The sequence below is a fragment of the Kribbella hippodromi genome (assembly GCF_039531045.1).
Classification (GTDB): Bacteria; Actinomycetota; Actinomycetes; order Propionibacteriales; family Kribbellaceae; genus Kribbella; species Kribbella hippodromi.
Genome location: NZ_BAAAPH010000014.1, coordinates 15,804 through 131,146 on the forward strand (window position 1 = coordinate 15,804; position 115,343 = coordinate 131,146).

100 protein-coding genes and 1 pseudogene (1 of these 101 only partly in view) are annotated in these 115,343 nt (G+C 67.7%); 40 read left to right on the forward strand and 61 right to left on the reverse strand.

Features of this window, described 5'->3' with window-relative positions; all coding sequences use genetic code 11:
- Window positions 1-389: 389 nt before the first annotated feature.
- The 18 genes from ABD260_RS21620 to ABD260_RS21705 form a co-directional block, all read right to left on the reverse strand.
- Entirely contained in the window at window positions 390-1,337 is a 948-nt protein-coding gene (locus tag ABD260_RS21620; protein ID WP_344235634.1) for a type IV toxin-antitoxin system AbiEi family antitoxin domain-containing protein, read from the reverse strand.
- Window positions 1,338-1,599: 262 nt separating this feature from the next.
- Entirely contained in the window at window positions 1,600-2,859 is a 1,260-nt protein-coding gene (locus ABD260_RS21625; RefSeq protein ID WP_344235636.1) for an MATE family efflux transporter, read from the reverse strand.
- Between the two features lie 9 nt (window positions 2,860-2,868).
- Window positions 2,869-3,615, reverse strand: a complete 747-nt coding sequence (locus ABD260_RS21630; protein WP_344235638.1) for a WecB/TagA/CpsF family glycosyltransferase — start codon at window positions 3,613-3,615, stop codon at window positions 2,869-2,871.
- Complete coding sequence (gene gmd / locus ABD260_RS21635; protein ID WP_344235640.1) at window positions 3,612-4,598, reverse strand: GDP-mannose 4,6-dehydratase; 987 nt, start codon at window positions 4,596-4,598, stop codon at window positions 3,612-3,614. The genes ABD260_RS21630 and gmd overlap by 4 nt, the downstream gene beginning before the upstream one ends.
- A complete protein-coding gene (locus ABD260_RS21640; protein ID WP_344235642.1) occupies window positions 4,595-5,524 on the reverse strand; it encodes a GDP-L-fucose synthase family protein in 930 nt (309 codons plus the stop codon). Before ABD260_RS21640 ends, gmd begins: the two co-directional genes overlap by 4 nt.
- Window positions 5,524-7,023, reverse strand: a complete 1,500-nt coding sequence (locus tag ABD260_RS21645; protein ID WP_344235644.1) for a sugar transferase — start codon at window positions 7,021-7,023, stop codon at window positions 5,524-5,526. Before ABD260_RS21645 ends, ABD260_RS21640 begins: the two co-directional genes overlap by 1 nt.
- A gap of 175 nt (window positions 7,024-7,198) precedes the next feature.
- Window positions 7,199-8,362, reverse strand: coding sequence for a glycosyltransferase family 4 protein (locus ABD260_RS21650; RefSeq protein ID WP_344235646.1), 1,164 nt, complete (start codon window positions 8,360-8,362; stop codon window positions 7,199-7,201).
- A complete protein-coding gene (locus tag ABD260_RS21655) occupies window positions 8,359-9,660 on the reverse strand; it encodes an MATE family efflux transporter (protein WP_344235648.1) in 1,302 nt (433 codons plus the stop codon). Before ABD260_RS21655 ends, ABD260_RS21650 begins: the two co-directional genes overlap by 4 nt.
- Entirely contained in the window at window positions 9,657-10,877 is a 1,221-nt protein-coding gene (locus ABD260_RS21660) for a polysaccharide pyruvyl transferase family protein (RefSeq protein WP_344235650.1), read from the reverse strand. Before ABD260_RS21660 ends, ABD260_RS21655 begins: the two co-directional genes overlap by 4 nt.
- The gene (locus tag ABD260_RS21665) at window positions 10,874-11,839 is read right to left on the reverse strand and encodes a glycosyltransferase family 2 protein (RefSeq protein WP_344235651.1); all 966 of its coding nucleotides are present in this window, start codon (window positions 11,837-11,839) and stop codon (window positions 10,874-10,876) included. The genes ABD260_RS21660 and ABD260_RS21665 overlap by 4 nt, the downstream gene beginning before the upstream one ends.
- Window positions 11,836-12,489: a phosphatase PAP2 family protein gene (locus tag ABD260_RS21670; protein WP_344235653.1), complete on the reverse strand. Its 654-nt coding sequence runs from the start codon at window positions 12,487-12,489 to the stop codon at window positions 11,836-11,838. Before ABD260_RS21670 ends, ABD260_RS21665 begins: the two co-directional genes overlap by 4 nt.
- A gap of 9 nt (window positions 12,490-12,498) precedes the next feature.
- On the reverse strand, window positions 12,499-13,815 hold the full coding sequence (locus ABD260_RS21675; protein ID WP_344235655.1) for a glutamate-1-semialdehyde 2,1-aminomutase: 1,317 nt from the start codon (window positions 13,813-13,815) through the stop codon (window positions 12,499-12,501).
- Window positions 13,812-14,360: a dTDP-4-dehydrorhamnose 3,5-epimerase family protein gene (locus tag ABD260_RS21680; protein ID WP_344235657.1), complete on the reverse strand. Its 549-nt coding sequence runs from the start codon at window positions 14,358-14,360 to the stop codon at window positions 13,812-13,814. The genes ABD260_RS21675 and ABD260_RS21680 overlap by 4 nt, the downstream gene beginning before the upstream one ends.
- Window positions 14,360-15,481 carry a class I SAM-dependent methyltransferase gene (locus ABD260_RS21685; RefSeq protein WP_344235659.1) on the reverse strand — a complete coding sequence of 374 codons (1,122 nt, stop codon included), beginning with the start codon at window positions 15,479-15,481 and terminating at the stop codon, window positions 14,360-14,362. Before ABD260_RS21685 ends, ABD260_RS21680 begins: the two co-directional genes overlap by 1 nt.
- A gap of 13 nt (window positions 15,482-15,494) precedes the next feature.
- Entirely contained in the window at window positions 15,495-16,145 is a 651-nt protein-coding gene (locus ABD260_RS21690) for a PIG-L deacetylase family protein (protein WP_344235661.1), read from the reverse strand.
- Window positions 16,145-17,062 carry a sugar phosphate nucleotidyltransferase gene (locus ABD260_RS21695; protein WP_344235663.1) on the reverse strand — a complete coding sequence of 306 codons (918 nt, stop codon included), beginning with the start codon at window positions 17,060-17,062 and terminating at the stop codon, window positions 16,145-16,147. Before ABD260_RS21695 ends, ABD260_RS21690 begins: the two co-directional genes overlap by 1 nt.
- Window positions 17,063-17,126: 64 nt before the next feature.
- Complete coding sequence (locus tag ABD260_RS21700; RefSeq protein WP_344235665.1) at window positions 17,127-18,419, reverse strand: class I SAM-dependent methyltransferase; 1,293 nt, start codon at window positions 18,417-18,419, stop codon at window positions 17,127-17,129.
- On the reverse strand, window positions 18,419-19,480 hold the full coding sequence (locus ABD260_RS21705) for an NAD-dependent epimerase/dehydratase family protein (protein ID WP_344235667.1): 1,062 nt from the start codon (window positions 19,478-19,480) through the stop codon (window positions 18,419-18,421). Before ABD260_RS21705 ends, ABD260_RS21700 begins: the two co-directional genes overlap by 1 nt.
- A gap of 336 nt (window positions 19,481-19,816) precedes the next feature.
- Here ABD260_RS21705 and ABD260_RS21710 point away from each other — a divergent pair, with 336 nt between their 5' ends.
- The 11 genes from ABD260_RS21710 to ABD260_RS21760 all read left to right on the forward strand — a co-directional run bounded on the left by ABD260_RS21710 (window position 19,817) and on the right by ABD260_RS21760 (window position 35,729).
- On the forward strand, window positions 19,817-21,157 hold the full coding sequence (locus ABD260_RS21710) for a UDP-glucose dehydrogenase family protein (protein ID WP_344235669.1): 1,341 nt from the start codon (window positions 19,817-19,819) through the stop codon (window positions 21,155-21,157).
- The gene (locus ABD260_RS21715; RefSeq protein WP_344235671.1) at window positions 21,154-22,383 is read left to right on the forward strand and encodes a glycosyltransferase family 4 protein; all 1,230 of its coding nucleotides are present in this window, start codon (window positions 21,154-21,156) and stop codon (window positions 22,381-22,383) included. Before ABD260_RS21710 ends, ABD260_RS21715 begins: the two co-directional genes overlap by 4 nt.
- A 1-nt stretch (window position 22,384) precedes the next feature.
- Entirely contained in the window at window positions 22,385-24,304 is a 1,920-nt protein-coding gene (gene asnB, locus ABD260_RS21720; RefSeq protein WP_344235673.1) for an asparagine synthase (glutamine-hydrolyzing), read from the forward strand.
- Between the two features lie 17 nt (window positions 24,305-24,321).
- On the forward strand, window positions 24,322-26,469 hold the full coding sequence (locus ABD260_RS21725) for a bi-domain-containing oxidoreductase (RefSeq protein WP_344235675.1): 2,148 nt from the start codon (window positions 24,322-24,324) through the stop codon (window positions 26,467-26,469).
- On the forward strand, window positions 26,466-28,406 hold the full coding sequence (locus ABD260_RS21730) for a heparinase II/III family protein (RefSeq protein WP_344235677.1): 1,941 nt from the start codon (window positions 26,466-26,468) through the stop codon (window positions 28,404-28,406). Before ABD260_RS21725 ends, ABD260_RS21730 begins: the two co-directional genes overlap by 4 nt.
- A 76-nt stretch (window positions 28,407-28,482) precedes the next feature.
- The gene (locus tag ABD260_RS21735; RefSeq protein ID WP_344235679.1) at window positions 28,483-29,700 is read left to right on the forward strand and encodes a Wzz/FepE/Etk N-terminal domain-containing protein; all 1,218 of its coding nucleotides are present in this window, start codon (window positions 28,483-28,485) and stop codon (window positions 29,698-29,700) included.
- Window positions 29,697-31,358, forward strand: coding sequence for a YveK family protein (locus tag ABD260_RS21740; protein WP_344235681.1), 1,662 nt, complete (start codon window positions 29,697-29,699; stop codon window positions 31,356-31,358). Before ABD260_RS21735 ends, ABD260_RS21740 begins: the two co-directional genes overlap by 4 nt.
- The gene (locus tag ABD260_RS21745) at window positions 31,355-32,584 is read left to right on the forward strand and encodes a hypothetical protein (protein WP_344235683.1); all 1,230 of its coding nucleotides are present in this window, start codon (window positions 31,355-31,357) and stop codon (window positions 32,582-32,584) included. Before ABD260_RS21740 ends, ABD260_RS21745 begins: the two co-directional genes overlap by 4 nt.
- Window positions 32,584-33,777: a glycosyltransferase gene (locus tag ABD260_RS21750; RefSeq protein WP_344235685.1), complete on the forward strand. Its 1,194-nt coding sequence runs from the start codon at window positions 32,584-32,586 to the stop codon at window positions 33,775-33,777. The genes ABD260_RS21745 and ABD260_RS21750 overlap by 1 nt, the downstream gene beginning before the upstream one ends.
- Window positions 33,777-35,354 carry a right-handed parallel beta-helix repeat-containing protein gene (locus ABD260_RS21755; RefSeq protein ID WP_344235687.1) on the forward strand — a complete coding sequence of 526 codons (1,578 nt, stop codon included), beginning with the start codon at window positions 33,777-33,779 and terminating at the stop codon, window positions 35,352-35,354. The genes ABD260_RS21750 and ABD260_RS21755 overlap by 1 nt, the downstream gene beginning before the upstream one ends.
- A 6-nt stretch (window positions 35,355-35,360) precedes the next feature.
- On the forward strand, window positions 35,361-35,729 hold the full coding sequence (locus tag ABD260_RS21760; protein ID WP_344235689.1) for a hypothetical protein: 369 nt from the start codon (window positions 35,361-35,363) through the stop codon (window positions 35,727-35,729).
- Window positions 35,730-35,756: 27 nt separating this feature from the next.
- Here ABD260_RS21760 and ABD260_RS21765 read toward each other — a convergent pair whose 3' ends face one another.
- The 4 genes from ABD260_RS21765 to ABD260_RS21780 all read right to left on the reverse strand — a co-directional run bounded on the left by ABD260_RS21765 (window position 35,757) and on the right by ABD260_RS21780 (window position 39,319).
- Window positions 35,757-36,335 carry an RNA polymerase sigma factor gene (locus ABD260_RS21765; protein WP_344235691.1) on the reverse strand — a complete coding sequence of 193 codons (579 nt, stop codon included), beginning with the start codon at window positions 36,333-36,335 and terminating at the stop codon, window positions 35,757-35,759.
- Window positions 36,336-36,395: 60 nt separating this feature from the next.
- Window positions 36,396-37,922, reverse strand: coding sequence for a sugar transferase (locus ABD260_RS21770; RefSeq protein ID WP_344235693.1), 1,527 nt, complete (start codon window positions 37,920-37,922; stop codon window positions 36,396-36,398).
- Window positions 37,923-38,210: 288 nt separating this feature from the next.
- The gene (pspAA, locus tag ABD260_RS21775) at window positions 38,211-38,486 is read right to left on the reverse strand and encodes a PspA-associated protein PspAA (protein WP_184834082.1); all 276 of its coding nucleotides are present in this window, start codon (window positions 38,484-38,486) and stop codon (window positions 38,211-38,213) included.
- Window positions 38,483-39,319: a PspA/IM30 family protein gene (locus ABD260_RS21780; RefSeq protein ID WP_344235696.1), complete on the reverse strand. Its 837-nt coding sequence runs from the start codon at window positions 39,317-39,319 to the stop codon at window positions 38,483-38,485. Before ABD260_RS21780 ends, pspAA begins: the two co-directional genes overlap by 4 nt.
- A 167-nt stretch (window positions 39,320-39,486) precedes the next feature.
- Between ABD260_RS21780 and ABD260_RS21785 the strand changes: the two genes are divergently transcribed.
- The 10 genes from ABD260_RS21785 (at window position 39,487) to ABD260_RS21830 (ending at window position 47,752) form a co-directional block, all read left to right on the forward strand.
- Window positions 39,487-40,074 (forward strand): DUF3043 domain-containing protein, encoded by a 588-nt coding sequence (locus tag ABD260_RS21785; RefSeq protein ID WP_344235698.1) that lies wholly within the window; start codon window positions 39,487-39,489, stop codon window positions 40,072-40,074.
- A 22-nt stretch (window positions 40,075-40,096) separates the two neighbouring features.
- Window positions 40,097-41,107 carry an aldo/keto reductase family protein gene (locus tag ABD260_RS21790; protein ID WP_344235700.1) on the forward strand — a complete coding sequence of 337 codons (1,011 nt, stop codon included), beginning with the start codon at window positions 40,097-40,099 and terminating at the stop codon, window positions 41,105-41,107.
- Window positions 41,104-41,313 carry a hypothetical protein gene (locus ABD260_RS21795; RefSeq protein WP_184834090.1) on the forward strand — a complete coding sequence of 70 codons (210 nt, stop codon included), beginning with the start codon at window positions 41,104-41,106 and terminating at the stop codon, window positions 41,311-41,313. The genes ABD260_RS21790 and ABD260_RS21795 overlap by 4 nt, the downstream gene beginning before the upstream one ends.
- 234 nt (window positions 41,314-41,547) lie before the next feature.
- Entirely contained in the window at window positions 41,548-42,267 is a 720-nt protein-coding gene (locus ABD260_RS21800; protein WP_344235702.1) for an SCO2322 family protein, read from the forward strand.
- Window positions 42,268-43,383, forward strand: coding sequence for an energy-coupling factor transporter transmembrane component T (locus ABD260_RS21805; protein ID WP_344235704.1), 1,116 nt, complete (start codon window positions 42,268-42,270; stop codon window positions 43,381-43,383).
- Window positions 43,380-44,990, forward strand: a complete 1,611-nt coding sequence (locus ABD260_RS21810; protein ID WP_344235706.1) for an ABC transporter ATP-binding protein — start codon at window positions 43,380-43,382, stop codon at window positions 44,988-44,990. The genes ABD260_RS21805 and ABD260_RS21810 overlap by 4 nt, the downstream gene beginning before the upstream one ends.
- The gene (locus ABD260_RS21815) at window positions 44,987-45,796 is read left to right on the forward strand and encodes an ECF transporter S component (RefSeq protein ID WP_344235708.1); all 810 of its coding nucleotides are present in this window, start codon (window positions 44,987-44,989) and stop codon (window positions 45,794-45,796) included. Before ABD260_RS21810 ends, ABD260_RS21815 begins: the two co-directional genes overlap by 4 nt.
- Window positions 45,789-46,316, forward strand: coding sequence for a bifunctional adenosylcobinamide kinase/adenosylcobinamide-phosphate guanylyltransferase (locus tag ABD260_RS21820; protein WP_344235710.1), 528 nt, complete (start codon window positions 45,789-45,791; stop codon window positions 46,314-46,316). The genes ABD260_RS21815 and ABD260_RS21820 overlap by 8 nt, the downstream gene beginning before the upstream one ends.
- Window positions 46,313-47,092, forward strand: coding sequence for an adenosylcobinamide-GDP ribazoletransferase (gene cobS / locus ABD260_RS21825; RefSeq protein WP_344235712.1), 780 nt, complete (start codon window positions 46,313-46,315; stop codon window positions 47,090-47,092). The genes ABD260_RS21820 and cobS overlap by 4 nt, the downstream gene beginning before the upstream one ends.
- Window positions 47,093-47,176: 84 nt before the next feature.
- On the forward strand, window positions 47,177-47,752 hold the full coding sequence (locus tag ABD260_RS21830; RefSeq protein ID WP_344235714.1) for a hypothetical protein: 576 nt from the start codon (window positions 47,177-47,179) through the stop codon (window positions 47,750-47,752).
- Window positions 47,753-47,825: 73 nt separating this feature from the next.
- On the opposite strand, the gene ABD260_RS21835 is transcribed toward ABD260_RS21830, so the two are convergent.
- The 7 genes from ABD260_RS21835 to gcvT all read right to left on the reverse strand — a co-directional run bounded on the left by ABD260_RS21835 (window position 47,826) and on the right by gcvT (window position 58,468).
- A complete protein-coding gene (locus tag ABD260_RS21835) occupies window positions 47,826-48,896 on the reverse strand; it encodes an ABC transporter ATP-binding protein (protein ID WP_344235716.1) in 1,071 nt (356 codons plus the stop codon).
- A 20-nt stretch (window positions 48,897-48,916) separates the two neighbouring features.
- A complete protein-coding gene (locus ABD260_RS21840) occupies window positions 48,917-50,080 on the reverse strand; it encodes an ABC transporter ATP-binding protein (protein ID WP_425553368.1) in 1,164 nt (387 codons plus the stop codon).
- The gene (locus ABD260_RS21845) at window positions 50,077-51,069 is read right to left on the reverse strand and encodes an ABC transporter permease (protein WP_344235718.1); all 993 of its coding nucleotides are present in this window, start codon (window positions 51,067-51,069) and stop codon (window positions 50,077-50,079) included. The genes ABD260_RS21840 and ABD260_RS21845 overlap by 4 nt, the downstream gene beginning before the upstream one ends.
- 96 nt (window positions 51,070-51,165) lie before the next feature.
- A complete protein-coding gene (locus tag ABD260_RS21850) occupies window positions 51,166-52,926 on the reverse strand; it encodes an ABC transporter substrate-binding protein (protein ID WP_344235720.1) in 1,761 nt (586 codons plus the stop codon).
- Between the two features lie 41 nt (window positions 52,927-52,967).
- Window positions 52,968-53,975 (reverse strand): ABC transporter permease, encoded by a 1,008-nt coding sequence (locus ABD260_RS21855; RefSeq protein WP_344235722.1) that lies wholly within the window; start codon window positions 53,973-53,975, stop codon window positions 52,968-52,970.
- 376 nt (window positions 53,976-54,351) lie between these two features.
- Window positions 54,352-57,228, reverse strand: coding sequence for an AfsR/SARP family transcriptional regulator (locus ABD260_RS21860; RefSeq protein ID WP_344235724.1), 2,877 nt, complete (start codon window positions 57,226-57,228; stop codon window positions 54,352-54,354).
- Window positions 57,229-57,361: 133 nt separating this feature from the next.
- Window positions 57,362-58,468, reverse strand: coding sequence for a glycine cleavage system aminomethyltransferase GcvT (gcvT, locus tag ABD260_RS21865; protein ID WP_344235726.1), 1,107 nt, complete (start codon window positions 58,466-58,468; stop codon window positions 57,362-57,364).
- A gap of 97 nt (window positions 58,469-58,565) precedes the next feature.
- On the opposite strand from gcvT, the gene ABD260_RS21870 reads away from it, so the two are divergent.
- Complete coding sequence (locus tag ABD260_RS21870) at window positions 58,566-60,068, forward strand: leucyl aminopeptidase (protein WP_344235728.1); 1,503 nt, start codon at window positions 58,566-58,568, stop codon at window positions 60,066-60,068.
- Here the strand turns inward: ABD260_RS21870 and ABD260_RS21875 are convergent.
- Both ABD260_RS21875 and ABD260_RS21880 read right to left on the reverse strand, forming a co-directional pair.
- The gene (locus ABD260_RS21875; RefSeq protein ID WP_344235730.1) at window positions 60,057-60,389 is read right to left on the reverse strand and encodes a cupin domain-containing protein; all 333 of its coding nucleotides are present in this window, start codon (window positions 60,387-60,389) and stop codon (window positions 60,057-60,059) included. The two genes, ABD260_RS21870 and ABD260_RS21875, sit on opposite strands and share 12 nt — an antisense overlap.
- 2 nt (window positions 60,390-60,391) lie before the next feature.
- Complete coding sequence (locus tag ABD260_RS21880) at window positions 60,392-61,063, reverse strand: DUF2848 domain-containing protein (protein WP_344235732.1); 672 nt, start codon at window positions 61,061-61,063, stop codon at window positions 60,392-60,394.
- An 81-nt stretch (window positions 61,064-61,144) separates the two neighbouring features.
- On the opposite strand from ABD260_RS21880, the gene ABD260_RS21885 reads away from it, so the two are divergent.
- On the forward strand, window positions 61,145-62,443 hold the full coding sequence (locus ABD260_RS21885; protein ID WP_344235734.1) for an MFS transporter: 1,299 nt from the start codon (window positions 61,145-61,147) through the stop codon (window positions 62,441-62,443).
- Window positions 62,444-62,521: 78 nt separating this feature from the next.
- On the opposite strand, the gene ABD260_RS21890 is transcribed toward ABD260_RS21885, so the two are convergent.
- Window positions 62,522-63,160: a GntR family transcriptional regulator gene (locus ABD260_RS21890; RefSeq protein ID WP_344235736.1), complete on the reverse strand. Its 639-nt coding sequence runs from the start codon at window positions 63,158-63,160 to the stop codon at window positions 62,522-62,524.
- 29 nt (window positions 63,161-63,189) lie between these two features.
- Here ABD260_RS21890 and ABD260_RS21895 point away from each other — a divergent pair, with 29 nt between their 5' ends.
- On the forward strand, window positions 63,190-63,960 hold the full coding sequence (locus tag ABD260_RS21895; RefSeq protein ID WP_344235738.1) for a carbon-nitrogen hydrolase family protein: 771 nt from the start codon (window positions 63,190-63,192) through the stop codon (window positions 63,958-63,960).
- Here ABD260_RS21895 and ABD260_RS21900 read toward each other — a convergent pair.
- Window positions 63,957-64,274: a hypothetical protein gene (locus ABD260_RS21900; protein ID WP_184834133.1), complete on the reverse strand. Its 318-nt coding sequence runs from the start codon at window positions 64,272-64,274 to the stop codon at window positions 63,957-63,959. The two genes, ABD260_RS21895 and ABD260_RS21900, sit on opposite strands and share 4 nt — an antisense overlap.
- A gap of 184 nt (window positions 64,275-64,458) precedes the next feature.
- On the opposite strand from ABD260_RS21900, the gene lpdA reads away from it, so the two are divergent.
- The 3 genes from lpdA (at window position 64,459) to ABD260_RS21915 (ending at window position 68,947) form a co-directional block, all read left to right on the forward strand.
- Window positions 64,459-65,850 carry a dihydrolipoyl dehydrogenase gene (gene lpdA / locus ABD260_RS21905; protein ID WP_344235740.1) on the forward strand — a complete coding sequence of 464 codons (1,392 nt, stop codon included), beginning with the start codon at window positions 64,459-64,461 and terminating at the stop codon, window positions 65,848-65,850.
- A gap of 130 nt (window positions 65,851-65,980) precedes the next feature.
- The gene (gene sucB / locus ABD260_RS21910) at window positions 65,981-67,930 is read left to right on the forward strand and encodes a 2-oxoglutarate dehydrogenase, E2 component, dihydrolipoamide succinyltransferase (protein WP_344235742.1); all 1,950 of its coding nucleotides are present in this window, start codon (window positions 65,981-65,983) and stop codon (window positions 67,928-67,930) included.
- A gap of 129 nt (window positions 67,931-68,059) precedes the next feature.
- Window positions 68,060-68,947, forward strand: coding sequence for a TIGR01777 family oxidoreductase (locus tag ABD260_RS21915; RefSeq protein ID WP_344235744.1), 888 nt, complete (start codon window positions 68,060-68,062; stop codon window positions 68,945-68,947).
- A 51-nt stretch (window positions 68,948-68,998) separates the two neighbouring features.
- Here the strand turns inward: ABD260_RS21915 and ABD260_RS21920 are convergent, their stop codons facing one another.
- Together ABD260_RS21920 and ABD260_RS37610 are read right to left on the reverse strand one after the other, a co-directional pair.
- Window positions 68,999-69,394, reverse strand: a complete 396-nt coding sequence (locus tag ABD260_RS21920) for a hypothetical protein (protein WP_344235746.1) — start codon at window positions 69,392-69,394, stop codon at window positions 68,999-69,001.
- Between the two features lie 1,632 nt (window positions 69,395-71,026).
- Window positions 71,027-71,476: pseudogene (locus ABD260_RS37610) on the reverse strand (protein kinase domain-containing protein); the annotation flags it as partial.
- Window positions 71,477-71,607: 131 nt separating this feature from the next.
- Between ABD260_RS37610 and lipB the strand changes: the two are divergent.
- Complete coding sequence (gene lipB / locus ABD260_RS21925) at window positions 71,608-72,324, forward strand: lipoyl(octanoyl) transferase LipB (RefSeq protein WP_344235748.1); 717 nt, start codon at window positions 71,608-71,610, stop codon at window positions 72,322-72,324.
- Here the strand turns inward: lipB and ABD260_RS21930 are convergent.
- Window positions 72,306-73,694: a sulfatase family protein gene (locus ABD260_RS21930; RefSeq protein ID WP_344235750.1), complete on the reverse strand. Its 1,389-nt coding sequence runs from the start codon at window positions 73,692-73,694 to the stop codon at window positions 72,306-72,308. The two genes, lipB and ABD260_RS21930, sit on opposite strands and share 19 nt — an antisense overlap.
- 98 nt (window positions 73,695-73,792) lie before the next feature.
- Between ABD260_RS21930 and ABD260_RS21935 the strand changes: the two genes are divergently transcribed.
- Entirely contained in the window at window positions 73,793-74,878 is a 1,086-nt protein-coding gene (locus ABD260_RS21935; RefSeq protein WP_344235753.1) for a hypothetical protein, read from the forward strand.
- Window positions 74,879-74,958: 80 nt separating this feature from the next.
- Here ABD260_RS21935 and ABD260_RS21940 read toward each other — a convergent pair whose 3' ends face one another.
- From ABD260_RS21940 to ABD260_RS21960, 5 genes are all read right to left on the reverse strand, one after another.
- A complete protein-coding gene (locus ABD260_RS21940; RefSeq protein ID WP_344235755.1) occupies window positions 74,959-75,927 on the reverse strand; it encodes a LysR family transcriptional regulator in 969 nt (322 codons plus the stop codon).
- A gap of 109 nt (window positions 75,928-76,036) precedes the next feature.
- A complete protein-coding gene (locus ABD260_RS21945) occupies window positions 76,037-77,209 on the reverse strand; it encodes an ABC transporter permease (RefSeq protein ID WP_344235757.1) in 1,173 nt (390 codons plus the stop codon).
- Window positions 77,206-78,087 carry an ABC transporter ATP-binding protein gene (locus ABD260_RS21950; RefSeq protein ID WP_344235759.1) on the reverse strand — a complete coding sequence of 294 codons (882 nt, stop codon included), beginning with the start codon at window positions 78,085-78,087 and terminating at the stop codon, window positions 77,206-77,208. Before ABD260_RS21950 ends, ABD260_RS21945 begins: the two co-directional genes overlap by 4 nt.
- A gap of 133 nt (window positions 78,088-78,220) precedes the next feature.
- Window positions 78,221-78,880, reverse strand: coding sequence for a response regulator (locus ABD260_RS21955; RefSeq protein ID WP_344235958.1), 660 nt, complete (start codon window positions 78,878-78,880; stop codon window positions 78,221-78,223).
- Window positions 78,881-78,891: 11 nt separating this feature from the next.
- Window positions 78,892-80,190: a sensor histidine kinase gene (locus ABD260_RS21960; RefSeq protein WP_344235761.1), complete on the reverse strand. Its 1,299-nt coding sequence runs from the start codon at window positions 80,188-80,190 to the stop codon at window positions 78,892-78,894.
- A gap of 56 nt (window positions 80,191-80,246) precedes the next feature.
- Here ABD260_RS21960 and lipA point away from each other — a divergent pair, with 56 nt between their 5' ends.
- The 3 genes from lipA to ABD260_RS21975 all read left to right on the forward strand — a co-directional run bounded on the left by lipA (window position 80,247) and on the right by ABD260_RS21975 (window position 83,311).
- A complete protein-coding gene (lipA, locus tag ABD260_RS21965; protein WP_344235763.1) occupies window positions 80,247-81,182 on the forward strand; it encodes a lipoyl synthase in 936 nt (311 codons plus the stop codon).
- A 25-nt stretch (window positions 81,183-81,207) separates the two neighbouring features.
- Window positions 81,208-81,903, forward strand: a complete 696-nt coding sequence (locus tag ABD260_RS21970; RefSeq protein ID WP_344235765.1) for a DUF4191 domain-containing protein — start codon at window positions 81,208-81,210, stop codon at window positions 81,901-81,903.
- Window positions 81,904-82,015: 112 nt separating this feature from the next.
- Window positions 82,016-83,311: a class I SAM-dependent methyltransferase gene (locus ABD260_RS21975; protein WP_344235767.1), complete on the forward strand. Its 1,296-nt coding sequence runs from the start codon at window positions 82,016-82,018 to the stop codon at window positions 83,309-83,311.
- Here the strand turns inward: ABD260_RS21975 and ABD260_RS21980 are convergent.
- Window positions 83,308-83,769, reverse strand: coding sequence for an RDD family protein (locus tag ABD260_RS21980; protein ID WP_344235769.1), 462 nt, complete (start codon window positions 83,767-83,769; stop codon window positions 83,308-83,310). The two genes, ABD260_RS21975 and ABD260_RS21980, sit on opposite strands and share 4 nt — an antisense overlap.
- A 188-nt stretch (window positions 83,770-83,957) precedes the next feature.
- Here ABD260_RS21980 and glnA point away from each other — a divergent pair, with 188 nt between their 5' ends.
- On the forward strand, window positions 83,958-85,382 hold the full coding sequence (gene glnA / locus ABD260_RS21985; RefSeq protein ID WP_184834166.1) for a type I glutamate--ammonia ligase: 1,425 nt from the start codon (window positions 83,958-83,960) through the stop codon (window positions 85,380-85,382).
- A 59-nt stretch (window positions 85,383-85,441) separates the two neighbouring features.
- Here glnA and ABD260_RS21990 read toward each other — a convergent pair whose 3' ends face one another.
- A complete protein-coding gene (locus tag ABD260_RS21990) occupies window positions 85,442-86,275 on the reverse strand; it encodes a helix-turn-helix transcriptional regulator (RefSeq protein WP_344235772.1) in 834 nt (277 codons plus the stop codon).
- Between the two features lie 122 nt (window positions 86,276-86,397).
- Between ABD260_RS21990 and ABD260_RS21995 the strand changes: the two genes are divergently transcribed.
- Entirely contained in the window at window positions 86,398-87,621 is a 1,224-nt protein-coding gene (locus ABD260_RS21995) for an aldo/keto reductase (RefSeq protein WP_344235774.1), read from the forward strand.
- Between the two features lie 282 nt (window positions 87,622-87,903).
- Here ABD260_RS21995 and ABD260_RS22000 read toward each other — a convergent pair whose 3' ends face one another.
- Window positions 87,904-89,802 carry a glycoside hydrolase family 76 protein gene (locus tag ABD260_RS22000; RefSeq protein ID WP_344235776.1) on the reverse strand — a complete coding sequence of 633 codons (1,899 nt, stop codon included), beginning with the start codon at window positions 89,800-89,802 and terminating at the stop codon, window positions 87,904-87,906.
- Between the two features lie 582 nt (window positions 89,803-90,384).
- Between ABD260_RS22000 and ABD260_RS22005 the strand changes: the two genes are divergently transcribed.
- Entirely contained in the window at window positions 90,385-91,563 is a 1,179-nt protein-coding gene (locus ABD260_RS22005; RefSeq protein ID WP_344235778.1) for an alpha/beta fold hydrolase, read from the forward strand.
- Here the strand turns inward: ABD260_RS22005 and ABD260_RS22010 are convergent.
- Genes ABD260_RS22010 through ABD260_RS22020 form a run of 3 tightly spaced genes read right to left on the reverse strand, consistent with a single transcriptional unit; the run spans window position 91,549 to window position 94,494 of the window.
- Window positions 91,549-92,142 carry a dihydrofolate reductase family protein gene (locus ABD260_RS22010; RefSeq protein WP_344235780.1) on the reverse strand — a complete coding sequence of 198 codons (594 nt, stop codon included), beginning with the start codon at window positions 92,140-92,142 and terminating at the stop codon, window positions 91,549-91,551. The two genes, ABD260_RS22005 and ABD260_RS22010, sit on opposite strands and share 15 nt — an antisense overlap.
- Window positions 92,143-92,175: 33 nt before the next feature.
- Window positions 92,176-93,045, reverse strand: coding sequence for an AraC family transcriptional regulator (locus tag ABD260_RS22015; protein WP_344235782.1), 870 nt, complete (start codon window positions 93,043-93,045; stop codon window positions 92,176-92,178).
- A 45-nt stretch (window positions 93,046-93,090) separates the two neighbouring features.
- Window positions 93,091-94,494 (reverse strand): DUF2252 domain-containing protein, encoded by a 1,404-nt coding sequence (locus ABD260_RS22020; protein ID WP_344235784.1) that lies wholly within the window; start codon window positions 94,492-94,494, stop codon window positions 93,091-93,093.
- Between the two features lie 104 nt (window positions 94,495-94,598).
- On the opposite strand from ABD260_RS22020, the gene ABD260_RS22025 reads away from it, so the two are divergent.
- The 4 genes from ABD260_RS22025 to ABD260_RS22040 all read left to right on the forward strand — a co-directional run bounded on the left by ABD260_RS22025 (window position 94,599) and on the right by ABD260_RS22040 (window position 97,577).
- Complete coding sequence (locus ABD260_RS22025) at window positions 94,599-95,648, forward strand: LLM class flavin-dependent oxidoreductase (protein ID WP_344235786.1); 1,050 nt, start codon at window positions 94,599-94,601, stop codon at window positions 95,646-95,648.
- A 30-nt stretch (window positions 95,649-95,678) separates the two neighbouring features.
- Complete coding sequence (locus tag ABD260_RS22030) at window positions 95,679-96,053, forward strand: hypothetical protein (protein ID WP_344235788.1); 375 nt, start codon at window positions 95,679-95,681, stop codon at window positions 96,051-96,053.
- Between the two features lie 143 nt (window positions 96,054-96,196).
- The gene (locus tag ABD260_RS22035) at window positions 96,197-97,162 is read left to right on the forward strand and encodes a peptidoglycan recognition protein family protein (RefSeq protein WP_344235790.1); all 966 of its coding nucleotides are present in this window, start codon (window positions 96,197-96,199) and stop codon (window positions 97,160-97,162) included.
- A 109-nt stretch (window positions 97,163-97,271) separates the two neighbouring features.
- Window positions 97,272-97,577: a nucleoside triphosphate pyrophosphohydrolase family protein gene (locus tag ABD260_RS22040; RefSeq protein WP_344235792.1), complete on the forward strand. Its 306-nt coding sequence runs from the start codon at window positions 97,272-97,274 to the stop codon at window positions 97,575-97,577.
- Here the strand turns inward: ABD260_RS22040 and ABD260_RS22045 are convergent.
- The 5 genes from ABD260_RS22045 to ABD260_RS22065 all read right to left on the reverse strand — a co-directional run bounded on the left by ABD260_RS22045 (window position 97,565) and on the right by ABD260_RS22065 (window position 101,595).
- Window positions 97,565-98,137, reverse strand: coding sequence for an HAAS signaling domain-containing protein (locus ABD260_RS22045; RefSeq protein ID WP_344235794.1), 573 nt, complete (start codon window positions 98,135-98,137; stop codon window positions 97,565-97,567). The genes ABD260_RS22040 and ABD260_RS22045 overlap by 13 nt on opposite strands.
- 2 nt (window positions 98,138-98,139) lie before the next feature.
- Window positions 98,140-98,475, reverse strand: a complete 336-nt coding sequence (locus tag ABD260_RS22050; protein ID WP_344235796.1) for a PadR family transcriptional regulator — start codon at window positions 98,473-98,475, stop codon at window positions 98,140-98,142.
- Between the two features lie 153 nt (window positions 98,476-98,628).
- Window positions 98,629-100,227, reverse strand: coding sequence for a DUF6297 family protein (locus tag ABD260_RS22055; protein WP_344235798.1), 1,599 nt, complete (start codon window positions 100,225-100,227; stop codon window positions 98,629-98,631).
- A complete protein-coding gene (locus ABD260_RS22060) occupies window positions 100,224-100,868 on the reverse strand; it encodes an ABC transporter ATP-binding protein (protein ID WP_344235800.1) in 645 nt (214 codons plus the stop codon). The genes ABD260_RS22055 and ABD260_RS22060 overlap by 4 nt, the downstream gene beginning before the upstream one ends.
- Before the next feature lie 91 nt (window positions 100,869-100,959).
- Window positions 100,960-101,595, reverse strand: coding sequence for an O-methyltransferase (locus tag ABD260_RS22065; protein ID WP_344235802.1), 636 nt, complete (start codon window positions 101,593-101,595; stop codon window positions 100,960-100,962).
- A gap of 118 nt (window positions 101,596-101,713) precedes the next feature.
- Here ABD260_RS22065 and ABD260_RS22070 point away from each other — a divergent pair, with 118 nt between their 5' ends.
- Window positions 101,714-102,700 carry a carbohydrate kinase family protein gene (locus ABD260_RS22070; protein WP_344235804.1) on the forward strand — a complete coding sequence of 329 codons (987 nt, stop codon included), beginning with the start codon at window positions 101,714-101,716 and terminating at the stop codon, window positions 102,698-102,700.
- A 91-nt stretch (window positions 102,701-102,791) separates the two neighbouring features.
- Here the strand turns inward: ABD260_RS22070 and ABD260_RS22075 are convergent, their stop codons facing one another.
- From ABD260_RS22075 to ABD260_RS22115, 9 genes are all read right to left on the reverse strand, one after another.
- Complete coding sequence (locus tag ABD260_RS22075; RefSeq protein WP_344235806.1) at window positions 102,792-103,478, reverse strand: GntR family transcriptional regulator; 687 nt, start codon at window positions 103,476-103,478, stop codon at window positions 102,792-102,794.
- Between the two features lie 42 nt (window positions 103,479-103,520).
- Window positions 103,521-104,798, reverse strand: a complete 1,278-nt coding sequence (locus tag ABD260_RS22080) for an alpha/beta fold hydrolase (protein WP_344235808.1) — start codon at window positions 104,796-104,798, stop codon at window positions 103,521-103,523.
- Window positions 104,795-105,619, reverse strand: a complete 825-nt coding sequence (locus tag ABD260_RS22085; RefSeq protein WP_344235810.1) for an ATP-binding cassette domain-containing protein — start codon at window positions 105,617-105,619, stop codon at window positions 104,795-104,797. Before ABD260_RS22085 ends, ABD260_RS22080 begins: the two co-directional genes overlap by 4 nt.
- Window positions 105,616-106,419 (reverse strand): ABC transporter ATP-binding protein, encoded by an 804-nt coding sequence (locus ABD260_RS22090; RefSeq protein ID WP_344235812.1) that lies wholly within the window; start codon window positions 106,417-106,419, stop codon window positions 105,616-105,618. Before ABD260_RS22090 ends, ABD260_RS22085 begins: the two co-directional genes overlap by 4 nt.
- Window positions 106,416-107,399 (reverse strand): ABC transporter permease, encoded by a 984-nt coding sequence (locus tag ABD260_RS22095; RefSeq protein ID WP_344235814.1) that lies wholly within the window; start codon window positions 107,397-107,399, stop codon window positions 106,416-106,418. The genes ABD260_RS22090 and ABD260_RS22095 overlap by 4 nt, the downstream gene beginning before the upstream one ends.
- Entirely contained in the window at window positions 107,396-108,352 is a 957-nt protein-coding gene (locus ABD260_RS22100; RefSeq protein WP_344235816.1) for an ABC transporter permease, read from the reverse strand. Before ABD260_RS22100 ends, ABD260_RS22095 begins: the two co-directional genes overlap by 4 nt.
- Window positions 108,349-110,058 carry an ABC transporter substrate-binding protein gene (locus ABD260_RS22105; protein ID WP_344235818.1) on the reverse strand — a complete coding sequence of 570 codons (1,710 nt, stop codon included), beginning with the start codon at window positions 110,056-110,058 and terminating at the stop codon, window positions 108,349-108,351. Before ABD260_RS22105 ends, ABD260_RS22100 begins: the two co-directional genes overlap by 4 nt.
- Entirely contained in the window at window positions 110,055-112,187 is a 2,133-nt protein-coding gene (locus tag ABD260_RS22110) for a glycoside hydrolase family 127 protein (protein ID WP_344235820.1), read from the reverse strand. The genes ABD260_RS22105 and ABD260_RS22110 overlap by 4 nt, the downstream gene beginning before the upstream one ends.
- Window positions 112,188-113,059: 872 nt before the next feature.
- Window positions 113,060-115,343: the 3' portion of a polynucleotide kinase-phosphatase gene (locus ABD260_RS22115; RefSeq protein ID WP_344235822.1), read on the reverse strand. The gene runs 242 nt beyond the window's last position; the window shows 2,284 of its 2,526 coding nt (coding positions 243-2,526); its start codon lies off the right edge, out of view — the gene reads right to left on this strand; it ends in the stop codon at window positions 113,060-113,062.

Consider the following 115,343-nt stretch of genomic DNA (forward strand, 5'->3'; position numbering starts at 1 on the left):
CACGGCCAAACCCACCAACTCAGGGGCCGACCCCTCAGACGGCAGCCGGGCTTGGACGGTGGTTGGCGAGCGAGGGTGGCGCCCGAGCGCCTCGATCGCCCCTCGGGCGCCGCCCACCGCGCCGCCCCACGTCCCCACGCCGTCTCGGGGGTCGACCCCTCAGATGGTGGGTTGACCCCCGAGAATCTCACGGCCAAACCCACCAACTCAGGGGCCGACCCCTCAGACGGCAGCCGGGCTTGGGCGGTGGTTGGCGAGCGAGGGTGGCGCCCGAGGGGCGATTGAGGCGCGGGTGTCCGAGGGGTACGCCGCGCGGGCGCGGGTGTCCGGGGCGTACGCCGCGCGGGCGCGGGTGTCCGGGGCGTACGCCGCGCGGGTGTCGGGGGGAGTTACGCTGCGCGGGCGCGGGCGAAGGCGGCGCGGATGGTGGCGGCGGTGCGTGCCGGGTGGTCGAGGTCGGACCACATTGTTCGTACGACCTCGAATCCGAGTGCGCGAAGGCGGTCCTCCCGGATCTTCTCCTGGACCAGGACGTCCTCCGTCGCACCCGCGTATTTCAGCCGGCCGTCGAACTCCACGAGGGTGTTGAACCCGTCGAAATCGAAGTCGACCCGCGCGATGATCCCGTACCTGTCTCGATAGACCACTTGCAGCGACGGAGCCGGCAAGCCCTGGTCGTGCATCAGTACCCGTAGACGCGATTCGCCGACCGACTCCGACCGCCCGTCGGCGAATCCGAGCGCGGCGCGGGCGGTTGCGCTGCCGGGCCAGAACTCCGTCGACCGCAGCAGCCTGCGCAGCTCCCGATCGTCGATCAGCCCAAGGTGCAGCGCGGCATCGACGGCAACCACGGTCTCCTCGAAGCCCACCGTACAAGCGGTCTCGACCAGAGCCCGGGGTATGGACGTGGTGGTCAGACCGTCAAGCTCGGTCAGGTCGCCGGAGGTCAGTACGCCCCGATGGAACCGGATTCCCGCGACAGGTCCGCTGTGCCGGCGGATGTCCAGACGGCTGAGGTGGACCTCCGCAAGATCGATGGCCCACAACGGAAGCCCGTGCAGTACCAGCGCGGACTGGTGGCTGACGGCAACGCTTCCCGTGCGCATCGCATTCATCGCAGCGAACACCGCGAGCCGATGATTGGCCAGCTCCCGATCCCACGGCGCGAGTCCACTCAGGTCGGGCGCCGCCGCGTACTGGCCGTAGCGCACCCTCACCCAGCGGCCGGACCGCACCCGGTCGCGAATTCCTTGCGGCGTGTACCCGCAGGCAAGCGCCTGCCCGCGACTGAAGACGCCGCCCTGACTCTGAGCCACCACCACGAGCACTGGATTCACGCCGCAAGCATGCCCACGCATCCACCCACCCGCCACCTCCGCTCCACCGACCTGTGGACAACTCACCTGTGACGTCTCAGGGGTCGGCCCCTCAGCTGGTGGGTTCGGCCGGGAGATTCTCAGGGGTCAAGCCACCAGCTGCGGGGTCGGCCCCTGAGACGTCACGGGCCGGCGGCCGCGGGCGGCGGGGTGGTTAGGGCGGCGGCGGGCGGTGATGGTGGCGGCGGCGGTGGCGGTGGTGGCGGCGGTGGGGGCGGGGTGGTTAGGGGCGGCGGTGGGTGGATATTGCTTGGTGGGCTTCGTTCCACCAGAGGAGCAAGGTGGCGAAGGAGGCGCCGGCGAGACCCCATGCCGCGCCCTGGGGTCCCCAGAGGAACGCGCCGCCGACGCCGCAGGTGATCAGGACGGCCGAGGAGATCAGCCGGACGCGGAGGCCGCGGGTGGCGGCGGTGAGTGCGCGCAGGATGGCGAAGGCGCCGGCGTTCGAGGCGCCGAAGGCCTGGAGCAGGATGACCGGGATCAGCACGTGATGCGCCTGAGTCCACACGCCGGGGCCGAGTAGTTCACGGCCGACCAAGGACGGCAGCAGCAGGAAGACGGCGCCCCAGGCCAGCGCGCCGGCGCCGACCCCGAACGAGATCGCCAGGCCGACCAGCCACAGCCGCCGGTACGAGTGTTTCAGCGCGCGAGCGGCTTCGGGTACGGAGATCATCCGGATGCCCTGGTTCAGTACGTTGACCGGTCCGAGGAGGACCTGGGCGCCGCGGATGCCCGCGGTCGCGACCAGGCCGGCGGCCGCGGTGATGCCGAGCATGTACACCTGGATGGTGCCGGAGACCGCGAGCATCTCCCCCACGTACTTCGGGCTCAGGTCCCAGTTCCGCTTCACCCATTCACGAATCAGCTGCCGCCGTGGCGCCACCCCGGCCTGGAACCGGCCGGCGATCGCGGCGACAACCGCCCCGAGCCCCCAGCCGAACGTCAGCGTGAAGGCGGATGCCGCTCCGGCGAGGTACAAACCACCGAAGATCGCGAGCATCACCAACAACCAGATCAGGTCGTTGACGAACGCTTTCCGGCCCTCGCCGACAACGAAGAACGCCCAGCGCCACGCATCCTGGAGCAGCAAGCCGGGCATCGTGATGGCGAACGCGATCAGCACACCCCGGGACGGGATGGCCGGGAACGCCGCGATCGCAAGACCGAGCAGCATGGCGAGCAGGCCGGTCAGCAGAGCAGTTGCCGTACTGGCCCGGACGGCTCGTTCCCAGTCGGGCGTTCGGGCACCGGAGTGGCGTACGGCCAATGGTTCGGTCGCGACCGCCCGCGATACGTTCAGGGCGATCGTGTAACCGCCGAACGCGAGCGCGTACACGCCGAAGTCGGCCACCGTACTGGACCGCGCCACGACGACACCGACGGCGAGATTGCTGAGGCTCGACAGGCCCTGGTCGGCCAAACCCCAGCCCGCGCGACCGGCCGGTCCGGCCAGTCGACGCAACTTCGGCCGCCGGAGCTTCACCAATGCACTCTAGAGCGCGCGTGGCGGATGACGGAGGATGCCGACCAGGAAACGCGGGATGCCGAGGAGGTAGCGGCGCCAGAGGCGCTTGGGCTCCTTGTACAGCCGGTAGCTCCACTCCAGGCCGGAGCGCTGCATCCAGGCCGGTGCGCGGTCCAGGCGGCCGGTGTGGAAGTCGAAGGCGGCGCCGACGCCGATCAGGATCGTCGCGTTCAGGCGGTCGCGGTGGTCGGCCATCCAGCGCTCCTGCTTCGGCGCGCCCAGTCCGACCCAGACGATGTCCGGGCGGGCCTCGTTCATCCGGTCGACCGTCGCGGCATCCTCCGCGTCGGTCAGCTCGCGGTACGGCGGGCACTCCACGCCGACCACCTTCAACGCCGGATGCCGCTCCTGGAACCGCTCGCGCAGCTCCTCGGCCACGCCCTCCGCGCCACCGTAGAAGTACTGCGTCCAGCCGCGCTCCGCCGACTCCGCGAGCACCCGCTCGAGCAGGTCCGGGCCGGCGACGCGGGCCATCTGCCCGAAGCCGGCCTTCTTCCCGGCCCACACCAGCGGCATCCCGTCCGGCACGGTCAGCCCGGACGTGTTGTACACCTCGGTCAGCCGGGCGTCGGCGCGGGCGTGCAGCAGCGCGTTCATGTCGGAGACGCAGACCAGCTGCCGCTCCTCGGCGTCGATCCACTCCGCGAACGTGCTGACGGCCGCGTCGAGATTCGTCACGCTGACGTGGATACCGAGAACGTCGACGCGCGTCATGAGTCCTCCCCGGTCAACTGGGCGAGGTCCGCGTCGACCATGATGCGGACCAGTTCGGGGACGTGCACCTGAGCCTTCCAGCCTAGCTCCGTGGTGGCCTTCGACGCGTCGCCGATCAGCGAGTCGACCTCGGTCGGACGCTCGTACCGCTGGTCGTGATCGACGTACCGCTCCCAGTCCAGCCCGACGTGCTCGAACGCCAGCGCCACGAAATCACGCACCGAGTACGACGTACCCGTCGCGATCACGTAGTCGGCCGGAGTGTCGTGCTGCAGCATCCGCCACATGCCCTCGACGTACTCCGGCGCGTACCCCCAATCGCGGCACGCGGACAGATTGCCCAAGTACAACCGGTCCTGCACACCGCACTTGATCGCAGCCACAGCACGGCTGATCTTCCGCGTCACGAACGTCTCACCGCGCCGCGGCGACTCGTGATTGAACAAGATCCCGTTCACCGCGAACATGTCGTACGCCTCGCGGTAATTGCGCGTCATCCAATAGCTGTACAACTTCGCCGCACCGTACGGCGAGCGCGGGTAGAACGGCGTCTCCTCGTTCTGCGGCGGCGGTGTCGCACCGAACATCTCCGACGAGGACGCCTGATAGAACCGGCAGTCCAGACCGATCATCCGGATCGCCTCGAGCAGCCGCGTCGTACCCATCCCGGTCGTGTCACCGGTGTACTCCGGCTCATCGAACGACACGCGTACATGCGACTGCGCCGCGAGGTGGTACACCTCTGACGGCTGAATCGACGCGAGCAGAGTCACCAACCGCGAACCATCCGTCAGGTCGCCGTAGTGCAGGAACAACCGCTTGTCCGCCGCATGCGGGTCCTCGTACAGGTGGTCGATCCGCTTGGTGTTGAAGGTGCTGGCACGACGGATCAGTCCGTGGACCTCGTACCCCTTCGCCAGCAACAGCTCCGCCAGGTACGAACCGTCCTGACCCGTGATCCCGGTGACGAACGCCTTTTTCACGAGACATGCTCCTGATACCAGGCGTAGGTGGCGGCCACACCTTCTTCGAGACCGATCGACGGCTTCCAGCCCAGCGCGGTCAGCCGGCTCACGTCGAGCAGCTTGCGCGGGGTGCCGTCCGGTTTGGACAGATCGTTGCTCAGGGCACCGGTGTACCCGACGACGCGGGCGACCAGCTCGGCCAGCGCCCGGATCGTCACGTCGTCACCGACGCCGACGTTGACCGGCTCCGGCGCGTCGTAGTGCGCCAGCAGGTGCAGGCACGCGGCGGCCAGATCGTCGACGTGCAGGAACTCCCGCCGCGGTGTCCCGCTCCCCCACAGCACCACTTCCTCGGCCGCGTTGACTTTGGCCTCGTGGAAGCGGCGGATCAGCGCGGGCAGAACGTGTGACGACGTCGGGTCGAAGTTGTCATTCGGGCCGTACAGGTTGGTCGGCATCGCGGAGATCCAGCGCAGACCGTACTGCCGGCGGACCGCCTGGACCTGCATGATGCCGGCGATCTTGGCGATCGCGTACGCGTCGTTGGTCGGCTCCAGCTCACCGGCCAGCAGGCTCGACTCGCGGATCGGCTGCTCGGCGTACTTCGGGTAGATGCACGACGAGCCGAGGAACAGCAGCCGCGGCGTCCGCACTTCGAGCGCCGCGTCCATCAGGTTCACCTGAATGCGCAGGTTGTCGCTGAGGAACTCGGTCGGGTGGTCCCGGTTCGCGAGGATGCCGCCGACCCGCGCCGCCGCGTCGATCACCACGTCCGGCCGGTGCTCGGCCAGGAACGCGAACGTCGCGTCCCGGTCGCGCAGGTCCAGCTCCTTCGAGCTCGCCCCGATCAACTGGGTGACGCCTTCGGCCTGCAGCCGGCGCCAGATCGCCGATCCGACCAGACCGCGATGGCCGGCCACGTAGACCCGGGTTTCAGGATTCATCAGTACGCTCCCGCGCCGTAGATCACCGCGCGTACGGTCTTCCAGAGGATCAGCAGGTCGAGAGTCATCGACCAGTTGTCGACGTACCGCAGGTCGAGCCGGACCGACTCGTCCCAGGATAGGTCGCTGCGGCCGCTGACCTGCCACAGACCGGTCATGCCGGGCTTGACGAGCATCCGGCGCGAGTCGTCGGCCGCGTACAGCGCGACTTCCTCGGCCAGCGGCGGCCGCGGGCCGACCAGCGACATGTCGCCGCGAACCACGTTGAACAGCTGCGGCAGCTCGTCCAGCGAGAAGCGCCGGATCCACTTGCCGAGCGGCGTCATCCGCGGGTCGTCGCGCATCTTGAAGATGACACCGTTGCCATCGCTCAGCGAGTACAGGTCGCCGAGCCGCGCTTCGGCATCGGAGTACATGCTGCGGAACTTCAGCATGGTGAACTCGACGCCCGCGCGGCCGACTCGCTGCTGACGGAACAGGATCGGGCCGGGGCTGGTCAGCTTGACCGCGATCGCGAGGCCGATCAGCAGCGGCGACAGCAACAGCACGATGCCGAGCGCCACGACCCGGTCGAAGACGGCCTTCATCAGGTGCGGACCGCCGCTGACCGACGGGCGCTCCAGGTGCAGCAGCGACAGTCCGGCGACCGGGCGGATCGAGATCCGCGGGCCGGCCACCTCGATGATGCCGGGCGAGACGATCAGCTCGATGCCGCGCTGCTCCAGCGCCCAGGACAGCCGCCGCAGCGACTGGCCGGCCAGCTCCGGGTCGGTCGCGATCGCTACCACCTCGACCGCGTGCCGGTCGGCGGCGGCGAGGATGTCCGGCTCGTCCAGCTCCTCGGGTTGCAGCGGCCCGGACTCGGCCGCGACGTGCTGGTCGCCGCGCGGCCGGCAGGTCGCCACCACGCGGAACCCGTCGGTCGGGCGGCTCTCCAGGTGCTCACACAGAGTTGCGGCCGGGCCACTGCGCCCGACCACGAGAACCCTGTGCATGCAGCGACCCCGGACCCGGTGGCGGTGCAGGTCCTTGCGCAACCCGTAGCGCAGCAGCAGCGCCGAGAGGACCAGGACCGGAATCGCGAGCACCACGAAGCCGCGGGCGATCTCGGTCTTGGTGACATAGGACGTCATCGCCACCAGAGCGGTCAGGCCGACACCCGAGCGCAGCAACGAGCGGAACTCGTCCGGCCCGGCGCCGAAGTAGCGCGAGTCGTAGCCCTTTGAGAGCGCGACCACGCCGATCCAGGCCAACGGGAGCAGGCTGCTCACGACCAGGTAGCTGGAACCGACGTGGTAACCGAACCGGGTAAGCAGTGCGACGGACACGCCGAACATGGCGGCCAGCAGGTCGCCGCCGACGGCGGCCCAGCGGTACACGCCGACCCAGCGCGGCTCGGTCGACCGGGACGGCAGCGGAACAATGGCCGGGACCTCGTGCGGCACGACCCAGAGCGGCCGGTGCCCATCCACCCTGTCCGGCGCCTCAGCTCCGTTCACGACCGTCCCTCGGTTCACGCTGCGACCGATCGGGCCGTTGCGTGCCCTCGGCGTTCCCCAGCTTGCCGTCCCCAGAATTCACCCGCGCGTTGGCGTCGAGTCACCGAAGATTACTACGTGCCGAAGCCCGGAGCGACCGCCGGGCCGCGGACCTGTGGAGAACTTGCCCAGGTCCTTACAAGGCCGCGACCTGCCGAATTGCTGCGCCAGCAACGAAATCCCGCAACCGCCGTCCGGCGATCCCGGCCGCGAACCGGGCCTGAACCCCTGCAAACGCGGCAGTTGCCATCCGATCCCGGGCCGCCGGGTCGGACATCAGCCCGATCAGTACGCCGGCCGCGGCCGACGGGTCGTCCAGCGGCCAGAACAGGCCGTCCGTACCCGGGCGGACGATTTCGGGTACTCCCCCGACCGCGCCCGCGATCACCGGCAGGCCCTCCGCCATCGCCTCGACCAGCACGATGCCGAAGCTCTCTGTCGTCGAGGTGTGACAGTAGAGGCGATGTGACCGCATGAGTTGCCGCGGGTCGGATCGGTAACCCAGGAAGGACACCTGGTTCGCCAGGCCCAGTTCGGCTGCGCGTGTCTGCAGTGCGCGCCGGTCGGCGCCGTCACCGATCACGGACAGCGTGTAGCGATGTCCACGGGCAGCTGCTTCGGCAAGTACCTCCAGCAGGTACCGGTGGTTCTTTCGCGAGTCCAGCCGGCCGACGGTGATCAGATCCGTTTGCGCTGCTGGGCGGTCTATAGCCGGTGCGCTCGTTGTCACTGCATTGGGGACAACAGCGTGCGGTACGTGACGTAGTGGAGCGATCCGCTCTTCCAGTCCGGCTCTGGTGTACTCCGACACGTACACGATGCCGTCGAGTGCTCCTAGTACCCGCTCCTCGAACGACCGGATCGATGCGTACAACCGGCCGTTGCGTGGGAGCTCGCCCTCGTCGGCCCACTCATCCGCTTGCGAGACGTTGAAGTGAGCAACCATCACTACTGGTTGCGTCGTCCGTACTTGCAGTGCGACACCGGCAGAGATCGGGCACTGGGCGTAGATGACCGCATCCGGGCGGTCCGCTAGCTGTGCGGCCAGTGCGGAGCGCAAGTACCGCGCGTGCCAGTACTGATGCCACCACACCGCTGCGGGGCGGTTGAACGGCCGGATGCCCCTGCGGGCAGCGAAAACGGGCAGTACGAAGGGCGACCGCGCCATGAACGGACTGACCACGCTGACTGGCCGCCCTGTCGCCTGTAGGTACTCACTGAACGTACGGACATGTGCTTGCAGCCCAGAACCGCCCTCGGGACGCATGAGGGTGGCGACCACGATCTCCGGTTCACTCATGCGGTCGCGGCCTCAGCAACGACAGGGACGTGTACGCGTTGCGCTTTGGCCAGCCTGCTCCACCAGACCGCGATGCCCAGTACAGAAGCGATTGCACTGCCCCAGACGACTCCCTGTGCGTTCCAGAAGAAGCCACCGATCGCAGCGAGCCCGACGAACAACGTCGTGACAGTGATCTGGCACTGCATCGTCTGGTCCGCACGCCCGAGTGCCCGTAGGCCCGCGGACGGTCCGACGTGGAGGCAGCCAGCTGCTGCGCTGACGATCACACCTAGTACCAGCACATGTGCGTCCGGCCAGACACTGCCCAGCACCAGGTCGCCGATGCCGAGTGGGAACAGCACCAGGATCACCAGACCCCAACCGAGTGCTACTACGGACAGTCCACCGCTCAGGCCGGCACACAATCGCCACAGGGACCGGCTGCCACGGCTGAGTGCTCGCGCGGCTTCGGGAACTGCTACCTGTCCAATTCCCATCAGCAGTGCGGCAACAGGTCCGACCAGCATCTCCGCACCGCGGATAGCTCCGGCCGCAGCCAGTCCGCCGCTGGCAGCGACGATCAGCGTCCGCACCTGGCCCCCAGCACCCAGAACAACGTTCTCGACCAGGAACCGCGGTCCGAGATCGCTGTGCTTGCGCAGCCACCCCAGCGCGGCAGCGGGACGGGGCATGACGCCGGCCTGCCGGATGCCGTAGATCCCTGCCAGAGCTGCCGTACCGCCGAAGGCGAGCAGAGCCGCTGTAATGCCGAAGTCCAGGAAGCGACCGACGAACAGCGCGGTCAGCATCAGGACCGTCCACACGGTGTCGTTGACGAACGTCTTGACGCCTTCGCCGGCAGCGAAGAACGCGGACCGCCAGCTGTCCTGCAGGGTCAGCCCTGGCAGCACGATGCCAAGGCCAACGAACGCCGCACCTGCCTCGGAGCCTGGTGTCTGCAGCTTGAGCAGCAGTCCGATCAGTACGCAGACCAGTCCGCCCACTACGCCGACCAGAAGCGCCACGCCGCTGGACGCCGCAACCGCCTCATGCCTGCTGTCCTTGCCGCTCACGCTGTAGCGCACCATCAGCGCATCGGTCGACAAAGCGCGCGAACAGTTCAGTGCGACCGAGTACGCAAGGAAGGCGAGGCCTAGTGCCCCCAGACCGGTTGCTCCGAGCAGCCGTGCGACGAACACCCCGAGCAGGAAGTTGCCCAGGCTCGAAACAGCCTGGTCAGCGATCCCCCAGCCCAACCGGCCGGCTACCTGTCGTCGCAGCGTTCCGCGGTGGTCCCCGGTGTGGCGGCCGGTCATCGGCGCGACCTGGTGACCTGGCTGAACAGTGCGGCGGTCAGGTCCTTGAACTGCTCGTCGAGCCGCGTACGGCACTCGGCGGACCGCTCTCCGAGCGTTTTGACGATGCTGTCCTCGTCCGCTTCCAGTGCAGCGACCTGTTCGACCAGGCGCTCCACATCGAGGGCCTTGACGTCCTGTACGAAGTCAGCGAGGCCCATCTGCGCCATCAGTGCGTCGTGCTTGCCGCCGTAGCTCAGTGCAAGAGTTGGATGACCTACGGTGAGTCCGGCGACCACACAGTGGTAGCGCAGGGCAACAACCGTCTGTACCGATGCGACCCGTTGCATGAGTTCTTCGAACGACGTAAACGGCTGGTAGCTGACAGGTGGTTCGCCCGGCCCGGTCCAGTACGTCCTGGCGTCCGCCACGATGGCATCGGCGACTCCCTCGTCCAGCCGGTCACCGATCAGCAGCCGCACACTGCGACCGGACTCGACGAGCAAGCGGACAAACTGCTTCATTTGGTCGACGTAGCGAGCGTGGATCTCCTCCGCACGCGGCCGGTCGCTGGGCGAGCCGTAGTAGGCCATCACTCCGACACCGACCGATTTCGGTTCAGGCAGTGGGTCCGATGGCACAGGCAGCCCGAAAGCCAGGTCGGCGTACGCCTTGTCTTGTGGTGCAGCCACACCGGTCTCACGGCCTACACCAAGTGAGTACTCGTCGCGGAACGACCTGTAGTCGACGACGCGTGCTGCAGTACGCAGCAGTACGCGGATGGCGCGTTCGCGTACCCGGGAGCCGCCTACGCACACCAGACCGGTTCGGACACCGAACAGCCGTCCGGACAGCGCCATTACCAGCATGCTGTACGGGAGCTCCCACGGTCGCTCCGGCAACGTCGCTTCCAGTACGCCGGCCCCTGGGATCATCACCACGTCGTGCTGTCGCACCCACCGCGCCGTACGCCAGGTGTCGATCACTGCGGCCGGTGGGATGCGCAGCAGGGTCAGCGCCTTCTGGGCGAGCCGGGACTGTACGGGCTTGCGGGACTGCATCCAGTGCAGTTGGACGGCCGGTACGCCGTACCGTGCGGTGATCTCCTCTGGGCCCTCGCACATGAAGTCGAGTACTGCCTGTGGCTGCTCGTTGCGCAGGTACTCCAGGACGGTGTCGAGCATCGCGTCGTTGCCGATGTTGCCACCGCCGAGCCGTCCGTACAGACCGACCTTCATCGGTGACCGTCCGATCCGGCCACTAGCGCCTGGACAGACAGCGCGTCTACTGCACCGAAGTACTGGATCGGTGCCGGCTTGGACTGCCCCGGCAACCGGCGGGTAACCCGGCTGGTCAACCATTGGCGGATGTACCGGTTGCATTCATGCCGTTGCCCAGCTGTCAGCGGCGCACGGCGTACGGCGGCGAAGTAGCCGAGGATGTACTCCGCGACCAGCCGCACCGGCGGATGTACCAGCTTGTTGGCGCGCTTCGGATCCAGGTTCCGCGACCAGCTACTGATCGTCGGGTTGGCTTGTAGCGCGCGGCCGTCGTGGTGCCGGCGGAAGTACAACCACTCCGGCACTTGCAGGAAGCGGCCGTGCAGTGCGACCTCGGCCATGAACACCTGGTCGGCGTGGTAGAAGCTGTTGTGCGGCTTGACCGCACGCAGCACGTCCGCACGCATCACACCGTAGAAGTCGTCGGCCTGGATCGCACCGGGCAAGTCACCGTCGAACAGCATGCTGCGCAACCGCTCCGCGGGCTCAGGCGCATCAGTGTGCAGCGGGTACTCCAGTGCCTGGATGACGTTGTCGTCACCGTCGATCGCAGCTGTGTACGTGTGCGCGAGAATCGCGTCCGGGTGCTGATCCAGCAGCTCCACACAGCGCGCCACCAAGTCACGGCCCCACAGGTCGTCACCGGACGCCCACTTGAACAGCTCGCCCCGGCCCTTCCGGAACACGAAGTCGTGGTGCGGCGCGGCGCCGATGTTGCGCTCCTGCCGGTAGAACGTGATCCGCGGGTCCTTGGCGGCGTACGCGCGGCAGATGTCGTCCGTACGGTCCGTGGACGCGTTACTGGACAGGATCAGCTCGAAGTCGGTGAACGTCTGGCCGAGTACTGCGTCCAGGGACTGTTCCAGGTAGTCCTCACCGTTGTAGACCGGCAGACCGATGCTGAGTCGCGGCTGTGTCATGTTGGACTCCCAACTCGGGCGGGCGAGGTACGGCCGGTCCGATGCACCGGTCCGACAAAGCGAGGCGAAGCAGCGACAACGAGGAGCGGTACGGCGAGCAGCGCCCCGCCCACCACGTCCGTGAACCAGTGCATCGACAGCAACAGCAGCGCGAGGCCCATCGTCAGTCCGGCCAGTGCGACGAGTGCCCAGGCCCAGACCGGTGGATGACGGCGCCACACCAGCAGCACACCGCCCAGGCTGACCAGCAGGATCACCATGTGCCCGGACGGGAACGATCCACTGAGTGTTCCGACGTCCCCGTGCGGATCAGCTCTACCGATCAGGGCCTTGGCTACTTGGGTGGCTAGTGCGCCGACCATTGCAAGCGCTGCTACGTACACCAGTGGGCGCCAGGTGGTTCGTAGTACGGCTGCCAGCGCACCGGACACCGCGAGCACGGCCAGGGAGACACGCGGCGCAGCGCCGTCGACCACGTTGCCGAACACCAGTTGCCACGGTCCCCACACGTCATCCGGGCGGAACACCTGCTGGAGGTTCCGGTCAAGCGCGTCGACCTGCCCGGCCGAGGCGATCCCGGCAAGCACCAGGAAGGCCACCGAACTGGCCACTGCCAGCAGATGGACCCGCGTGACTCCGCTGCGCTGCATCTCGTCCCTTCAGACGTACGTACGGAACACCGGCTTGACCGGACGTCCTTGCAGGAACCCGGCCACGTCCTGCGCGTCCAGTGCCTGCCGGTAGACCTTGCAGGCGTTGCCGACCACCTCGACCGTCCGTTCGAGGTCGGCGTCGGTGAGCGCACTGCTGACCACAAGCGACGGACCGATGACGCCACCGAGGATCAGCTCGCGGAGGAACAGCGTGCGGTACGGCTGCGACGGTGCGAGCTGCTCATCGAGCGTCGCGAACACCAGGTTGCTGGCGCGTCCGCGTACGACCACATGGTCCTGTACTCCGGCATCGGCCGCGACCGCACGGACACCGGCAGCGAGCTTCTCGCCGATCGCGTGCAGGCGGGCAGCGATGCCCTCCTCGGCGTAGACGTCCATGACTGCGATCGCTGCCGCGAGCGAGTGCGTCTCGGCGCCGTGCGTGGTGGACAGCAGGAACACCCGCTCCCGGCTGTCGCGCAGGCCGCCGCGCTCCAGGTACTCACGTTTGCCGGCCAGCGCCGACACTGCGAAGCCGTTCCCCAGCGCCTTGCCGAACGTGGAGAGGTCGGGCGTCACGCCGTACAGGCCCTGGGCGCCGGCGGCGGAGAAGCGGAAGCCGGTGATCATCTCGTCGAAGATCAGCAGCGCGCCGTGCCGGTGCGCCAGGTCGCGCAGACCCTCGAGGTAGCCGGCCGGTGGGTCGTGCTGGGTGGCCGCCTCCAGGATCAGGCAGGCGATCTCGCCGTCGTGGCGCCGGAACAGTTCCTCGGCCGCGGCCAGGTCGCCGTACGGGAAGCCGACGGTGAGGTCACAGATCTCGGCCGGGATGCCGGCTGCCATCGGGGTCCGGGCGATGAACCAGTCGTCGATCGAGAAGAACGCGTGGTCGCTGCAGAGCGCGACCAGCCGCCGGCCAGTGACCGCGCGAGCCAGCTTGACCGCGGCCGTGGTCGCGTCCGAGCCGTTCTTGGCGAACTTCACCATCTCCGCGGTCGGGACTGCGCTGAGGAACCGCTCGGCCGCCTCCAGCTCGACGATGCTGGGCCGGACGAAGTTGCTGCCGCGGTCCAACTCGCGCCGGACCGCTTCGAGTACCTTCGGGTGCCGGTGGCCAAGACTGACAGCGCGCAGCCCGGCGCCGTACTCGATGTACTCGTTGCCGTCGACGTCCCACACATGCGCGCCGTCGCCCCGGTCGATCACCGGCGCCAGGTCCTCGGGGTACTGGTCGTCGCCCTTGGCGTACGTGTGCGCGCCACCGGGGATCACGTCGTGCAGCCGCTTGTTGGCGGCAACGGACTTCTCGAAGGACTTGGTCATGTCAGCCTCGCGGTTGCCAGAGCGAGTGTGGATGCTGCCTTGTCCCGCTCCGACATCAGCGTGACCGGCAGCGGCCAGGGGATGTCCAGGTCGGGGTCGTCGAACCGGATCGCTACATCCTCGGACGGGTCATGCGCGCGGTCGATGCGGTACGAGACGTCTGCGGGGTCCGTGAGCGCCTGGAAGCCGTGTGCACAGCCAGCAGGGACGTAGACCGTCACCTGGTTGTCACCGGTCAGGTCGAACGTCTCCCGGTTCCGGTACGTCGGTGATGCTGGCCGCAGGTCGATCACTACGTCGAACACCGCGCCGTACGAGCAGCGGACGAGTTTCGCCTCGCCCTTGCCGGACCGGGTGTGCATGCCGCGCACTACGCCCTTCCGTGACCGGGAGATGCTGTCCTGGACGAACGCATCCGGGTCGAGTCCTGCCTTGGCTACCACGTCCCGGTCGAACGTACGCGAGAAGAACCCGCGCTCGTCACGGTGTGGCGTCGGGCGGAACAGCAGCGCACCGGCGATACCCGGTACCTCGATGACCTCCATCAGAACCCCCGTTCGTGCGGCTCGGGCAGTGGGACCAAGTACGTCGCGCCCCAGCCGCCGTCCGCTTCCAGCTGGGCAACCACCTCGTCGGCGATGTCCCAGGTGAGTACGAGCACGACGTCCGGTTTTGCGGCTGTCAGGTCTGCTACTGGCCGGATCGGGACCATGCAGCCACCGGGGATGCGGCGTCCGTGCTTGCCCGGTGCGATGTCGACGGTGAACGGCAACAGGTCCGTGGTCACCTTGCTGAGGTCAAGTAGCACTGGCGCTTTGGAAGGAGCGCCGTACGCGAGCACGGTGCGGCCGGCGTCCTTGTGACGGGTGAGTTCGGCATGCAGTGCGTCAGCGGCGTGCCACGCGGCTTCTTGGAGACTGCCTAGCTGTACTTCATCCGCTATCCCGGCAGCGTCTTCGTCAGCAAGTACTACCTCGACGGATGCGTCCGGTGCGGCGTCGGCGGTGTGGCGGAGCATCACCATCAAGCTGCCGCCGTACATCTCCACCTGCTTGACTGATTCGACGGCCAGGCCGTGCAGTGCGGCGATGTTGCGCAGTGCGCGCAGGGAGACGTACGCCCAGTGCCCGTGCCGGATCGTGTCGAACTGGTTGCCGATGAACAACGGGAGCAGGTGGTGGAACTCCATCACCAGTAGACCGCCCGGTGCCAGCCGATCGGCTCGTAGCTTGAGCATGTCGCCGTACTGGGGCTCATGCACTATGCCATGTACGTCGATGACCAAGTCGGCCTGCTGGTCCTCTGTAGCGAGCTGCGAGCCGGCAGCGGACAGGTGGCCGAGCCAGGAGCCACCGTGGTGGCTGGCGAACTCACAGACCACCTTGCCGGCCAGCTCCGGGTAGTCGCGGAGGATCTCCTTCACCGAAGTCTCCGCGTGGGCAATGCTCGTCGCGGACTCGACTGCCAATGGTTCTTCGGGCAACTGGGCTTCCACTGGACCTAGCTGGACCAGAGTGCAGTCGCGGCACAGCCACAGCTCCAACGGCCAGCGCGGATCGGGTCCGGGCGTCTCGGCGGCTGGGAAGTAGTCGGCACACGGCTGCGCGCCGAGGTCAACGACCGGTACGACGTTCTCCCCCGAGCAGCCACGACACTTGAAGCTCACTGCGTCCCCCTGATCACCATGTCAACGTTGCTTTGCCGGTGGTGAACGCCTCGGCGTACCGGGCCCGGCACTCCATGCCGCGCATCCTCGCCAGGCCGGCGAACACCTCTTCGTCGAACCAGTCGTGCGGGACCTGCGACGGGTACGCCTTGTGCAGCAGCACGATCTTGTCCCGCAGCTGCTCTTCGGTGAGTTCGACGTACAGGAACGGCCGGCTGAGGTCTCCGTCCCACTTGGGGATCTCGTAGTGCAGCACCAGGTGGTCACGCCACACGGTCGGTGCCAGCTCGGCGATCAGGCGGTGGTCCTGGTGCGCGTCGGTGCGGCTCGGTGCGAGTACCAGGTCCGGGCGCCGGCTCCCGCGGGCAGTTGCCTCCAGCAACTCCTTGGTCTGGTTCCAGTGCGCCGGCAGGCGTCCGTCCGGGAGCTCTGCCGACGTCACCGTCACCTCGCAGTCCGGCAGGAACAGCTCCGCTGCCCGGCGGGCCTCGTCCAGGCGCAACGGCGTACCGGTCGCGATCACGAACTCGGCGGTCAGCTCCGGCACGGACTCCGCCAGCTTCAGCAGCGTGCCGCCGCAGCCGATCTCGATGTCGTCCGGATGCGCGCCGAGAGCGACGAGGTGAACCGGCCCGTCGATCAGGCCGAGCTGAAACGGCAGCATCAGATCGCCACCACCACAGGACCGTCCGGCTCCGAGGTTTTGTTGACAATCCGATTGTCCTGGTGCCGATTGTCCTGGCGGCTGTCCTGGTGCCGGCTGTCCTGGCGGCTGTCCTGGTGCCGATTGTCACGAGGCCGGTTGTCGTGGCTCCACAGCGCCCAGGGCTTCTTACCGGAGCGGTACAGGTCCTCGAGCTGGCTGCGTTCCTTCAGCGTGTCCATCGGCGCCCAGAACCCGTGGTGCGGGATCGCCTCCAGCTTGCCCATTGCCGACAATCGCGGGAACGCGTCCCCGACCAGGTCCTCGTCCTCGTGCAGTACGTCGAAGATGTCCTTCTTGATCACGAAGTAGCCGCCGTTGATCCACACGTTCAGATCCGCCGCCGACCGCAGCCCGGTCACCCGGGAATCGGTCCCGAACTCGACCACGTGGAAGGACGCCTGCGGCGGCACGGCGAGCAGACTGGCGGTGATGTCACTGGTCATCACATGGTCGACAATCCGGTCCATCGGCGCGTCGGTCAGCACGTCGCCGTAGTTCGCCAGGAACGCGTCGTCGTCCTCGAGGTACGGCCGGACCCGGCGCAACCGCTCCCCGATACTGGTGTCGATCCCGGTGTCGACGAAGGTGATCTTCCATTCGCTGATGTCGGAGTCGAGCAGCTCGATCCGCTGCCCGCCCTTCGTCATCACGAAGTCGTTCGAGACCGTTTCCTCGTAGCGCAGGAAGTACTCCTTCACCGCCGAGCCGCCGAAGCCCAGGCAGAGGATGAACTCGGTGTGGCCGAAGTGCGCGTAGTACCGCATCACGTGCCACAGGACCGGCCGGTCGCCGATCGTCATCATCGGTTTCGGCGCGGAGTCCACCCCGCTGCGCATCCGCAGCCCGTACCCCCCGCAGAAGATCACGACCTTCATCAGACTTTCCTTCCCCCACCGCGTTCAGATCAGACTGCGTTCAGAGCCGGTCAGCGGCCGGCGTTCAGATCACTTCGAGGCGTGGGATCGGGACGACGAACTTGGCGCCCCACTCCCGTGCGTACCCGAGCTGGTGGACGATCTCCGCGCGCAGGTTCCACGGCAGGATCACGATGTAGTCCGGCCGCGTCTCGGCCAGCCGCTCCGGCGCGAAGATCGGGATGTGCGTACCGGGCAGGTACATCCCGTGCTTGTGCGGGCTGCGATCCACCGTGTACGGCAGCAGGTCCTCGCGGATGCCGCAGTGGTTCAGCAGCGTGTTGCCCTTCCCAGGCGCGCCGTACCCCGCGACCGACTTGCCGGCCCGGGCCGCCTGGACCAGGAACGTGACCAGGTCCGCCTTGATCGCGAAGACCTCCTGGGCGAAACCCGCGTGCCCCTCGACCGAGTGCAGACCGGCGTCCGCTTCGTCCTGCAGCACTTTGCCGACAATCTCGGTCGGCGCACCGGCGGTCTCGCTCGGCGTACTGAACACTCGCAACGATCCGCCGTGGCTCTGCAGCTCCTGAACGTCGACAATCTGCAATCCGGCCTTCTCGAGCGCCAGCCCAGCCGTCTTCAGCGTCAGGTACGAGTAGTGCTCGTGGTAGATCGTGTCGTACTGGCGGTTCTCGATCAGCCGCAGCAGGTGCGGGAACTCCAGGGAGACCAGGCCGTCGTCCTTCACCAGCGCCCGCAGGCCCTTCGCGAAGTCGACGATGTCCGGGACATGCGCGAACACATTGTTGCCGACGACAAGATCCGCCTGCCCGTGCCGGCTCGCCGCGTCCGTACCGGTCGCCTCGCCGAGGAAGTAGCTCTCGGTCCGGATGCCCTTCTGGTTGGCGATTTCGGCGATGTTCGCGGCCGGTTCGATGCCGAGCACCGGGATGCCGAGGGCGGTTGCGTGCTGCAACAAGTACCCGTCGTTGCTCGCAGCCTCGACGATCAGGCTCTCCGCGCCCAGGTCGAGTCGCTCCTGCATGTCCAGCACGAACCGGCGGGCATGTTCGACCCAGCTGGTCGAGTAGGAGGAGAAGTACAGGTAGTCGCTGAACACGTCGTCCGCCGCGACGTACGCGGGGAGCTGAACCAGCAGGCAGTTGTCACAGATCCGGACGTGCAGCGGGTAGAACGTCTCGCCCGAGTCCAGCTGATCGGCGCGCAGATAGCTCTCACAGGGCGGCGACATACCGAGGTCGACGAACGTCCGCGTCAACGCCTCACCACAAAGCCGGCAAGCAACAGACTCCGCCGCCGCTACCACCGGCGCATCAGCCGACGGCGCACCAACCACCGAGGCATCTTGTTTCGCCATCACTGCAGCTCCTTCGGGCCGGGGTACTGTTCTTCGGTCTGGCGGCGCAGCTGTCCATCGACCAGACCGGCGCTCAGCAACTGCTGAATGCGACGCAACCGAACGAACTGTGCCGAGTTGAAGTCATCAAGCGTCAACCCATGCCGCCGGTACGCGTCATGCAGCTCGTCGACACCCCGGCGAACTGTCCACTCCAGCTTCAGCTCCGGGAAGGTGTCGTTCAGCTTGCTGAAGTCGACCTTGTAGTTGCGCAGATCCGGACCGGCATTGTCAGCAATCGACAAAGTCGACCCGGGAACCGCCTCACGCACCATCTCCGCGATGTCCCGCACCTGCACGACGTCCTCGGACCGGCCGACGTTGAACGCCTCGTCGTGGATCGTCTCCCGCGGCGCCTCCAGCACGGTCAGGAACGTGCGGCTGATGTCCTCGATGTGCACCAGCGGCCGCCACGGGGTGCCGTCGCTCTCCAGCCGCACCTGCCCTGAGGTCAGCGCGATCGCCGTCAGATTGTTGACAACAATGTCGAGGCGCAGCCGGGTCGAGGCACCGTAGGCGGTCGCATTCCGCAAGTACGCCGGACTGAACACGTCATCGGCGAGCTTCGACAGCTCCTGCTCGGCAAGTGCCTTCGTCTCGCCGTACGGCGTCACCGGGTACATCTCCGCGTCCTCGGCGACCGCCTCGGAACCGGCCGCGCCGTACAGACTGCACGACGAGGCGAACAAGAACCGTTCGACACCGGCGTCCTTGGCCGCGCGGGCCAGGTTCAACGTGCCTTCAAGGTTGACCGAGTACGTGGCCTGCTTGTCCAGGTTGCCGAGCGGATCGTTCGACAGGGCGGCCAGACAGACCACCGCGTCGTACCCCGCGAGCTCCCCCGCCGTCACGTCCCGCAGATCCCGGGGCACCCGCGCACCGATCGGCTCCGGCCCACCCAGCAGGTCGCACCCCTCGTACAAGCCGGTGTCGAGCCCGTCGACCTGATGCCCAGCCCCCCGCAGGAACGGCACCATCACCGCCCCGATGTATCCCCGATCCCCAGCGACCAGAACCCTCATCCGCCGTCCCCTCACCCCAGTACTGGCCTGTCGCCCAATACAGATCACCGGACAGCCCCGGTGATACAGCGAGTTTCCAAAACAACAGATGACCCCCAGTCAACACCGCGCGTACCGAGAAGGTCGCGCAGTCAACAGCACCTACCGCGGAGGCCGGCCCCAACCCGCCTCTCCATGGGGTGCTCCGGGGTTGGGGGCGGTTGGGTTAACAGGATAGGTACTGGTGGAAGTTTCTCGGGGAGATTTGTGCGGGGGTGTATCAGCGGGGTGGGGTGTGCGCTCTCCTGGGCGCTGCGGTACGTGGGTAAGCCACGTCATGAGCCTGTGGGGGGCGTTATGAAGGTTGCCGTGTTCGGCTTGGGCTATGTGGGGTCGGTGACGGCTGCTTGCCTGGCGGGGGCTGGGCATGAGGTGTGGGGGGTGGATGTCGACACCGCGAAGGTGGGGCCGATCACCGAAGGGCACAGTCCGGTGGTCGAACCGGGGCTGGACGAGCTGGTGGCGGCGGGTGCGACGGCCGGGCGGTTGCGGGCGACCACCGATCCACGACTCGCGCTGGAGCAGGCCGAGGTTTCGCTGATCTGTGTCGGTACGCCGTCCACGCCCGCGGGCAGTACTGATCTCACCTACATCCGGCGCGCGGTACGCGACATCGCGGAGGCCGCGCAGGTCGTCGTACCGCCGGCGTCGGGGTTCCACAGCATCGTGATCCGCAGCACCGTGCCGCCGGGGACCGTGGACGAGGTGGTCGCTGAGGTACTGGCCGAGGTACCGCCGCCGGACGGGTTCACGTTCGGTACGGCGATGTGCCCGGAGTTCTTGCGGGAGGGGTCCGGGCTAGCGGACTTCTACGCACCGCCGTTCGTCGTCGTCGGTACCCGGGATGCCCGGGTCGGTACCGCTCTGACCGACCTGTTCGCCCCGGTGTACAAGGACAACAATCCGATTGTCGACGTGCAGATTGTCGACGTTCGGACGGCGGAAGCGCTCAAGTACGCCTGCAACGCCTTCCATGCCACCAAGGTGTCGTTCGCCAACGAGATGGGCCGGATCTTCCGGCACTTCGACGTGGACTCCCGCGAGGTGATGCGGATCTTCGTCCAGGACACCAGCCTGAACATCTCGCCGTACTACCTGAAACCGGGCTTCGCGTTCGGCGGATCGTGCCTGCCGAAGGACCTCCGCTCCGTACTGCACCTGGCCCGGATGAACGACACCGAACTACCGCTGCTGTCCGGCGCACTCGCCACCAACGAGCGAAGCGTCCGCGATGTCGTCGACCGCGTGATCGCCGGTCCCGGGCGGGAGATCGCGCTGCTCGGCCTGAGCTTCAAGCACGCCACCGACGATCTCCGCGAGAGCCCGAACGTCGAGGTCGCCGAGCGCCTGATCGGCAAGGGCTACAACTTGCGCATCTACGACCCGATCGTGAATCCGGCCCGTCTGGTCGGCGCGAACCTGCGCCACGTGACCTCCAAACTTCCCCATTTGCAACGGGTTCTGACCGACGATCCGGCCGAGGCGCTCGACGGCGCCGACATCGCGATCGTGTCGGCGACCGACACCGCCGCGGTCAACGCGCTGCTGACCACACCGCCCGCGCGGACCATCGACCTGAGCGGCCGGCTGGGCGCGGAGGCCGAAACCCTGCCCGGGTACGAAGGAGTGGGCTGGTGACCGGCCCGCGGGTCCTGATCATCATCCAGAACCTCTGGGTACCGTTCGACCGCCGCGTCTGGCTGGAATGCCAGGCCTTGGTGGCGTCCGGGTACGACGTGACCGTGGTCTGCCCGAAAGGCCCGGACGACCCGGCGTACCAGGTGATCGACGGCGTCACCGTGCACAAGTACAAGGCGTACGCCCCGGGCGGCAGCAAGCTCGGTTTCGTGTGGGAGTACGCGTACTCGTTCCTGCTGACGCTCCGGTTGGTGTTCAGGGCCCGTAAGGCCGGCCGGTTCCAGGTGATGCAGGCGTGCAACCCGCCGGACATCTTCTGGCCGATCGCGATGCTGCTCCGCTGGCTCGATCGCACCCGGTTCGTTTTCGACCACCATGATCTGTGCCCGGAACTGTTCCAGTCGAGGTTCGGTGGTACGACAAGCCTTCCGTACAAGGGATTGCGCTTCCTCGAACGGATGACGCACCGCCAGGCCGATCACGTGATCTCCACGAACGACTCGTACCGCCGGATCGCGATCACGCGCAGCGGCAAGGCGAATCACGACGTGACGGTCGTGCGGACTGGACCTGATCCGGACAAGCTGCGACGCGGTGTGCCGGACGAGGCGCTTCGTCGCGGGCGTCGGTACCTGGTCACGTACATCGGGGTGATGGGTCCGCAGGACGGTGTCGACATTGTCGTCCGGGCTGCCCATCATATTGTCAACAATCTGCACCGGACCGATATCGCCTTCACGTTGATGGGTGGTGGCGATTCGTTCGACGACGTGGTCGCGCTGCGGGACCGGCTCGGCCTGGGCGCGTACGTCGAGTTCACCGGCCGCGTACCCGACGAGACCGTCCGGGCGGTGATGTCGACAGCGGATCTCGGCCTCTCCCCCGATCCGAAGAACCCGCTCAACGACGTGTCGACAATGAACAAAACCATGGAGTACATGGCGTTCGAGCTTCCGGTGGTCGCCTTCGACCTGATCGAGACCAAGGTGTCGGCCGAGGACGCCGCGGTGTACGTGGAACCGAACGACGTCGCGCTGTACGGCCAGGCGATTGCCGACCTTCTCGACGACGAGGTCCGCCGCCGCCGGATGGCGAAACTCGGCCGGTCCAGGGTCGAGCAGGTGCTCGCGTGGAGGCACCAGCAGAAGGCGTACCTCGGCGTGTACGACCGACTCACCGGTCACGTCAGCCGGGTCGGCGACGTGGCGCGGGCCGCGGGGTCCTGAGGTGTGCGGCATCGCCGGCTGCTACCAGCAGCATGACGGCCGGTTGCTCGCCCGGACCATGAGCGACCGGATCGCACACCGCGGCCCGGACGCGGAACAGGTGTACAGCTTCGAGGACGGTGAAGTCAGCGCGCACCTGGCACATCGCAGATTGTCGATCATCGACTTGTCGGCCGCCGCGGACCAGCCGTTCAGCAAGCGCGGCCTGACCATCTGCTACAACGGCGAGCTCTACAACTACAAGGAACTGCGCGCCGAGCTGTCCAAGAGCGGCGTGCACTTCCGGACCAGCTCCGACACCGAGGTCGTCCTGGAGGCCTGGCGCCGCTGGGGTCCCGAGGCGCTGAAGCGCTTCCGCGGCATGTTCGCGTTCGCGATGCTGGACGAGGACAGCGGCAGCCTGTACCTCGCCCGCGACCCGCTCGGCATCAAGCCGCTGTACTTCCTCCGCCGCCAGAGCGGTGTGCTCTTCGCGTCCGAGCTGAAGGCGATCGTCGCGGCCGTCGGCTCCGAGCTACGCACCGAACCCGGCGCACTGATCGCGTCGATGCTCTACTACTGGCTGCCCGAGCAGCGCTGTGCGATCGATGGTGTCGAGAAGCTGCCGCCCGGTTCGTGGGCGGAGTTCCGGCCCGACGGCGGCAGCCGGCACGAGACGTACTGGCGGGTGACCGAGGTCGCGACCGAGGCAGCGGCCGGTCCGCGCGCCGATCTGCGCCAGGTGATCGAGGAGTCGGTTGCGGCGCACCTGGTGGCCGACGTACCGGTGTCGACGTTCCTCAGTGGCGGTCTGGATTCGAGCCTGGTCACCGTGCTGGCAAAGCGCATGGACCCCGGCATCGACTCGTACACGATCACCTTTCGCGCGCAGGACCAGAAGCTCGAGGCGATGCCGGACGACGCGATCTACGCGCGCAAGCTGGCCAGGCAGTTCGGCATCGACCTGCACGAGATCGAGATCGCGCCCGACGTCGTCGAGCTGCTTCCGCGGATTGTTGACATTCTGGACGAGCCGATCGGCGACCCGGCCGCGATCAACACCTTGCTGATGTGTGACACCGCGCGGGACGCCGGTGTGAAGGTGCTGCTGTCTGGGATGGGCGCTGACGAGCTGTTCGGTGGCTATCGCAAGCACCTGGCCTGTGTGATGGGTGCGCAGTACCAGCGGCTCCCCGGGGTACTACGAAACGGTGTGGTCGGTCCGGCAGTACGACGGCTTCCGGTGACGGTCAACGGGCGCGGACTGCGGTACGCGCGCTGGGCGAAGCGGTTCCTCACGTTCGCCGACCTGTCCGAGGAGACTGCGTTCCGGCGCAGCTACACCATGTACGACGCCGATCAGCTCGCCGGACTGATCAGTCCGGACCTGGACCCGTATGTCGCGAAGCTCCTGGCGGAGCACAGCGACATCTACCACGACACAACGCTGGACGACCACGTCAACCGGATGTGCCTTGCCGACTCGCGGATGTTCCTGCCAGGACTCAACCTCGCGTACACCGATCGCTCCAGCATGGCGGCGTCCACCGAGGTACGTACGCCCTTTGTGGACCCGGTGGTTGCACGGGCAGCGTTCTCCATCCCGGGCAGCGAGAAGATCCACCGCCGAGTGTCCAAGCTGGCGTTGAAGAAAGCAGCGGAGGCGTGGCTGCCGAAGGAGATCATCTACCGGCCGAAGGCGTCGTTCAGTGCACCCCTGCGCGCCTGGGTGCGGAACGACCTGCGTGAACTGGTGGACGACGTGCTGCTGCGCGGCGAACTGGTTCAGAGCGGGTTCCTGCGGCAGACCGCCGTGCAGAAGCTGGTCGACGACGAGCGGGCCGGCCGGGAGGACTACTCGAAGCAGATCTGGCAGCTGCTGACGCTGGAGACGTGGACGCGGCACATGCGCTCCCTGGGCGTGACCATCACCTCCCTCTGATTCTCTGAAGGACGGACATGAAACAGGTTGCACAGAACTACAAGTCCGGTGAGCTGGCGGTGCTGGACGTACCGCCGCCCGGATGTGCGCCGGGTGGGGTGCTGATCCGCTCGCTGTACTCACTGATCTCCACCGGCACCGAGCTGATGAAAGTCGGTGAGGCGAAGCTGTCGATGCTCGGCAAGGCGCGGGCGCGGCCGGACCAGGTGAAGAAGGTACTGGACACGGTTGCGCAGCAGGGCATGGTCAACACGTACAAGAAGGTGATGAACAAGCTCGACTCGTACACGCCGCTGGGGTACTCGTTGTGCGGTGTGGTGGTTGAGGTGGGTGCTGGTGCGGAGGAGTTCAGCGTTGGGCAGCTGGTTGCGGCTGCTGGGAACGAGTTCGCGCTGCACGCGGAGTACAACTGGGTGCCATTGAACCTGTGCGTGCCGGTACCGGACGGTGTGCCCGCTGAGCAGGCGGCGTTCTCCACGGTCGGTGCGATTGCTATGCAGGGCGTACGGCAGGCTGAGGTGCAGCTGGGCGACACTGCGGTGGTTATCGGGCTTGGTCTGGTTGGACAGCTTGTAGTGCGGTTGCTGGTCGCGGCCGGGGTGCGGGTGTATGGGATTGACACCGTGGAGGACCGGTGCCGCTTGGCGGAGAAGGCCGGGGCGCTGCACTGCTCGTCTCCTGATGAGGCTGGGGTCGCTGCGCTTGAGCGGTCGTTGCTGGCGGCGTCGAACGGGTTGGGGGCTGACCACATCCTGTTGGCGGCTGGTGGGCACTCCAATGGTCCGGTGGAGACCGCGGCGCGGCTGGCACGTGACCGGGCTCGTGTGGTCGACATCGGCAAGACAAAGCTGGATCTGCCCTGGAACGCGTACTACGACAAGGAACTGGATGTACGGTTCTCCCGCTCGTACGGTCCGGGGCGGTATGACGACCGGTATGAGCTGGAGGGGATCGACTATCCGGCCGGCTACGTACGCTGGACCGAGCGTCGCAACCTGGCGTGCTTCATCGACCTGATCGCCCGCGAACAGATAGACGTAGGTTCCCTGATCGCCGGCCAGTTCCCGATCGAGGACGCCACCAACGTCTACCACCAACTAAGCACCAACACCCTCCCCGGAGTCGGCTTCCTCTTCGAGTACCCAGACACACCACAGGAGGCGGTACCTCCAGTACCTGCTGCCCGCAGACCCACAACACCAACTACTGATGGAGTACGGGTGGGGTTTGTGGGGGCGGGGAACTATGCGTCGAGCATGTTGTTGCCGTATTTGCAGAAGGATGCTCGGGTGGTGTTGGGGCGGGTGGCGACCAACAAGTCCCTCTCGGCAGCGAACGCGCAGCGCCGGTTCGGGTTCGACGCGGTTTCCACGGACGCGGACGAGGTACTGTCAGATGCCAGTCTGGACGCGGTGTTCGTGGTGACGCGGCACAGCTCGCACGCGGAGCTCGCCTGCAAAGCACTCGCGACCGGCAAGGCAGTGTTCGTCGAGAAACCGCTAGCGCTCACCGACGACGAGCTGGACCAGATCGTCGCGACAGTGGACGCCACCGGCAACGACCGGCTCATGGTCGGCTTCAACCGCCGGTTCGCCCCGCTGCTCACCGACCTGAAGGACCGCTTCGGTGACCCCGGCGGCAACCTCAGCCTCCGCTACCTGGTGAACGCCGGCAAACTCGACTCCACCAGCTGGTACCTGGATGCCGGCAAGGAAGGCAGCCGCTTCGCCGGTGAGGGTGGTCACTTCATCGACACCCTCGGCTGGTGGCTGAACAGCCTGCCCACCGAGGTGTACGCGGTGCCCGGCCCGGACGCCGGTGACGTCCTGGTGACCCTGCGGTTCGCCAACGGCTCGGTCGGCACGATCAGCTACGTCGGCGGCGGCAACACCCGCTTCCCGAAGGAAACGATCGACATCACCGGCGGCGGCCGCAACGGCAGACTCGACAACTTCCAGAGCGCATCGGTGTGGACCGGACGCAAACCGTCCACCCGCAAGAGCCGCAGTACCGACAAGGGCCAGCAGAACGAGCTGGAGCGCTTCATCGCCGCCGTACAGACAGGTGGTCCGATGCCTATCCCGTTCGACTCACTGGTCGCTACCACCCGCGCCACCATCGCAGTGGACCGCAGCATCGCCTCCGGCAAGCCGGAGCGCGTATGAGCCGCCAGCCCCTGAGCTGGTACCTCCGCCGCCTGCGCCGGATGTCCCCCACCGAACTGCTCTGGCGCGTACGCGACACCGGACGCCGCACTGCCTGGGCCTACCAACAGGTTCGCCCCGGGCAGGACGCGGCTGTCCACCTCCCACTCCGCAAGGACCTCTCCTTCGGTACAACCCTCCCGCCCGACGCGGCGCACCTCGTACCAGAGGATGCCCGGAAGGCGATCATCGCCACCGCCGACTCCATCCTTGCCGGCAACCTGGAAGTACTAGGAGTCGACCGAACCGACCTACGCGCGCCGGACTGGTTCCGCGACCCGGTCACCGGCCGGCGGTCCGACCCAGCGCGGTACGTGTTCAAGCTGAACCACCGGAACGAGGAGGTGGTCGGCAACATCAAGCAGGTGTGGGAGCTCTCCCGCCACCACCACCTCACCCAGCTGGCAGCAGCCTGGTACTTGACGCATGACGACCGGTACGCGCAACGGGTAGCCGACCACCTGACCGACTGGTGGCGTACGAACCCGTTCTTGTCCGGAGTGCACTGGGCGAGTGGCATCGAGGTCGGTATCCGCCTGATCAGCTGGACCTGGGTACGCCGCCTGCTCAACGACTGGCCGGACATCACCGACCTGTTCGAGCACAACGAGCTCGCTCTACAGCAGATCTACTGGCACCAGCGGTACCTCGCCGCGTTCCAGAGCCGTGGCTCCTCCGCCAACAACCATGTCATCGCAGAGACCGCGGGCCAGCTCGTTGGCGCCTGTGCCTTCCCGTGGTTCACCAAGAGCACCCGCTGGCGCCAGAACGCGGATGCCCTGCTGGAGCAGGCGTTCGACGCCAACACCTTCCCGTCCGGAGTGAACCGCGAGCTGGCGACCGACTACCACCGCTTCGTCTCCGAGCTCGTCCTGTACGCCGCTCTGGAAGCAGACAACGCCGGTCACCCACTGAGCCAGCAGACGTGGGCCCTGCTCACTCGTACGCTCGACGTCGCCGCGGCCGTCGTCGACAACACCCTCCGTCCACCACGGCAAGGTGATGACGACGAGGGCATGGTGCTCGTCCTGGATCCACCAGACATCAGCAACTGGTCGGCGTACCTGTCCCTGGGTGCTGCTCTAGCTGGTAGGACGCCGTGGTGGCCGGTCAGCCCACCTACAGCCACGTCTGCCCTTGTTGGCTCACTGGTCAAAGGTCAGCAACCGGACCGCCCTGCTGAGCGACCAGAGCACTTCCAGGACGCCGGTCTGACCATTCTGCGCAGCCGCGACGCCGGTCCGGAGATCTGGTGCCGTGCCGATGCCGGTCCGCACGGTTTCCTCTCCATAGCGGCTCATGCGCACGCTGACGCGCTCTCACTCGAGGTACGCGTCGACGGCGTCGATGTCCTTGCCGACCCCGGAACGTACTGCTACCACGGTGAGGCGGAGTGGCGGGACTACTTCCGTTCCACCATCGCGCACAACACCATGGAGATCGCCCACACCGAGCAGTCCACCTGGGGCGGACCGTTCCTCTGGCTGCGCGGTGCCCGCGGCAAAGTACTCCGCCACACCAGTAGTACCTGGGACGCCGAACACGACGGGTACGCCCCCATCACCCACCGGCGCACCGCGACGCTGGACAAGGGCGTACTACAAGTCGAAGACCGCGTCGATGCGACAACCGACGTACGCATGGCCTGGCACCTGGGACCTGATGTCTCCGTCGACCTCAAGAACAACTCGACCGCACGACTCTCCTGGTCCACCGGAGCGGCTGTTGCAGAGCTGCCACCCGGACTGACCTGGACAGCGCACCGCGGCGCGGACAATCCGTTGCTGGGCTGGTACTCACCGCGATTCGGCCACAAGCTCCCGATCACCACGCTGATCGGCTCCGGCACGCTCACCCCGGACGCGGCAGCTACGAGTACGTTCCGCTTCCGCTCCTGACGCCGCGTGGTGTATCAGAGCCACGGACAGCGCCTCTATTACTCCGTACCGACAGACGTTCGCCTGGAGGGGGCCTGTGAGCGCGCAGCAGTTGGATGTGAAGAAGTCATGGCAAGCCATCCGGCGGCATCGCCTCCTGGTGGCCGCAGTGGCTGCGGTCGGTGTGCTGGCCGGAGTCGGATATGGGTTCGTGCAGCCGCCGATGTACAACGCGTCCGCCCTTGTCGTGCTCCCGCCGCCCCCGCAGTCGTCCGACGGCTCAACCGCCAGCGCGCAGAGCATCGACACCCAGGTCTACATCGCGGAGAGCGGACCGGTGCTGCTCAGCGCCGGCCAGAACGTGTCGCCGCCGTTGACGCCGGACATCGCCCGCGCCCGGGTCAAAGCGACAGCTGTCACCGAAGACGTCATCCAGATCGACGCGCAAGGTACTACCGCCAAGCAGGCCGTCCAGTTGGCCAACGCGGTCGCGCAGGTCTATCTGGTGTTCATCACCACCGACCAGAAGCTGCCAGGTGACCTAGGCAAGCGCACTGGCGCACGCATCCTCGAAACAGCCACCGAAGCGCATGGCGGCAGCATGCTGGTGCACTCCGTCATCTACGGCGGTATCGGTGCACTGCTCGGTGCGATAGCCGGTGCGGTCTTCGTACTGGCCAGGGCACGTGGCGACCGCCGGCTCCGGCTGCGGGACGAGATGGCTGACTCGGTCGGGCTTCCAGTACTCGCGTCCGTCTCCTCGTACCGGGCGAACGATCCGTCGGACTGGGCGAACCTACTCGAGCACTACGCGCCGACAGCGGTCGATGCGTGGGCACTGCGCAAGGTACTGCACAACCTCGCTCTGGACGTCCGCAGCGGCCAGGACGCTTCGCTGACGGTGATTTCGTTCGCGGACGACAACAAGGCGCGTCCACTCGGTCCCCAGCTGGCTGCGTTCGCGCACTCGGTCGGCATCCCGACCTCCCTGGTGATCGACCAGAACCTCGAGTTCCCGGCCGGTCAGCCCGCGCTGGAGATCCACCTGGTACTGGTCGACCGCGACGCGCCGCAGCTGACCGACACGGAGCGGACCACCCGTACCGTCATCGCGCTCTCGGCAGGCACCGTCACGGCCGAGGAGCTCGCCCGGCTGGCCGTTGCCACCGTGGCCGACGACCGCACCATCGACGGGCTCGTGGTCACCGATCCTGACCCGTTCGACCGGACCGTCGGCCGGGTCGCGCAGGCACAGCGCCGGAACGGACCGCGGCTCCCGACGCTTCTCACCCGCACGGCAAGGCGGACGCGATGACGAACCAGCACTTCGACGAGCAGCTACCAGGCAAGCTCCCGGGCCAGCTGTCGGGACACTCCGGACAGGTCGGACCGTCGCCGAACGGGTGGGCCGAGGACAACGACGGTCTGTTCGACGACGAGCTGTCGCCGTCCTACCCGCCGGACAGCCTGGTCACGTTCCGGTTCCTGCGGGACGCCGTCGTCCGGCACGCCCGGATCTGGCTCGCCCTCGCTCTCGTCGGGTTCGCCGGCGGCCTGGCGTCGTACCTGGCCATCCCGGCGCCGCATCAGGCGGCGGCCCGGCTGCTGATCACCACCCGCGCGGGCGACGACCCGGTGAAGGCGATGGCGACCGAGATCAGCCTGGCGACCACCCGGACGGTGGCCGAGCGGGTGATCGTGCTGCTGAAGCTGCCGGAGACACCGGATGAGGTGCTGCAGCAGTACACCGCGACGAAGCTGACCGACCGGGTGCTGGAGATCCAGGCGTCCGCCAAGTCCGACGAGGAGGCTACCAAGCTGGCCGCCATGGTCGCGCAGACCTATCTGATCTTTCGGCGCGAACAACTCGGCCTGGACGACGCACCGCTGCGCAAGGACCTGGCCGCGGCACAGAACGAGGTGACCGCCGCGCGAGAGGCTGTTGTCGCTGCGGGCGACAACCCGGACAACCCGGCGCATCCGAGCAGTCCGGAGATGGCCAAGCTCAATGCGGCCGGTGACAAGGTCCGGTTCGTTCAGCAGCAGCTGCTTGACCAGACCGTCACCGCGTCGAAGATGAACGCCAGCCGGATGCTGGACATCCCCGCACCGGTAGTCGTGTCAGCCAAACGGGCCATTGTGCTCAAGGCCGGTACCGGTCTGGTCGGCGGACTGTTCCTGGGCATCGGCTTCGTGATCGTACGTGCACTCATCTCGGACCGGCTGTGGAAACGACAGGACATCGCCAACGCACTCGGAGCACGCGTCCGGCTCAGTACTGGTCGCCCGCCGCGCAAGTGGCTGCGCTTCACTCAGCAGGTACGTCCATCACAGGCACCGCACCGGCAGATCCAGTTGCTGTCCCAGCACCTCGGACAACGCATCAGCTGGAGCAGCGTGCCCACCCCGGCGCTGGCAGTGGTCAGCGTGGATGACGTACCTGCCTGTGCCCTAGCCGTGGCGGCTCTGGCGGTCAGACTGGCCGACGAGGGCAACCAGGTACTAGTGGCGGACCTGACTGGTACCGGAGCACTTGCCAAGAGGCTCGGAGTAAAGGAGCAAGGTACTCACACGTCCCAGCTGAGCGAGCCGGGCCGACGGATCGATGTCTACCTGTCCGACCCGAGCGGTCTACCAGCAGAGGGCTGCTACAACGGCCACCCGAACGGCTCCGGCGATCTGGAACTCGACGGCGCATGGGAGACCGCCGACCTGGTCCTGTCCCTGGCCACACTGACGCCGGCCGTCGGCGCCGACCACCTCACCAGCTGGGCCGCCCAAGCGGCCGTCGTGGTCACGGCCGGCCGGTCCACGACCGCCAAGATCCGCGCGACCGGCGAGATGCTCCGCCTGGCCGGTCTGGAGATCGACACCGCGGTCGTGCTGAACGCCGACCGCACCGACGAAGGCGTCGGCGTCACGGATGCCGAGGCCGCAGCCACGACCGTCGATCTGGAGCTGTTCTCCCGATGACCACCCCTGTCGCGATCCGGACTCCGGCCGCACCGAAACCGGGCTTCCGTCCGGTTCCGGTCGAGCGCCGGCGCCGGCGTCGCGTCCAGCTCGTCTGGGCGATGCTGACGCTGAACGTGCTGACGTTCTTCCCGGATTCACGGCTCCTGCTGCCGATCCCCGGCGCGGTCGGCAAGCTGATCGCCCAGGGGTCATTGCTGGTCGCCGCATTGCTGGTGCTGTCGGTCAACCGCCCAGTGCGCGTACGCCGCAGTGTGTACATGTTCCTGGCTGCACTCCTCGTCTGCGAGGCAGTGGTGTCGAGCATGCACGCCGAGTTCCTGCTCGGTGCGATGTACCGCTCCGCGCGGTTGTTCCTGTTCGTCGCGGTCCTCTGGATGCTGTCGCCCTGGTGGACCCGCAAGGACCTGCTGCTGGTGCGTACGCATCTGAAGGTGCTGTGGTTTGTCATCGGCACCATCGCCCTCGGACTGGTGGTCTCACCAGGCACTGCGATGGCCGACAACCGTCTGGCCGGCATCATCTGGCCGATCCCACCAACGCAAGCGGGCCACTACTCGGCCATGGCCATCGGGCTCACCGCCGTGCTGTGGATGTCCGGCGTGCTCAAGCGCTGGGTCGCATTGACCAGCGTGGTTGTGTGCGTGCCGATCCTGCTGCTCACGCACACCCGGACAGCACTCGTCGCTCTGCTGGCTGGAGCACTGATCGCCGGCCTCAGCCTGTTCACGTACCGCTCCCGCGTACGCAAGGTGTTCGCGATCGGCATCGGTGTGTTCTCGGTCGGCACACTCACCCTCGGCTCCGTGGTCACCACCTGGTTGGCCCGTGGACAGGACGCCAGTCAGGTCGCCGCACTGACCGGACGCCGCGCTGTGTGGGACTCGATCCTCATCCAGCCCCGGTCGATGTTCGAGACGCTGTTCGGCTTCGGACTGTCCAACAAGTCGTTCAACGGCCTGCCGATCGACAGTAACTGGTTGGGCACCTACTACGACGTCGGACTGCTCGGTGCGGCCTTCTGTGTCGCCATGGTGCTCTTCGTACTCATCGCGGCGTGGTTCACCCCGCAAGGACCGCGGCGCGCACTGGCGCTGTTCCTGGTCGCGTACTGCGTGGTCGCGTCGTTCACCGAGACAGGGCTCAGTGAGGCCTCTTCGTATCTGCTCGAGCTCACACTGGCGGCCTCGCTGGTGTACTCGCGGACGCCCCAGGAGGACACGTGATGAAGATCCTGTTGGTGCACAACAGGTACAGGTCCACCGCACCGAGCGGCGAGAACCGGGTCGTCGACCAGGAGCGCGCCGCACTTGCGGAGCTCGGTCACGACGTCCAGCTGTTCGAACGGCGCAGTGACGAGATCGAAGACTGGTCCGCACTGCAGAAGGCGACGCTGCCGGTCCGCGTGGTCTGGAACCCGACCAGCAAACACGACCTGGCCGCCGTACTGCGCGACTTCCAGCCGGACGTGGTCCACGTACACAACACCTTCCCGGTACTGAGCCCGTCGGTGCTGTACGCGTGCCGCGAGGCCAAGGTGCCAGTCGTCATCACTCTGCACAACTACAAGCTGCTGTGCGCGAGTGGTGACTTCTACCGCGACGGTGCGGTGTGCCACGACTGCGCCGGCGGCAGTCCGCTGCCCGCTGTGTCGCACAGCTGCTACCGCGGCTCCAAGGTGGCCACAGCGACCACTGTGCTCAACACTCGCTCGCACCGCCGCAGCTGGCGCAAGCTGGTCTCGGCGTACCTGTTCTTGTCCGAGTCACAGCGCAGTCTGCTGGCAGGCATGGACTTCGACCCGGACCGCAGCTTCGTACGCCACAACTACGTCCCGTACGACGGACCGGTCGGCGGCGCGAAACAGCATCAGGTCGCGTACGTAGGCCGGCTGGATGCGGCGAAGGGCGCTCCCCTGCTGATGAAGGGCTGGGACGCGTACCGGGCGATCGGCGGCGACGATGCACTACGACTGGTCATCGCCGGCGGCGGACCGATGCTGGACGAGGTCACCGCCTGGGCAGCTGAGCGGCCGTCCGTCGAACTCCGCGGCCTGATGAGCAAGCCGGAGGTGTTCGAGCTGATCAGTGCGTCGCGGGCCGTCGTACTCCCATCGGAATGGGAGGAGACGTTCGGACTGGTAGTGGTCGAGGCGATGGCCGTTGGCGTACCGCTACTTGCCTCCGGCCACGGTTCTTTCCCGGAGCTCGTGACAGCCGGAGTGGACGGCGCCCTGTTCGATCCACGCCGTCCGGAAGAGCTGGCGAAGCTCCTGCTCGACGTCGACACCAACCCGGACCGATACGAAGAGCTGGGCGGTGCGGCGCGATCGACGTACGAAACCAAGCACGACCCACGGCACAACCTGGAGCAGCTGCTCGACGTGTACCGCTTCGCGATCGCGAACCCGGTGCAGTGATGATCAAGCAACACCGCAACCGGCTGGCCGGTGGTGCCGCCCTGGTGGTTGGCGCGCTGGTCGTGGCCGCACTGGTGACAGACAGAGCGACTTCGCAGCGGAACGCCGACAACGCACCGGCGTCGACACCGACCGTGAAGCCGGTCAAAGCGCCGACTGCACCACCAGCGAAGATCTGCGACAACGCCAAGGCTCTGGCCGGCCCGGCCACTGCTCCGGCCGGTGCGGTCGTGGTCAGTACGAAGCAGGACCTACAGGTACTCACCGCCCAGTCCCCCGCCGGTACGACGTTCTGGCTGGCTCCTGGCCGGCATCGGCTGGGCAACGGTGCGTTCGTCCAGGTGATCCCGAAGGACGGCAACCACTACATCGGCGCCCCCGGTGCAGTACTCGACGGCGCGAACCGCAACCGCTATGCCTTCACCGGGTACGCGTCGGATGTGGTGATCAGCCACCTGACCATCCAGAACTTCGGTACCAAGCGCGGCAACAACGACGAGGGCGTGGTGAACCACAACTCGGCCGGCGGCTGGGTGATCGAGAACAGCACGATCCAGCACAACGCCGGCGCGGGCGTGATGATCGGCACCAAGAACGTGGTCCGCGGCAACTGCCTGCGCGACAACGGTCAGTACGGCTTCAACGCGTACAACCCGCAGCGCGTCGCCAGCATCCTGGTCGAGGGCAACGAGATCACCGGCAACAACACCGACAACTGGGAAGCGCTGCGGCCCGGTTGTGGTTGCACCGGCGGCGGCAAGTTCTGGTCGGTCGCCGGAGCGATCGTGCGCGGCAACTGGATTCACGACAACCACGGTCCGGGGATCTGGGCCGACACCAACAACTCGGCGTTCGCGATCGAGGAGAACTACATCTCCAGCAACTTCGCCGAAGGGATGATCTTCGAAACCAGCTACAACGCGTCCATCCGCGGCAACACCTTCGTCCGCAACGGTCTCGGCAAGGGCGCGGACAACCAGGGCTTCCCGGTACCCGCGCTGTACATCTCCGAGTCCGGCGCGGACAAGCGCGTACCCGGCATGTTCAACCAGACCTTCGAGGTGAGCCAGAACGTCTTCAGCGACAACTGGGCCGGGGTGATCCTGTGGGAGAACGCGGACCGGTTCGCCGGCTCGGCCGCCAACACCAGTACCGGTTCCGGCACGCTGGTGAACCCGTCTGTCGTCACCACGACGTCCTGCAACGCCACCAACATCCGCAACCCGCCGTACCTGGGTGACTGTCGCTGGAAGACCCAGAACGTCCGGGTGCACGACAACTTGTTCAGCCTGGACCCGGACAACATCGGTGACCGCTGTGCGTCCCGGAGTGGGTGCGGCTACAACGGCATCTTCTCCAACTGGGGTACGTTCCCGGACTGGTCGCCGTACAAGGCCCGCGTCGTGGAGGACGCGATCACCTTCCACCAGGGCAACCGGTTCTTCTCCAACACCTACAAGGGCCCATGGAAGTTCATGGTGCACGAGCAGGGCAACTCGGTGAACTGGGCCGCCTGGCAGGGCGCGCCGTACGGCCAGGACCAGGACAGCGTGATCAAGGTGACCGAGGACCGGTGAGCAGCGATGATCGGTCCTCCGGAACACGCCCCGAGCCAGCAGATCGCACTACTCCGCTCAGTCGGGTACGCGGCGTTCGGCCGGCATGAGAAGGACCTGGACGTACTGGACGTCGTGTACGACAGCCTGGTCGACGCCCCGGACAGCTGCGACCGCCGCGTACGCCGCCTGCGCTTTGCGGGCCATGGAGTCACCCTGGACGTCGACGTACGCGGCCGAACCGATCTGACCGTCGAACTACGAGTCACCCCACCCGGCCCGGTAGTAGTCGAGTCCCGCGGCGATGACAGCCGCCGGCCCAAACTGGTCAGCTTCCTGCTCAGCTGGCCCAGCAGCACACAACAACCGGTCCGGACCGCCTGGATCATGCTCTGACCCACACAGCCCGGACCGGACGCCCTCTTAGGAGGCAAGCAGCAGTCTTAGTTTGTCCAAGCAGCGGCCTCTGATGGGGCCGATGCTGCCGATCGGGATTCCGATCGTGGCGGAGATCTCCGCGTACGGTGCGGGTGGGTCGGCCATCAGCATGCCGAGCAGCTGTTGCCACCGGTCCGGCAGGCTCTCCAGCGCTCGCCGTACGTCATCAGCACGCTCACCCGCGAGCAGATCGGCATCCGGCTCCGGCTGGTCGCCGGCCACCTCCTCGAACGCGGTCGCCTCGTACGTGAGCAGCACCCGCTTCCGGAACGCCAGCACCCGCAGGCACTCTCGCCGGGTCGTCACAACGAGCCACGCACCGACTCGCTCCGGATCGACCCGGTTGATGTGCTCCAGCAACCGCAGCCACACCATCTGCGAAACGTCGGCGGCGTCGCTGTCGCTCAACCGGAAGCTCCGCGTCACCGCCCAGACGAGCCGCGCGTAGTGGTCGACCAGCCGGCTCCACGCCCCATGGTCGCCCGCTCCGGCCCGCACGACCAGGGTGGCCGCTTCGGACCGGACCGCACCTGGACTTTTCACTTCATCCACAACGACAGTCACAAATTCCCCCCTCGGGAATGCACAGCAGATGAAACAGCACCGCGATGAAACAGCACCCGCTCAGTACGCGCCGTCACTCCCCAGTACGGCGCGTGCGGTCTTCCACAGGATCAGCAGGTCCAGCGCGATCGACCAGTTGTCGGCGTACCGCAGGTCGAGCCGCATCGACTCTTCCCAGGTCAGATCGCTGCGACCGCTCACCTGCCACAACCCGGTCAGACCGGGCTTCACGAGCATCCGCCGCGCGTCGTCGATCGCGTACTGCGCGACCTCGGCCGGCAACGGCGGCCGCGGACCGACCAGCGACATGTCCCCCCGGAGCACGTTAGCCAGCTGCGGCAGCTCGTCGATCGAGAACCGGCGCAGGTACCGGCCGATCCTCGTCACCCGCGGATCGTCGCGGAGCTTGAACAACACCTCGTTGCCTTCGTTGAGCGCGTGCAACTCGGCCTTGCGTTCTTCCGCGTCCACGACCATCGTCCGGAACTTCAGCATCCGGAACTGCTCGCCGCCGCGGCCCACCCTGGTCTGCCGGAACAGCACCGGCCCCCGGCTGGTGAGCTTCACCAGCATCGCGGTGACCAGCAGGATCGGTGCGACCCCCAGCAACAGCAGGCAGCCGACCACTCGATCGAAGATGCTTTTCAGCACATGCGGCCCGCCGCTCACCGACGGACGCTCCAGGTGCAGCAGCGACAGCCCCGCGACCGGGCGGATCGAGATTCGTGGACCGGCCACCTCGACGATGCCCGGCGACACGATCAGCTCAACGCCACGCTGCTCCAGCGCCCAGGACAGCTTGCGCAGCGAATGCCCCGCCAGCTCCGGATCGGTGGCCACCGCGACCACGTCGACGCCGTAGTCATCGACAGCGGCCAGGATGTCCATCTCGGCCCGGCCCAGGCTCTCCGACCCGGGCTCCTCGAACGCGTCACCTCGGGGCAGACAGCCGGCCACCACTACGTACCCGTCTGTCGGCCGCTCTTCCAGGTGCCGCCGCAGCGTACGCACCTGGTCGTTGCGCCCGACCACCAGTACCCGGCGCATGCACCGCCCGGCGAACCGCCGCCGGGAGATCTGCCGGTGCAGCAGCCAGCGGGCGAACATCGCCGCCAGGCAGGTGATCGGCACCGCCACGACGACGAAACCACGAGCCACCTGGCTCTTGGTCGCGTACGACGCGATCGCGACCACCGCGGTCAACGCCACCGCCGACCGGATGATCGACCGGAACTCCTCCGGCCCGGTGCCGAAGTAGCGGGACTCATAACCCCGCTCCAGCGCCACACAGACCAGCCACGCGATCGGCAGTGCTGCCCCGATCACAACGTAGCTGAGATTGATTTGGGCCCCGAACCGGATCAGCAGCGCCAGCGAGACACCGAACAGCGCCGCCGCCAGGTCACCGCCGAGCGCGGCCCACCGGTACTTCGCGACCCAGCGCGCCTCGGTGAACCGGGCCGCTCGCGGCACGATTCCCGGTACCACGTCCGGAACTACCCAGACCGGCCGGCGACGTTCCCCCGAAGCCGCCGGCCGGAGATCGGCCGGTTCGGCCACCCCCTCGGACATGACGAATTCAGTCACGCACAGTCACCCCCCACAGGTGAACTCGAAACCCGTGACCAACCCACACCCCGTCACGGACCTCACCAAACGCCGCCCCCACAACGGCGTGAACCAGACAGTACTACGTGGACGCGGCGGGCAACAGCACTGACGACGAGTGTTTACCCGGGTGCCATCCAACCCACGGCAGCACCGACAGCAAAAGACTCCCGGACCCCAGTTTCGGGGTCCGGGAGTCTCGAATGACTACCCGAGGTGATCAGCGCCGCCGGGTCGGGGACGGACTGATAGATCGAGACAGCTCCGTCAGCCGGCGATCAGGCCGTCGCCGCTGATCAGCTCTCGCATCTCGGCGAGCGAGCTGTCCGACGGGGGCAGGATGGCGTCGGAGTCGTGCAACTCGTCGTCCGGCACCTTCTCCCCGGAGCGGACGAAGTCCAGCAGCGCCGCGAAGGCCGCCTGGTAGGCCGCCTCCTCGCCGGACGACACGGCCTTCTCCAGGTCGCCGTCGACGGCGTTGAGCGCGTCCAGCTTCTCGTCGGCCAGTCGCCACTGACCTTCACCCATGATGCGAACGATCACCGAACATCTCCGTCCTGAGGTCGCACCGGCTCCGTCACGGGCTGTGTGGCCGGCTGCTGCACTGGCTGCTGGGCGGACTGCTGGGGCTGGGCGGCCCCCGGTGCCTCACCGGAGATCTCCTTCGGCGCGCTGCCTCCGGAGAGCTGGGCCTTCATCGCGGCCAGCTCGTTCTCCACATCGGAGCCGGACGACATCCGGTCCAGCTCCAGGCTGATGTTGTCCTTGACCGTACCGCTGGCGTCGTCGAGCGCGCCGGAGGCGAGCAGCTCGTCGATCGCGCCGGCCCGGGCCTGCATCTGCTGGGTCTTGTCCTCGGCGCGCTGGACCGCCAGGCCGACGTCGCTCATCTCCTCGGAGATGCCGGAGAAGGCCTCGTTGATCCGGGTCTGCGCCTCGGCCGCCGTGTAGGTGGCCTTGATCGTCTCCTTGCGGGTCCGGAAGGACTCGACCTTCGCCTGCAGCCGCTGCGAGGCGAGCGTCAGCTTCTCCTCCTCACCCTGCAGCTGGGCGTGCTGGGTCTGCAGGTCGTCGATCTGGCCCTGCAGCCCGGACTTGCGGGTCAGGGCCTCCCGGGCCAGGTCCTCGCGGCCCATCGAGAGCGCCTTCTGCGCCTGCTCCTGCAGCTTGGCCGACTGGGACTGCAGCTGTGACGCCTGCAGCTCCACCCGCTTCCGGCTGGTGGCCACGTCGGCCACACCCCGCCGTACCTTCTGCAGCAGCTCGAGCTGCTTCTGATACGAGTAGTCAAGGGTTTCGCGAGGATCCTCGGCCTTGTCCAGGGCGGAGTTCGCCTTGGCCTTGAAGATCGTCGACATCCGCTTGAAGATGCTCATCGATATCCGTACCCCTTCTGTGCCGGACTGACGACCCGGCGTGCGTGCCATCCACCCTATGTCCCTATGGGTCACCACACCATCAGGACAGGCCCCGATAAAGTGGTATATGAGTCCGGGGACCACCCCGACCCGCGACCTGCCCTTGCGAATGAGGTTCTGACCCCGTGTTCCGTCGTACCAAGACTGAGACAGCTACCACCGTACCCGCCGAGCCCCAGGGCAAGCCGGGCGGGAAGGGCCGCCCGACGCCGAGCCGCAAGGAGGCGGAGGCGGCCCGGAAGGCGAGCTTCAAGAAACCGCGCAACCGCAAGGAGGCCTCGGCGATCCGCCGGGACAAGGTCCGGACCGAGCGGGCCAAGATGCAGCAGGCGATGCAGACCGGCGACGACCGGTACCTGCCGGCCGCCGACAAGGGCCCGGTCCGGCGGTTCGCCCGCGACTACGTGGACGCCCGCTACTCGGTGATGGAGTTCGCGCTGCCGATCCTGCTGGTGGTGTCGCTGGTCGGCGTGGTGTTCTCGCGGCAGTTCCTCTGGCTGGCCGGTGCCGTCAACCTGCTGTTCCTGGCGATGATCCTGCTGATCGCGGCGGACTGGTTCCTGCTCAGCGCCGGGCTGAAGAAGCAGATCGCGATCAAGTTCCCGAAGGAGTCCACCAAGGGCATCGCGTTCTACGCGGTCCGGCGGACCATGCAGATGCGCCGCTGGCGGCTGCCCAAGCCGATGGTGAAGCGTGGCGAGAAGCCGAGCTGACCACAGGCAGTAGGGTCGGGTCATGGACTTCCGCTATCTGGGCAACAGTGGTTTGAAGGTCAGCGAGATCTCGTACGGCAACTGGCTGACGCACGGCTCGCAGGTGGAGAACGACCAGGCCAAGGCCTGCGTGCGGGCCGCGCTCGAGGCCGGCATCACCACGTTCGACACCGCCGACGTGTATGCCAACACCAAGGCCGAGTCGGTGCTCGGTGAGGCGCTGGCCGGCGAGCGGCGCGAGTCGCTGGAGATCTTCACCAAGGTGTACTGGCCGACCGGTCCGGGCGGACCGAACGACACCGGCCTGTCCCGCAAGCACATCCACGAGTCGGTGAACGCGTCGCTGAAGCGGCTCGGCACCGACTACGTCGACCTCTACCAGGCGCACCGGTACGACACCGAGACGCCGCTGGAGGAGACGATGGAGGCGTTCGCCGACGTCGTCCGGCAGGGCAAGGCGCTGTACATCGGAGTGTCCGAGTGGACCGCTGAGCAGCTCCAGGAGGGCCACCGGCTGGCCCGCGAGCTGCGCATCCCGTTCGTCTCGAACCAGCCGCAGTACAGCATGCTCTGGCGGGTGATCGAGGCCGAGGTGGTCCCGGCGTCGGAGGAGCTCGGGATCGGCCAGGTGGTGTTCTCACCGATCGCGCAGGGTGTGCTCACCGGCAAGTACGTGCCCGGTCAGCAGCCGCCGGAGGGCTCCCGGGCCACTGACGCCAACGGGTCGAACTTCATCAAGCGGTTCCTCACCGACGACGTGCTGACCCGGGTGCAGGAGCTGAAGCCGCTGGCCGAGGAGGCCGGGCTGTCGCTGTCCCAGCTGGCCGTCGCCTGGGTGCTGCAGAACCAGAACGTCTCGTCGGCCATCATCGGCGCCTCCCGGCCCGAGCAGGTCGTCGAGAACGTCAAGGCGTCCGGGGTGAAGCTGGACGAGGGCCTGCTGAAGCGGATCGACGAGGTGCTCGGCCACACCGTCGAGCGCGACCCGGCGAAGACCGCGCAGAACTCCCCGCAGACCCGGCCTGGCTCATGAGCTGGAGCTGGCGGTTCGAGACCGCTACCGGAGCCGTCGTCGACCCCGGAGAGGTCGGCGGCGCCGAGTTCTCCGCCCAGGGCGACGCGGAGAGCTGGCTGGGCGAGGTCTGGCGGGACCTGGCCGACCACGGCGTCGGCCAGGTGTACCTGCTGGAGGACAACCGTGAGGTGTACGGGCCGATGAGTCTGTCCTCCGCAGAGTAGAGTCTCGGTCGAACCAAACGCCTGCGTCACAGGGAAGCCGGTCCGAGTCCGGCGCTGACCCGCAACCGTAGGCCACCTGTGTAGCTGGAGCGCGGCTGCACAGGTGGCGAGCCGGAACACTGTGCCGCAGGCAGTCAGGCTCACCTACCCGCCGTGGTCCGCGGGTGGAGCCCCACCCTGCCGGTTGCAGGCGGGACTTCCTCCACCGGGCCGTGGCCCGACCGAGGACACCACATGACTGCACACCGGACCACACACCTGGCGAGGCTGGTTCTCAGCCTGCTGGCGGGTTTCCTGCTGGCTGGGACCGTCGCCACCACCGCCGGAGCGAGTACGACCGAGGACGGCTACCGCTTCTGGGGCTACTACCAATGGACCAACGGGCAGTGGGCCTTCTCACAGAAGGGCGCCGACGCCTACGTACCTGCTGACGGCGGCGTCGAGGGCTGGCGGTACGCCGTCGGCGGAGCGAAGCCCCGGGTCCCGCGGGCAGCCGGTGACTTCGAGGCGATCTGTGGCAAGACCCCGGCCGAGTCCGGCAAGAAGCGTGTCGCCCTGGTGATCGATCCGGGTACGCCGGAGGACGCTCTCACCGGTGAGACACCAGGCGAAGCCACTGGTACGTGTGTGGTGACCGCACCGACGTCGAACGGCGCACAGGTACTGGCCGCGGCCGGACCGGTCCGGATCGAGAAGGGCCTCACCTGTGGCGTGTCCGGCTATCCGTCAAAGGGCTGCGGCGACCAGGTCAAGAACATCAAGGTGCCGGCCACTGATGCGCAGGTGACTCTGAAGATCGACGCCCCTGTCGGCTCCAGCGCTCCCGCCTCCACACCGGCGAAGCAGGACCAGAGCAGCGGCCCCTGGGCTGTTCTGATCATCGCCGCGGCCGTGGTCGTTCTGCTGGCCGGTGGTGGACTGCTCCTCAACCGGCGTCGATCCGCGGTCAAGTAAGTGCGCGCTGTCAACCGCCTCACGCTCCCCCGGGCACTCCACCCGGGGGCCTGGTGGTTGTGGGCGCTCTGCATGGCCGTTGCTGCCAGCCGGACCCGCAACCCGGTGCTGCTGGTGCTGATCCTCGCAGTGACCGGGTTCGTGGTTTCGGCTCGTCGTAGCGACGCACCGTGGGCGCACAGCTTCACAGCGTTCTTGAAGCTCGGGCTGCTGGTCATCGGCATCCGAGTGGTTCTGCAGGCGTTGCTGTCGACCCGCTCGCAGGGCAACACGATCCTGTTCACGCTGCCGCAGATCCCTTTGCCGGACTGGGCCGCGGGAGTCAAGCTCGGCGGCGACGTGACGGCTGAGGCACTGATAACTGCTCTGTACGACGGTGGCCAGCTGGCCGTCATGCTCTGCTGCGTTGGTGCCGCCAATGCGCTGGCCAGCCCGCGCCGACTGCTCAAGTCGTTGCCAGGAGCCCTCTACGAGATGGGGGTTGCCTGTGTGGTCGCGCTGACCTTCGCGCCACAGCTGGTGATCGACGGCCGCCGGATTCGGGCCGCCAGGCGATTGCGCGGCCGTACGCGCGCCTCCTTCCGTACGACGGCCATGCCCGTACTGGAAGGCGCACTGGACCGATCGGTCGAGCTGGCGGCTGCCATGGACTCACGGGGTTATGGGCGTACTGCACAAGCTCCACGAGCGCACCGTCGTCTCACCGCCGCCTGCGTACTACTGGGCCTGCTGGGCATCCTCCTCGGTGTCTACGCCCTACTGACCGACTCCATGGACTTCCCGTTCGCAGCAGGCGCCTTGGCCGTCGGTGTACTACTGGCTGTCGGCGCGATGGCAGTCGGACGGCAGCGGGTCAGCCGTACGCGCTACCGCCCCGACCCGTGGGCGCTACCCGAGTGGCTGGTCGTAGCGGCCGGTGTGGTTGCTGCAGGCGCCATGGTGACTGCAGCGGTCCGCGGCGTGGATGGACTGCTCCTGGCTGGACCGCTCGTCGTACCGCCCGTACCAGTGCTCCCGATGATCGGTGTACTGGTCGGAGTAGTGCCCGCACTGGCCGCACCCCCGTTGAAGAAGCCGGCGTTGAACCAGGCGGCATTGAAGAAGGCGGCGGCATGATCGAGTTCGACCGGGTCACAGTCAGGTACGACGGCACGCCCGCGCCCGCCCTGCAGGACGTCAGCTTCACTGTGCCCGAAGGTGAGCTCGCTCTGGTGATCGGGCGCACCGGCTCCGGCAAGTCCACGTTGCTGCGGGCAATCAACGGCCTGGTACCGCACTTCACCGGTGGCACGTTGTCCGGGCGCGTTCTGGCCGGCGGACGGGACACCCGTGAGTACCGGCCGCGTGACCTCGCGGACGTGGTTGGAATGGTCGGGCAGGACCCGATGGCCGGTTTCGTCACTGACACCGTCGAGGACGAGCTGGCGTACAGCATGGAGTCGCTGGGTATCGCGCCGGATGTGATGCGCCGCCGCGTCGAAGAGACCCTCGACCTGTTGGGCCTGGCCGACGTACGCGACCGGGCGCTGACGTCCTTGTCCGGCGGACAGCGCCAGCGAACCGCCATCGGCGCTGCCCTCACCTCACATCCCGCTGTACTCGTACTGGACGAACCCACCTCGGCGCTGGACCCGCAGGCCGCCGAGGAAGTGCTAGCAGCACTGCAGCGGCTCGTACACGACCTGGGCGTCACCGTAGTCATGGCAGAGCACCGGCTGGAGCGCGTGATCCAGTACGCCGACCGCGTGATCGAAGTACCCGGTGGAGCCGCTGCTGTGTCGACTGGACTGCCGGCTGACCGCATGGTGACCGCACCGGTCGCCCCGCCAGTCGTGGAGCTCGGACGACTTGCCGGCTGGTCACCACTCCCCTTGTCTGTAAGGGATGCGCGGCGAGCTGCTGTTACGCTACGCAACCAGTTGGACTCCACGGCACCTTTCCGACCTCCTGCTGCACTCGGTGCGGAGCTGGCACGTTGCAGTGACCTGGTAGTTGGCTACGGCAACGTCACTGCGCTGCGTGGCGTATCCCTCAGCATCCAGGCCGGTGAGGTCGTCGCACTGATGGGTCGCAACGGTGCCGGTAAGTCAACACTGCTCAACGCACTAGTAGGCATCGTGCCGACCCGCTCCGGTACAGCAGTCGCAGCCGGAGCAGACCCACGTCGTACCAAACCGTCCCAGCTGGTCAAAGCGGTCGGCCTGGTCCCACAAGAGCCTGCAGACCTCTTGTACGCGGCAACTGTCGCGGAGGAATGCGCCGCAGCCGACTCCGACTTCAAAGTGCCTGCCGGAAGCTGCCGCGCCCTACTGGAACGGCTGGCACCAGATGTCGTACTGGACCGGCATCCAAGGGACCTGTCCGAAGGCCAACGGCTCTGTCTGGCGCTAGCCGTCGTACTGTGCGGCGCCCCGCCCTTGCTTCTGCTGGACGAGCCGACGCGCGGACTGGACTACGGCGCCAAGCGGCGGCTCGTAGCGATCCTCCGTGAGCTGGCCGCAACGGGCCACGCGATCGTGCTGTCGACCCATGACGTCGAAATGGTCGCCGAGGTGGCCAACCGGGTGATAGTACTGGCGGACGGCGAGCTGGTGAGTGACGGCGCAACCGCTGAGGTGATCGCCGGGTCACCGGCGTTCGCACCGCAGGTAGCGAAGATCCTCGCTCCCCTGCCGTTCCTGACTGTCGGGGAAGTCGCTGATGCCCTGGACCGCGCCTCATGAGACTCATCCGCCTCAAGCCACGAAGCACCGCGGCACTGGTAGTGGCCTCGCTGGTCGGCGTACTCGCGTTCGCCTGGCCCCTGTTCTTCCGCAGCTCGCAGGCGAGTGAATCGGCGATCGGACACACCACCGACGCACCCTGGCTGTTCGTCCTGCTACTGCCATTGCTGGTTGGTGTAGTACTCGCGGAGCTCTCCGAGTCGGGCATCGACGCAAAGGTGATCTCACTCCTCGGCATGCTCGGAGCAGTCGGCACGGCACTGCGAGCCCTCGGACCGGGTACGGCTGGACTGGACCCCGGGTTCTTCCTGCTGGTCCTCGCCGGGCGCGCGTTCGGCGCTGGCTTCGGCTTCGTACTCGGTGCGGTCTCACTGCTCGGCGGTGCGTTGATCAGTGGCGGTGTTGGTCCCTGGATGCCCTTCCAGATGTTCGCCTGTGCCTGGGTAGGCTGTCTGGCCGGGCTGCTGCCCCGCCTGGGCGGACGGCTCGAACTGCTACTGCTAGCCGCGTACTCGATCGTCTCCGGCGTCCTGTACGGCGTGGTGATGAACATGTGGTTCTGGCCGTACGCCACGTTCGGCAGCGACTTCTCCTACATCCCCGGCGATGCACTGGCTGACAACCTGCACCGGTACTTCCTGTTCGTGGTGGCGACCTCACTGGGCTGGGACATTCCCCGCGGCGTCCTGTCTGCCGTACTGGTGCTGCTGCTCGGCAGGCCGATCCTGAACGCCTTCCACCGAACCGCCCGCAAGGCGGCCTTCGAAGCACCGGTGATCTTCGAACCCGGGAGGACCGATGGCTGATCGAACCTTGCTCCTCGGCGGTGCACGCTCCGGCAAGTCCATTGCCGCGGAGCGCCTGCTGGCCGACGTACCGGATGTCCTGTACGTCGCGACCGGTGGCGACGACTCCGGTGACGCCGAGTGGGCGGACCGGGTTGCGAAACACCGGGCGCGACGCCCAGCGACCTGGGGCCTGGCCGAGACGATCGAGCTGGTCCCGCTGCTCGAGTCAGCTGGTCCCCCGCTACTCATCGATTGCCTGACACTGTGGCTGTCGCGCACCATGGACGTGGTCGGTGTCTGGTCCGACCTGTCCCGCACGGACCTCGTCGAAGAACGCATCGCTGCTCTGGCTGACGCCTGGTCCACGACACCGCGCAAAGTGGTCGCCGTAAGCAACGACGTCGGCTCCGGCATCGTGCCCGCCGACGCCGGTACACGACTGTTCCGCGACCTGATGGGCCGCCTCAACACCACCATCTCCCTCGCCTCCGACCAGGTCCTGTGGACAGTCGCCGGCCGGACCCTCCCGCTGACATGAGGCCCTCCACCTGGCTCGACTCAGGGCGGCTCGCCCTAGGTACCCTGACCGTCCTGCCCGCCGGTGTACCCAGCCGAGTGGACCGCGAGGTCGGCAAGGGCGCCATGGTGCTCGCACCCGCCGTCGGACTGCTCATAGGTGGTTTGGCAGCAGTCCTGGTTGCCCTCGTGCACCTAGTACGTCCCGAGGCGGACCTGCTGGCCGCCGTCCTCGGGGTCCTGGTTGTGGCCGCGCTGTCAGGTGGGCTGCACCTGGACGGCCTGGCCGACTTCGCTGACGCGCTCGGCTCCCGGCGAGACCGGGAGACCATGCTGCGGATCATGAAGCAGAGCGACATCGGCCCGTTCGGTGTCGTCGCGATTGTCGGCGTGCTGCTGTTCGACGTCGCCGCGCTCACCGCCTGCCTGCAAGCCGGCCGCGGCTGGCAGGCGATCCTGATCGCGACCACTGTGAGCCGTCTCACGCTGCCTTGGTCCTGCCGTACGTCTGTCCCCGCCGCCCGCCCGGACGGCCTCGGTTCCTACGTGGCCGCGACCATCAGGCCAGCCACGGCAACGCTCGTCAGCGTCGTAGTACTGGCCGTCGTCACCGTTCTCAGTTGGCTCTCATCCGCCCACGTCATCGGCGCGGCGGCAGCAGTACTGCTCGCCGTCGCGGTCGCCTTCCTGACCTCCCACCGCGCCCGGACCGCGCTCGGTGGAACCACCGGAGACGTGCTCGGCGCCACCGTCGAACTGGCGCTCCCGGTCGCCCTGCTGGCGCTCGCGCTCGGTTGACGCGACCCCTGTCAGTACTAACGTCTGGATGGGCTAGTTGCCTTTAGCACCTATTTCAACCAGGATCGAAAGGCTTGACAAACGATGAAATGGAAGATTCCGGGAACTCGCCGGACCCGCGCCATCGGTGCGAGCGCGGTCGTCACCACCGCGGCGCTGGTAGCCGGCGGTGTGGCCGTCGCCAGCAACGCCACCGCGGCGGAGGCCGGCACCAGCGCGGCCACGGCCTCGAAGCGGGCGCAGCTGATCGAGATGCGCACGGCCGGCGCCAAGGGGTACTTCTACACGACCAACCAGGCGGAGTTCCTGCGTGCGCAGAAGCTCGCGTTCAAGTTCACCGGCCAGGTTCCGGGGTACGTTTCGACGGTGGCCGTCCGCGGCACGGTGCCGCTGTTCCGGCTGCGGATGAAGTCCGGGTCGTCGTATCTGCTGACGGTCTCGACCGCCGAGCGGAACAAGCTCGCCGCCTCCGGATCGTGGGTGTACGAGGGTGTCGTCGGGCGGATCCCCCTCGCCAATGCCCGCGGCCTGGTCAAGGTGTACCGGGTCTCGAAGAACGGTGTCGGCTGGCGGGTACTGCGGACCGCGGACGCCGCGGCCGCCTCGCGGGCCGGCTGGCGGGTGGACGGCATCCTCGGCTACCTGTGGGCCACCAAGTGAGCTGAGCCGGCTGAGCTGAGCCAAGCGAACACGAGAAAGCCCCCGTCGCCATTGACGGGGGCTTGCTCGGCTCTCAAGCGGTGGCGGCGGTCAGGTCGACCTTCGGCTCCGCGAAGTGGCAGGCAGCGATGTGGCCGGCCTCGGACTGCGGCTTGATCTCCAGCAGCGGCTCCTGCGTGCTGCAGATGTCCTCCGCCTTCCAGCAGCGGGTCCGGAACCGGCAGCCGCTCGGCGGGTCGATCGGCGAAGGTACGTCGCCGACCAGCCGGATCCGCTCCTTCGGCGGCACGCCACGGATGGTGCCCAGGTCCGGAGCGGCCGACAGCAGCGCCTGCGTGTACGGGTGCTGCGGCGCGTTGTAGATCTGGTCCCGGCTGCCCTGCTCGACGATCTTGCCGAGGTACATCACCGCTACCTCGTCACAGAAGTGCCGGACCACGCCCAGGTCGTGCGCGATGAACACGAACGCGATGCCGAGATCGCGGCGCAGGTCCTCCAGCAGGTTCATCACCTGGGCCTGGATGGACACGTCCAGCGCGGACACCGGCTCGTCGGCGATGATCACCTCGGGCTCGACCGCGAGCGCCCGGGCGATCCCGATCCGCTGCCGCTGACCACCGGAGAACTCGTTCGGGTACCGGTTGTGGTGCTCCGGGTTCAGGCCGACGCGCTCCAGCAGCTCCTGGACCCGGTCGAGCTCCTTGCCCTTCTTGACCAGGTTGTGCACCCGCAACGGCGTACTGATGATGTTGCTGACCGTCTGCCGCGGGTTCAGCGAGCTGTACGGGTCCTGGAAGACGATCTGCAGCTGGCGGCGGAACGGGCGCAGGTCCCGCTCCTTGAGCTGCGCGATGTCGGTGCCCTTGAACATGATCTTGCCGGCGGTCGGCGTCAGCAGCCGGGTGATCATCCGGCCGGTCGTCGACTTGCCGCAGCCGGACTCGCCGACCAGGCCGAGGCTGGCGCCGGCCTTCAGGTCGAAGTTGACGCCGTCGACGGCCTGGACGACCTTCTTGGTCCGGCCCAGGCCGGCCGCTTCCTTGATCGGGAAGTGCATCTTCAGGTCCCGGACCTGGAGCAGCGTCTCGCCCTTCGGCGCCGGCGCGTCGATCGGTCGGGTCGCGTCGGTTGGGGTCTCGCTCATCTCTCTCCTCAGTCCCCTCGTCAGCCCAGTCTCGGCGCGACCTCGGCCTCGTACACCGAGGCCTTGTCGTGCAGGTGACAGCGGGACGTGTGCGTACCGGCGCCGTCGACGGGCAGCAGGTCGGGCAGCTCGCTGGTGCAGCGCTCCCCCTTGACCCGGTCCACGTACGGGCAGCGCGGGTTGAACGAGCAGCCGGCGGGCAGGTTCAGCAGGCTCGGCGGCAGGCCCTTGATCGGGCGCAGCCGCTCGTTCGCCGCGGACACGGTCGGGATCGACTCGAGCAGGCCCCAGGTGTAGGGCATCCGCGGGTTCGCCAGTACGTCCTCGGCGGTGCCGTACTCGACGCAGCGGCCGGCGTACATCACCAGGACGTCGTCGGCCATCTCGGCGACCACGCCGAGGTCGTGCGTGATCAGCACGATCGCGGAGCCGAACTCCTTCTGCAGGTTGTTCAGCAGGTCCAGGATCTGCGCCTGCACGGTCACGTCCAGCGCGGTGGTCGGCTCGTCGGCGATCACCAGCTTCGGGTCGTTGATCAGGCTCATCGCGATCATCGCGCGCTGCCGCATACCGCCGGAGAACTCGTGCGGGTACTGGGCGAACCGGCGCGGCGGGTTCGGGATGCCGACCAGGTCGAGCATCTCCAGCGCGCGCTTCTTGGCGACGTCCTTGGAGACCTTGTGGTGTACCCGGTACGCCTCGACCAGCTGGTTGCCGATCGTGTACAGCGGGTGCAGCGACGACTGCGGGTCCTGGAAGACCATCGACACGGCCTCGCCGCGGATCTTCATCAGGTCGCTCTCGGACAGGCCGACGATCTCGTCGCCGCCGAGCCGGATCGAGCCGGTGATCTTGGTCCGCTTGCGGTCGTGCAGGCCCATCACGGCCATGCTCGAGACCGACTTGCCGGAACCGGACTCACCGACGATCGCCAGCGTCCGCCCGAGCGGCACCGAGTAGCTCAGCCCGTTCACCGCGCTGACCTCGCCGTCGGCGGTCGGGAACCGCACGGCCAGGTCCTCGACCACCAGGTACGGCGTCTCGCCGCTGGGGTTGAGGGCGCCCTGGCGGCGTTCCCGGGTGGCGACCGACGGACCGTGCTTGCCGGTCGCGGCGTCCGCCGGCGCTGCTGCGCTGTCGTCGGCCATGGAGTCCTTCCGGTCTTCTGGGGCGGGGGTGGTCATGACAGCCTCACTCGCGGGTCGATCAGGCTGTAGCCGATGTCCACCAGGAAGTTCATCACCACGATGATCACCGAAGCGACCAGTACGGTGCCCATGATCACGGGCAGGTCGTAGTTGTTCAAGCTGTCCAGCACCAGCTGCCCGAGGCCGGGGAGGTCGAAGATCCGCTCGGTGAAGATCGCGCCGCCGAGGCTGCCGGCGACGTCCAGACCGAAGATCGTCACGACCGGGATCAACCCGGACCGGAGCGCGTGCTTGTAGGTGACCACCCGGTCGGACAGGCCCTTGGCCCGCGCGGTCCGGATGAAGTCCTCGCTCAGGGTCTCGACCATCGACCCGCGCGAATAGCGTGCGTACGACGTGCAGTTGTAGATGCCCAGCACCAGCCAGGGGGTTATCAGGCCGGCTATCCATTTCCCTGGACTGTCGAACGGCGACGTCCAGGAACCCCGAGGCAGGATCGGGTATTGGATGGTCAGGTACAGCGCGACCATCAGCGCGACGATGTAGTACGGCACCGAGCTGATCACCAGCGTGCTGGTCATCAGGCCGCGGTCGCCGAGCGTGCCTCTTCGTTTGGCCGCCATCGAGCCGACGAAGACACCGATGGTGAGGACCAGGACCGCGTACCCGAGCACCAGTGACACGGTGACCGGGAACCTGGTCGAGATCATGTCGGTGACCGGGCGGTTGTTCTTGAACGAGAAGCCCAGGCAGGGCGCGTCGCAGTGCTGGGTCACACCGGACGTGGTGAAGTCGCGGCCGGTGAAGATGCCGCCCGTGTACTCCGCGAACTGCTGCACCTTGGGCTTGTCCAGCTGCAGGTTCTTCTTGATCTCGTTGTAGCGCTGCTGGGTGCAGTTGCGCTCACCGCAGATCGCGCCGGCCGGGTCCGTCGGAGCGATGAAGAACAACGCGAAAGTCGCGATGAGTGTCGCCAGCACGACGCTGAGCGCGCTGACCAGGCGACGCGCCACGAAGTAGAGCACGGAACTGTCTCCTCACCGATCGGAGTGGTGCCCGGAGATGATCCGGGCACCACTCCACCGATTCACGGGGTGATTACTGTTTCAGGACGAGCCCGGTCAGGGCTGCTTCAGGAACATCGAGGTGAACTCGGGCATACCCTGTGTCGGGTCGTTGATCGCGTGCCCGATGTTCTTGCCGACCGGCGAGTTGGTGCCGGCGTAGTAGAGCGGCAGGACCGGAAGGTAGTTCTCCAGGATGTCCTTGTCGATCTTCGACCATTCCTTCAGCTGCTCTTCCGGCGACTTCTCGACAACCGCGTCGATCTTCGCGTCGAGCGCCTTGTCCTGCAGCTGACCGACGCTGTTGCCGAGCGCGATCGCGTCCGACTTGAACAGCACCGGGAACCAGCTGGTACCGGACGGCCAGTCGGAGCACCAGCCGGCCGGCGTCTTGCCGATGTTGACCGGAGCGTCCTGGTTGCCGACGAAGGTACGGAGCTTGGCCTTCGGGACACCGATCGCCCGGACCTTGAAGCCGGCCTTCTCGTACGCCTGCTGGCGCAGCTGGCTGACCTGGGACGCGATCTTGTCGTCGATCGAGAAGTACCAGGAGAGCTCGAAGTTCGACTTGCCCAGCTTGGCCAGCTCGTCCTTGACCTGCTGCGCGACGGCCGGGTCCTCGGCGCCCTTACCGGTTCCGTTCAGGCCCGGCAGCTCGTACTTCTCGAAGCCCGGGACGGCCGGCGGCAGGATGGTGGAAGCCGGCGGGCTGTCCTTCGGGTTCAGGCCGGCAACCTTGCGCCAGGAGTCGTACGGGTACGACTTGGCGATCAGCTTGCGGACCTCCAAGGGGATCTTCCGGGTGTCCATCGTGTACATCTGGTTGCACGGGCCGGGGCCGGTCACGAGCTGCGACGGGTCCTTGACCTCGGGCAGCAGCGAGACGTCCAGGTTGCTGTAGTTCAGCGCGTTGGCATCCGGCCCGGCGCTGGCCAGCACCTGGCGCTGCACCTTGATGGTGTCCTGGGCGAACTTGAAGTCCCAGCCGTCGACGTACTGGTGCCGTACCGGGTCGGTGGCCGGGTCCCAGTTCGGGTTCTTCGTCAGCTTGAGCTCGTTGCCGGGGTTGTACGACGCGACCTGGTACGGGCCGGTCGTCATCGGCTTCTGCTCGTAGTTCTTCTGGGTGTCCTTCGCCTGCGGGATCGGCGTGAACATCGGGAACGCGGCGTAGAACGGCAGGTCGTCGAACTTCTTCGCCAGCTTGATGACCAGGGTGTGGTCGTCCGGCGTCTCGACACCCTTGTAGTTGGCGCCGCCCGCGCCGTACGGGCCCTTGTACTTGTCGCCGTCCAGGAAGAACTGCTGCTGGTACGTCGGTCCGGCGTCGTACAGGTCGTGCGCGAAGGAGCGCTTGATCGCGTACGCGAAGTCGGCCGCCTTCACCGGCGTGCCGTCCATGTACTTGATGCCCTGCTTGAGCTTGAACGTCCAGGTCAGGCCGTCGGCGGACTTCGTACCGAGGTCCTCGGCGAGGTCCGGAACCAGGACCGGCTTGTGGTCCGGGCCGTCCAGGCGGTACTGCGTCAGCGCCCGGTAGAACAGCTTGCCGATCTGGTTACCGTCGACGTAGTAGATGTTCGTCGGGTCGAACGTGTCCGGCGTGACGTCGGACAGCACCGTGATGGTGCCACCCTTCTTCGCTCCGTCCACCTCGGCGGCAGGGCCCTTGGCAGTGGGGTCAGTGGCCTTTACCTGAGCGCTGCCCAGTTCGCCGTTGCCACCACTGTTGTTGCCGTTCTTCGAGGACGGGCTGCCACAGGCCGCGGCGGCAACCATCACCGTCGCCGCGACCGCGGTTATCCGTTTCCACTGCATGGTCGGGTTTCTCCTTTTCTGCCGCTGGGGCAATCGCCGAACTACCGGCGAGTCTTGGGGTCGAAGGCGTCCCGGATCGCGTCTCCGAGCAGGGCCAGCGCGAGCACCAGAGCGGTGATCCCGATGACCGGCAGCCAGAGGTAGATCGGGTCGGCCTTGAAATAGTTGGTGGCGACCGAGATCGTCTGACCCCACGAGGGGATCGGCTCGACCAGCCCGACACCGAGGAAGGACAGCCCGGCCTCGGCGGTGACGTAGGCCGGCAGCGCCAGGGACGCGGAGATCACGATCGGGGCCACCAGGTTGGGCAGCAGTTCCTTGAACAGCACCTGCCGGGTGGGTACGCCGATCGCCTTGGCGGCGAGCACGAACTCGCGCTCGCGCAGCGACAGCACCTCACCGCGGATGATCCGGGCCAGGCCGGCCCAGCCGAAGAACGAGAGCACGAAGATCAGCACCTGGAACCGGATCGACGCCTGCGCGTCCGGGGTCAGGTTGAACGAACCGCCGCGCATCGACTCGACGATCGGCACCAGCGCGATCGCGAACAGCAGGTACGGCAGGCTCAGCACGAAGTCGATCAGCCAGGAGATCACCCGGTCGACCCAGCCGCCGAGGAAGCCGGCCAGCAGGCCCATCACGACACCGATCGCGGTACCGACCACGGTGGCCAGGAAGGCGATGATCAGCGACGGGCGGGCGCCGTAGACCCAGCGGGCGAAGTTGTCCCGGCCGGTCTTCGGCTCGACGCCGAACCAGTGCTGGCCGTTGATGCTGATGGTCGGGAACCCGTACTCGTCGACCAGATCGGTGTTGAACGAGCTGTAGTCCTGGCCCTCGAGCTTGGCCAGCAACGGCGCCAGGATCGCGATCAGGATGAAGAACAGCACGATCGACGCGCAGATCACGGCGACCTTGTCCTTGCGGAGACGGTCGAACGCGATCCGGCTCGGGGACTTGCCGTGCGGCGTCGCCGACGTGCGTACCGGCTCCGCCGACGCCGGGTGATCTTCGACCCCTACGGTCGAGTCGGGCGACCCAATACTCATTCGCACTCCGTCAGCTCAGTCGGCCGGATTTCGGTCCGTGGATCCGGCACCCCATCGGTGGACAGCATGCCGAGCCTTTGTGTTCTGGTGGGCTGGCGTCAAATCCCCTTGACAGGGCGCTTCCCCCACAACCGCGCGCTAGCCTGCCTGAGACTGTGACACCAAACCAGCGGTGTTCGGCACCAGTGCACAAATCGTTACCGGAACGGGTACTGGAACGGAACATTTCCCCCATTTCGTCACTCTTGGCAGTCAATTCTTCGCAATGCGCGTCGGCACAGCACCGACAGTGGCCATTTTGTGCCAAGTTCTCACGCAATGTAACGAAAAGACACATTCCGGCGATAGTGGTGCCAGTCCCGTGAACTGCCTCACTTCACCGCTGAGAGGGGTCTTTCGTCCGATGCGTGGACGCGGAGTCGAGCCCGAGGGCCCGGCTGTGCATAGCCAGTTCGTACTGGGCGACACCGGTCGCCGGCGCGTTGCCGATGGCCGTGTCCATCACCTGCCTGGCCTCGTCGATCCGCCCGGCCGCGACGTGCAACCGGGCCCAGCCGGCCGCGTTCGCGCCCTCGCCGGTGCTGTCCGGCCGGCGGGTCAGAATGTCCGCCGCGTGGCGGAGCAGGGTCTCGGCACCGGCCAGGTCCCCGGTCAGCACCAGGAGTTGTGCTTCGGTGTTGTCGACGTGCGCGATCCCGAGCTCGTCGCCGATCCGCTCGACGATTTCGCGGGCCTCGGCGAGTACCGCGGTCAGCTCGGGTACGTGCGCGGCGCCCAGGTCGTCGCCGGCCAGCAGGGACTCCGCCAGCAGGACGAGGCGAATCGCATGCAGCCGCGTCCCGGATGGGCTCAGCGCAGCAGCCTCGCGGCGCGCCTGCCGGCCTTCGTCGATCCGCCCGGAGAGGAAGTACCCACCGCCGACCTGGTCCAGCGCCCGGGCTCGCTCCGGCTCCGCCTCGGGGTGGGCGTCGACGACGGCGAGCATCTCCTCGCCCACTCGGCTCATACCGGCGAAGTCTCCGACCTGGGCGGTCAGCCAGCCCTGCTGGCTCAGAGCGGCCATCCGCAGCGCCGGGTTTCCGAGCTGTTCGGCCAGCGCGACCGCGCGGTCGGTGAGCGGCCGCAAGTCGGCCACCGGCGCTCCGGCCTGTGCGAGGGCGCCGAAGAGGCACCGGCAGAGGTCGGCCTCGAGCTCGAGCTCACCGGCCGCCGCGGCGGCTGCGCGGGCCGCGTCGAGGACGGAGCGCCGTACCTCCCGGTCGTCGCGCACGGCGAGATAGCCGGCGAAGCGGAGCGCGAGCATGCTGCCCAGCCGCGGCCATTTCGGCAGCGCCCGCTCGACCGCGGCGCGGACCACCGGACCTTCCGTGTCCAGCCAGGAGGCACCGGCGGCGGCCAGTTCCTCGGTCGCGGGCAGCACGAAGTTGCCGCCGCGATCGAGCTCGATCATCACCGCGGCGTGATCGATGTGTTCGTCGGCGATCGTGACGAGCCGGAGGACGGTGTCCAGGTAGCGCAGTTCGTCGTCGTCCGCGGCCGCGTACTGCTCGACTGCGAGCGCACGGACCATGCCGTGCAGGCCGTACCGAGGTGGATTGATCCGGCGTTGCTGTACGAGTCCCAGGGCGACCAGATTGTCGAAGACGACCGCTGCGGCGTCTTCGTCCAGGTCCAGGAGCGGTGCGGCCACCCACGCCGCGAACTCGTCCGCCCCGACAAGTGCCAGGCGAGCGAACAGGTCCCGGGTGAGCGAGTCGGCCACTCGGAGGGTCAGGTCAAGGCTGGCGCGAACCGCCCGATCCCCCGCGACCAGGTAGTCGAGCCGCAGCGCCTCGTCCGCCAGCGTCTTCACGACATGACCGACGTCTTCGCGTACGACGGCCAGCCGCGCTCCGACGATGCGCAGCGCCAGCGGCAGACCGGCGCAGTGTGGAACCAGGTCACTCACGCGGTCCGCGCCGAGACCGGACAGCAGCCCAAGCAGTTCGGCACTTGTCTCATCTGGCAGCGGTTCGAGCTCGCGGTGTAGTGCGTCCTCCAGGCCGAGCAGCGGGCGACGTGACGTGGTGATCACCGCGCAACTGCCATTCGCCGGCAGCAACGGCCGGAGCTGTCCGGCATCGATGGCGTCGTCGAACACCATCAGGACGGCTCTGTCCGCAAGGCGGCTTCGGAGCAGTGCGGACCGGGCATCCAGCTCGTCCGGGATCTCGCCGCTGTCCAGGCCGAGCGAGCGGAGCAAGCGGCCCAGTACGACATCAGGCGGTACGGCATCACCGGCGACGTCCTGGAGGCGTACGAACAGCTGCCCGTCCGGGTACTCACTGGCGAGCCGATGACCCAGTCGGACGGCTGCGGCTGACTTACCTGTTCCGGCGGCGCCGTACAAGCAGATTGCTGCTGGTACGCCTGACTGGCGCCCGGAATCGAGCAGTACTTGAGCAGCCTCGGCTAGTAGGTCGTCACGGCCGAGCAGTACGCCCACGTCTGCCGGGAGCTCACGTGGTACGCCGCTTGTCGTGGCGAGGTCGAGCACTGGGTCCTGGCGGAGGATCGCCACTTGGAGCTCTCGGGCTTCAGTACCCGGCTCTACACCTAGTTCTTCGTCTAGATGCCGGACCAGGTCGCCGTACACGGCTAGTGCGTCGGCCTGCCGGCCAGAACGGTACAGAGCGAGCATGTGGGCAACGGCGAAGGTCTCGCGCTCCGGCTGGAGTGCGGTGAGCTGGGCCAGATCAGGCAGTAGCTCCTGGTGGTGGCCGAGTGCCAGCTCCGTAGACAGGCGCAGCTCTTCCGCGGCCCAGCGTGCTTCTTCGAGGCTTCCGCACAGCCGGCGCCGTACGTCCTCGGCCGTGACACCAGCCAGCGCCGGACCGCGCCACAGCTGCAGTGCCTCGGTCAGCAACTTGCTGCGGCGCTCCAGGTCCTCCTGGCGTCGCGCTTGGTCGACCAGCGACTTGAACCGCTCGGCGTCGACCTGTGCAGGCTCCGCCAGGATCGCGTAGCCCTCGGTACCGCTGGTCACCTTGGTGTCCAGCACAGCGCGCAACCTGGACATGTACACCTGCAATGCGCGGCGCGGGTTGGCCGGCAGAGCGTCTGGCCACAGCAGGTCGATCAGACGCTCGGCCGGCACCGGCTTGCCGGGTTCGAGCAGTAGTACTGCCAGCAGGAGCCGCTCCTGCCGACGGCGTAGCGGGAGTTGCTCACCTTTCGACCAGATCTGGACCGGACCGAGCAGGCGGAACTCCATGGCGCTGAGCATACGGCCGCCGCGGGTGCGGATGGTAAGCGCGCGGTAACAGCACCGAGTCAGTCTTCCGGCACCACCAACCCGCCCCGGAGGAAGGACTGACCATGAAGCGAGCCTGGGACTGGGGCTGAGGTCAGGCCTCCCGGACGTGCACCGTGACGAAGGGAGGCTTCACCACGTCGAACAACTCCTGCCGGCCACGGATGTCGACGGTCACCTGATCGCCTTCCTTGACGGTCGCGTCCAGGAGCGCCAGCGCGACACCCTTCTTCAGGGTCGGCGAGAAGGTGCCGGACGTGACCTCACCGAGCGCCGTCCCGGCCTGGTCCAGGACCGCCATGTGCGGCCTGGGGATGCCACGGCCGGCGGCTCGCAGGCCACGCAAGATACGGGCCGGGCCACGCTCCTTCTCGGCCCGGAGCGCCGCGTCACCCCAGAAGTGCTCCTTCTTCCAGCCGACGGCCCAGCCGGAGCGCGCCTGAACGGGTGTGATGTCCGGCGAGATGTCCTGGCCGTGCAGCGGGTAGCCCATCTCGGTACGCAGCGTGTCACGGGCACCGAGGCCAGCCGGGACAATGCCGTACTGCTCTCCTGCTTCGAGCAGTGCATCGAACACGGCCGGCGCGGCCGCGTTCGGTACGACCAGCTCGTACCCACGTTCTCCGGTGTAGCCGGTGCGGCAGACAACCACCGGCGTACCGTTGAAGTCTGCTGTGGCGAACGCCATGTAGTCGTGTCCGATCGGCAGCCCGATCGCGGCCACCACCTCGTCGCTCTTGGTGCCCTGGACCGCGAGGATCGCGTAGTCGTCGTGCACGTTCGTCACCTCGACACCCGCCGGCGCGTCCGCCTGCAGCAGCCGCACCACCTCCGCGGTGTTCGCCGCGTTCGGGATCAGGAACACGTCGTCGTCGGCGTGCAGGTACGCGATCAGGTCGTCGACCACTCCCCCACGCTCGTTGCAGCACAGCGTGTACTGCGCCTGGCCGGGAGCGATCTTGCCCAGGTCGTTGGACAGGCACGCGTTCACGTACGCCGCCGCGCCCGCGCCCTTGACGGTCGCCTTGCCGAGGTGACTGACGTCGAAGACGCCGACCGACGTCCGGACCGCGGTGTGCTCGGCCACCACGCCGGCGTACTCCAGTGGCATCTCCCAGCCGCCGAACTCGGCGAACTTGGCGCCGAGCGCGACGTGGCGCTCGTGCAACGGGGACTTCTTCAACTCGTGCGACGTGGTCATGGAGGGGAAACTACCCGACGCGTAGCATGCGGAGGCAGCTTGCACGTACCGTGACGACCGGCCCGCTGCCCGCCGGTCAAGGAGGACTGAGGATTTCGTGACCACCATCACCCTGAGCAAGTCCGATGCCGCCGGCGTCAAGACCGACGCCGTGGTCATCGGCGTGGTCAAACTCGGCGGCGGCGTCGCTCTGCCGGCCGGCACCGAGTCGCTGAACGCCGCGTACGGCGGGAAGCTGGTGGAGGTGCTGTCCGGACTCGGCGCCACCGGCAAGACCGGCGAGGTGACCAAGGTGCCCGGGCCGCTGCTGAGCAAGCCGGGCAAGTCCGCGACGCTGATCGCGGTCGGCCTCGGCGCTGCCCCGGACGGCGAGCTGAAGACCGAGGACCTGCGGACCGCCGCGGGGACGGGTGTCCGCGCCGCCAAGTTCACCCAGTCGGTCGCGTTCGCGCTGCCGGCCCCGGACGCCGAGTGCGTACGCGCCGTGGCCGAAGGCGCTTTGATGGGGCGGTACGCGTTCACTGCGTACAAGTCGGCCGACACCGGTGACGAGCCGGGCGCGCTGACCGTACTCACCGACCTGGCCCGGAACAAGGACGCCAAGACGGCGCTCGAGCGCGCGCAGGTGACCGCCGAAGCGGTCGCGCAGGTGCGGGACTGGGTGAACACCCCGCCGGCGGACCTGCACCCGGCCGAGTTCGCGGCCGACGCGGTCAAGCTCGGCAAGGAGTACGGCGTCAAGGTCGAGGTGCTCGACGAGAAGGCGCTCGGCAAGGGCGGGTACGGCGGCATCCTCGGGGTCGGCCAGGGCTCGGCCAACCCGCCGCGGCTGGTCCGGCTGACCTACACGCCGCGCAAGCCGGTGACGCACCTCGCCTTCGTCGGGAAGGGCATCACCTTCGACTCCGGCGGTCTGTCGCTGAAGACGTCGAACGGCATGGTCAGCATGAAGTCCGACATGGCCGGCGCAGCCGCGGTGATCGGCGCGACGATCGCGATCGCGCGGCTCGGGCTGCCGGTGCAGGTCACGACCTACGCGGCGATGGCGGAGAACATGCCGTCCGGTTCGGCGGCGCGGCCGTCCGACGTCCTGACCATGTACGGCGGCAAGACCGTCGAGGTGCTGAACACCGACGCCGAGGGCCGGCTGGTGCTCGGCGACGCGCTGGTCCGGGCCTCCGAGGACGCGCCCGACCTGATCGTCGACGTGGCCACCCTGACCGGTGCCTGTGTCGTTGCCCTGGGCACCAAGGTGGCCGGCGCGTTCGCGAACACCGACACTGCCCGGGACCGGGTCGTGGACGCCGCGATCGCGGCCGGTGAAGCGATCTGGCCGCTGCCGATCCCGGCCGAGATGCTGGACAAGCTGAAGGCGCACTCGAAGGTCGCCGACCTGGCCAACATCACCGGCGAGCCGTGGGGCGGCGCACTCGCGGCGGCCGCCTTCCTCGGCGACTTCGTTGCCGACGGCATCGACTGGGTGCACCTGGACGTGGCCGGGCCGGCCTTCAACGACGGTGGCGCCGCGGGGTACATCCCGGCCGGCGGCACCGGCTATGCGGTTCGTACGCTGGTCGAGCTGGCCGCTTCAGCGAGCTGAGTAGCGCGTCTCCAGCATGGTGCAGCCGGTGGTCGTCCGGTACGGACCATGCGGCATCCCCGGCGGCCGGCAGGCGTAGTCGCCGCGGCGGAACGTCCGCTTGAGGGTGAGATCGGTCAGCTCACCCTCAAGCAGGTACACCTCTTCGACGTACTCGTGCCTGATCGCCTCGGCGCCTGAGGTCGTACCGGGTGCCCAGCGAGCCAGCCGGGTCAACGTGCCGTCGGCGGCGTCCGCGCTGAGCACCTTCTCGGCGATCCCGCCGCCGGCGTCGGCCCAGTCGAGGTCGCCCGCGGCGAAGAACTCGTGTTCGGCTTTCATGGTCAGTCCCAGGCCGGGGCGAGCCGCTCGACGTTGTAGACAATCCTACTGACGACATTCCGCGGATCGGCCAGCTCGACCCGCCAGCCGTCGGCGAACTGGTCGACGCCCGCGATCATCGGGATCGTCCCGCTCAGCAGCACAGTTCCCGGTACGAGCCGGTCGCCGAGCTCCTTGATCCAGTACGACGGCGGCAGCAGCTGCGCCAGCGTGCCGTCCTGAATCAGCGTCTCGGTGTCGCCGTGCCGCACCCACGCCTTCAGCGTGAACTGGTCCAGCTCGTGCTCGATCTCACTGAGCGGCCAGGCGACATCGCCGAGCAGGTCCGGCGCGGACTGCTTGCTCCACGCGACCCCATGTACCTCGAGCGCACGGTCGGTGTGATCGCAGGCGACCGTGAGCAGTACGTCGTCCTCACCGACGACCAGAGCCCATTCCGCCTCACCGGACGTCTTCGCGTGCGGGACCTGGACGACTTCCGGCCGGCTGACGAGCGACGCGGACAGCGGGTACAGCGTCGGGATTCGCGACGGCGCCGGGACCCCGAGCTCGGCCAGCTCGTCCACGTGGTGCTGGACCTGCTGCGTGTCGCGCCCGGCGTACCCCGCGTTCAGTGCGTAGCGGACCGTGATCGTCCGCTCACTGCCATCAGGCAGGGTGAACTGCAGGCTCATGAAATTCCTCCGGCTGTCGGTCTTGCGTGAACACGTCGTATACAACGAGTATGGAGCAACCGCTCTAGGAGGTCCACCCTGATGTCCAGCTCTCCCCCGGAACGCCGCTCGCTGTACAAGGCGTTCGCCGCCAGCCTGTCCGGCACCTCGCTGGAGTGGTACGACTTCGCCGTCTACAGCTCCGCCGCCGCACTGGTCTTCGGCGACCTGTTCTTCCCTGGCAGCGAGCCGTTGACCGGCACCTTGCAGGCGTTCGCGACATACGCCGTCGGGTACGTCGCCCGCCCGCTTGGCGGCATCTTCTTCGGCCGGCTCGGCGACGTGATCGGCCGCAAACGCGTACTGGTCGCGACGCTGTTGCTGATCGGTGTGGCCACGTTCTGCATCGGGCTGCTGCCGACACACGCCCAGGCCGGCGCGTTCGCTCCGGCGATGCTGGTGGTGCTGCGCTTCGCCCAGGGCGTCGGTGTCGGTGGCGAGTGGGGCGGTGCGGTGTTGCTGAGCAGTGAGTTCAGCCAGGAAGGGCAGCGCGGGTTCTGGGCCTCCGCGGCGCAGGTCGGTCCGCCGCTCGGTACGTTGCTGGCGAACGGCGTCCTCGCCGTACTGGCCGGACTGACTTCGGAGCAGGCGTTCCTGAGCTGGGGATGGCGGATCGCGTTCCTGTTGTCAGCTGTCCTGGTGGCGTTCGGGCTGTTGATCCGGAGCAAGCTGGAAGAGACGCCGGTGTTCCTTGAGCTGGAGGCGAAGGGCGATCAGCCGACGGCTCCGGTGTCCGAAGTACTGCGCACCGAGACGCGCCCGTTGATCGCGGCGATCCTGGCTCGGGTCGGTCCGGACGTGCTGTACGCGCTGTTCGCCGTGTTCGTGCTGACGTACGCGACCAAAGAGCTGGGGATGAGCCGCGGGCAGGCTGTTACTTGTGTACTGGTCGGATCGGCGTTGCAGGTTGGCATGATTCCGTGGTCCGGGTGGCTCTCCGACCGGTACGGGCGGCGGCGGATCTATGCGATCGGCGCTGTCGGCGGTGCGATCTGGAGCGTCATCTTCTTCGCCACCGCGTCGTCCTTGGCCACGCTGTTGCCGGGTGTCGTGATCGGCTTGGTGTTCCATTCGCTGATGTACGGACCGCAGGCCGCGTTCGTGTCGGAGCAGTTCACGGCACGACTGCGGTACACCGGGAGCTCACTGGCGTACACGTTTGCCGGCGTGATCGGCGGGGCGCTGGCGCCGCTGGCCTTCACCTACTTCTTGGCGAAGACGGGTACTGGGTATGTGATCGCGGCGTACATCGTGGTGGCTTGTGCGGTGACGCTGGTCGGGTTGGGGCTCGGCAGGGCGGTACGGGACGAGCCGAGCAGTGCGGTGACAAGCCCGGTATGAGCCGCGTGGGTATCGCGGTATGAGCCGCGTGGGTATCGCGGTATGAGCCGCGCGGGTCTGAAGCAGCCGCTGGTGGACTCAGCCCTGCATGAGGAGGGCGCCGGTGGAGTCGAGGTGGCGGAGGATCGCCTTCTCGGCCGCCTCCGGCTTGCCGGCCGCCAGTCCGTCCACGATCGCCTGGTGTTCGTCCAGTACCTCTTGCCGGCGCGTCGCGCTGCGCTGCAGGGCGACGACCCCGAGCAGTACGTGCCGCGCGCGGAGGCTCTCGTACAACCGGCCGAGCACCGAGTTGCCGGCCGCCTCGACCAGCAGCGCGTGGAACTGACTGTCCAGCTCGATGAAGTCCTTGGCGTCCGACTTGTCGACGATCGCCCGCTGCTGCCCGAGCACCTCCGCCATCGCGTCCACCGGCGCGCGGCCGGCCGCCAGCGAGGTGGTCGCCGCCCAGGTCTCGATCACGCCGCGGGCCTGCATCATCTCCGCGATCTCCCGGCCGGGCACCGGCGCGACGAACGCACCTCGATGCGGAACCAGCTGAACCAGGTCCTCGGCCGCGAGCATCAGCAGCGCCTCGCGCACCGGCGTCCGCGAAATCCCCACCTCGGTCGCGACCGCCTGCTCGTTGATGAACGTCCCCGACACGGCCGGATCACTGAGCACCGTGCCGCGAAGGTACTGATAGGCACGGTCGCGGCCGGAGTCCCCACTCAATCGCATACCCAACGTATACAGCCTTGGAGAGCCAGATGACAGTCCTGTGTGTCGCCGCCGGACAGCTCCTGGCCGGACCCGATCCGGCCGCCAACCTGACCACCGCGATCGAGACGATCGTCCAGGCCGCGGCCGCCGGCGCCGAACTGGTCGCCCTCCCCGAAGCCACCATGGCCTGTTTCGGCACCGATCTGCGTGCGATCGCCGAACCACTCGACGGCCCATTCGCCACCGGCCTGCGCAAGGTCGCCGCGGACCTCGGCGTCGTGGTCGTCGCGGGCTTGTTCGAACCGGCGGCCGACGGGCGCGTACACAACACCCTGCTCGCGACCGCCCCGGGCGTGGAGGCGACGTACCGGAAGATCCACTTGTACGACGCCTTCGGGTCCCGCGAGTCCGATGTTGTTGCCCCTGGCAATCAGCTGACCACGTTCCGGTTCGGCGGCGTACAGATCGGATTGGCGACCTGCTACGACCTGCGCTTCGCCGCCCAGTTCACGGACCTCGGCCGGCTCGGCGCGGAGCTGATCGTCGTACCCGCGTCGTGGGGTGCCGGCCCCGCCAAGGAAGACCAGTGGGACCTCCTCACCCGAGCCCGCGCCGCCGACGCCCAAGCTTGGCTACTCGCCTGCGACCAGGCCTACACTCCCCCGCGCGGCACCGACCCACTGGGCATCGGCCGCAGCGCCCTGATCACCCCGACCGGCCACCCAAGAGCCCGCCTCGCCGCAGCCCCCGACCTACTCGTCGCAACCATCGACACCGAAACGGTCACCGACACCAGAGGGCGCGTACCTATCCTCTAGGCCTGGCCGTTCTTCTTCATGCGGGCGTTGTATTCGCGCATGCGGGGTGGGTAGCCGACCACGGCGGCGTCGTACGACGGGATGCCGAGGCGGTTCGCGAAGTCGTGGGCCCATTTGACCGATGGGACGCGGCGGCGGGTCCATTCGCCGTCGATCGCCACCAGCAGCAGGGTGTAGTCGGTGACCGCCGTGCGTGGCTCGACGAAGCCTTCCACGCCTTGGCGAGACTGGGCGAAATCCCGCAGGTGCGCCTGGTCCGGGGTGTCCGCCCGGCGCATCGTTCCGGCCTTCTGCCGGCGACCGAACCACTTCATGACGTAATTGTCCACTATGTGTGCAACTCGCCGCTCGAATCCTGGATAACGGTTCCGGCCGGAACCGGGCAGCGCGCCGGGACCGGCCCGCGCGTGGATCCGCCGGCGATCGGTGAAAGGATGGCCGCGGGCCGGAACCGCGATCCGGGACCGCCTGCCTTGGACCAGACCCACGGAGGAACCTGTGACTGACAGCGGCACTGCAACCGGCACAACGTACGACCTGGTGATTCTCGGTGGCGGCAGTGGTGGCTACGCCGCCGGGCTGCGGGCCGCGACGCTCGGCCTGTCCGTGGCGCTGGTGGAGAAGGACAAGGTCGGCGGGACGTGTCTGCACCGTGGCTGCATCCCGACCAAGGCGCTGCTGCACGCCGCCGAGGTCGCCGACTCGGCCCGCGAGGGTGAACAGTTCGGGGTCCGGACGACGCTCGAAGGCGTCGACATGGGCGGCGTGAACAAGTACAAGGACGGCGTCGTCGACCGGCTCTTCAAGGGTCTGCAGGGGCAGTTGAAGGCGCGCGGCATCACCGTGATCGAGGGCGAGGGGCGACTCACCTCCCCCACCACCGTGCAGGTCGGCGACACCACGTACACCGGCCGCAACGTCGTACTTGCCTCCGGCTCCTACTCGAAGTCGCTGCCTGGCCTGGAGCTCGACGGCCGGCGGGTGATCGCGAGCGAGCACGCGCTGACGCTCGACCGGGTGCCGGAGTCCGCGGTGATCCTCGGCGGCGGCGTGATCGGCGTCGAGTTCGCCTCCGCGTGGACCTCCTTCGGGACCAAGGTGACGATCGTCGAGGCGCTGCCCCGGCTGGTCCCGGCCGAGGACGCCGACTCCAGCAAGACCCTCGAGCGGGCGTTCCGGAAGCGGAAGATCGGCTTCAAGACCGGTACCCGCTTCGAGTCCGTCGAGGTGGTCGACGACGGCGTCCGCGTCACCGTCGCCGGTGGCGAGGTGATCGAGGCCGAGGTACTGCTGGTCGCCGTCGGCCGTGGGCCGAACACCGCGGGCCTCGGGTACGAGGAGGCCGGCGTCGCGCTCGATCGTGGGTTCGTCACCGTCGACGCGACCTTGCAGACCAGCGTGCCCGGCGTGTACGCCGTCGGCGACATCGTGCCGGGACTGCAACTCGCACACCGCGGCTTCCAGCAGGGCATCTTCGTCGCCGAACAGATCGCCGGCCTCGCGCCGACCCCGATCGACGAGACCGGCATCCCGCGGGTGACGTACTCCGAGCCGGAGGTCGCGTCGGTCGGGCTGACCGAGGAGCAGGCGCGGGAGAAGTACGGCGAGGTCGAGGTGCTCAACTACAACCTCGGCGGCAACGGCAAGAGCCAGATCCTGAAGACCGCCGGTTTCGTCAAGCTCGTCCGCGCCAAGGACGGCGCCGTGGCCGGCCTGCACATGGTCGGCTCCCGGGTCGGCGAACTGATCGGCGAAGCGCAGCTGATCTACAACTGGGAGGCGTACCCGGCCGATGTCGCGCCGCTCGTCCACGCCCACCCGACCCAGAACGAAGCGCTCGGCGAGGCTCACCTGGCGCTGGCCGGGAAGCCTTTGCACTTCCATGACTGAGCCTGCTGGACCATCCGAGTAGGTTTGAGCTGCCGAGAGCGCGAGGAGACGTCCGTGACCCGGATCTCGTCCGCTCCGGCGGCACCGTAGGCTGACACTCGACCGATCAGACGAAGGAGCAACGACCGTCATGCCGACCTCTGTATCCCTGCCGGCCCTCGGGGAGAGCGTCACCGAAGGAACCGTCACCCGCTGGCTCAAGCAGGTCGGTGACACGGTTGCCGTCGACGAGCCCCTGCTGGAGGTCTCGACCGACAAGGTCGACACCGAGATCCCCTCGCCGGTGGCCGGCACCCTGCTGGAGATCAAGGCCGCCGAGGACGAAACCGTCGAGGTCGGCGCCGAACTGGCCGTCATCGGCGACGCCGGCGAATCCACCTCCACCCCTGCCGCCGACGCCCCAGCCCAGGACGCTCCCGCCGCCGAAGCCCCGGCCCAGGACGCCCCAGCCGCAGAGGCCCCGGCCGCCGCGCAGGCACCGGCCGCCGCATCGGCTCCGGCGAACTCCGCCCCCGCGGCCGCACCGGCTCCGGCCGACGCTCCCGCCCAGGACGCTCCCGCCGCGCAGGCCCCGGCTGCTGAAGCTCCTTCCGCTCCGGCCGCGGCCGAGGCTGCCCCAGCCGGTGGTTCAGGCACGTCGGTCACGCTCCCCGCTCTGGGTGAGAGCGTCACCGAGGGAACCGTCACCCGCTGGCTCAAGCAGGTCGGCGACGACGTAGCCGTGGACGAGCCCCTCCTCGAGGTGTCCACCGACAAGGTCGACACCGAGATCCCGAGCCCGGTCGCCGGCAAGCTCCTGGAGATCAAGGTCGCCGAAGACGAAACCGTCGAGGTCGGCGCGGAGCTCGCGGTCGTAGGCTCCGGCACCCCGGCCGCCTCCGCACCCGCCGCCTCCACCCCGGCCCCGTCCGAGGCTCCCGCCGAGGCGCCCGCCGCTCCGGCCCAAGCTCCCGCTCCGGCCCAAGCTCCCGCTCCGGCCCAGGCGGCCGCACCTGCACAGGCTTCTGCTCCGGCACAAGCTCCTGCCCCGGCACCGGCTGCTGCTCCTGCCGCAGCGCCCGCCCCGGCCGCAGCCCCCGCCCCGCAGGCCGCACCCGCTCCGGCCCAGGCTGCTGCTGCTCCGGCTGCTGCGGCCGCGCAGAACGGTGCTGCCTCCGACGGCCCGAACTACGTCACCCCGCTGGTCCGCAAGCTCGCGGCCGAGCACCAGGTCGACCTCGGCTCCGTCCAGGGCACCGGCGTCGGTGGGCGGATCCGCAAGCAGGACGTGATCGCCGCCGCTGAGGCCAAGAAGGCCGCCGCGGCCGCCCCCGCCGCCGCTCCGGCATCGGCACCGGCCGCCGCCGCGAAGGCACCGGTGATCAGCCCGCTGCGCGGCACCACCGAGAAGATGAGCCGCATCCGCAAGGCGATCGCCGCTCACATGGTCAACTCGCTGAAGGTCTCGGCCCAGCTGACCACCGTGGTCGAGGTCGACGTCACCGAGATCGCCAAGCTGCGGAACAAGAAGAAGGCCGAGTTCGAGGCCCGCGAGGGCGTCAAGCTGTCCTTCCTGCCGTTCTTCGCCCTCGCCGCGGTCGACGCGCTGAAGCAGTACCCGAAGCTGAACGCGTCGATCGACGAGGAGAAGGGCGAGATCACGTACCACGCCGCCGAGCACCTCGGCATCGCGGTGGACGTGGAGCGCGGCCTGATGGTTCCGGTCGTCCACAACGCCGGCGACCTGAACATCGCCGGCCTGGCGAAGAAGATCGCCGACCTCGCCGACCGTACCCGGAACAACAAGGTGCTGCCGGACGAGATGGCGGGCGGTACGTTCACCATCACCAACACCGGTAGCCGCGGCGCGCTGTTCGACACCCCGATCCTGAACCAGCCGCAGGTCGGCATGCTCGGGACCGGTGCCGTGGTGAAGCGCCCGGTCGTCATCACCCACCCGGAACTCGGCGAGACGATCGCCATCCGGCAGATGGTGTACCTCGCGCTGACCTACGACCACCGCCTGGTCGACGGCGCCGACGCGGCCCGCTACCTGACGGCCGTCAAGCAGCGGCTCGAAGAGGCTCAGTTCGACGTCTGAGCCGACGGACACCGGCGCCGGTGCTTGTCTCCCCGCGGAGATGGGCACCGGCGCTTTCGTCTTCACCGGTAGCACAGCAAGCGGCTGCATTGGTACGACAGCAAGCAACCCGAGAAGGAGCTGAGCGGGATGAAGTACGTGCTGGCCGGGGCTTCCGGTTTCCTGGGCAAGGCGCTCGCCCGCGATTTGGTTGCCGATGGCCATCAGATCGTGCGGCTGGTCCGGCGTACGCCGGCCGCGCCGGACGAGGTGCGATGGAATCCGGCCGCGGGTGAGCTCGACGCGGCGGCGCTCGACGACCCCGACGTACTGGTCAATCTGGCCGGGGCGAACATCGGCCGGCCGTGGACCCCGACGTACCGGAACGCGATCCGGGAGAGCCGGGTGAGCACGACCGCCACCCTGGCCGCGGTCGCGTCGCGGCTGGAGCGGCCGCCGGTACTCATCACGCAAAGCGGCATCGGCGGGTACGGGACCGACCTCGGCGATCAGATCCTGACCGAGGACTCGCAGTTGGGCGAAGGGTTTCTGTCCGACGTCGTCCGGCTGTGGGAAGGCGCGCTCGACCCCGCCAAGGCGGCCGGCAGCCGGGTCGCCGCGCTGCGCACCGGGGTCGTACTCGATCGCAATGCTCCGGCGTTTCAACTTCTCTCACTTCCTTTCCGGGTTGGCCTGGGTGGACGGCTGGGGTCGGGCAAGCAGTACTTCCCGGTCGTCGCGTTGACCGACTGGCTGCGCGCCGTACGTTTCGTTGCCGAGCACGATGCGGTCAGCGGTCCGGTGAACATCGCGCTGCCAGCGCCTGCCACGAACGAGGAGTTCACCGCGGCGTTGGCGACGGCGCTGCATCGGCCCGCGTTCGTACCTGTGCCTGGGGTGCTGATGAAGGTTGTGCTGGGCGAGTTCGTGTGGGAACTGATCGGCAGCAAGCGCGCGCTCCCGACGCGACTGCAGTCGAACGGGTTCACGTTCCACTACCCCACCGTCGCCACTGCCCTCTCGGCCGCACTCAACTAGCAAGCGGTGGCCGACCCAGGTGCCGTGGCCAAGGCCTGTCACGGCGCCCGCTCAAGCGTCGGTGATCGCGGCGATGCGCCATGGCTGTCCAGGTCTGCTGATGGTCAGGGTGATCAGTCTGGTGGTCGGGGCGCCTGGGGGAAGCCGAGTGATCGTGCCGGCACGGTCAACCGCCTGACCGCCAGTGAGGTGATCGGTCGTCTTCAGGGCGATCGAGGTTGGCGTACGGCGCGTGATGACCGCCTTGTCGATCTGGATGCGCAAACCTTGCACCCTGAGTTGCTGATCCCGGTAACTGGACAGCAACGCCCGATCGGCCTGCCAAGGTGAGCTACCCGGGACGTACACACCGTCGAGGACCTTGAGATCAAGCGCCCAGAACGCCCGCGCCCGCCGTGCGTCAAGCGATTGCAGCTTCTGCGTCCAGGCGATCTCATCCGCAGTCATCGCCCGAGGCACACCTGACGAAGACGGCTGTCCAGGCAAAGGCGTCTGCGAAGACAACGGCCGACGAGACGACGGCCCCGCAGACGGCGGTTGCGCAGACGGCGGCCGCGCACCCGCCGTCGTCTGCTGCCCCTGCGACCGTTCGCCCGCCATCGGCTGTTGGTTCGGCGACTGCTGCTGGTTGGGCGGTGGTTGTTGGGTCTGGTGTGGTTGGGGTTGGGCGGTGGCTGAGCTGTTGAGGGTCTTGACGGTCGCTGCGCCGATTGCAAGGACGACTACTGCGCCAAGAGCAGCCGCGGAGAGGACGCCGTATGGCGCTCCCCGAAAGCGGCGGAAGGTGCCTCGCGGTTCACGCGGAAGACCGTCGCCTCCGTCGTACGATGCCTGCAGAACGCGGCCGAGCGCGCCCCGCGGTGCACGCGGCTGGCGGCGAAGGGCGTCGTACGGTGCGTGTGGGAGGCCGCGGGAGGTGCCGCGCGGTGCACGAGTGAGGCGACCCAGGACATCATGCGGTGCGTGTGGGAGGCCGCGGGAGGTGCCACGCGGTGCATCCGGGACGCGGCCGACGGTGCCGCGCGGTGCACGAGTGAGGCGACCGAGGACATCATGCGGTGCACGTGCGAGGCGGCGGAGGGCGTCGTGCGGGGCGCCTGGGAGGCGGCGGAGGGTGCGGCGGCGGCGGAAGCTCCTGGCTCGGCGGGAGCGGGATCGGCGGGGTTTGGCGCGGCGCTGCGGGCGGGGGCGTTTCGTGCGCGCAGTTGGAATGGACGCGGATTGCTGAGATTGACGGAATGCGGCGCGCGTCGGTCGTACTGGTGGGCTGGGTGGAGGTGCCGCGAGTGGTGCGCGCGCGAGGGTGCTCGGGTCGTCGTCCGGCGAGGAAGTATCCGGCGATGCCTTGAAGGGAACAGTCGGCGGACTGGCGACGTACGCATCGGACGAACTCGCTCCACCAAGGAGATCGCGAAGACCAGGGCTGACATTGCCGTCGATGGGCGATGGATGAGTACCCCAACCAGCCGCGGATGAGTCGGCCCATGCTGGGACCTCCGGCGAATCAGCACCACAGTCAGCGGCAGGCGGCTCAGCACGTACGTCGACGTCCCCCCAGCCCACACAATCCGCGGACGTCGACGAGTTCACATCACGTCCAGGCATAGATGGCTCGGCACCACGTACAGGCGCTGGTCGGTCCGTACCACGTACAGGCGCGGGTGGGTTCGCACCACGTACGGGCGTGGATGGGTTCGCAGGAGCCACAGGTGTGGGTGGGTTGGCGGCGGGTGTGGGCGTAGGTGGTTCAGCTGTATCTGCAGCTGGAGGTGCAGCGTCGGGGAGGCTGGAGGTTTTGTTGGTGGTTCCAACGACCGCGGATGAGGCCGCATGGTGGGCGGCGGAGGGTGTGGCTGTGGGGTGGGCAGTTGTGGGCGGGTTGGGAACGGGGAGGGCTAGGTCTATGGGGATCGCGGGGGTTGGCCGGTGGAGGGGTGGAGTTGCGCTGGTTGCGGAGGTGGTTGGTGGGGAGTCGGCTGTTTGGGAGGCGGTCGGTTGGGAGGTGGGGTTGGGGTTGGCGGCTAGGGCGTGGGTGAGGGTGGTTAGGGCTGCTAGGTCGGCTTGTGGGGTGCTGGGGTGGAGGGTGGCGTCGGTGAGGACTGGGCGGCCGGAGGCGTCGAAGAGGATGTTTTGTTGGGTGATTGAGCCGTGGGTCAGGCCGATGGTGTGGAGGTGGGTTATGGCGCTGGTGATCGGGGTTAGGAGGGTGACCAGTTCGCCTGGGGCTAGTGCTGGGCGGCGTTGGAGGAGGGATTTCAGGCTGCCGGCTACCAGGAATTGCGTGATGAGGAGGAACTCGGTGTCGGATTCGTGGAAGGCGGTCAGGCGGGCCAGGTGAGGGTGGTGGATGCGGGTCAGACGGGACAGGGTTTGGCGGAACTGGGCTGGGTTGGGGACGGCGGTGATTGGGATGCGCTTGAGGGCAGCATTGCGGCCGGAGGCGCGGTCGCGGACCTGCCAGACGGTGCCGAGCGGTCCGGATCCGAGCAACCGGCGCGGGCTGTAGCCGGCGAGGTCTGCGGGGTCCATGCCCAAGAGGATGCACCGATCACGACAACAGCCGCGGAAGTTATCCACAGCCCACCTCGCTCAGCCGATTCCACGGTTGGGTGGTTGGGCTGGGGCGGTGGGGTGAGGTGGGGGCGCCTACACTCGAATGTGTGAGTGCTATCGAGTATGTGGAAGCTGGATTCGGGGCTGGGGCGGTTGAGTATGAGGCTGCCTGGGCTGAGCAGCGGCGGCTGCACGCGGGGGTTGTGGCGGGGGCCGCGACGGATACGGTGATCCTGCTCGAGCATCCGCCGGTGTACACGGCGGGTAAGCGGACTGAGCCGCAGGATCGGCCGATGGACGGTACGCCGGTGGTGGAGGTTGATCGGGGCGGGAAGATCACCTGGCACGGGCCGGGGCAGCTCGTCGGGTACCCGATCGTGAAGCTGGCCTCACATGTGTACGTCGTGGACTACGTGCGGCGGTTGGAAGAGGCGTTGATCGGCGTCTGCACCGAGCTGGGCGTGAAGACCGGGCGGGTCAAGGGGCGCAGCGGGGTTTGGGTGGCGGCTGATGATCGCGGGCGGGAGCGGAAGATCGCCGCGATCGGGATTCGGGTCGCGCAGGGTGTGACGATGCACGGGTTCTCGCTGAACTGCAACAACGACCTGACCTGGTACGACCGGATCGTGCCGTGTGGGATCTCCGATGCGGATGTGACCACGCTGTCGCAGGAGCTGGGGCGCGAGGTCAGCGTCACGGAGGTGCTGGAACCGGTGCGGCGGCACCTGGATGAGCTGCTGGCCTGGGATGAGTACGAGCGCAGTCCGGACATCAGTCACCACGAGGAGCCGCCGACCACCATCACCTACGGACTGACCGTTTGATCTTGGGCGGGTAGACCGACCGTTGAGCGCCAGGTGCGGTGGCGGTTGTGGAGGGCCTCGGCCACATCGCGGTGTGTGGTGATGAGGTTGGTTTGCTCGGCTATGTCGTCGGCGAGGTTGGACAGGAACCAGCCCTCGCCCATCGGGGCGTGTTCGTAGGACTTGAGGTGCTGCGTGTTGGCGTCGTCGCCTACCCAGCTGAGCTTCCAGTCGCCCGCGCGGACCGCCCACTGGAAGCCGCAGTCCCAGTGCAGCGCTTCGTGCGCCGAATCCGACGTACCGGAGAGGGTCGGGAGGATGTTCACCCCGTCCGAGTTCTCGACCGTCGCGCCCGCGGCCGCGGCGAGCGTGGGAACGAGGTCCAGCGTGCTGACCAGGGCATCCGTAGTGCGGCCGGCCGGTAGTTGCCCTGGCCAACGCCAGAGCATCGGGATGCGGATACCGCCGTCCCAGAGTGTGTACTTGGTGCCGCGCAGCGGAGCGTTGTCTCCGAAGTTGCAGGTGGAGCCACCGTTGTCGGTGATGTACACGACCAGGGTGTCCTCCCCTGCCACGTCGAGCAGACGGCCGATCTCGGCGTCCATCAGCTCCAGCTGGGCCAGGTAATACTCGCGGCCGTGCGGCAGGTTCGGCACGATCACGTCGTCGTACCACTCCATGAACGGCTTGTCGGTGTCCGGCTTCCAATCGCGGAACGCGGGCAGTCCGCGGGCCTCCAGCTCGGAGTCGGGCAGTTGCCAGCAGAAGTTGTGTACGGCATTGAACGCGACCATGCAGAAGTACGGCCGCTCATCCGGCGTACGCATGAACTCCGCCGCGCGCTGGCCGAACTCGGCGGTCAGGAAACCCTCATGCTCAACCGGTTCGTCCCCGGAGAGCAGCGGCTGTACTGCCATGTGGTGCGCGGCCGGCTGCCCGTACGAGGCGACGGCGTCCTCTGAATGGTGGAGGTAGTTCAACCGGCCGAACGACTGCCCAGCCAGGCCGTACAGCGTCTCCTCGAAGCCATGGTGCGGCGGGCAGGCCCTGTCCCCCACGTCTTCCTTGCCGTAGTGCACCTTGCCGAAATACCCAGTGCGGTACCCCTGGCTGCCCAGCACCTCGGCAAGCGACGGTACGTCGTCCGGTGGGAATGCCGACGAGTCGAACCATTGACCGCCCCACCGCTGCTGGTACTGCCCGGAGATGATCGCGGAGCGGGACGGACTGCAGATCGGTGCGGTCACGTACGCGTCGGTGCAGGTCACCCCCTCTCCCGCCAGCCGGTCCAGGTTCGGAGTGCGTACGTCGGGGTGGATTCCGAGCCCACCACGGTCGGCGTACCCGTGGTCGTCGGAAACGATCAGCAGAATGTTCGGAGGACGGTCCATCAGCACAGCCTAGGCAAACGGTTGCCTATCCGTCTCGCTATCGGTTGGTGCCGAAGTGTCTGCAGGGTGTGACGGCAGTTCGTCGCTACCTTGGGGGTGTGTCCAAATTTCTTGGGTTCTTGCTCGGCGTAGCCGTTGCTCTGGCCGGTCCGGCCGTGTTCGGAGTCCTCGCGGCGCCGGGTGGTATCGAGCTGAACGCGAAGGAGATGGCGCTTGCCTACGGCATCGGCGCGCTGATCTTCTGGGCCGTCGTGTCGTACTTCTCCGGCGCCGGCGCGCTCGGGGCGTTCGTCGCGTTCGGGACGCTGGTCTACTGCTGGCTCTGGATCCCGAACCGGACCACGAACTTCCTGAACGACGTCCCCGGGGTGACGTCCGGGATGATCGACGGGTCCAAGCAGTACACGCTGAACGGTGTGGTGCCGCTGCTCGGGGTGATCTCGCTGGTGTACGCGATCCAGCTGATCGTCCGTGGAGTACAGCGCCGGCGCCGTGAGCGGGTCGACGCCGAGCGGCTGCAGCGCGAGCAGGAGGCGGTGCAGGCGCAGCAGGAGGCGGATGTCGCGGCCGTGTACCCGGTTGCCGGAGGCACCTACCAGGCACCGCCGCCGCCGTACGAGAGCCACACGTCGTACGACGACCTGTTCGACGAGCCGGAGCCCGAACCGGAGCCGGTCAAGCCGCGGAACCAGGCGGATGAGCAGACGGCGCTGTTCCCGGTTGGAGGTGCGGACCAGACCGCGCAGTTCCCGGAACCCGGTGCCGAGAGCAACAAGCCGTCCGACGAGACAGTCATCGCGCAGACACCAGTTGCCGAGCCGGAAGAGCAGAAGCAAGAGCCAGAGCAGCAGCCGGAGCCGGTGCAGCAGCAGCCGAAGGCCGGTGCGGATCAGGTGGATGAGCCCGCAGCAGCACCGCCGGAGGCCGGTGCGGGTCCAGTGGGTGAACCCGCAGCTCCAGCACCGGTGCAGGAGAAGCCGGTGGAGAAGGAATCGGTGGGTGGGGTGAAGGGTGAGCAGCCCGCACCTGCAGAGAAGAGTGAGCAGCAGGCGCCTGGGGAGAAGAGTGAGCGGGTGGGGCCGCCGGAGAAGGTGGGGGCTCAGTACCGGGAGCGGATGGAGGACCCCGAGGACACCGGGGAGTTCCACCTGGCCTTCGAGAACCCCGTAGTCCGCCCCGCCTGACCAACCCAAGCACGAACCCCAAGCACGAACACAAGCACGACAGGACCCCGGCTGCACCAACCAGCCGGGGTTCTTCTATGTCACGCGACGTGCATCCGCTGCTGGTGCTGGTCTCGACGGGCCTGTTCGGTGATCGCCTCGTCGTACGCCACGGTAGCCATCTGCAACACGTCAGGCGCCATCTGAGCCCGCGGCGAATCAGTACTCCACGCCAGCACCAGCTTCCGGTGGATCGGATCACCGGCAAGCGTACGAGTGGTCACATCAGTAGAGAGCATCCGATAGGACGTAGGCGAGATCAGCGCAACCCCCTGCCCACTGGTAACGAACCCCATCAGCACCGACGTATCCACCGAGTGATGCTCCACCTTCGGCTGGAACCCCGCCGACTCGCACGCCGCCCGGAAGAGCACATGGAACCCGCTGTCATCCGGCGGCTCCCCAATCCACTCCTCGTCGCACAGCGAGGCCAGCTCCACCTCACCGCGCGTACGGGACGCAACCGCCACCGGATGATCCGCCGACAACGCGACGTACGCCGGCTCGGACTCGACAACCGTGGTCGACTCCACTCCAGCCGGCAACCGCAGCTCGAACCCAGGGAACTCCCGCAACAGCGCGAAGTCCAACCGCCCACTCTCCAACTGCTGTAGCAGCACGCTGGACGACCACTCGACCTCGATGCTGACCTGCTCGATCTCACCGTGGTTACGCAGCCGGGAGGCGATCCCGGACATCGGCGCGGTCGGGAACCCACCGAGCCGGACAGCGGATGACTCAACAGCGGTCATCGCGGACACGGTCGCCGCAAGGTGATCCACGTCGACCAGGATGGCCCGCGCGCGGTCCACCGCGTACCGGCCGAGTGGGGTCGGTGTGACGCCGGTGCGGGAGCGCTCGAACAGCTCCCCGCCGAACGCGGCCTCGATCCGTTTCAGCTGCGCGGTCAGGCTCGGCTGGCTGACCTTGAGCCAGCGGGCGGCCCGGCCGACGGACCCCGCTTCTGCTACCAGGACAACCACCCTCAGGTGGCGCAGCTCAACGTTCATGCGTTGAGACCGTACGCGAGGTGCACGCACAGCACACAGGTACCCAACATTGCGGTTTCGTCACAGCCGGGCCTGCCCCTGTAACGCCAGGCCCGGATGTGACGATGTGCTACGACGCCTTGAGCGCGATCGCCTCACGGTAGCCGAGCCGGCGGCCGGTCTGCAGCAGGGTCCGCTCGTACAGCCGGGCGCCGAGCCGGATGATCAGTACGGTCGCCACGAGCAGGAACAGGATCGCCAGCAGCGGCTGCCAGACCGGTACGTCCTCGGTCAGCATCCGCCCCGGCATCGACATCGACGACGCGATCGGTACGAAGGACGCGATCTTGGTCGCCGACGCCCCGGCGAAGACCGAGAAGAAGAACGGGATCATCAGGATCATCTGCCCGGGCAGCGTGGTGGAGCCGAGGTCCTCCTGCCGGGTGGCCAGCGAACCGGCGACCGCCCACAGCCCGGCCAGCGCGACGAACCCGAGCACGAAGAAGATCACGAACCATCCGGCCACCGGCGCGACCACCTCGAGTACGCCGGCCTGATTCGTGATCAGCAGCCCGATCAGCGCCGTGGCCGCGATCACCACGATCTGGCCCATCGCCAGCACGGCGTTGCCGAGCACCTTGCCCCACAGCAGCGCCCGGATCGGCACCGACGCGGCGAGGATCTCGACGACCCGGCTCTCCTTCTCCTGGACGACGCTCTGCGCGATCATCATCCCGAAGCCGAGCGCGGTCATGTAGAAGACCAGCGCCAGCCCGATCTTGACGAAGTGCGACACCAGATCCGGCAACGGTCCCGGCTTCAGCAACCGCAGCTCGACCTTCGTCCCGGCGTGCAGTTCGGCCGGGGTGAGCCCGGCCTTGGCCGCGTTCGCCTGTGTACCGACGGTCGCCGACGCCTCGCGCAGCCCACTCTCGATCCCGGAGTCGACCTTGTCCTTGCCGAGCACGATGTACCCGTCGGTCCCGGGCAGCAGCGCCGCCTTCACGTCGCCGTCGGTGACCAGCTTCTCCGCGGCCGGGCGATCAGCGGCGCGGACGGTCTCGTACCCCTTGCCGCCCTTCGTGGTGGACGCCTGCTGGACCACCCGCGTCGCCGCGTCGTCGATGACGGCGATCTTGTCCGGCCCGCTCTTGCCGACGATCAGCGCCGGCAGGATGGTCGCGACCGCCCCGATCAGCAGCATCACCAGCGTCGAGCCGATGAAGGTCTTGTCCCGCAGCTTGGTGGTGATCTCCCGCTCGGCGATCAGCAGCCAGGGGCGGTCGAGGGTCTTGCCGTTCATCGGGTCGCCTCCCGGAAGACGTCGCTGAGCGCCACCCGCTCCGGCCCGAACGAGCGGACCGGGCCACGGCTGATCGCCTGTCGAAGGATCTCTTGCTCGCCGACGCCGTCCTCGACGTCGAACAGTGCGGTACCGCCGGCCACGTCGCGTACGCGAATGCCGCGGATGTCCCGCAGCCAGCCGGCGTCACCGTCGACCTCCAGCCGGTACGTCTTGGTGGGACCGGCCGCGAGCTCGGCCACCGCGCCGGCGGCGACCACCTTCCCGCGGGACAGCACGACCAGGTCGTCACACAACCGCTCGACCAGATCGAGCTGATGACTGGAGAACAGCACCGGTACTTCCGGCGTGACCTCCTCGCGGAGCAGGTCCACCATCGCGTCGACGGCGAGCGGGTCGAGCCCACTGAACGGCTCGTCGAGGACCAGCGCGATCGGCTCGTGGACCAGCGCGGCCGCGATCTGTACGCGTTGCTGATTGCCCAGTGACAGCGTCTCGAGCATGTCGGTGGCGCGCTCGCCGAGCCCGAGCCGCTCGAGGATCTTGTCGGTCCGTTCGGCGGCCCGGTCCGGGTCCAGCCCGTGCAGGCGGCCGAAGAAGATCAGCTGGTCGCGGATCTTCATCTTCGGGTACAGCCCGCGCTCCTCCGGCATGTACCCGAAGTCCTGGCGTACGTCCTGCGTCAGCGGCGCACCTTTCCAGACCACCGAGCCCGCGGAGGCGCCCAGTACGCCGAGGATGATCCGCATCGTCGTCGTCTTCCCGGCACCGTTCGCGCCGACGAATCCGGTCATCCGTCCCGGTACGACGTCGAAGGTCACGTCGTCCAGCGCCAGATGATCACCGAACCGCCGGGTGAGGCCATCCACCCTCAGCATGTGTCACCGTTCCCATCAGCATCAGCCCCCGGCCGGACGTCGCTCGCCCGACGCTGCCAAACTAGTGAGAACCGGCCTGCGCGCACGTCGCCCGCGCGGCTGATCGCGTACGTCATCCGCAGGGCGGATCTACTCAGCTGGAGGCGTCATCCCCCGGAGTGACCAGGCCGCACTCGTAGGCGAAGACGACCGCCTGGACGCGGTCCCGGAGGCCCAGCTTGAGCAGCACCCGGGAGACGTGGGTCTTCACCGTCGCCTCGCCGACGAACAGCTGGGTGGCGATCTCGGTGTTCGTCAGGCCGCGCGCGATCAGGCTCAGCACCTCGCGCTCCCGGTCGGTCAGCTCGGCCAGCAGATCCGGCCGGTACACCCGCTCGCCGCCGCCCGCGAACCGCTTGATCACCCGCCGGGTCACCTCCGGCGCCAGCAGCGCGTGCCCGGAGTGCACGATCTGGATCGCCTCGACCAGGTCCTCGGGCGCGGTGTTCTTGAGCAGGAAGCCACTCGCGCCGGCGCCGAGCGACTCGAACAGGTAGTCGTCGCGGTCGAACGTGGTCAGGATGACGACCTTCGCGGCGTCCTCCGCGACGATCCGCTGAGTGGCGGTGATGCCGTCCATACCGGGCATCTGCACGTCCATCAGCACCACGTCCGGCCGCAGCGTGAGCGCCAGCTCGATCGCCTTCTCCCCGTCGGACGCCTCCCCGACCACCTGGATGTCCGGCTCGACCGACAGGATCATCCGGAACCCGGCCCGGACCAGGTCCTGGTCGTCGACCAGCAGCACCCGCATCGGTTCGTCGGTCACGCTTCTCCCCCGGTCAGTGGATGGTTCTGCGGGTCCAGCGGAATCCGGACCCGGACCCGGAATCCTCCCACGGGCCGTGGTCCGATCTCGCTCTCGCCGCCGAGCAGGCCGACCCGCTCCCGGATGCCGACGTGGCCGAGCCGGCTGCCGACCGGCGCGTGTTTCGGGCGGCCGTCGTCGAGTACCTCGAGCTCGACCGAGTCCCCGAGGTAACGCAGCGTGAGGTGCGCGCTCCGCGCCGTCGAGTGCTTGCGTACGTTGGACAGCGCCTCCTGGGCGATCCGGTACACCGACACCGACACGGTCTTCGGCAGCTCCTCGACCGCTCCGATCTGGTGGAAACCGACCTCCAGGCCGAGCCCGTTCGCCTCCGCGATCAGCGCCGGCAACCGGTCCGCGCCCGCCTGCGGCGCCTTCTCGTCCGGCGTACTGACATCCAGGTCGGGATCGGCCGCCCGGAGCATGCCGAGCAGCTGGCGCATCTCGTTGACCGCGCTCCGGCTGGACTCCTCGATCACGTTCAGCGCGTTCTTCGCGGCCTCCGGATCGATGTCCATCACCCGCCGCGCGCCACCGGCCTGGACGCCGATGCTGCTGATGTGGTGCGCGACCACGTCGTGCAGTTCGCGGGAGATCCGCAGCCGCTCGTCGATCACCGCGCGCCGGGCGTTCGCCTCCTGCTGCGCGGCCAGTTCGGTCGCCTGCGCCTCCAGCTCGTACTGCTGCCGCGCGATCCCCCAGGAAGTACGGCCCCAGAAGTACGCCCCGAAGAAGTACAGCGCGTTCAGCGCGACGGCCATCACCACGTTGGACACGTATGGCGAGAACAGCGCGTGGTTCGGGCCCTCGATCGAGTTGTTCCGGAGCGCCTTGACGAAGTTCAGGGCCAGCCAGCCGAACATCGCGATGAACACCAGTGCCACCGCGGCCTTCATCAGCCGCCGGTCGCGCGCCCACGCGACGGCGGCGTAGATCGCCATGAACATCGCCGCCTGGGTGGCCAGGTTGCCGGCGAACGCCCACACCGTCCGCTCGCCGATCACGATGAACAGCACGGCCACCCCGAGCACGACCGGGATCGGCCAGCGGCGCCGGAAGCAGAGCAGCAGCGCGATCAGGACGCCCAGCACGTACGGCTCGACGCCGCCGATGCCGAGGTCCACGCGCGTCGGCGAGGCCCCGCGGGCGAGTTCGGTGCCGAACACGCTGGCCAGCGCCATCCCGACGCCGAGCAGGATGTCGTACCGCTGCTCGCGTGCGGTCGGCGCGGGCCGGGACCATGGTGCCTGGGACATGACTCATCAGCCTACGGGTGAAACGCCACTGAACGGCTACGCGTACCCTGGAGGGCGTGACCATCGCCCCAGAAGGACGGAAACTGCTCAGGCTCGAGGTGCGCAACGCGGAGACCCCGATCGAGCGCAAACCCGAGTGGATCAAGACCCGCGCCAGGATGGGCCCGGAGTACCAGGCGCTGCAGAAACTGGTGAAGTCCGAAGGACTGCACACGGTGTGCCAGGAAGCCGGCTGCCCGAACATCTTCGAGTGCTGGGAGGACCGCGAGGCGACCTTCCTGATCGGCGGCGACCAGTGCACCCGGCGTTGCGACTTCTGCAACATCGACACCGGCAAGCCCGAGGCGCTGGACCGGGACGAACCGCGCCGGGTGGCCGAATCGGTCCGGACCATGGGCCTGCGGTACGCGACCGTGACCGGTGTCGCCCGTGACGACCTGGACGACGGCGGCGCCTGGCTGTACGCGGAGACGATCCGCCAGATCCACGAGCTGAACCCGGGCACCGGCGTGGAGATGCTGGCGCCGGACTTCAACGCGATCCCCGAGCAGCTGGCCGAGGTGTTCTCCTCCCGGCCGGAGGTGTTCGCGCACAACGTCGAGACGGTGCCGCGGATCTTCCGCCGGATCCGTCCCGGTTTCCGGTACGAGCGGTCACTCGACGTGATCACCCAGGCCCGCGACTACGGCCTGGTGACCAAGTCGAACCTGATCCTCGGCATGGGCGAGACCCGCGACGAGGTCAGCCAGGCGCTGAAGGACCTGCACAGCGCCGGCTGCGAGATCATCACCATCACCCAGTACCTGCGCCCGTCCGTACGGCACCACCCGGTCGAGCGCTGGGTGAAGCCGGAGGAGTTCGTCGAGCTGGACGAGGAAGCACAGTCCATTGGTTACGCCGGAGTGATGTCCGGTCCGCTGGTACGGTCCTCGTACCGCGCCGGCCGGTTGTACCGCCAGGCCGTTGAGTCACGTATGAACGCCGCCGAGTAACGCGGCACAACCAGACAGGGTAGAGATGGCCAAGAACGACGCGCCCGAGGAGAAGACCAGCCGGCTGAAGCAGATCCGGCAGGCGTACCAGATGACCAAGAAGTCCGACCCCAGGGTCGGGCTGGTGCTCGCCGGGATCTTCCTCGGCATCACCGCGGTGTTCGTCGCCGTGGCGCTGCTGGTCGGACCGCTGCTGGTCTGGCTGCCGCTCGGGGTGGCGGTGGCATTTCTGGTCACCACGATCATCTTCGGCCGCAAGGTCGAGAAGGCGGCCTACAGCCAGATCGAGGGTCAGGCCGGCGCCGCCGCGTCCGCGCTGCAGACCCTGCGCCGCGGCTGGAACGTGACGCCCGCGGTGGCAGTGACGAAGAACTCCGACATCGTCCACCGGGTGGTCGGCAAGCCCGGCATCGTGCTGGTCGGCGAGGGCCAGGCCAGCCGGGTGAAGAACCTGCTGCAGGCCGAGACGAAGAAGCACAGCCGGGTCGCCGGTGGCGCGCCGGTGACGCAGATCATCGCCGGGCAGGGCGAGGGCGAGATCGACATCCGCAAGCTGACCAAGCACGTGATGAAGCTCCCGGCCGTGCTGCAACCGTCCGAGATCACCGACCTGCTGCAGCGGTTGAAGGCCCTGGACGCGGTCCGTCCGCAGGTGCCGATGCCGAAGGGCCCGGTGCCGAGCAGCCTGAAGGGCGCCCGGCAGGCGATGCGCGGCCGGTGACCAAACGGTAACCAAGCGGCATGCTCGGCAGTTGATCTGTTCAGACATGCGCCGTGGGGAGGCTGGTTGCCCATAGGGTGCGACCAGGACGGATTACAGGGGACGAGCAGAGATGACGGATCTGATGCCGCCGATGCAGCATCCCGTACACGAACCGGAAACCGAGACGTGGCCGACGCTGGCCCGGCCACGCTCGAATCCGGTCCGCCGGTACGGTGCGGCGACGGCGATCCGTCTGGTCGCCAAGGACCTGCCGGCCACCATCCACTTGGACAGCAACCGCTCGTACGGGCTCGGTGGCCCGGCCATGCGGGTGCACCGGACGGCGGCGTTCCTGGACCGGCTCGGCCAGGACGCCGGGTCCGGATTCGGCGAGGCGTACCTGGCCGGCGACTGGGATCCGGAGCCGGGCACCGACTTGGCCGATCTGCTCGTACCCTTCGCGGAGCGGTTCTCGAACGAGGAGACCCGGCACCTGCTGCCCAAGTGGGCCCAGTCGCTGCGCTGGCTGGTGACGCGGACGCAGCCGGGCGAGCAGGAGAACGACCGGGCCGGCGCCCGCGAGAACATCAGCCGGCACTACGACCTGAGCAACGCGATGTTCTCGGAGTTCCTCGATCCGACGCTGACGTACTCGGCCGCGTACTTCGGCACGCCCGACGCGACCGCTGATCTCGCGAACGCGTCGTACGACGAGCTCACCGACGCCCAGCTCCGGAAGCTCGATTCGATCCTGGACGCGGCCGGCGTACGCTCCGGATCGCGTGTCCTGGACATCGGCTGCGGCTGGGCGAGCCTCGCCGTCCGGGCCGCGCAACGCGGCGCCTGGGTGACCGCGATCACGATCGCCTCGCAGCAGGCGCTGCTCGCCCAGCGGCGGATCGCGGAGGCGGGCGTCGGAGATCGCGTACAGGTCGCGCTCCGCGATTACCGGGATCAGATCGGCGAATTCGACGCCGTGCTGAGCGTGGAGATGATCGAGGCAGTCGGCGAGAAGTACTGGCCGGTGTACTTCGACGCGATCGAACGACGGCTCGCGCCCGGCGGCGTGGGTGTCGTCCAGGCGATCGTGATGCCGCACGAGCGGATGCTCGCGACGCGGAACACGTTCACCTGGGTGCAGAAGTACATCTTCCCCGGCGGTCTGATCCCGTCGATCAAGGTGATCGAGGACGTCACCGCGGAGCACACCGGCCTGCGGGCGGAGGTGGTCCGGCATCTCGGCGGGGACTACGCGCGGACGCTGCGGATCTGGCGGAACCGGTTCGTCGAGCGCTGGCCCGAGATCTCGGGGCTCGGGTTCGACGACACGTTCAAGCGGATGTGGGAGTTCTACCTCGCGTACTCCGAGGCGGGCTTCCGCACCGGGTACCTGGACGACGTGCAGCTGCTGCTGACGAAGCGTTAACGCCGGACCACCACGGTCTTCGCGGCCAGGTCGTGCAGGCCGCGGCGGTCCCGGTCGAAGACGACGGCGGGGAGCACCACGCAGATCAGGAACGCCCGGATCACCCCGGCGATCAGGCCGGGCGGCGCGGCGATCGTCTGGTGGTCGCGGACCGGGACCACCCGCAGCCCGCAGATCCGGTGGCCGATGGTGCCACCGGCGAGGCCGCTCAGGATGGCGCTCATCACGAAGAACAGCGCCAGGTGCGAGGTGTTGTAGTCGTTGCCGCCCGCCCACATCGGCTTCCCGGTCACCGCGGACGCGATCAGGCCGGCGATCAGCCAGTCCAGCAGCAGGGCGAGCACGCGCCGGCCCCAGCCCGCCACCGAGCCCGGGCCGTCCTCGGCCAGGCCCAGCCGGTTACCCGGAAAACGGAATTCTTCGGAGGGTCCTGTGCCCGGCTGCGCCGACGATGCCATGATGACAGCCTACGGAAGCACCCTGACGCGGCCGGCAACGGACCGGAATATCTCAGGGCGTCACCGCCGTACACCAGTGGGTCAGCGCGGACACGCTGGGCGTAACATCCGCGAAACATCAGGGTCACGACGGAGAAACCGGCAGGCCCTACGTTCAGATGAATCTCTGAGCCACCCTAGGAGTACGTATGTTTTCCAGCGCTGAGGAGCTGCTCGCCTACGTCAAGGACGAGGGCGTCGAGATCGTCGACATCCGGTTCTGTGACCTGCCGGGCATCATGCAGCACTTCACCGTCCCGGTCTCGTCGTTCGGTCCCGAGGTCTTCGAGGAGGGCCTGGCCTTCGACGGTTCGTCGGTCCGCGGGTTCCAGCAGATCCACGAATCGGACATGAAGCTGCTGCCGGACCCGACCAGCGCCTTCATCGACGAGTTCCGGTCCGCCAAGACGCTGGTGGTCAACTTCTTCGTGCACGACCCGCTGACCGGTGAGGCGTACTCGCGGGACCCGCGCAACATCGCCCGCAAGGCGCAGGAGTACCTGAAGTCGACCGGGATCGCGGACACCGCGTTCTTCGCGCCGGAGGCCGAGTTCTACGTCTTCGACGACGTCCGGTTCGAGACCAAGGCGAACTCGGCGCACTACTCGATCGACTCGGTGGCCGGCGCCTGGAACACCGGCCGGGTCGAGGACGGCGGCAACCGCGGCTACAAGGTCCGCTACAAGGGTGGGTACTTCCCGGTCGCGCCGACCGACCACTTCGGTGAGCTGCGCGACGACATCACGCTGGCGCTGGAGCGGTCCGGGCTGATCGTCGAGCGCGCCCACCACGAGGTCGGCACCGCCGGTCAGGCGGAGATCAACTTCCGCTTCGACGAGCTGCTGAAGGCCGCCGACGACGTGATGAAGTTCAAGTACATCGTCAAGAACACCGCCTGGCAGGCCGGCAAGACCGCGACCTTCATGCCGAAGCCGATCTTCGGCGACAACGGCTCGGGCATGCACTGCCACCAGTCGCTGTGGAGCAACGGCGACCCGCTGTTCTACGACGAGTCCGGCTACGGCGGCCTGTCCGACATGGCCCGCTGGTACATCGGCGGCCTGCTCAAGCACGCCCCGTCGCTGCTGGCCTTCACCAACCCGACGGTCAACTCGTACCACCGCCTGGTACCGGGCTTCGAGGCGCCGGTCAACCTGGTGTACTCGTCCCGGAACCGCTCCGCCTGCATCCGGATCCCGATCACCGGTTCGAACCCGAAGGCGAAGCGGATCGAGTTCCGCTGCCCCGACCCGTCGGCGAACCCGTACCTGGCCTTCGCGGCCCAGCTGCTGGCCGGCCTGGACGGCATCCGCAACAAGATCGAGCCCGCCGACCCGGTCGACAAGGACCTCTACGAGCTGCCCCCGGAGGAGCACGCGGGCATCGCCCAGGTGCCGACGTCCCTCCCGGCCGTGATCGACGCCCTGGAAGCCGATCACGACTTCCTTCTTGAGGGCGACGTCTTCACCGCGGACCTGATCGAAACCTGGATCGACCTCAAGCGCGAGCAGGAAATCGCCCCGATCCAGCTCCGGCCGCACCCGCACGAGTTCGAGCTCTACTACGACGTCTGAGTTCGATCGCCGCTGAGCAGCCCACCCGGTCCGTCCGGGTGGGCTGTTTGCGTTCAGGCTCAAGCGAAGGACTGTGTGCCGATTACCTGGAGGAGAGCTAGTTTGTCGCGGGTTTCGGTGCCTTCCTGAGGCAGGAAGACTCGGACCCGGAGGTCGGCTTCGGGGGTCAGGAGGACCTCGCAGGAGAGGTCCAGGGTGCCTACTTCGGGGTTCAGTATGCGTTTGCGCGGTAGGCGATGGACGGCGACCTCGTGGGAGTCCCACAAGGTGCGGAACTCCTCGCTGCTGTTTTGGAGCGCGGTGACCAGCTCGGCTACGTCCTGGTCGCCGTTGCGGCGGGTGTGGGTGGCACGGAGTTCGGCGACATGGGAGGCGGAGTGAGCTGACCAGTCCTCCTCGGGGAAGATCTGGCGTGACTTCGGGTCAGTGAACCAGCGCCAGGTTAGGTTGCGCTCCAGACCGTGGCCGGTGGGTACGCCCAGGATGACGTCGCTGAGGTGGTTCTGCCAGAGGACCTCTTCGATGTCCGTGCAGATGCAGACCGGGATGTCGGTGAGGCGCTCGACCAGGCCGAGCAGTCCTGGGCTGATGTGGCGTCCGGCGCGGCGCAGCGGAGGCGCGAAGCCGGCCAGGTGGTACAGGTGGTCCCGCTCGTCCAGGTCGCACCGCAGCGCGCGGGCCAGGCTGGCGATGATCGGCTCCGACGGGTTCGCGCCGCGGGACTGCTCCAGGCGCGAGTAGTAGTCCGTCGACATCTGGGCGAGTTGTGCGACCTCCTCACGGCGCAGTCCCGGCGTACGCCGCCGAGCACCTTCCGGCAAACCGGCATCGCCAGGACTCAACAGCTCCCGGCGCCGGCGGAGGAAGTCGGCCAGGCCGTCACGATCGATCACACGTTCCATCATGCGTGCCGCGGTGCCGCCGATCCAGGGACAACCTGTCCGTGGCTGACCTGGGCCTTTTTCCGCGGTCCTTCGGTGGCCAGGGTGGAAAGCACACCCCAAGGAGGAACCACATGCAGTACCGCACGCTCGGACGGACCGGTATCAAGGTCAGCCCGTACGCCCTCGGCGCGATGATGTTCGGTGCCGTCGGCAACAGTGATCATGGCGAGTCGATCCGGATCATCCACAAGGCACTCGACGCCGGGATCAACTTCATCGACACCGCGGACATGTACTCGGCCGGTGAGTCCGAGCAGATTGTCGGCAGAGCACTCGCCGGCCGGCGCGACCGGGTCGTACTGGCCACCAAATCGCACTTACCGATGGGCGACGACCCGAACCAGCGCGGCAACTCCCGGCGCTGGATCATGACCGCGGTCGAGGACTCGTTGCGCCGGCTGGGTACCGATTACATCGACCTGTTCCAGATGCATCGCCCCGATCCGGACACGGACATCGAGGAGACCTTGTCGGCGCTGACCGATCTGGTCCGGAGCGGGAAAGTGCGGACAATAGGATCGTCGACAATGCCGGCGAGTGAGATCGTCGAAGCGCAGTGGGTCTCCGAGCGGCGCGGGTACGAACGCTTCCGCACCGAGCAGCCGCCGTACTCGATCCTCAACCGCGGGATCGAGCGCGAGGTGCTGCCGATGGTGCAGAAGTACGGCCTCGGCGCCCTGGTCTGGAGCCCCCTCGCCGGCGGCCAACTAACCGGCCGAATCCGCAAACCCCACCCCGCCGCTCCCCGGCACACAGAGTCCAACGTGCGGCACACGGAGGATCAGCCACGTACTGAGCGGGATCCGCGGCGCGACGAGTCAGCGCGACGGCGCACGGAGGATCAGCCACGTACTGAGCGGGACCTGCGGCGCACTGAGGTGGAGCTGCCGGGAACGGATCCGCGGCGTGCGGAGGCGGACCTGCGGGGTGCGGGATCTGATCTGCGGCGTGCGGGCAGGTACAAGTTCATGACTGATGAGCGGCGGCTTGAGGTGGTTGAGGAGCTGATCCCGGTCGCCGAAGCGGCTGGGATCAAGCTGACTCACCTCGCGATGGCTTTCGCGATCGCGCACCCCGCGGTCACGTCGGCGATCATCGGCCCGCGCACCATGGAACACCTGGACGACGCCCTGGCCGGCCTGGACGTCGTCCTCGGCGACGACATCCTCGACACGATCGACAAGCTCGTCCCACCAGGCACGGACGTCGGCCGCCTGGACATGGACTACAACACCCCACCCATCCTCGACCCCACCCTCCGCCGCCGCCCCCTCAACACCCGCTCAGCGGCCTAGCTCCGCACCCTGGACGAGCGGCCGAACGCCAAGCTGCGGCGCACCCTGCTGGCGAACGCGCTAACCCCTCCGAGAGGAGGGTTTCGCGATGATGCAGGAGCGTTTTGCCCTGCATCTGCCGAGAAACCCTCCTAGATCACCCAGCCACTCACCTCAGCACGGTGCGCGACGGTCCAGGACCATCACCGGTCGTGCTGCCGGTTCGAACGCCTCGGTTGAAGCTCGCGGACTTCGGGGCGGGGCGGTTCAGTTGTAGGTGGCGGTTCAGTTGTCGCTGGCGGTTCAGTTGTAGGTCGCGGTTACGTGGTAGACGCGGCCGCCCCAGCCGTCGTCGGGGAATGAGTCGGAGATGCGGACGTAGGCGGCCTTGTCCGGGCCCAGGTACGGGGTGAGGTCGAACGTGCGGACCGCCTTGTTTTCGCCGTCGTGGTACGGGTGGGTCTCGGTCGCGACTGTGGTCCAGTTCTTGCCGTCACCGCTGAGCTGGACGACAAACTGATTGTCGATTGTCAACGAAGTGCTGGCGGTCTTCGTATCGCCCGGGAACGGGAAGCGGTAGACGAAGTACGAGTGCCCGTCGGCGAAACGGTTCTGGACCCCGTTGCTCTGGGAGCCGTCGGCGTCCCACAACCACGGGGTCTCGGCCGCCGTACCGGTGTCGAAGGCAACATTGTGAACAATCAGAATGTCGGCTCGCGTGCTGAAGGAGAGCTGCGGACCGGACGTTGCCGTCGCGGTCACGGAGTAGCGGCCGTCTGGCGTACCGGCGGGGATCGTCACGTCCAGGGCGAGCGACTTCTGTACGGGCGTGGCGTTCCCGCGCGGCCGCAGCGTGATTGTCGACAATGCGGGAGTGACGCCCCAACCAGAAGGACCGTCGGCGCGGACCGCAACCTGGTAGGTGTCACCGATCGGACCGGTTGCCTCGACACCGACGTTGACCTTCACATGAGTGGCGCTCGCCGTCGCGGGCATCACCACCGGAAGTGCCGGGTTGGTTGCCGCCGACAACGATCGCACCGGCGGATGGGCCGGTACGGCGGCGATCAGTGCGCTGAGGGCACTGGCCTGCGTACGCCAGTCGAACGCGTTCGGATGATCGGCGCTGCCCGTACCGGACCACCGCTCCCCCAGCCGTCCGGCCGCGTCGCGGTCGTTGTCCCAGATGCTCGTCGCCTGCCGCGTGACGAAGTCGGTGTACCGCTGGTCGTGCGTGGTGTCGGCGAGGTCCATCCAGTACCGCAGGAAGATGCCCTTGAACTGCTTGCCGTTGTCATCACAGGTACGGTCCGGCGCATCGCAGGCCTCGGTGAGGATTCCGTTTGCGACCAGTCCGTCCGGTGCGATCGCGGCGTCGGCCAGGCGCCGTACCGTCGTCAGCAGTTTGGGGTCGTGGGTGGCGCGCCACAACTCGAGACCGGCGCCGATCGCGAGGCCCTGGTTGTACGTCCATACCGTGTCGCCGTTGCTCTGGCAGTTGCCCTTCAGACCATCGTTGACCAGGCCGGCGGAGTTGATCATTCCGCTGCCGGTGAACCACTTCCAGCCTTCCTGCGCGCGGCCGAGCCAGCGTTTGTCCTTCGGCAGCCGGTTGTGCAGCTCGGCGGTGAGGCGGATCCACAGGCCGTTGGTGACCGCGTTCTTGTACGTGCGCTCGGCGTCCCACCAGACTCCCCCGCCGCAGGTACTCGGGTCCCAGTAGTTCTCGACGTACTCCGCGATCGTGACTGCCATGTCGAGGTACTTGCGGTTCTTGGTCAGGTCGTACGCCTGAATCCAGGTCAGCGCCCACCATTCGGAGTCGTCGATCGCGCGGCTGGTGAAGTTGCCGAGCAGCGGGTCGCCGGAGAGGTACCCGGGTGGGAAGACGCCTTTGTCCTTCTCGAAGGTGTTGTCCAGCTGGGGTAGGTAGCGCCGATCCCCGGTGCGCTGCATGTAGTCGCCGATTGTCTGCAATGCGACAGCTGAGTTCCACCAGCTGGAGGGGAACCAGGCTTTGTTCGGCTCGTACGAGCTCATCAACACCTCGGCCGCAACCCGAGCCCGCCCAACGCTGGTGGAGGACTTGTTCGTGCTGGACAGGTCGGCTCCGAAGGATGGTGGGGATACGAGTGCGGTGGTGAGAAGTACGGCGCCGGCGGTGAGGGCGCGCAGGACTCGGGCAGGACGATTCACGACCATGATCTCCTCGACGGCTTCGTGGCGGTTCGGCGGACCGAGGCAATGGAAACGTTTCAGCCAACTATCGAGATGTATCGTCGCCGCCCCCGACAACGATGTCAACAACCGAGCCCCAACCGCCCAACGGCGGCTGGGGCGGGCGGCTGGGGTTGCATCTCCACTCTTGTTGTGGGTTCTCCACCGTTACACCAATGGAGAACCCACCACAGCAGTGGATATCCCCCCTTGTGACTGATGCGTGGGCCGGGTGGGTGGCCGGGTTGTGGGGTGGGTGGTGTGCGGTTGGACTGGAGGTGTGGGTTGGGTGGGTAGTGCACTGGAGCGTGAAGGGGTCGGGGTGTACGGCGTCTCGGGGTGCACTACCCGTCGAACTGCCGATCGTCCTGTCGAGCTGCGGTGTCCGATGCGGGCGTGGCAGGTGACCGTTGCGGTTGCGGGTCGGTGCCTCGCAACTCCCCCGCGGTCGCAACTGCGGTGGGGCGGTGGGGCGGTGGGGCGGTGGGGCGGTGGCGTGCGAGTGTGGTTGGGCCTGTTAGGGCGGTGGCTTGAGCTGGACCGTGGTTCAGGGGGGAGGGTGGGGGCATGGATGAGGAAGATGAGCTGTTGGGTATCGCGGAGGTTTCGGCGCGGATCGGGATGGCGCCGGACACGTTGCGGTACTTCGAGCGGCAGGGGATTGTGCCGTCTCCTCGCCGTGACAACGCGGGCCGGCGCCAGTACACGGCGGGTGATGTCGAGCTGATCCGGATGTTGGTGCATCTCCGTGAGACGGGAATGCCACTGGCCGACATCGCGCAGTTCACCGGCGCCGATGACAAGGTCGACGACCCGGCCGGCTTCCGGCTCGAGTTGCTCACGGCTCACCAGCGCCGGGTTCAGGATCGGCGCGCGGAACTGGACCGTGCCCTCGAAGTGATCACCCGCAAGATCGCGGACTACAGCGATCGGATCACGAGTACGCCGGAACTGCTCGACCGGCCGGACTGCACGATCGCGTTCACCGTCCAGGGCGACGGTCCGCTGCTGTTCCTTGTCGGCGCGCCCGCGGGACGAGCCGGCTTCGCCGCACTGGCGCACGAGCTTGCCGAACAGTTCCAGGTCGTCACCCACGATCCGCGCGGCATCGGCGCCAGCCGCGCGGTACCGGAGATGGCTGCGCCCACGCCCCAGGTCCTGGCCGAGGACCTGGCCGCACTCGTCGACCGGTTCACCGGCGGCCCAGCGCTGTTCATCGGTACCAGCGGTGGTGCTGTCACGCTGCTAGAACTGGCCAAGCAACATCCCCACCTGGTCGACCGGGCCGTCCTACATGAGCCGCCGCTGGTGTCCCTCCTGGACGACCCAGACCTGGCAGACCGCGCCAAAGCAGCATTCGCGGCGGCGGAAACCGACCCTCAACACGCGGTGCAAGAGTTCTTCGATCTCACCGGCGCAGGCCACCACACCGGGCCGGATCAGCTGCCGCCCACGCACCTGGATCTCCCTCAGCTACCCGCTGAGGAACTCGACAAGAACCGCTACTTCCTGGGGCAAATGGCCGGCCCCACGGTCTTCTACGTACCCGACATCGAGGCCACCCGCCGCAGCTCGATCGCGCTCTGCGCCGGCGCGCTAAGCCATCACCAACTGGCGCGCCGGGCCACGCAAGCACTCGCGGACCAGCTGGGACTGCCTCTGATCGACGTGCCCGGCAACCACGTGGGCGCAAGCGCCGAACCAGCGGAGTTCGCCCGCGCGGTTGTGCCTCTACTCCACAACTGATGAGGGGCGTAGTTCGTACCGGAGGTGAAGTACGCGGGTGCCCTGGATGGTGATGGGGTCTTGCAAGAGGTGCTGCGCGGCGACCGAGCCGAAGTAGCGTTTGCCGGTGCCGAAGATGACGGGGACCACGTCCATGCGTACCTCGTCGACCAGGCCCGCGGCGAGTACCTGGCCGCCGACGTCACCGGCAGCGACCTCCACGACGCGCTCCCCCGCGAGCTCTTGTGCCTTCGCTACAGCCGCCTCCACACCGTCGACGAAAGAGAAGGGCGTCGAGGGATCCCAGCCGTCAGGAGCCGGGCGGTGGGTCACGACGACAACATGCTCGACCCCGGCGGGAGGCTTGCCATCCCAGCCGTCGGTCATGTCAAAGACGTGGCGGCCGACAACGGTCACCCCGATCTGGTCCCAGTACGCCCGGGTGTACTCGTACGACGCCCGCGACACCTTCAGTATGCCGCTGTCGTCCAACGCGACATCACCGCTGGTCAGCCAGTCGAACAGCGGTCCCGGCTGGTCGTTCTCGTCCGCGATGAAGCCGTCGACCGACACCGAGCTGTACATGACCACCTTGCCCACAAGCCCCTCCTCTCCTTCAACAGTGGCCTCAAATTAGCGTGTCGCGAGCCGCGGTTCTTGTAAGAAATCAATCGGCAACGGCCAGCTGTCCAGTACGTGCCCGGGATGTTCGCGCAGAAACCGCCGCCGGACTTCGAGGTACTGGGTCGGCGTGAGCCCCGTGAACGCCCGGAACTCATGGCTGAAGTGAGCCTGATCGAAGTAACCCGCGCGACCGGCGAGCTCGCCCCAGTCGATCGTCTCGGCGGGATTGATCGAGAGCACGGTGGCGGCGAAGCGGTGGGTACGCGCCAGTCGCTTCGGCGTGACGCCGACGACTTCCTTGAAGCGCTGGGCCAGGTGCGTACTGCTGACACCAGCCGCCGCGCTCAGATCGCCGATCGCCACTGCCCCGCGGGTCGCCGCGATGACGCTGCTCGTGTGGCGTACCAACCCGAGGCCGGCGGTCGACGACAGCCGCCGCATCAGCTCGTCCTCAAGCAACGCCAGCATCTCGTACGGTCCGTCCGCCGCGGCGAGCCGATCTTGCAGCGCGGCGACGGCAGCACGGCCCCACACCTGCTCGATCGTCACCGGCCGATCGCACAGCTCGGCCGCCGGCATCGGCACGAGCGGCGCCAATCCCCACGGTTTGACGTGCACGCCCACAGACCGGGTGTGACGCGGGTAGCCGAACTCCAGCGCGCGGGTGGGCGTGGTGATCACACAACCGTCCGCGTAATCGGCCGGAGCGCCTTCGGCACCAGCGCGGATGCGGAACGCGTCCCCGAGATTGACGATGAGCAGCGCACCGGGCATCGGCGGCAGCATCAGCCGGGCGTACGGCGGCGTGCCCTCCAGGTAGTACAGGTCGTCGATCAGCCCGTCCAGCGGCGGCCGCGGCACTCTCGACACGTACTCCACATCGACAGCATCCCACCAACGCGTGCCGGGACGGTCCAGCGGTTGTCAGATGCCGGCTTGAGCTTGGATTCGGCCCGTGCCCGCAGCGGCGGTCAGGGAATCGTGGTCTTTGATGGTTTGATCCGCGTACGTTTCCGCGAATCTGGTGATTGCTTCGTCGAAGCGGGTGGATTTGCCCAGGTACCCGGCCAGCGCGAAGCGATCGCCGGAACGGGCATGGGCCCGCGCCAAAGTCCAGCCGCAGAGTTGTGCGTACAGCGTCATCGCTTCAGGGTTGAGCGCGTCGATATCGGCGGACATTTTCCAGTCACGCAATTGGCGTACGTAATAGTCCTGCTCGCCATCGGTGGTGTCAGCCCGCAACCAGCCAAGGAAAATGTCACTCGCGGCCTGCATCATCCGCTGCCCGACCACCACCCGCTCCCCCTGATTCGCATGGCTCGAAACCCGTGGCACGTACGCCGACAACGCCGAAGGCCCCGCCTGCTTCGCCTGCAGCAGCAGCGCCTCGTCCGCGACGGTCGACTCGAGCAGCAGGATCCACGCGCGCGTCCCGACGCTGCCGACACCGACGACCTTGTGCCCGACATCGGCCAGCCGGAAGTTGTCGAGCAACCGCCGCCGATCCTCCTGCAAAGTCCCGCGGTACTCCGCGATCAGCCGCCGCAATTGCGCGAGCAGCTGATCCGAATCGATATCGGTCAGCTCGTCAATCGGTACGACCAACGGCGGCTGCGACACGATCCGGCGATGACCGTCGACCATCGTGGTGAGTTTCCCGATCGCCTGCATGCTGTTCCGCGTGTACGCCTTGGCGAGTTTTCCCTCCGCCGCCTTGACGGCTTTGCGTTTCCGCTGCCCCGACGACAAGGTCGCTTTGTACCGCGCCGCGAGATCCTCCATGTCCATTCGCGCGTACCAGACCGCAAGAATCGGCTGCCGAGCGAATCCCCGCAGCGTTTCGCGATAATGGCGTACGACCGTGGCCACCACTTCCCGGCACTGTTTCGCCGTGAATCCATTGTCCCGCCCGGCCACGACAAAACTCGCCGCCAGCCGTTTCACATCCCATTCGAACGGGCCCAGCAGCGTTTCGTCGAAGTCGTTGATGTCAAAAACCAGGCGGCGCTCCGGCGATGCGTACGCGCCGAAGTTCGACAGGTGGGCGTCCCCACAGGCTTGTACGGTGAGGCCGGTCGGCGTGCTTTGCGCGAGGTCGGCCGCCATCACCAGCGCGGCGCCACGGTAGAAGGTGAACGGCGACACGAGCATCCGCCCGTACCGGATCGGCACCAAGTCGGGTACGCGGTCGGCGTCCTGAGTCATCAGCAGACCGACCGGATCACGGTCGGTACTCAGCCGCACCTCGGCGTGCGACTCGAGCGGCACCTGCTTCCGGACGGCCTTGCCCCGTGCCGCCCGCTCCTTCGCGCTCAGCTCTTCAGCCATACCGTCAGCGTCACCCAGCCGGCCGGCTTTTGCCAGCACCGACGCGATGACCAGTCAGCGAGACCGCCAATGTTGACTAATCAAGTGAACTTAAGCTGCTTTGCATGACCTTTCTCTGGTACCTTCCGAACCAAGTTGAGCCCGGCCATCGTGGCGACGACACCGTCCAGGGACACAACGGCATCGATCGGCTCACCGAGCTGGCGCGGCTCGCCGAGGATCACGGCTGGGCCGGTGCGCTGATCGGCACCGGGTGGGGCCGGCCGGACACGTTCACGGTCGCGACCGCGCTCGCCGCGCGCACCACCACCTTCCAGCCGCTCGCCGCGATCCGCCCCGGCTACTGGCATCCGGCACATTTTGCCTCCGCCGCGAGTACGCTCGATCAGCTCACCGGCGGCCGGCTGCTGATCAACATCGTGTCCGGACAGGACAACCTCGCGGCGTACGGCGACAGCGAAGGCGATCAGCCGCAGCGCTACGCCCGTACGAAGGAATTCCTCCAACTGGTCCGGCGATTGTGGACCGAGGAGGATGTCACGTACGCCGGGGAGTACTTCGCGGTGACCGGATCAACAGTCGCGACCCGTCCGGTCGTACGCCCCGGACGCCCGCATCCCAAGCTGTACTTCGGCGGCGCATCCGATGCGGCCCAACGAGTAGCGGCGACTGATGCCGACGTACAACTCTTCTGGGGCGAACCGCTCGACGGCATCGCCACCCGCATCGCCCGGCTGCGCGAACTGGAGAACGAGCTCGGCCGCGAACATCCGCCCCTCGAGTTCGGCCTGCGGATCACCACGCTGGTCCGCGACACCAGTGAACAAGCCTGGGCCGACGCCGAGGCGAAGGTCGCGAAGATGGCCGAAGCGCAGGGCAAACGCGACGGCCTCTGGTTCCGCGCCGAAGGACAGCAACGCCTGCTCGCACTTGCCGAGCGTAGCGAAGTGCTCGACGACAATCTCTACACGGCACCCGGCAAGTACGGCGGTGGCGGCGCCGGCACCACCTGGCTGGTCGGCTCCCCCGACGAGGTCGCCAAGTCTCTGCGCAAGTACCGCGAGCTGGGCGTCACGCACTTCATCCTTTCGGACACTCCGTACCGCGAGGAAACCGTCCGCATCGGCGATCAGCTCCTTCCCCTGCTCCGCTGACATCTATGCGTATCGCATAGACTGCACCACATGGATCTTGAAGGAGCGATCAATCGCTGGCACGAGCGGGTCAACGAAGGCGATCTGCAAGCAGTCACCGAAGTAGTGAGCGACCCGGTCGTGGTGCTCGGGCCGAAAGGGGCCGGGCCGATCACGCCGGCCGGCTTCGCGGACTGGGTGCAGCGGTCGGGCATCCGGCTCGTACCGCGGTCGTGGCATCCGATCAGTACGCGGCTGATGGTCGTCGAGGAGGACGCGAGCTGGCCGGACAGCACGGCGCCGACGCGGGTGGCGACGCTGTTCCGGGTGACCGGCGACAAGGTGTCGGCCGCGTTGCGGTTGCCGGATCTGCGATCGGCGCTCGAACTCGCGTACATCTGCCGCGAACTCGCCGCGACCGAGTAGATGCAAGGTCGCGTACGCTCCGGCGAACCCCTGCGCCTGAAAGGATGTCGTCGCCGCTTGACGCTTGCATGCCGAGTGTGATCGGTTGATTACCCTGCGCCAACAATGGGTATGTGGCGTAGTGAGGCATGTGAGGAGCAGCGATGGTCGAATATCTGCCCCGGTCGGCGTGGAACGCGCGACCACCCAACGGCGGGCCGGGGAACCTGACCGTGTCCCGGGTCCAAGGCGCGGTCATTCATTGGCCGGGCACCGGGTCGACGAAAGTCATCCACACCAAAGCGGCGGTCGCGTCCGCGTTGCGTGGCTGGCAGGACTACCACATGGACAGCCGCGGCTGGTCCGACATCGCCTACCAGGTGGCGGTCGACCAAGCCGGGCGCGCCTGGACGTTGCGCGGTCTGCGGACCCAGTCCGGCGCCAACGGCGACAACGACGTGAACGAACGGTACGGCGCGGTACTGCTGATCCTGGTCACCGGTGAACAGCCGACCGCCGCGATGAAGGCGACCACCCGCGCGGTGATCGCCGACTTCCGCCGGATCTATCCCCGCGGGACCGCGATCCGGCCGCACTCAGCGGTACGCCCGGAGCCGACCGACTGCCCCGGCGATCCCGCCCGCGCCGCGATCGCCCGCGGCGACTTCACCCCAGGCCACACCCCAGGTCACCCGGAGGACGACATGACCCCCGCCCAGATGCAGGAGCTGAAGAACTTCATCGAGGCCCGTACGCAGGCGTACGCGCTCTGGGTGCACAAGCAGCTGCGCCGCGACCTGACCGCGGTCGCGAAGGCGTACACGATGGACATCAAGAACTACGAGCGCCAGACGGATGCCGCGGATGCTGCCCGGGCGGCCGCCGCGGTCTGGGCGACCGCCCCGAAGAGCCTGCAAACCGACGGCACCCCGGCCACCCCGGAGCCGGCACCCACACCCGACCCGAACACCGACCCGCCCCTCCCCACCACAGACCTCGACCCCTTCCCACCCGTCGACACCACCCCCGACACTGCTCCAGACACCACCCCCGACACTGCTCCGGACGCTGGTGCCGACGCCGCTCCGGACGCTGCGGCTCCGGGCCCCGTTTCAGGGGTCAACCCCTGACATTGCCCGGTCACCGGCCGGATGCGAGGGGTGAACGGACGCTCCGCGACGTTCACCCCTCAAATGGTCCTCGGCGCGGACTGTCGGTGGGTCCTGGTTGGGTGGTGCGGTGGACTTGGAGAGCTTGCCGGAGCGGCTGGAGAAGATCTCGATCCGGTACGGAGAGTGGCTCGGCTTCGAGCGCGACCCCGACTGGTTCCTGCTGAAACTGCAGGAGGAGGTCGGTGAGCTGACCCAGGCGTACCTGCAGCACACCGGTCGCGCTCGTGCCAAAGGACTGAGCGAAGAGCAGATCCGGGACACGTTCCACCAGGAGTTCGCCGACGTGCTCTGCCAGCTGCTGCTCTTCGCTCGTCAGCACCAGGTCGACCTCCCCGCGGAGGTCGACCGGAAGTGGCTTGCCTACGAGGTTTGAGTGCTCCGGCGTTCGCTCGCGGGGGCCTTCGCCACCACCACCATGGCGACCAGCAGGGCGACAGTGATGAGGATGTCGACGGTCAAGCTCACGCGCATCTGCGGCTGGACAGTGACCTCCAGGCCCAGCAGGACGGCGTACGACAGCGGCCAGTTCAGCGTGCCGACGAGCTTCCACGCGACGTTCCAGCGGTTCGACATCCACAGCATCCCGATGCCGATCATGTAGGCGACCGCCGGCAACACGATGCCCGGCAGGAACGGGCCGAAGAACACCACCGCGAGCGCGGCCATGTCGAGCGGGCGCAGCTTCGGCGGAACCTCCACCAGGACAAGGCCTTCGGTGGCCGCGGCGACGATCTCCTTCGGGTCGCCGAGGCGCTCCAGGATTTGCCGGATCTCGCTCTCCGACGTCGCGCCGGCCGCACGCTCCTCGGCGATGTGCGCCTTCATGTCGTCGATCAGCTCGGTCCGGCGGGACGCCGGCAACTGCTCGGCCGCCTTCGCCAGGTCCTTCAGATACGCGTCGACCAGCCGGTCGTTGTCCTGCTCCACGTTCATCCCTATCTCCCACTCTGCAAGAGCTTGTCGACCGAGGCGCAGAACCGTTGCCAGTCCGCCGTGAACGCGGCCAATGCCTGGCTGCCCTCCGCCGTCGATGTGTAGTACCGCCGCGGCGGACCGGACTCGGACTCGCGCCAGCTCGTCTCCACCAGCCCCTCCCGTCGCAGCCGGGCCAGCAGTGGGTAGATCGTGCCTTCGGTCGTCACCAGTCCGTCGACCTCGCCCAGCGCCTTGACCAACTCGAAACCGTAACGGGGCTCTCCCTGCAACAACGCCAGCACGCAGTACTCGAGGGTGCCGCGGCGCAGCTGGGTGAAGACCTTTTCCGCTACCATGCGATACAAGGTACCTGTCCGTGCCAGCATCCAGCAAGTGCGCCTGCCGCGTCAGCCAATCAGCCGGATCCGACGGGTTCGGTCAGGCGCCCGGCCAGGCGCCCGGTCAGTCGCCCGGCCAGACGCCCAGCCAGACGCCCAGCCAGGCGCCGGTCAGTCCGTCTTGGGGCGGATGGCGAACATGATGGTCAGGACGAACGCCGGAATCGCCAGCACCCAGGTCGAGCTGAGGTTGAACAGCACCGGAGCCAGGCACACCAGCAACAGGTCGAACCCCCGCGCCGGCTGCGAGAACAAACCGGGCGGGATGGCACCCATCGGCGACGTGACCAGCGGTCCCCCGTACGACGGCGGGCGCCCGGAGGCCTGGCGTACGGAACCGGCGATGATGCCGGCCGCCACCGCGAACGTCGCCGCCCCGTCGCCGATCGCGGGCGCCGCCAGCACCGACCAGAGGATCGCGGTCAGCCCGGGGACGACCGCCATCACGACGCGGAGTTCCCGTAGATCCATCCCGAGCGCACGGACCAGCCCGGTCGAACGGCACGCGGTACGCAGCCCGTCGAGCAAGGGGCGGACGGCAACGAACCCGGCGAAACCAGCGGCGATCGGGACGAGGACATGAAAGCCCGCGCCGGCCACCGCGTACGGGACGACGAGTAGCGCGGCGCCGATCACCAGCCGGCGCGGCCAGCGGAGTACGCGAAGGAACTCGCGCTGTACGATCGCGGCGCCGCGCGCCCCCCGGCCGCGCCGCGACCGGACGCGGCCCTTCAACCGCCAATGCCGGCCGGAGATCACGTCGCCGAGCATGCTGATGTCGAGACTGCTCGCGGCGCCCGCGAGCCCGGCGAGCAGTTCGCCGCCGGCGATCACGCTGGTACGGCTGAGTCCGGCGAGCGTCCGTGACGTGACGAAGGCGAGAACGACCGCCACCACGACGGCGACCGCGCCCAGCAGCAGGAGCACGTGCGACTGACCGGAGCTGCTGACGCTCGAGTGCGGGACCGCCCTCAGACCGAGCGTCACATGGCCGTACTCGTCGACGAGATCCGTGTATGTCTGAACGCCGACAAAGCTGCTGCCTGCCGTGCTCGACGAGCGCTTGTGGAACGCGAGGATCACCGCCGGAATCACCGCCGCGATCAGCAACAGATCAGCGACCCGGAGCGTCCACCGGGACCGAGGTGTCGTCTGCTGCGCCCACACGGTCACCATCGCCGTACACACCAGCAGCGCACTGATCAGCACCGCGACCCCGAGCACCTCCAGCAGCGGCGCGCCCAGCAACGCCCAGATCAGCGCCCCGACGACAAACCCGGCCACGCTGACGGTAGCGACCACCAACCGGTACGCGGGCCGCAGCAGCGCGGACCGGCTGACCGGTGTGGCGAGCAACCAGAACCCACTCGCCCGCGTCGCCGAGACCGGGCCGATCGCGAGCAGCATCCGCAAGGTGGTTGCCAGCAGCAACGGAATGATGATCCACGGCATCCACTGGATCAGCTCGCCGCAGCTCCAGGACGTACACCGGGCGGCGTTGTTGTTCAGGTGATGGACGACATTTCCACCGGTCGCACCGGCCATCGCCAGCGTGAACAGGACCAGGTAGATGTCCTCGAAGATCTGCCAGAACGACCGATCCGCGTGCCGTCGCCGGGTCGTACGCATCCACTGCCGCAACGCCCGCGAGGACGGGATCGTCCCGAAATCCGCCGGGTCGAACTGCACCGGCCCGTCCGCCGAACTCATGGCAGCGGGGTGAGCGTGACGACGGAGTCGGCGACTGTTTCGACCAAGGCCGGGTCGTGGCTGGCGAACAGGATCGACGTACCGGACTTCTTCTCCTCGACCAACCGGTCCGACAGCCATTGCACGCCGCCGGTGTCGAGCCGGGCCTCGGGTTCGTCCAGGACCATCAGCGTACGCGGGCGGACCAGGGCGGTCGCCAGCGCGAGGCGGCGGCGCTGACCGGACGAGAGCGAACCCGGCAGCTGGTCCGCGGCCGGCAGCAGGCCGATGTCGTCGAGGATCGTGTCGACCAGATCCTCCGGCGACGCGTTGCCGTGCGCGCGGGCGAGCAGATCGAGGTGCTCGGCCGCGGTCAGGTCCGGGAAGAAGTCCAGGTCGTCGAGCAGGGTCGCGACATCCCGGCGGACCGCCTCGGCCCGCTCGTCGATCGGTACGCCGTCGAGCAGGATCTTGCCGGCGGCCGGCGCGGCGGCACCGACGATGCACTTCAGCACCGTCGTCTTGCCGGCGCCGTTCGGCCCGACCAGCGCGATCGCCTGGCCGGCGGCCAGGTTGAAGGTGAGCCCCTCGATCACCGGCCGGTCGCCGTACTTGTGCTGCAACTCCTGCACCGCCAGCCGCGGCGCCACCTTCTTGCTCACAAAAAACCTTCCATCACTTCAGGCGGGTATCCGAGTGCCCAGCAACTGCGGCGCCGGACGCCGGTTCAGCAGTCGTCGGAGTGCCCGGACGTCACTTCTTGCGGACCAGCGTGAGGCCGTCGCCGATGCCGAGCATCACGACGTCGACCCGGTCGTCGGCGGCGACATGGGCGTTGAACTCCTTGCGGTCGGCCGGACCGTCCGCGTCCACCACCCGGCCGCGGGCGAGCGTGTTGTCGAAGAGCATCAGCCCGTTCGGCCGTACCAGCGTGACCAGTCGCTCGAAGTAGTCGATGTACCCCGGCTTGTCGGCGTCCACGAAGGCCAGGTCGAACGTCCCATCCAGCGCGGCGGCGAGCTCATGACCGTCACCGATCCGGAGCTCGATCTTGTCCGCGACGCCGGCCCGCTCCCAGTACTTGCGGCCGATCGCGGTCCATTCGGCGCTCGCGTCCAGGCAGATCAGCTGCCCGTCGTCCGGCAGCCCGCGGGAGATCGCCAGCGCGGAGAAGCCGGTGAAGGTACCGATCTCGACCGCGCGGCGGGCCGAGATCAGCCGGGTCAGCGTGGTCAGCAGCGCCGCCTGGTCGGCGGTGGTCAGCATCACGGCGGCATCGCCGAGCGTCTGGGTCTCGGCCACCAGCTCGGTCGCGATCGGGTCCAGCGGCATGCCGTGCGCGACCATGTAGTCGTGCAGCTCCTCGGTCACAGCTACCTGATGGCCCATGATTTCCCGCCTCCGTGTATTAGATCGGTCGCCTGTAGTCTCTATGGGTTGTCCAGCCCGACCGACACCGCCCCACTCAGCCGCTGACCAAGCCTGCCCAACCAAGGGAGCACCCAGCATGCGCATCGCCGTCGCCGGATCGATCGCGACCGACATCCTGATGACCTTCCCAGGGCGGTTCAAGGACCAGTTCCTCGAAGAACAAATGCACAAGGTCTCGTTGTCGTTCCTCGTCGACGAGCTGGTGGTGCACCGCGGTGGCGTCGGCGCGAACATCTGTTACGGGATGGCGCAGCTCGGCTTCCCGTCGGTGCTGGTCGGGTCGGTCGGTGCGGACTTCGCCGAGTACGGCGCGGCGCTGACCGAGGCGGGCGTCGACATTTCGCACGTACGCGTCTGCAACGACGTCCACACGGCCCGCTTCACCTGTACGACCGACCTGGACGCGAACCAGATCGCCTCGTTCTACACCGGCGCGATGGCCGAGGCGCGGGAGCTCGATCTCGGCGCGATCCATCAGGCCGCGGGCGGGATCGACCTGGTACTGGTCGGCGCCGACGATCCGGACGCGATGATCAAGCACACCGATCTGGCCAAGCAGCACGGGATCGCGGTCGCGGCCGATCCGTCCCAGCAGATGGCGCGGATGGAGGGTACGGACATCCGGCACCTGATCGACGGCGCGGCGTACCTGTTCAGCAACGAGTACGAGGCCGGGCTGATGTCCCAGAAGACGGGATGGAGCCATCAGGAGATCCTCGAGCGGGTCGGCGTACGCATCACCACGCACGGCGGCGACGGTGTGGTGATCGAGGACGCGAGCGGGATTCTCGCGAAGGTGCCGGCGGTTCCGGTACCCAACCTGGTCGACCCGACCGGTGGCGGCGACGCGTTCCGCGCCGGGTACCTGACGGGTCGCGCGGCCGGGCTCGACCACGAGGCGTCGGCGCACCTTGGCTGCACGCTGGCGACCACGGTGCTGGAGACGGTCGGCACGCAGGAGTACACGCTCGACCACCCGTCGTTCCTGGACCGGCTCACCGGCGCGTACGGCGCCGACGCGGCCGCGACCGCCAAGCAGGCGCTGGGCAGTCAGCCGTCCTGAACCGAACTGCCCTCCACCTCAGCCGGCGCCGCCAAGATCGCGCCGGCTAGCCCTGCGCCGACTAGTTCTGGGCCAGCTAGTCCTGGGCCGGCTAGTCCTGGGCTGACCTGGCCCAGAGGCCGCGGACGTGGCCGATGTGGCGGCGCATCAGCTGTTCGGCGCCTTCGGCGTCGCCTGCCTCGACCAGATCCATCAGGTCGTGGTGCTCGGTCGCGGACCGTACCAGCCGGCCGCTCTCCACCAGCGGAGTCAGGCCGAGCAGCCGCGTCTGTGACCGCAGGTCCGACACGACGTCGACGAGCTTCTGGTTGCCGGAGTACGCGAGCAGGGTGACGTGGAAGACCCGGTCGGCCTCGATGTACGCGATCAGGTCCCCCGCCTCCGCCGCCACCACGATGTCCTCGGCCAGCTCGCGCAGCCGCGGATGGTCCGCCGCGGGGATCACCGGCACGACCGCGCGCACTGTCGGCGGCTCGATCAGCTGCCGGACCGCCGCCACGTCGTCGAGATCCGCGTCGGACACCTCGGTGACCCGGAAGCCCTTGTTCCGCAGCGAGATCACCAGGCCCTCGCGGACCAGGTCCAGCATCGCCTCCCGGACCGGTGTCGCGGAGACACCGAACCGGGCGCCGAGCGTCGGCGCCGAGTACACCTCACCCGGTTGCAACTCACCGGAGATCACCGCCGCCCGGAGCGCGTTGGCGACGCTGTCGCGCAGGTTCTCCCGGTGCGCCAGCGGCCGGACGCTCGGCAGCGGCCCGATCGAGTCGGCAGCCATCGTTCACCTCCTGGGTCGCCGCCTATTGTGGATCACCGGACGTCACCGATCCCGGAGGCCACCCCCGATGGCGGCAACGAGCTCGGTCAGCCGCTCGAACACGCGGTCGGTGCCGAGGCCGTCGTGCTCGTACTCGTTCGTCACCCAGGCCTGTACGTTCCCGACCCGGCTCGCCGTTTCGAGCTGCAAGCCCGAGTCGACGTACATGTCGTCGTAGTAGACCGCTGCGGCGACCGGTACCTCATTGGCCGCGAGGCGCTCCGGGTCGTACAGCTCCGGCCAGGTCTGCCGCTGCGCCATCAGCTCGACCGCGCCCTGGAACGGCCGAAGTCCCCGGATCTCTTCGAACATCCAGGGGTACATCATCTCGCCGGTGAACAGCAGCGGCCGCGCGTCCTCGGCGAACTCCGGGTGCCGCGGCCGCTCGGCCTGGGCCGCCCACCCGGTCGCGCCGTCGCCGTTGCCGTAGGCGCTCTCCTGCAGGGCGGCGAACAGCGGGTTCCCGAGGAAGGACGTCCCGGTCTGCAGCTGGGCGAGGAAGGTGTCCGAAAGCTCGTCGCCGTCGAACGCCTCGTCGATGATCCAGTGCACTCGCTCGTACCCGGGCTTCATGCCGAAATCCAGTCCGATTGTCTGCAATCTACGAACTGTCAGCCGGTCGCCGTCGGGCAGGCGTACGTCGGACTCGGCCAGCCGGTCGGCGATCCGGCTGACCTGCCCGATGTCGTGCGGGTAGCGACGGAAGTACTCCCGGTTCTTCGCCGCGACCCGCGGGTACGTCCGCCGGTACACCTCGGCGGCCGACGGGGTGATCGACGGCAGGCCGCCGGTCACGTAGCACGCGCTCAGACCCTCGGGCGCCTTCGACAGGTAGGTCATGGTGAGGAAGCCGCCGTAGCTCTGGCCGAGGGTCGACCAACGACGCCCGCCGAAGACCTGCGTACGCAAGTGCTCCGCGTCCGCGACAATCGAGTCGGCCCGGAAGCACGCCAGGTACGCCGCGCCGTCCTCCGCGGACATTGAGGCCATCCGGCGCGCGCTGACCGGCGTACTGCGACCGGTGCCGCGCTGATCCATCAACACGACGCGATGTGTCTTCAGCGCGTGGCCGACCCAGCCGACCGCGCCGAGCGGCCGCGGGCTCTTGCCACCCGGACCGCCCTGCAGGAAGAGCAGGCACGGCAGGTCCTCGTCCTTGCGAGTCGGATCAACGAGCTCCCGCGCGAACACCGTGATCTTCTCGCTGGGCTGGGCCCAGTCCAGCGGTACCTCCGCGGTGTGCTCGCGTACGTGCAGGCCTGGGATGGTGTAGCTGATCACGTCGCCTCTTTCTGTCGGCGTTTGGCGTCCCATTCCGGATTGATTCTCGGTACGGCCGCCAGCAGCGTCTTCGTGTACTCGTCGCGCGGGGCACCGAACACCTGGTCGCGGGTCCCCAGTTCCACGATTCTGCCTCGGTTCATCACCGCGACGCGCTGGGAGATCTGCCGTACCACCGCCAGATCGTGCGCGATGAACACGTAGCTGAACCCACTCTCCCGCTGCAGCCGCATCAGCAACTCCAGCACCTGCGCCTGGATCGACACGTCCAGCGCCGACACCGCCTCGTCGCAGATCACCAGCTTCGGGTTCACCGCGAGCGCGCGGGCGATCCCGATCCGCTGCGCCTGACCGCCGGAGAACTGCGCCGGGTACCGCCGGCAGTGGTCCGGGTTCAGCCCGACCCGCTCCATCAGCTCCTGCGCGTACGCCTGCCGGCCGCCCTTCGGCGTGATGCCCTGATACGTCAGCGGCGCCGTGACGATCCGCTCGACGGTGTACCGCGGGTTCAGCGACGAGAACGGGTCCTGGAACACGACCTGCACGTTGTTCCGGAACCGCGCGAGGTCCTTGCCGCGCGCCCGGGTCACGTCCTGACCGTCGAAGACGACACTGCCGCCGATCGGGTCCAGCAGCCGGGCCGCGATCCGTGCGGTTGTCGACTTTCCACTCCCCGATTCGCCGACAATCGACAATGTCTCGCCGAGGGCGACCTCGAAGCTCACCTTGTCGACGGCGGTGAACACCGACTTCCGCGCCATCGCTCCTTCGCCGCGGGTGACGAACTCCTTGGTCACCCCGCGCACCTCCAGCAAGCTCATGGCGCCACCTCGTCATCGATCCTGGGTACGGCGTCCAGCAGCATCCGGGTGTACTCGTGCCGCGGCTCCGAGAACAGCTGCTCCGCCGTTTCGTACTCGACCGGGTCGCCGGAGCGCATCACCAGTACGCGCTGGGCGATTGAGCTGATCACGGCCAGGTCGTGGGTGATGAACACCATGCCGGTGCCGGTGGTGGACTGCAGTTCTCTGAGCAGCTCGAGGATTTGCGCCTGGACAGTCACGTCGAGCGCGGTTGTCGGTTCGTCGGCAATCAACAACGCCGGACCGCAGCACAACGCCATCGCGATCATCACCCGTTGCCGTTGACCGCCGGAGAACTGGTGCGGGTAGTGGTCGACGCGCCGTTCCGGGTCGGGGATGCGGACCCGGTCGAGTGCCTCGATCGCGACCTGGCGGGCGGCGCGGCGCGTCCCGCCGCGGTGCGTGCGGTACATCTCCTCGATCTGCAGGCCGACGGTGTAGTACGGGTTCAGCGAGGACAGCGGGTCCTGGAACACCATCGAGATCGCGTTGCCGCGGACGGAGCGCAGGTCGCGGTCCGGCTTCCCGAGCAGCTCGGTGCCTTCCAGTTTGACGCTGCCGCTCGTGCGCGCGCCGCGCGGCAGCAGGCCGAGGACGGCGAGTGCGGTCATCGACTTGCCGGAGCCGGACTCGCCGACGATCCCGACCGTCTCGTCCCGGCCGACCGTGAACGAAACGTTCTTCACCACGTCGACGGGTCCGCGGCTGGTCGGCAGGGTGACGGTCAGATTGTCAACAACAAACAATTCGTCGCTCATGCCGACACCACCCGTACCCGTGGGTCCAGCGCGGTGTACAGCAGGTCGACCACAACGTTGCCGATGACAACGAAGAACGCGGCCAGCAGGGTCACCGCCATGATCACCGGCTGATCGTTCTTCGCGATCGAGTCGGCCGCCATTTTGCCGATCCCGTTCAGCCCGAACACGGTTTCGGTGATCAGCGCACCACCGAGCAGCCCGGCGAAGTCCATGCCGAAGATCGTGGTGATCGGTGTCAGCGCCGGGCGGAGGGCGTGCCGACGCATCGTCAGCGAACTGCTCAGTCCCTTGGCGCGGGCGGTCCGGAAGTAGTTCTCCGACAGCGTGTCGATCACGTTGCTCCGGGTCAGGCGCGCGTACAGACAGGCGTACCCGACGGCGAGCACCACCCACGGCATCAGGTACGACTCGAACCAGACAATCGGATTGTCAACAAAGGACACCGCCGACGGGAAGGGCAGGATCTGCAGCTTCACCACGAGCACGTACTGGAGTACCAGCGCGAGCACGTAGTTCGGCACGCTGACACCGCCGAGCGCGAGCGCCATCGCCGTACGGTCCCACCACGTACCCTGCTTGACCGCGCTGACCAGACCGCCGATCACACCGGCGAGCAGCCACAGTACGGCGGCACCGACCGCGACCGTGATACTCACGGGCAGCCGCGCGGTGATCATGCTCCACACCGATTCATTGGTCTGGAAGCTGTACCCGAGACACGGCGCCGAGCAGTGAACCGATCCGTACTCACGCCCCGCGAAGATCCCGCGCAGGAACTCCCAGAACTGGGTGAGCAATGGCTGGTTCAGCCCGAGTACGTTGCGGATCGAGTCGATCCGGTCCGGCGTACACGTCTTGCCGCAGATCATCACCGCGGGGTCCGGCGAGAGCTTGAAGAAGATCAGGTACGTGAACAGGCAGACGGCCAGCAGAATCAGTACGACCCCACCGAGCCGGCCGAGTACATAGCGGATCATGCGGCCTCCCCCTGGTCGATACCGGACCGGATCTTGTCGCCGAGAACGGTCAGCGAAAGTACGGTGAGGAACAGGAACGCGCCCGGAATCGCGAAGAACATCGGGTCGACCGAGTACCAGCTGACCGAGCTCGCGATCATCTGGCCCCAGGACGCGGTCGGCGGCGCGACGCCGACGCCAAGGAAGGACAGTCCGGCCTCGGTGCCGATGTACCCCGGAATCGCGAGCGTCGTCATCACCACGATCGAGCCGCGCAGGTTCGGCAGGATCTCGCGGAACACCACCTGGGTGTCCTTCGCCCCGGACGCCCGCGCCGCCTCGACGAACTCGCGGTTCGCCAGCGTCATCGTCTGACCGCGGATCACCCGGGCCAGGTACGGCCAGCCGAACGCGCTGATCACCACGACCAGCAGCACCGGGCGGTTCCCGGACGGCAGCGAGGACAGGATCGCGATCATGAAGATCAGCGCCGGGAACGCCATCAGGAAGTCCATCACCCGGGAGATCACCTGATCCACCCAGCCGCGGTAGAAGCCGGCCAGCATGCCGAGGACGACACCGAGAATCCCGGTCAGCAAAGTTGCAGACAATGAGATTGTTATCGATACCCGCGCGCCGTACACGATCCGGGCGAACAGGTCGCGGCCGTTCTGCGGCTCGACCCCGAACCAGTGCGAGCCGCTGATCCCACCGAGCGCACCGTGCGGCAGACCGCCCAGGTCGGAGTTGATCGCGGCCGAGTCGAACGCGTACGGTCCCCAGCCGCTCAGCTTGGTGATCAGTGGCGCGGCGATCGCCATCAGCACCACGATCCCGAGGAACACCAGGCAGGCCAGCGCGCCCTTGTCCCGCGTGATCGTGGTCAGCAGCCGCTTACCCGAGGCCGGCGGGCCCGCCGGCGGAGCAGCCGGTCCAACCTCCTCGACCTCGGCAAGTGTCGGGCCGGTTGTCACTTCCCGGCGTCCTTCAAACCGACCGACACCAGATCGATACCGCCCGAGAACCCGTCATGAAGGTAGGCGCCACCAATGTTGCTGCCGATAAGCATCAGCACCTTCTCGTACACCAGCGGGACAACCGGCGCGAGCTCCATGATCTGCTTGTCCAGTTCGCCGTACGCCTTGTTGGCCGCGGCAACATCGGTCAGCTTGGCGATCTCGTCGATCTTCGCGTTCACACCCGGGTCGTTCAGCTGGGACAGGTTGGTGTTGCCCTTCGGGGTGATGTTGCGGCCGTCGAACAGCGGCGGCAGGAAGGTCGCACCGGACGGCCAGTCCGGGCACCAGCCGGTGATCGCCGCGTCGTGCTGCTGCGACGTCGTGCCGATCACCTCGTAGTAGGTGGCGGTGTCGATCGTGTTGATCTTGACGGTGATCTTGAGCGGCTCGAGCGCCTGCTGGATCGCCACCGCCATCGCCTGCATCTTCGGCTGCGCGCGGGTGTCGAGCGTCATCGTGAACTCGTTGCCGAACCCGGCCTCGGTGAGCAGTTTGCGGGCGCCGTCCACATCGCCCTTGTGGTCCGGGCTCGGGTACGGGTCGTAGTCCACCCGGCCGGTGATCGTCGGCGGCTGGATGCTGGTCCCGATCTCGGCCAGCGCGGAACCACCGTCGGCGTCCCGTACCGTCTGCTTGTTGATGGCGAGGTTGATCGCCTGCCGGACCTTCACGTTGTCCAGCGGCTTCTTGGTCGAGTTCAGGCCCATGTACGTGGTGCAGCCGTTGCTTCCGGTCATCGTCCGCTGCTTGAGCTGCGGCGTCTGGATGCGGGCCACGCTGGCGGCCTGCACGGTACCGGCGATCGCGTTCGCGTCGGTGCCCTGGCCGGCGATCATCCGCTCGTCGATGGTGGCCGGGTCCAGGCCGAACGTCCACTGGAAGACGTCCGGGTTCGCGGTCCGTACGTCGTCGGTCTTCTTGTCCCACTTGTCGTTGCGGACCAGCTTCAGCGAAGCACCCGGCTTGTACTCGGCGACCTTGTACGGGCCGGACGCGATCGGCTTGCTGTCCAGCGCGTTGCCGGCGCCTTGGCCTTTCGGTACGGGGCTGAAGGTGTTCTGCGCGACCACGCTGCCGAAGTCGGCGAACGGCTTCTTCAGGTGGAACACGATGGTCTTCGCGTCCGGAGTGTCGATTGTCGACAATTCACCGGACTTGTACGGGCCTTGGTACGAGGCGGGCGCTTCGATCAGCTGCTTGGCGTACGGCGAGCCGATGCCGATCTCCGGATCCCAGGCCCGGGACACGCCCCACTTCACGTCCGCGCTGGTGATCGGTGCGCCGGTCTCGAAGAACAGTCCGTCCTTCAGCGTGAACGTCCAGGTCTTGCCGCCGTCGGTTGTCTTGCCGGTGTCGGTCGCGAGGTCCGGGACGATCTTGGTGCCGTCCGCGCCCGGTGCCGCGCCTTGGGTGGTCAGGGTGCGGTAGACGAGTCGATAGAAATTGTTGACACCGCCGTCGAAGCCGCGGGCCGGGTCGAGGTGGGAGAAGGCGGCATTCGCCAGCACTTGCAAGGTGCCACCCTGCTGGGCTTTCGCTCCTGGTCCGGCCGACCCTCCATTGCTGCTGGAGCCACCACCGCCACCACCACATGCCGTCAACGCCAGCGCCGCGGACGCGACGATCCCGATCAAACCGGTCAGCCTGGAAGTTCTCTTCATCGCTCGTCTCTCTCGATTCGCAGCCACACACGCATCGCGCGGGCCTGACGGTTCCCCCAAACGAAGTACGGAACAAACACCGCCGCCACCCGCCCGGCGGCGCTGCCGTCGAGCCGGTCGAGCGGTGGGTTCTGTCCAACGGCGCGGTCGAGCGGTGGGTTCTGCCCAACGGCGCGGTCGCGGACAGCCTGACCACTGGTGGTGTCCTTGGGTGGGTCGGTCAGAACGGGATAAAGCTCGGGTGGTGGTGGAGGTGCGACGCCCGCGGTCAGCTCGAGCACCACGTGATCGTCCTGCCGACGAACGGCCGCCTCCTGAACCGCCCGCGGACCAAGCACCAGATCATCAACCGCGGCAGCCACATCTTGTTGCTCAACGCAATAAACCAGCGGCCCACGAGCAACCGCGATCGCCCCACGCGCCGCATCCACGTACGGATGCACCCCATGCGCCCGCACCCCCATCGGCAACGTCAGCCGAAGCACATCCCCCGCCACAAACCCCCGCCGAACAACCAGCCACCCACCCTCAACAACCACCCCGTCAACACCTCGGGCACCTTCCCCCCACAACACCTCCACATCCCCCACCGCCGTCCCGCAAACCGCACCTGGACCCACCGGAGTTGTTTCCGGGTGGGTGATGGTGAGGTGGGCGTCTGTCGACCAACTTGGGAGGCGTAGGGCGATTACGTGTGGGGTGGTTGGGGCCTTGGTGATGGTTATCGTGACGGCGCCGTCCCACGGGTAGCTGGTGGCTACTGTGGCGGCGACGTCGGGGGTGGCGATTTGTGCATCGGTGTAGAGACCGACGTACAAGGTGTCAGCGGTGTGTGCCGCGACATGATCCTGGAGTTCGGACATCCAGCGGATGATGTTCGGTGGGCAGCACGGGCAGCCGAACCAGGCGCGGCGAAGGGGCTCGCCGCCGGCCTCGGCGCCCGAGCGTTGTTCGTGGTCGGGGCGGCGCTGCAGCGGATTGTCGTAGAAGAACGCCTTGCCATCAGCCGAAAGCCCGACCGCATACGCGTTGTACAGCACGGTTTCGTACACGTCGACGTATCGCGCCTTGCCGGTGGCGAGGAACATCCGCCACGCCCACTGCATGGTCGCGATCGCCGCGCAGGTCTCGGCGTACGCGCGCTCGGACGGCAGTTCGTACCGGTCGCCGATCGCCTCGTCGGAGTGCCTGCTGCCGAGTCCGCCGGTGAGGTACAGCTTGGTCGCGACCATGTCGTCCCACAGCCGTTCCAGTGCGGTGAGCAGGGTCGTGTCGCCGGTTTCGAGGTACACATCGGTCGCACCGGCCGCGAGGTACGCCATCCGTACCGCATGCCCCGTCACCGACGGGAGCTCCCGGAACGGCACGTGGTCCTGGAAGTACTCGCCAGGGAAGATCGTGTGCTCGAGCTTGCCCTGCCCGCGCCGATCGACGAACAACCGCGCTTGGGTCAGGTAGCCGGCCTCGCCGGTTTCACGATAAAGCTCAACCAGCGCCATCTCCACCTCGGGATGACCGTCGACAATCTCCTCGCCGTCGGGGCCGTACCTCCGGACGACGAGGTCGGCGAACCGCCGGGCGATTGTCAACAATCTGCTATCCGACAATTGCCGGTTCGCGGCGACGGCTGCCTGGATCAGGTGGCCGAGGTTGTACAGCTCGTGCCCCCAGCCGAGGTCGGACCACGGTTGCTTGGGCTGGTCGGGGTCCTGGAAGTACGAGTTCAGGTACCCGTCGGGAGCTTGCGCTTGTTCGAGCAGACCGACTACTTCGTCGAAGAACGCGCGGGCGCCGGCGGGTGGGTCGTCACGTCCGAGCTCGTAGGCGAGACCTTCGAGGGTCTTGTACAGATCCGTGTCCAGAAAGGGATACCGGCCGCGGTACGGACCGACCAATGGGTCGATCAGCCGACGGAGATTGTCGACGTTGCCGGCCTTCCGCAGCTCCGCGATCGCGTGCGGGATGGTCGCACGCCGATTCCGCTCCTGCCACTCCCCCAACAACCCACCACCCAACTCCACCCGCACCGCACGCACCACCCCCACCCGCACATCCACCGCCGGCCGCACCACCCCCGCCCGCACATCCACCGCCGGACGCACCACACCCGCCCGCACATCCGTCCCCACGCGCACCACACCTTCCCGCGCATCCGTCGCCGGACGCACCGCACCCGCCCCCCGCGCATCCGTCGCCGCCCGCACAACACCTTCCCGTACATCCGTCGCCGCGCGCACCACACCTGCCAGTGCATCCACCGCCGGAGGTACTACACCTGGCTGCGAATCCACTGCCGGCCGCGCCGCACCTGTCCGCGCATCCACCGCCGAGGGCACCGCATCTGCCCGTGCATCCACCGCCGGAGGTACTACATCTGCCTGCGGATCCGCCGCCGGAGGCACCGCATTTGCCCGTGCGTCAGGCGCCGATCGCGCCGCGCCGACCTGCGCATCTGCCGCTGTCCGTGCCGATTCACTCACCATGCGACTCCAGTGCCGTGTGACATTGCACAGACCTTAAGTGCAATGTCACACCTTGCCAAGAGCCCACCAAAGACGTTTACACGCCGGATACAACCCCCACCGTCACCACCCAATCACCTTCCGTAGGCGAGATCGCCCGCCACCACCCCGCGCAGTGGGCCCGGATGTCCCCCGGGGCCGGCGCCCTCGCAAAGCCCGTGCTCGCGGGGCGGAAGGTTGCTGGCGAGGATGGTGGTGTTGACGCAGGTGCTCGCCGACGCGGGTGGTGTGGTGGCGTTGGCGTAGGTGCTCGCCGACCGCCACTTGAGGGGTGAACCTCCGAACGCACCCGTTCACCATCCGCATGCGGGAGGCGAACGGACAAGGGCAGATGTTCACCCCTGAAATGGCAGTCGGCCTGCGCGGGTGGTGGCGGCGCGGGTGGTGGCGGCGCGGGTGAGCTGGGTGGGGATGGCGCGGGTGAGCTGGGTGGGGATGGCGCGGGTGGGTTAGAGGCGGGGTGTCGTGGGTGGGTGGGATCAGAGGCGGGGGTCGATGGGTTCGGATTCGAGGGCGAGGACGGCGAAGGTGCATTCGTGGATGCGCCAGAGGGGTTCGCCGCGGGCGGCTCGTTCGAGGGACTCCAGGCCTAGGGCGTACTCGCGGAGGGCGAGGGAGCGTTTGTGGCCGAGGTTGCGGTCGCGGAGGCGGGTGAAGTTTGCGGGATCGGTGTAGTCGGGGCCGTAGATGAGTCGCAGGTACTCCTGTCCGCGAACCTTCAACCCAGGCTGCGCCAACCCCTTCGCCGTCCGGACCAAGTTGGCGGCCGGCTTCACCACCATGCCCTCTCCCCCGGCGCCGGTGAGCTCTTCCCACCAAGCGATCCCGGCATCCCAGTTGTCCGCGTCAACGAACAACCGTCGCGTCGGCGTCACCACCTCGGGGCCCGCGGCAACCATCCGATCGGCGATCCCGAGGTGCCAAGCATGCGGCTGCTCCTGGTACGTAGCCCCCTCGGAAGCCAGCACCTGGAACGGCGCCAGCCGCACCCCGTCCAACCCATCGGTCGGCCAGCAATACCGCCGGTACGCCTCCGTGAACCGCTCCGCATTCGACAACCGCCGCTCCACCGACCCCAGCAGGTCACCCACGTCCAGACCAGCACCAACCGCCGACCGCAGCGCAGCAGTTGCCGCAGGCAAGGATGTACGAGCAGCCGCCCCCACCGCCGCGTACTGATTCCGCAGCAGGTCCTCCGCCTTCGCGCTCCACGGCAGCAACTCGGCGTCGAGCAGCACCCACGAGGTGTCCAACTCATCGAACACCCCGGCCCGCTCCGCCACCGACCGCAGCCGAAGCAACAGCTCATCGGTCAGCGAAGCGTCAAAGAACGACCGCCCGGTCCGGGTATGAACAGCACCCCGACCGCCGAGCCCGAACCGACTCTCCGCAACGGAATCATCCCGCGTCAGCAGCACCACCGCCCGCGAGCCCATGTGCTTCTCCTCGCACACCAGCTCCGTCACGCCCTGCGCGCGGTACGTCTCGAACGCCTGCCGCGGATGTTCCAGCACCCCCGGCTCCGGGGACGTGGCGACCGGGCTCATCGTCGGCGGCAGGTACAGCAGGAACCGCGGATCGATCGCGAACCGGCTCATCACCTCCAGCGCCGCACCAGCCTGCTCCGCGCGGACACTCAACCGGCCGTGCGTAGCGGTCTCGATCACCCGCCGGCCGGTCACGTCGGTCAGCTCGAGTACGTCGGGTTCCCGCGCCGGAGCAGTTGCCACATGCAACGGTTTCGCCGGCGCGTAGTACTCCTCGGCCGCCTGCACAGCAACCAGCTCACGCTCCGGGTACCGCAGCGCCGTCAGCGAGCCACCGAAGACGCAACCGGTGTCCAGGCAAATCGTGTTGTTGATCCACTCCGGCTCGGGCGTCGGCGTGTGCCCGTACACGACCGTCGCGCGACCGCGGTAATCGTTCGCCCACGGGTACCGCACCGGCAGCCCGAACTCGTCGGTCTCACCGGTCGTCTCGCCGTACAAGCAGAACGACCGGACGCGCCCCGACGTACGCCCATGCATGCGCTCGACCAGACCGGCATGGGAAACCACCAGCTTGCCGTCGTCGAACACGTAGTGCGAGATCAGCCCGTCGATGAAGGTCATCACTTCATCGCGAAACTCCGAAGACTCCAGAGCCAACTGCTCGAGCGTGGTCTCCAACCCGTGGCTGATCTTCACGTTCTTCCCGCGAAGCGCCCGCAGCAGCTTGTCCTCGTGGTTACCCGGCACGCAGTACGCATGCCCGTTCGCCACCATCCCCATCACCAGCCGCAGCACGCCCGGGCTGTCCGGACCACGGTCGACGAGGTCGCCGACGAAGATCGCCTGCCGCGACGGGTGTACGGCGTCAACCGGCCGCCCCGCCTCATCGCGAGTGAACGCGTACCCGAGCTCCGTGAGCAACCGCTCCAGCTCCGGACGGCACCCGTGCACATCGCCGATCACGTCGAATGGACCGGTCCGATCGGTCAGATCGTTGTACAGCCGGGTCCGTTCGATGCTCACGGCATCGATCTCGTCCACATCGGACAGGATGTGTACGTGCCGGAAGCCCTCGCGCTTCAGACTGCGCAACCCGCGCTTGAGCTGCGACCGCTGCCGGACGATCACCTTCGACCCGAACTGCCGATCCGCCCGCTGCTCGTTCCGTTCGACACAAACCCGCTCCGGCGGATCGAGCACGATCGCCACCGGGAGCACGTCGTACTCCCGGGCCAGATTCACCAGTTCCTTCCGGGCGTCCGGCTGGACGTTG

Bases quoted from the DNA above. Each gene is read 5' to 3' on its own strand.
- ABD260_RS22090 (WP_344235812.1), bottom strand. From the start codon at position 106,419: ATGAGCGACGAATTGTTTGTTGTTGACAATCTGACCGTCACCCTGCCG.
- ABD260_RS21630 (WP_344235638.1), bottom strand. From the start codon at position 3,615: ATGACGCGCGTCGACGTTCTCGGTATCCACGTCAGCGTGACGAATCTC.
- ABD260_RS21655 (WP_344235648.1), bottom strand. From the start codon at position 9,660: ATGACCGGCCGCCACACCGGGGACCACCGCGGAACGCTGCGACGACAG.
- ABD260_RS21820 (WP_344235710.1), top strand. From the start codon at position 45,789: ATGGCTGATCGAACCTTGCTCCTCGGCGGTGCACGCTCCGGCAAGTCC.
- ABD260_RS21695 (WP_344235663.1), bottom strand. From the start codon at position 17,062: ATGAAGGTCGTGATCTTCTGCGGGGGGTACGGGCTGCGGATGCGCAGC.
- sucB (WP_344235742.1), top strand. From the start codon at position 65,981: ATGCCGACCTCTGTATCCCTGCCGGCCCTCGGGGAGAGCGTCACCGAA.
- cobS (WP_344235712.1), top strand. From the start codon at position 46,313: ATGAGGCCCTCCACCTGGCTCGACTCAGGGCGGCTCGCCCTAGGTACC.
- ABD260_RS21675 (WP_344235655.1), bottom strand. From the start codon at position 13,815: ATGACCAAGTCCTTCGAGAAGTCCGTTGCCGCCAACAAGCGGCTGCAC.
- ABD260_RS21875 (WP_344235730.1), bottom strand. From the start codon at position 60,389: ATGAAAGCCGAACACGAGTTCTTCGCCGCGGGCGACCTCGACTGGGCC.
- ABD260_RS21995 (WP_344235774.1), top strand. From the start codon at position 86,398: ATGCAGTACCGCACGCTCGGACGGACCGGTATCAAGGTCAGCCCGTAC.
- ABD260_RS21895 (WP_344235738.1), top strand. From the start codon at position 63,190: ATGACAGTCCTGTGTGTCGCCGCCGGACAGCTCCTGGCCGGACCCGAT.
- ABD260_RS21810 (WP_344235706.1), top strand. From the start codon at position 43,380: ATGATCGAGTTCGACCGGGTCACAGTCAGGTACGACGGCACGCCCGCG.
- ABD260_RS21880 (WP_344235732.1), bottom strand. From the start codon at position 61,063: ATGAGCCTGCAGTTCACCCTGCCTGATGGCAGTGAGCGGACGATCACG.
- ABD260_RS22055 (WP_344235798.1), bottom strand. From the start codon at position 100,227: ATGAGTTCGGCGGACGGGCCGGTGCAGTTCGACCCGGCGGATTTCGGG.
- ABD260_RS21700 (WP_344235665.1), bottom strand. From the start codon at position 18,419: ATGGCGAAACAAGATGCCTCGGTGGTTGGTGCGCCGTCGGCTGATGCG.
- ABD260_RS21840 (WP_425553368.1), bottom strand. From the start codon at position 50,080: ATGACCACCCCCGCCCCAGAAGACCGGAAGGACTCCATGGCCGACGAC.
- ABD260_RS22035 (WP_344235790.1), top strand. From the start codon at position 96,197: ATGGTCGAATATCTGCCCCGGTCGGCGTGGAACGCGCGACCACCCAAC.
- ABD260_RS21885 (WP_344235734.1), top strand. From the start codon at position 61,145: ATGTCCAGCTCTCCCCCGGAACGCCGCTCGCTGTACAAGGCGTTCGCC.
- ABD260_RS21755 (WP_344235687.1), top strand. From the start codon at position 33,777: ATGATCAAGCAACACCGCAACCGGCTGGCCGGTGGTGCCGCCCTGGTG.
- ABD260_RS21800 (WP_344235702.1), top strand. From the start codon at position 41,548: ATGACTGCACACCGGACCACACACCTGGCGAGGCTGGTTCTCAGCCTG.
- ABD260_RS22105 (WP_344235818.1), bottom strand. From the start codon at position 110,058: ATGAAGAGAACTTCCAGGCTGACCGGTTTGATCGGGATCGTCGCGTCC.
- ABD260_RS21890 (WP_344235736.1), bottom strand. From the start codon at position 63,160: ATGCGATTGAGTGGGGACTCCGGCCGCGACCGTGCCTATCAGTACCTT.
- ABD260_RS22025 (WP_344235786.1), top strand. From the start codon at position 94,599: ATGACCTTTCTCTGGTACCTTCCGAACCAAGTTGAGCCCGGCCATCGT.
- ABD260_RS22000 (WP_344235776.1), bottom strand. From the start codon at position 89,802: ATGGTCGTGAATCGTCCTGCCCGAGTCCTGCGCGCCCTCACCGCCGGC.
- ABD260_RS22045 (WP_344235794.1), bottom strand. From the start codon at position 98,137: ATGAACGTGGAGCAGGACAACGACCGGCTGGTCGACGCGTATCTGAAG.
- ABD260_RS21900 (WP_184834133.1), bottom strand. From the start codon at position 64,274: ATGAAGTGGTTCGGTCGCCGGCAGAAGGCCGGAACGATGCGCCGGGCG.
- gcvT (WP_344235726.1), bottom strand. From the start codon at position 58,468: ATGACCACGTCGCACGAGTTGAAGAAGTCCCCGTTGCACGAGCGCCAC.
- ABD260_RS21690 (WP_344235661.1), bottom strand. From the start codon at position 16,145: ATGCTGCCGTTTCAGCTCGGCCTGATCGACGGGCCGGTTCACCTCGTC.
- ABD260_RS21680 (WP_344235657.1), bottom strand. From the start codon at position 14,360: ATGGAGGTCATCGAGGTACCGGGTATCGCCGGTGCGCTGCTGTTCCGC.
- ABD260_RS21780 (WP_344235696.1), bottom strand. From the start codon at position 39,319: ATGAGCATCTTCAAGCGGATGTCGACGATCTTCAAGGCCAAGGCGAAC.
- ABD260_RS21970 (WP_344235765.1), top strand. From the start codon at position 81,208: ATGGCCAAGAACGACGCGCCCGAGGAGAAGACCAGCCGGCTGAAGCAG.
- ABD260_RS21750 (WP_344235685.1), top strand. From the start codon at position 32,584: ATGAAGATCCTGTTGGTGCACAACAGGTACAGGTCCACCGCACCGAGC.
- ABD260_RS22065 (WP_344235802.1), bottom strand. From the start codon at position 101,595: ATGGGCCATCAGGTAGCTGTGACCGAGGAGCTGCACGACTACATGGTC.
- ABD260_RS21725 (WP_344235675.1), top strand. From the start codon at position 24,322: ATGAAACAGGTTGCACAGAACTACAAGTCCGGTGAGCTGGCGGTGCTG.
- ABD260_RS22020 (WP_344235784.1), bottom strand. From the start codon at position 94,494: ATGGCTGAAGAGCTGAGCGCGAAGGAGCGGGCGGCACGGGGCAAGGCC.
- ABD260_RS21915 (WP_344235744.1), top strand. From the start codon at position 68,060: ATGAAGTACGTGCTGGCCGGGGCTTCCGGTTTCCTGGGCAAGGCGCTC.
- ABD260_RS22085 (WP_344235810.1), bottom strand. From the start codon at position 105,619: ATGAGCTTGCTGGAGGTGCGCGGGGTGACCAAGGAGTTCGTCACCCGC.
- glnA (WP_184834166.1), top strand. From the start codon at position 83,958: ATGTTTTCCAGCGCTGAGGAGCTGCTCGCCTACGTCAAGGACGAGGGC.
- ABD260_RS21975 (WP_344235767.1), top strand. From the start codon at position 82,016: ATGACGGATCTGATGCCGCCGATGCAGCATCCCGTACACGAACCGGAA.
- ABD260_RS21665 (WP_344235651.1), bottom strand. From the start codon at position 11,839: ATGACACAGCCGCGACTCAGCATCGGTCTGCCGGTCTACAACGGTGAG.
- ABD260_RS21835 (WP_344235716.1), bottom strand. From the start codon at position 48,896: ATGAGCGAGACCCCAACCGACGCGACCCGACCGATCGACGCGCCGGCG.
- ABD260_RS21955 (WP_344235958.1), bottom strand. From the start codon at position 78,880: ATGCGGGTGCTGCTGGTCGACGACCAGGACCTGGTCCGGGCCGGGTTC.
- ABD260_RS21940 (WP_344235755.1), bottom strand. From the start codon at position 75,927: ATGAACGTTGAGCTGCGCCACCTGAGGGTGGTTGTCCTGGTAGCAGAA.
- ABD260_RS21710 (WP_344235669.1), top strand. From the start codon at position 19,817: ATGAAGGTTGCCGTGTTCGGCTTGGGCTATGTGGGGTCGGTGACGGCT.
- ABD260_RS22070 (WP_344235804.1), top strand. From the start codon at position 101,714: ATGCGCATCGCCGTCGCCGGATCGATCGCGACCGACATCCTGATGACC.
- ABD260_RS21730 (WP_344235677.1), top strand. From the start codon at position 26,466: ATGAGCCGCCAGCCCCTGAGCTGGTACCTCCGCCGCCTGCGCCGGATG.
- ABD260_RS21855 (WP_344235722.1), bottom strand. From the start codon at position 53,975: ATGAGTATTGGGTCGCCCGACTCGACCGTAGGGGTCGAAGATCACCCG.
- ABD260_RS21760 (WP_344235689.1), top strand. From the start codon at position 35,361: ATGATCGGTCCTCCGGAACACGCCCCGAGCCAGCAGATCGCACTACTC.
- ABD260_RS21740 (WP_344235681.1), top strand. From the start codon at position 29,697: ATGACGAACCAGCACTTCGACGAGCAGCTACCAGGCAAGCTCCCGGGC.
- ABD260_RS21945 (WP_344235757.1), bottom strand. From the start codon at position 77,209: ATGAACGGCAAGACCCTCGACCGCCCCTGGCTGCTGATCGCCGAGCGG.
- ABD260_RS21960 (WP_344235761.1), bottom strand. From the start codon at position 80,190: ATGTCCCAGGCACCATGGTCCCGGCCCGCGCCGACCGCACGCGAGCAG.
- ABD260_RS22005 (WP_344235778.1), top strand. From the start codon at position 90,385: ATGGATGAGGAAGATGAGCTGTTGGGTATCGCGGAGGTTTCGGCGCGG.
- ABD260_RS21670 (WP_344235653.1), bottom strand. From the start codon at position 12,489: ATGCAGCGCAGCGGAGTCACGCGGGTCCATCTGCTGGCAGTGGCCAGT.
- ABD260_RS21850 (WP_344235720.1), bottom strand. From the start codon at position 52,926: ATGCAGTGGAAACGGATAACCGCGGTCGCGGCGACGGTGATGGTTGCC.
- ABD260_RS21830 (WP_344235714.1), top strand. From the start codon at position 47,177: ATGAAATGGAAGATTCCGGGAACTCGCCGGACCCGCGCCATCGGTGCG.
- ABD260_RS21650 (WP_344235646.1), bottom strand. From the start codon at position 8,362: ATGAGTGAACCGGAGATCGTGGTCGCCACCCTCATGCGTCCCGAGGGC.
- ABD260_RS21795 (WP_184834090.1), top strand. From the start codon at position 41,104: ATGAGCTGGAGCTGGCGGTTCGAGACCGCTACCGGAGCCGTCGTCGAC.
- ABD260_RS21860 (WP_344235724.1), bottom strand. From the start codon at position 57,228: ATGGAGTTCCGCCTGCTCGGTCCGGTCCAGATCTGGTCGAAAGGTGAG.
- ABD260_RS21640 (WP_344235642.1), bottom strand. From the start codon at position 5,524: ATGAATCCTGAAACCCGGGTCTACGTGGCCGGCCATCGCGGTCTGGTC.
- ABD260_RS21950 (WP_344235759.1), bottom strand. From the start codon at position 78,087: ATGCTGAGGGTGGATGGCCTCACCCGGCGGTTCGGTGATCATCTGGCG.
- ABD260_RS22095 (WP_344235814.1), bottom strand. From the start codon at position 107,399: ATGATCCGCTATGTACTCGGCCGGCTCGGTGGGGTCGTACTGATTCTG.
- ABD260_RS21745 (WP_344235683.1), top strand. From the start codon at position 31,355: ATGACCACCCCTGTCGCGATCCGGACTCCGGCCGCACCGAAACCGGGC.
- ABD260_RS21660 (WP_344235650.1), bottom strand. From the start codon at position 10,877: ATGAAGGTCGGTCTGTACGGACGGCTCGGCGGTGGCAACATCGGCAAC.
- ABD260_RS21920 (WP_344235746.1), bottom strand. From the start codon at position 69,394: ATGACTGCGGATGAGATCGCCTGGACGCAGAAGCTGCAATCGCTTGAC.
- ABD260_RS21980 (WP_344235769.1), bottom strand. From the start codon at position 83,769: ATGGCATCGTCGGCGCAGCCGGGCACAGGACCCTCCGAAGAATTCCGT.
- ABD260_RS21930 (WP_344235750.1), bottom strand. From the start codon at position 73,694: ATGGACCGTCCTCCGAACATTCTGCTGATCGTTTCCGACGACCACGGG.
- ABD260_RS22075 (WP_344235806.1), bottom strand. From the start codon at position 103,478: ATGGCTGCCGACTCGATCGGGCCGCTGCCGAGCGTCCGGCCGCTGGCG.
- ABD260_RS21815 (WP_344235708.1), top strand. From the start codon at position 44,987: ATGAGACTCATCCGCCTCAAGCCACGAAGCACCGCGGCACTGGTAGTG.
- ABD260_RS22030 (WP_344235788.1), top strand. From the start codon at position 95,679: ATGGATCTTGAAGGAGCGATCAATCGCTGGCACGAGCGGGTCAACGAA.
- ABD260_RS22050 (WP_344235796.1), bottom strand. From the start codon at position 98,475: ATGGTAGCGGAAAAGGTCTTCACCCAGCTGCGCCGCGGCACCCTCGAG.
- ABD260_RS21705 (WP_344235667.1), bottom strand. From the start codon at position 19,480: ATGAGGGTTCTGGTCGCTGGGGATCGGGGATACATCGGGGCGGTGATG.
- ABD260_RS21790 (WP_344235700.1), top strand. From the start codon at position 40,097: ATGGACTTCCGCTATCTGGGCAACAGTGGTTTGAAGGTCAGCGAGATC.